This window comes from Streptomyces fagopyri (genome assembly GCF_009498275.1).
Classification (GTDB): Bacteria; Actinomycetota; Actinomycetes; order Streptomycetales; family Streptomycetaceae; genus Streptomyces; species Streptomyces fagopyri.
Genome location: NZ_CP045643.1, coordinates 3,042,933 through 3,158,275, shown reverse-complemented (window position 1 = coordinate 3,158,275; position 115,343 = coordinate 3,042,933). Strand labels below are relative to the sequence as shown.

The following is a 115,343-nucleotide window of genomic DNA, read 5'->3' as shown; positions in this document are numbered from 1 at the left end:
CCTCGTCCACGTGGTACGCGACCACGTTGTAGAGCTTGCCGGAAAAGTTGATCTTCATGCCGTGGGTCAGGTGCCCGCCGTGCGCGAGGTTCAGGCCCATGATCGTGTCGCCCGGCTTGAGCAGCGCGAACATCGCGGCCGCGTTGGCCTGGGCGCCCGAGTGCGGCTGCACGTTCGCGTGCTCGGCGCCGAACAGCGCCTTGACGCGGTCGATGGCGATCTGCTCGACGACGTCGACGTGCTCGCAGCCGCCGTAGTAGCGGCGGCCCGGGTAGCCCTCGGCGTACTTGTTGGTCAGGACCGAGCCCTGGGCCTCCATGACCGCGACCGGAGCGAAGTTCTCCGAGGCGATCATCTCCAGGGTGGACTGCTGGCGGTGCAGCTCGGCGTCGACGGCGGCCGCGACGTCCGGGTCCAGCTCGTGAAGGGGCGTGTTCAGAAGCGACATGCGGTGACTCCTCAGCCGGCGGTGAAGGCGGTGTACTCGTCGGCGGACATCAGGTCGTCCGGCTCGCCCGTGACGCGTACCTTGAACAGCCAGCCGCCCTCGAAGGGGGCGGAGTTCACCAGCGACGGGTCGTCCACCACGTCCTGGTTGGCCTCCACGATCTCGCCGGTGACCGGCGCGTACAGGTCACTGACCGACTTGGTCGACTCCAGCTCGCCGCAGGACTCGCCCGCGGTCACCGTGTCACCGACCTCCGGAAGCTGGGCGTAGACGACATCGCCGAGCGCGTTGGCCGCGAACTCGGTGATGCCGACCGTCGAGACGCCGTCCTCGGCGACCGACAGCCACTCGTGCTCCTTGCTGTAGCGCAGCTGCTGGGGGTTGCTCATGGCCTGAATTCTCCTGTACGCGGGGGAGTGCTGATGCACGGGTACGGACGGGGTGTCGGGTGTCCTGGGACAAGGGAAGGACGAGGGAAGGGCAGGGACGGACAACGGAAAGGGGACAGGGCGCGACGGGGTACGTCACGTCGACGCGCCCGAGCCCCGGTGGACCTACTTCTGGCGCTTGTAGAACGGCAGCGCCACGACCTCGTACGGTTCGTGACTGCCCCGGATGTCCACGCCGACCCCGGGGGTGCCCGGTGCGGCGTGCGCGGCGTCGACGTAGGCCATCGCGATCGGCCGGCCCAGCGTCGGGGAGGGAGCGCCGGAGGTGACCTCGCCGACGACCGTGCCGCCCGTGACCACGGCGAACCCGGCGCGCGGCACCCGGCGGCCCTCGGCGACGAGCCCGACGAGCACCCGCGGGGGGTTCGCGGCGGCGCGTTCGGCGGCGGCCTCCAGGGCCTCGCGGCCCACGAAGTCGCCCTCCTTCTCGAACTTCACGACGCGCCCGAGCCCCGCGTCGAAGGGGGTGAGCGAGGTGGTCAGCTCGTGCCCGTACAGCGGCATGCCCGCCTCCAGGCGCAGTGTGTCGCGGCAGGACAGACCGCACGGGACCAGCCCGGCCGGCGCGCCCGCCTCGGTCAGCGCCTGCCACAGCTTCTCGGCGTCGGACGGGGCCACGAAGAGCTCGAAACCGTCCTCGCCCGTGTAGCCGGTGCGCGCGATCAGCGCCGGGACGCCCGCGACCGTGCCGGGCAGACCGGCGTAGTACTTCAGGCCGTCGAGGTCGGCGTCGGTGAGCGACTTGAGGATGCCGGGGGACTCGGGGCCCTGCACGGCGAGCAGCGCGTACGCGTCCCGGTCGTCGCGGACCTCGGCGTCGAAACCGCCGGCGCGCTCGGTCAGCGCGCCGAGGACGACCTCGGCGTTGGAGGCGTTGGCGACGACCATGTACTCGGTCTCGGCCAGCCGGTACACGATCAGGTCGTCGAGGATGCCGCCGTCCGCACGGCAGATCATGGTGTAGCGGGCACGGCCCACGCCGACGGAGGCGATGTTGCCGACCAGCGCGTGGTTCAGGAGCGCGGCCGCCTGCGGGCCGGTGACCGTGATCTCGCCCATGTGCGAGAGGTCGAAGAGACCGGCCCGGGTGCGGACGGCGACGTGCTCGTCGCGCTCGGAGCCGTACCGCAGGGGCATGTCCCAGCCCGCGAAGTCGGTCATCGTCGCGCCCAGCGAGCGATGCAGGGCATCGAGCGCGGTACGACGGGGTGCGTTACTGCTCATCGGTGGGGCTCCCAAGGCATGACGGCGAGGTCGTTCCTCCCCATCTGTCATCGGAACCTGAGAGGTTCATCACGACCCCGCGAACGGAGGTCATGACTTGCACCTTGGGTGGAGCCACCGGTGAGCGGCCCGCTTTTCAGATGTGCCTCGCCCGCGCGGTAACGGGGCCTGAGAGATTCAAGGGAGGGACTTGCTCCTTCGGCGTCCCAGCAGAACGTACGTCACACGGATGCGTGCACGTCACTGGGAACTCTCCCGCGCGGATTCAAGCGGCCGGTATGCAGTTGGCGGGCACATCATTGCACGCGCCGTCCGATGACGGCAGTCCGCATCTGTAACCGGGCTGTGGCAGTCCGAACACGGAAACAGGAAGCGCCGCGCATTACCTTCTCTTTACACTCGACGGGGATGGGACTCCAGACCCAAGGGGAGGACGATCACGGTGAACAGGACCAGGGCGTACGCGACGACCTCGGCCCTCGCGCTGCCGCAGCAGCCGAGTACCCCGGTCCGGGAGGGGTGCGGCACGCTTCCGGCGGCCGTCGTGCGCGACCTCAGGGAGCGCGCGGGACACAGCCCGCACGGTCTGTACTTCGGCACGGCGGACCTCGTGGTGGTCACCGGACTGCCGGGCAGCGGCAAGTCGACCCTGATGCGCCGCGCGGTCGCCGGCCGGCGCGTGGACTCCCAGGACACCCGCGACCGCTGGGACGGCCGGCTGGCGCGCCGGCTCCCGTACGCGGTCTACCGCCCCCTCGTCCGCCTCGCGCACTACGCGGGCCTGCGCCGCACGCTGCGCTCCGGCGCCGGCGTCGTCGTCCACGACTGCGGTACCCAGGCGTGGGTGCGCCGCTGGCTCGCCCGGGAGGCCCGCCGCCGCGGCGGCACACTCCACCTCCTGCTCCTCGACGTCACCGCGGGCACGGCGCTGGAGGGTCAGCGTGAGCGCGGCAGGGGCGTCTCGCGGTACGCGTTCGCGCGGCACCGGGGCGCGCTGAGCCGGCTGCTGCGCTCCGTCGAGCGGGGCGAACTGCCGGAGGGCTGCGGCTCGGCGGTGCTCCTCGACCGCACCGCCGCGGACGTGCTGCGCCGGATCGACTTCGACGGCTGATCCGACGGCTGGGAGGGTGCGGGGCCGGTCACCGGGGCACGCGCCGCACGGGAACCCGTCGTGCCGGAGCCCGTCGCACGGGAGCGCGGAGCCGGTCGGACGAAGGCCGTACGCGAGCTCGTACCGGAGAACGGGACATCGTCGTACGAGAGGGTCGTAGGCGCCCACTAACCTTTCCAGCCGGAGCACCACAGCGGAGCACCCGAGCAGCAGACCAGAACAGCACACCAGGACACCGGAACACCGGATCAGCGGTTCACAGCAGGCGGTAGACAGATGGACTTCCCCGACTTCCCGGCACCAGCGCACCCGCACCCCCACCCGCACGGCGGCTGGCCGGGCAACGAACTGGAGGAGGTGCTCTCCGCGTCGCTCGGAGTGCCCTCGGCGGGCGGCCGCATCGTCGAGGTCCTCGGCCGCAGCTTCGTCTGGGTGCCGCTGCCCAACGGCGGCGGACCGCACGCGGGCCCCCTCGACCTGCCCACCCTGGAGATCGACGGCCAGGCGTACGTACCGGTCTTCAGCTCCGAGGAGCAGTTCCGCCAGGTCGTCGGGAGCCATCTGTCGTTCACCATCGCGCCCGCCGTCGAGTTCGCGCGCGGGCTGCCCCCGCAGGTCGGCGTCGCGATCAACCCGGGCGGTGTGGTGGGCGTACCGCTGCCGCCCCTCGCGGTCGCCGAGCTGTGCCGTGCCGGACGCACCCCGCTGGACGGTCCCGCGAGCGGCGGCCGGGTGAAACTCTTCGAACCCGACTGGCAGGACGAGCCGGTGGACTTCCTGGCCGCGGCCTCGGGCGAGTTCGCGGCGACCGGTGTGGTGCTGACCGCGCGCCGCTGCCTGGCCAGCATCGAGGGCGACGACCCCGTGATGTTCATCGGGGTCGAACTGGCGGGCTGGGAGGGCGACGCCACGGCGCCTCCGCTGGACGCGCTGGGCCGGGCCCTCGGCCGGGTGCCGGTGGACCGGCCGGTGAACATGGTGTTCCTGGACGTCGCGCAGGACCCGGTGGGGGAGTGGATGCGCGTGAACGTGCGCCCGTTCTACCGGCAGGGCTACTGACGCGGTGGCCCCTCCCGCGCCATGCGTCAAGTCGCTGTCAGGATCGCCGCTTAAGCTGGTTTCATGGCTCGGTCGGGGTGTGGTCGAGGTGTCGACGCACCCGGGCCACCGGTGTCGCTGGCGTAATGGGTGAGTTCATCGTGATTTCTTCGCGAAGGGGCGATTGAGGGTGAGTGCGTCGGGCACGGCCGCGGCCGGACAGGTCGAGCACATGCTGCGCCAGGTGACGCCCGGGCGTTACGACGCCTACGAGGCGCTCCTTCGCGCGCTCGCGACCCCGTCGTCCGGCCAGGTGTGGATGCTGCTCTGGCACGGCCAGGGCGGCTCCCCGGACGCCCAGTACGGAAACATGGAGGTGGGCGGTTTCGGCTACGCGCCGTGCGTCACCTCCGCCCAGGAGCTCTCGGCCAGTGGCTGGAACAGGTCGTACGAGGTCGTCGACGGCCTCGACGTGGCCCGCACCCTCTACCCCGACCACTTCGGACTCTGGCTCAACCCGCACGCCCCGGGCGGCGGGCTCGGCATCCCCTGGCTGGACCTGCGCCGGATCGCCGCCGGCCTGGAGCGTCAGCCCGCCGGCCCGCTCAGGCTGTCCGAACCCGGCATCGAGATCCCGCAGTTCTACGCCCTGCTCACGCAGAACGCGCACCGCACCCCCGCCGTCCGTTCGCTGCGGCGCACCTGGGTGCAGCCCACGCTCGGGGCGCCTTATCTGGCCATCGGGCTCGACGTGTACGACACCTCGCCGCCCGCCGTCGACTCGGTGCGGGCGATGATGCAGCAGTCGATCGGCGCGGTCCCGGACGGCCTGCCCGTGTCCACCGTCGCGATGTCCGACGAGTACGACCCGGTGGCGATGTGGCTGCGCGCCAACGCGCGCCCGTTCTACGACCGCGAGGCCCACGCGGCCCCGGCGCAGGCGCCGGTGGCGGGCGGGTACGGGTACCCGCCGGCGCGCGGTGTCTACTGAGGCCGTCGCTGAACGAACGGTGAAGGGCCGTCACGGGTCCTTCACCCGGGGCCGCGCATTTCTTCGCGCGTAGATGGCAAGGGATCGTCCGGTTAGTGCCCTTATCCGCCGTGACCGCACCAACTGCCCCGTGTCCGACACCCGTTACCCACCGTCCGGATAACGGAACACCTCGAATGGCATCACGTTTAGGCATCCATTCACCGTCAGGTCTGGCTACAGATCGCCGGTGCGTTGAAGACTCCCGCTCCAAGGGGGTTTAACTCCCGTGTACGACGGACTGATCATGCCGCCACAGCGGCACGTGTGGGCCGGCTACCGCCGGTTGAGAGGGGTCCCTGCCACGATGACGGCACCATTGCACGAGCCGACCGCGGAAGCGGCTCCGAGCGCGACCGAGGAAGCGGCGGCTGCCAGCGCTGCCGAGGCCAAGGCGGCGGTACAGGGGCGGTCCCTCGGGCGGATCGCCTGGGAGCGCCTCAAGCGGGACAAACTCGCCCTCACGGGTGGCATCGTCGTGCTCGTACTCATCGCGATCGCGCTGCTGGCACCCGTGATTACCAACCTGGTCGGCCAGGATCCCGAGACGCACCACGAGAACCTCATCGACCCGCTCTTCTCGACCCCCACGGGGTCCTGGGGCGGTATCAGCGGGGGCCACCTGCTCGGTGTCGAGCCGGTCAGCGGCCGCGACATCTTCGCCCGGATCATCTACGGCGCGCGGATCTCGCTCCTGGTCGGCTTCCTGTCGGCTCTCGTAGCCGTCGTGCTGGGCACCGTTCTGGGTGTGCTCGCCGGCTACTTCGGAGGCTGGGCCGACGCCCTCATCAGCCGGGTCATGGACGGCCTGCTGGCCTTCCCGCAGCTGCTGTTCATCATCGCCCTGGTCTCGGTCATGCCCAACGAGATGCTGGGTCTGTCGGGCACGGGCGTGCGCCTGCTCGTCATGATCCTGGTGATCGGCTTCTTCGGCTGGCCCTATGTCGGACGTGTGGTGCGCGGCCAGACGCTCTCGCTGCGCGAGCGCGAGTACGTGGAGGCCGCCCGCAGTCTGGGGGCGGGCCGGTTCTACATCCTGTTCAAGGAACTGCTGCCGAACCTCGTCGCGCCCATCATCGTGTACACGACGATGATGATCCCGACCAACATCCTCACGGAAGCAGCGCTGAGCTTCCTGGGTGTGGGCGTCAAGCCGCCCACCGCGTCCTGGGGACAGATGCTCTCCTCCGCGATCGATTACTACGACTCGGACCCCATGTACATGGTGATTCCCGGTGTAGCGATCTTCATCACCGTGCTTTCCTTCAACCTCTTCGGCGACGGCGTACGCGATGCGCTCGACCCGAAGGGTTCTCGCTGAACTGCCGTACCCCCTTGGGCCCTTGGCTTCACCATGGGCCGATACATACACGGAGGATCCGAGATCGTGACTACCCAACGCACCACAGGGCGGCGCAAGCAGGCTGCTGCCGCTGTCGCGGTGGTTGCCGCGCTGCTGACCACGGCTGCGTGCGGCGGCAGCGGCGATGACAAGAGCGGCGACAAGCAGGGCGCTGCCGGCTTCAACGCCGGCAACAACAAGGTCGCCAACGCCTCGGCCAAGAAGGGCGGCACGCTGAAGTTCGCCGGTGCCCAGGACGCCGACTCGTGGGACACCACGCGTGGCTACTACGGCTTCGCCTGGAACTTCATGCGGTACTACAGCCGTCAGCTCGTCACCAACCAGACCCAGCCGGGCGCCGAGGGCGCCAAGGTCACGCCGGACCTCGCGACGAGCACCGCGAAGGTCACCGACGACGGCAAGACCTACACGTACACGCTGCGTGACGGCGTCAGCTGGGAGGACGGCAAGCCGATCACCTCCAAGGACGTCAAGTACGGCATCGAGCGCGTCTGGGCGCAGGACGTGCTGTCCGGCGGTCCGGTGTACCTGAAGGACGTCCTGGACCCGAAGGGCGCCTACGCGGGTCCGTACAAGGACAAGTCCGCCGACCACCTGGGTCTGAAGGCGATCTCGACGCCCGACGACAAGACGATCGTCTTCCACCTGCCCGCGGCGAACTCGGACTTCGAGGAGATGCTCGCGCTGACCTCGGCCTCCCCGATCCGCGCGGACATGGACACCAAGTCCAAGTACGGTCTGCACCCCTTCTCGTCCGGCCCGTACAAGTTCAAGTCGTACACGCCGAACAAGGCGATCGTGCTGGAGCGCAACACCAACTGGAAGCAGTCCTCGGACCCGATCCGCAAGGCGCTCCCGGACCAGATCACGGTCAACTTCTTCACCAACGCCAATGACATGGACCAGCGCCTGATCAACGGCGACTACGACCTGGACATCGGCCAGACCGGTATGTCCCCGCAGGGCCGCACCATCGCCCTGAAGCAGCACAAGGGCAACCTGGACAACCCGGTCTCCGGCTACGTCCGCTACGCGGTCATGCCGAAGACGGTGGCGCCGTTCGACAACGAGCACTGCCGCAAGGCCGTGATCTACGGTGCCGACCACAAGTCGCTGCAGACCGCGCGTGGTGGCCCGATCGCCGGTGGCGACATCGGCACCAACATGCTCCCGCCGTCCGTCCCGGGCGCCGAGGGCCAGAAGTACGACCCGTACGGCACCGCCGCGAACGACGGCGCCGCCAACATCGCCAAGGCCAAGGAAGAGCTCAAGGCCTGCGGCAAGCCGACCGGCTTCAAGACCACCATCGCGGTCCGCAACAACAAGCCGGTCGAGGTGGCCACCGCCGAGTCGCTCCAGGCGTCGCTGAAGAAGGTCGGCATCACCGTCGACATCGAGCAGTACGACGGTGCGCAGACCGCCGGCATCATCGGCAGCCCTTCGAACGTGAAGAAGAAGGGCTTCGGCATCATCATCATGGGCTGGGGTCCGGACTTCCCGACCGTCCAGGGCTTCGGTCTCCCGCTGTGGGACGGCAAGTACATCCTCGACAGCGGTAACAACAACTTCGGCATGATCGACGACAAGACGATCAACGGTCTCTTCGACAGCTACGTCAAGGAACTGGACGCCGCCAAGAAGGTGTCGATCTCGACCGAGATCAACCACAAGGTCATGGAGGGCGGCTACTACCTGCCCTTCGTCTTCGAGAAGTTCATCAACTGGCGCTCGACGCGGCTGACCAACGTCTACACGACCGACGGCTACAGCGGTCAGTACGACTTCGTCAACCTCGGCGTGAAGTAATCCGGACCGGCGCACCCGCCATAAGGCACGAAAGGCAGGTGAAGGCCGGAGCGGCGTGAACCGTGGGCCACCGGAAGACCTCCGGTGGCCCACGGCCCCGCCGTCGGGCCGAGAGCAGTGCTCGCTTACCTCATCAGGCGGCTCTTCGCCGCCGCAGTGATGCTGGTGGTCATCATTCTGGTGGTCTTCGGCATCTTCTTCCTCGTCCCGAAGTGGGCGGGGGTCGACCCGGCCACGATGTTCGTGGGCAAGCAGGCAGACCCCGCGGCCATCGAGGCGGTCCGGCAGAAGCTCCAGCTGGGCGACCCGATCTTCGTCCAGGTCTGGGAGTTCTTCAAGGGCATCTTCGTCGGACGCACCTACTCGGGCGGCGGAGACGTCACGCACTGCGCGGCGCCTTGCTTCGGCTACTCCTTCCGCAATGAGCAGGCCATCTGGCCGGTCATCACCGACCGCTTCCCGGTGACCCTGGGACTCGCTCTCGGTGCCGCCGTCCTGTGGCTGATCTTCGGTGTCTCGGCGGGTGTGCTCTCCGCGCTCAAGCGCGGCTCCCTCTGGGACCGCGGCGCGATGGTCGTCGCCCTCGGCGGCGTCTCGCTCCCCATCTACTTCACCGGTCTGCTGTCGCTGGCGATCTTCAGTTACGGGCTGAACTGGATCGACGCCCAGTACGTGCCCCTGTCGGACAGCGTCGGCGGCTACCTCGGCGGCATGATCCTGCCCTGGATCACCCTCGCCTTCCTGTACGCCGCGATGTACGCCCGGATCACCCGCGCCACCATGCTGGAAGTCATGGGCGAGGACTACATCCGGACCGCACGTGCCAAGGGCCTGCGCGAGCCGGTCGTCATCGGCAAGCACGCCATGCGCTCCACGATGACGCCGATCCTCACCATGCTCGGCATGGACCTCGGCGCCCTCATCGGCGGCGCGATCCTCACCGAGACCACGTTCAGCCTTCCCGGCCTCGGCCAGGCCGTCCTCAAGGCGATCAGCGACAAGGACCTGCCCGTCATCCTGGGCGTCACCCTGATCACCTCGCTCGCGGTGATCGTCGCCAACCTCGTAGTGGACGTCCTGTACGCCGTGATCGACCCCCGAGTGAGGCTCTCATGACCGAACTCAGCAAGAGCGGAGCGGTCGCCGAGCCCGTCATGGACTCGCCCGCACCCTCCGCCTTCCTCGAAGTACGCGACCTGAAGGTGCACTTCCCGACCGACGACGGTCTGGTCAAGTCCGTCGACGGGCTCAGCTTCCAGCTGGAGAAGGGCAAGACCCTCGGCATCGTGGGCGAGTCCGGCTCCGGCAAGTCGGTGACCTCGCTCGGCATCATGGGCCTGCACACGGCCGGCCAGTACGGCAAGCGCAAGGCGCAGATCTCCGGTGAGATCTGGCTGAACGGCACCGAACTGCTGTCCGCCGACCCGGACTACGTACGCAAGCTGCGCGGCCGCGAGATGGCGATGATCTTCCAGGATCCGCTGTCCGCGCTGCACCCGTACTACACGATCGGTCAGCAGATCGTGGAGGCGTACCGCATCCACCACAAGGTGGACAAGAAGACGGCGAAGCGCCGCGCGGTCGAGATGCTCGACCGGGTGGGCATCCCGCAGCCGGACAAGCGCGTGGACAGCTACCCGCACGAGTTCTCCGGCGGTATGCGTCAGCGCGCGATGATCGCGATGTCGCTGGTCAACAACCCCGAGCTGCTGATCGCGGACGAGCCGACGACCGCCCTGGACGTGACCGTCCAGGCGCAGATCCTCGACCTGATCCGGGACCTGCAGAAGGAGTTCGGCTCCGCGGTCATCGTCATCACCCACGACCTGGGCGTCGTCGCCGAACTCTCCGACGACATCCTGGTGATGTACGGCGGCCGTTGCATCGAGCGCGGTCCCGCCGAGAAGGTGTTCTACGAGCCCCGCCACCCCTACACCTGGGGACTGCTCGGCTCGATGCCGCGCCTGGACCGTGAGCAGACCGAACGCCTCATCCCCGTCAAGGGCTCCCCGCCCTCGCTGATCAACATCCCGTCCGGCTGCGCCTTCAACCCGCGCTGCCCGTACGCGGACGTTCCCAAGGACAACGTGACCCGCACGGTCCGTCCCGAGCTGACCGAGGTCGGCGGACGGCACTGGGCCGCCTGCCACATGCCCCAGGAGCAGCGGGAACGCATCTGGATCGAAGAGATTGCGCCGAAGCTGTGAGCGAGAAAGCCAAGGACGCGGAAGTGACCATTCCCGCACAGGCGCAGGACGAAGGCGGCGCCACCCTCACCAAGGACGCCGCTCCCGGTGAGGTCCTGCTGAAGGTGACCGGGCTGCAGAAGCACTTCCCCATCCGGAAGGGCCTGTTGCAGCGTCAGGTCGGTGCCGTGCGCGCCGTCGACGGCATCGACTTCGAGGTGCGTTCCGGGGAGACCCTGGGCGTCGTGGGCGAGTCCGGCTGCGGCAAGTCCACGATGGGCCGGCTCATCACGCGGCTGCTCGAACCGACCGCGGGCAAGGTCGAGTTCGAGGGCAAGGACATCACGCACCTCGGTGTGAGCGGCATGCGCCCGATGCGCCGTGACGTCCAGATGATCTTCCAGGACCCGTACTCGTCGCTCAACCCCCGCCACACGGTCGGCACGATCATCAGTGCCCCGTTCAAGCTGCAGGGCGTGACCCCCGAGGGCGGTGTGAAGAAGGAGGTCCAGCGGCTGCTGTCGGTCGTCGGCCTCAACCCCGAGCACTACAACCGCTACCCGCACGAGTTCTCCGGCGGCCAGCGCCAGCGCATCGGCATCGCCCGCGCGCTCGCGCTGAACCCGAAGCTGGTCGTCGCGGACGAGCCGGTGTCGGCGCTGGACGTGTCCATCCAGGCGCAGGTCGTCAACCTTCTCGACGACCTGCAGCAGGAGCTCGGCCTCACGTACGTGATCATCGCGCACGACCTGTCGGTCGTCCGGCACGTCTCGGACCGGATCGCGGTGATGTACCTCGGCAAGATCGTGGAGCTCGCCGACCGCGACTCGCTGTACTCGGCGCCGATGCACCCGTACACCAAGGCCCTGATGTCCGCGGTGCCCATCCCGGACCCGAAGCGCCGGAACGCGAAGAGCGAGCGGATCCTGCTCACGGGCGACGTGCCCTCGCCGATCGCGCCGCCCAGCGGCTGCCGCTTCCACACGCGGTGCTGGAAGGCGACGGAGATCTGCAAGACGGTCGAGCCGCCGCTCCTGGAGCTGAAGCCCGGCCAGCGGGTCGCCTGTCACCACCCGGAGAACTTCGAGGACCAGGCGCCGCAGGACACGGTGCTGCTCTCCGTCGCGAAGCAGGCGGCCGAGTTCGTGGCCGACGAGGTGCTGGCGGAGTCGGCGGAGACGTCGGCGGCGGTCGCCGCTGAACTGCGGACCGAGGAGACCCCGGCGGAGGAGACCACGGTCGCCGCTGCCGGGGAGTCCACCGCGGTGGAGTCCGAGGATGCCTCCGAAACGGTCGCGGCCGATGAGCCGGACGCGTCGAGGGAATCGGGAACCGACACCCAGAAGTAGTCAGGCGCAGTATCGAAGCCGGCGGATGTTCGCCGACGACCGTGCCCCGGTGACCAGAGAATTGGTTACCGGGGCACAGGTTTTGGCGAATTCAGGAATCAGGCGCCGAAGTTGAAAGCGAAAGTGAATTCCGAAGCGAAGTCGGCGGCCCGGGACAATTCGCCGGCCGTTCGCCGATCAGGAACTGGTCTCCCAGTAGTGCCAGCCGACGGAAGTCGCCGGAAGCTTGGCCGTACCTGACGCGAGCACCGTCACCGAGCAGTTCGGGTTCGTGCGGTTCGACTCCCACCCGACCTTGAAGCCGTTCGAGCCGTACTGCAGGTTGCCGTACTTGTGGGCGTGGATGTCGTGCGAGTACGAGTGGCCGGTCGTGACGGCCACGGACTTGGTGATGCTGCCGCTCACCGACGCCTTCGCCGAGGCGAACAGGTAGCTGGCGCTCACCTCGAGGGAGGTGGAGAGGCTGTACGTGATGGTGGACGCCCGGGTGACGGAGGCGCTGATCGTGCCGCCCGGACCATCCTTGAAGTACGCGCCGCTCGCGGGAATCCGGTAGGTCGTGTGCGAGGTGATCCGGACCCCGTAGTCGACCGGGCACGACCTTTTCGGTGTGACCGCCGCCGAGGCCGGCGCCGCGCCCGCGACAACCGGCATGATTCCGGCGACGACGAGCGTGGCCAGCTTTGCTCTCTTACTCATTGGTTCCCCCATGTGAGTGGTCCGGTCCCCGGATTTCGCGGAGCCCGTCGAGCTGGAGTGAGCTTATGAATGCGACCGGGAGTGGTCAATCGAATTCGGCGGAGTTGAGGAACAATTGAGCCTACCGGATCGTGCGGTAAAGACTCGGAATTGGTCGAGTCCCCGCAGGTTCAAGTGGCGAGTTCTCCTCCGTTTTCGGGGGTGTGGCGATTCCGGGAGTTCGGTGGGGGCGCGGCGCGGATCGCTGGGACCGCCGGGACCGGTTTCCGGCGGCGGGTTCCCTGCCGGGCGGAGGGGTCCGGACGGCCCCTCGCCGAACCGGAAGCCGGCCGTCAGGAGTCAACCGGCGAGTAGGCCATGACGATTAGGCAAAGTCATGAACATGCCCGAACGGGAGAGTGCAGAGTCTCGCGTGTCCATCTGATCAGGAGCGATCAGAACACGTACGAAAGGGACGCTCATGGCACTCTCCCGTTCGGCACGTTTAGGGGCCCTCGCGACCGCGGCGGCCTCCTTCCTCGTCATCGCCGCCTCCTCCGCCCCGAAACCGGGCGCGGACGGCATCGGAGACCCCTACTTCCCCCAACTCGGCAACGGTGGCTTCGACGCCCGCCACTACGACCTCGACGTGGCGTACAACCCGGACACCGACCGCCTCGACGGGCGGACGACGCTCACCGCCCGCGCCACCCAGAACCTCTCCTCCTTCGATCTGGACCTGCAGAAGCTGGAGGTCACGAAGGTCGAGGTGAACGGCAGACGGGCGGACTTCACGCGTGCGGGCGACGAGATACGCATCACCCCGCGCGGCACGCTGTCGAAGGGCAGGACCTTCACGGTGACCGTCACCTACGGCGGTGTCCCCGAGGCCCTCAACGGTCCCATCGTCTTCGGCTCCGACTACGGATGGATGAAGACCGCGGACGGGGTCTTCGTCGCCTGCGAGCCGAACGCGGCCTCCTCCTGGTTCCCGTCCAGCGACCACCCCTCCGACAAGGCGACGTACGACATCCGTATCAAGGCTCCGAAGGGCCTCACCGGAGTCTCCAACGGCCGCCTGATCTCGACGCGGGACACGGGCGCCGGCACCGTCACGCACTGGCGCGAGAGCCGGCCCATGGCGACCTACCTCGCGACCGCGACCATCGGGAAGTTCGACGTGAAGTCGGGGCGGACCCCGGCCGGTACGCCGATCTACGTCGCCATCGACCCGGTGCTCGCCAACAGCAACAGCGTCGACGTGTACGCCGTGACGGCCGCGGCCACCGACTACTGGTCGCAGATCTTCGGCCCGTATCCCTTCGAGGAGACCGGCGCGATCGTCGACGACATGCCGGAGGCCGGGTTCTCGCTGGAGGTGCAGTCCAAGCCCGCGTACTCCGCCGTGCGCTCCGAGTCGACCATCGTGCACGAGCTGGCCCACCAGTGGTTCGGCGACTCGGTCTCCGTGGAGCGGTGGAAGGACATCTGGCTCAACGAGGGCTTCGCGACCTACGCCCAGTGGCTGTGGTCCGAACACCAGGGCGTCCGCTCGGCGCACGACTCGTTCCTCGCCGGGTACAACACACGACCGGCGGACTCGTCCTTCTGGCAGACGGTCGTCGCCGATCCGCAGCGGGACACCATGTTCGCCTCGGCGGTCTACCAGCGCGGCGCGATGACGCTCCAGATGCTGCGCGAGCGCATCGGCGACAGCGCGTTCTTCAAGCTGCTGCCCGCCTGGACCAAGCTGCACCGGTACGGCAACGCGAACACGGCCGACTTCATCCGGCTCGCGGAGAAGATCTCCGGGCAGCAGCTCGACGATCTCTTCCAGACCTGGCTCTTCACCCCTGGGAAACCTTCTCTCTAGGTCTCCGTTTGCCGTCTAGGCCTTCTTTTGTAAGGTGCAGTCCCTGCGGCAGGTAAGATTGTAGGGGTGCTTCAGCAACTTTTCAGTCCCTCCGTCCAGCACACGCTCGACCTGATCGGCATCTTCGTCTTCGCGATCTCGGGTGCCCTGCTGGCCGTACGCAAGAACTTCGACGTCTTCGGCATCGCCGTCCTCGCCGAGGTCACCGCGCTGGGCGGAGGGCTGTTGCGTGACGTGGTCATCGGGGCCGTGCCGCCGGCCGCGTTCACCGACCTCGGCTACTTCCTGACGCCGCTGCTGGCCGCGCTCCTGGTCTTCTTCCTGCACCCCGAGGTGGAGCGCATCCAGGGCGCGGTGAACGTCTTCGACGCGGCCGGACTCGGTCTGTTCTGCGTCGCGGGCACCACGAAGGCGTACGAGTACGGTCTCGGCCTGACCGCGTCGGCCGCCCTCGGGCTCGCCACCGCGGTCGGCGGCGGCGTGCTGCGTGACGTGCTCGCCAACGAGGTGCCCTCGCTGCTGCGCTGGGACCGCGACCTCTACGCGGTTCCCGCCATCGTCGGCGCCACCATGGTCGCCCTGTGCATCCGCTACGACGCGCTGACCCCTTTCACCAGCGGGCTCGCGGTGGTCACGGCTTTCGTGCTGCGGCTTCTCGCGATGCGCTTCCACTGGCGAGCGCCGCGCGCCTGGAACCGGCGCTCGGCAGCGACCGAGGCGGAGACCCCTTAGCCCGCGCGCCGGGGCCGATCTGCTGGGTCAGCCAGCGGAACACCTCGGTCACCTGCGGGCGCCACAGGGCCATGTTGTGACCGCCGGCGCTCCGCGGCAGCAGCACCACCTGCACGGTCGTCGGCGGTTTCGCGATCTGTTCGAGCGCGACGCCCGCCTCGTAGCCGTCGTGCACCTCGCCCGAGTAGTACAGCGCGACGCGGGGCGGGACACGGTCCGCGCGCAGCAGCAGGAAGGGGTTGTTGCGGCGGCGCAGCTCGACGTTGCGCGCGGGCAGCGAGTCGCGTTCACCGATGGGGTCGTTGTACCCGGACATGCTGACCGCGGCCCGGTAGCGGTCGGGGTGGGCGACGGCGAGCTTGGTCGCGCAGTGCGCCCCCGCCGAGTAGCCGGCCACGCCCCAGCCGTCCGGCGCGGCCTTGGCGCGGAAGTTGTCCGTCACCATCTTCGGCACGTCGATGCTGAGCCAGGTGTCGGCGTTCACCTTGCCGGGGACGTTCGCGCAGCCGGTGTCCACCTTGGCCAGCAGCGTCGTGCGCGGCGCCACCAGGATGAACGGCGCGATCTGCCCGTCGCGCATCAGCGGCAGCAGTTGTTCGTGGACCTTCAGGGAGCCGAACCAGGCCTTCGCGGAGCCCGGATAGCCGGGCAGGAGCTCGACCACGGGGAACTTCCGGTTGCGGTAGGCGGGCTCGTTGTACTGCGGCGGCAGCCAGACGTAGACCTCGGCGTTCACGCCCGAGACCTGGCCGTGCAGCTGGGTGACGCGCACCCCGCCCGCCCGGCGCATGCCGGGGCCGTCCGCCGCGGCGAACGTCTGGTGGATCCTGGGCAGCTCGCGCACCGCGACGCCACCGGTGCCGTCGACACCCAGGTCGGCGGCCGCCTGCACGTGATTGCCCGTGCCGAGGAGGTCGGACCAGTTGTCGTAGAGGCTGTTGGCGTTGTTCACGAGCACGAAGACGAGGGTGATCGCCGTGCCCTGGGCGAACAGCAGCATCAGCATCCGTGCCGTGCTGCGCAGGAACGCGGGGCCGGGGAGGCGCGACCACAGGACGAGGGGGAGGACGAGGGCGACCACGACCAGGGCGATCGCGGTGAGGAGGAACGACGTTCCGGTGAGGCTCACGGTCTGTGCGGCTCTTCCTGTGACGGGCTGGATCGGGCTCGGCGTCTGCATCGGGTTCTATGTCCCTGAAGAGGGGGTTCCGAAGCCGTTGGTCACGGACGAGTGGCGGACACTTACCAAGAAATTGCCGAAATCACACCCCGGGCACCGGCGTGTGACGTGGTCGAAACAGCAAAAGCTACCGCTTAGTAATGGCCTGTTGTACCGTTCAGGCATGTCAGAAGCAGCTTCGGCACAGGCCGTGCGAGCCACGATCGGCGACAGTGAGTTCGACCGCGACACCGCGGTCACCCTGCGTGCACCCGGCGTCTACGACGTCGACCTGTCCCCGGGATGGACGATCATCAGCGCCGTCAACGGCGGATACCTGCTGGCCGTCCTGGGCCGCGCCCTCGCGGACGCCCTGCCGCACGACGACCCGTTCACCGTCTCGGCGCACTACCTCACCGCCTCCCAGCCGGGACCCGCGGTCATCCGCACGGACGTCGCCCGCACCGGCCGCACCCTGTCGACCGGCCAGGCCTCGCTCTTCCAGTACGACGACGAGGGCCGCGAGGTCGAACGGATCCGCGTGCTCGCCTCGTACGGCGACCTGGCCGCGCTGCCCGACGACGTCCGCACCACGGCGACGCCGCCGGCGATCCCGCCGATGGAGCACTGCTTCGGGCCCGAGGACGGTCCGGCCCCCGTCGACGGCAGCTCCGCCATCACCGAGCGGCTGATGCTCAAGCTCGACCCCTCGACGCTGGGCTGGGCCCTCGGGGCGCCGTCCGGCAAGGGTGAGATGCGCGCCTGGTTCGGGCTCGCCGACGGCCGCGACCCCGACCCGCTCTCGCTGCTCCTCGCGGTCGACGCGCTGCCGCCGACCGCCTTCGAGATCGGGCTGTCCGGCTGGGTGCCGACGGTCGAACTCACGGTGCACGTGCGCTGCCGTCCCGCGCCCGGCCCGCTGCGCGTCTCCATCACCACCCGCAACCTGGCCGGCGGCTTCCTGGAGGAGGACGCCGAGGTGTGGGACAGCGCGGACCGGCTGGTCGCGCAGTCCCGGCAGCTCGCCCGCGTCAGACTCGGCTGACCGTCCACGGCGGGGCCCCTCCCGGGTGGGCCGGCGTCCCCGGCGAGCCGCCGCCCCGGGTGGCGGAGGCGTCTCGGTCGGGCGGGTGCTCCGGCCGGTCAGGCGTCCCGGGCGGGTCGCCGCTCCGGACGGGTGGCCGTCCCGGGTGGGTCGGTGCTCCGGGCGGATTCCCGCCCCGGGCGGGGTGCCGTTCAGGGCGGCCGGCCGCTCCGGAGGGGCCGGTGCGGCGGGCGGGCCCTCGGGGGCGCGTGCGTGCCGGTTCCGGCGGGCTCCGGTGGGAGCCGTCGCCCGGTACCGGCCGTGCCGCGGTCGTCCGTCCACGGTCCGCCCAGGGGCGGGTACTCGGCGTCGCGGGGTGACGCGTCGGGTGAACGGAGGCGTCACCCGGGCCCGTCAACGGGGGCGCCGTCCGCGCCCGTTGCCGGAGCGGGCGGGTCAAACCAGCCAGTTGCGGCGGCCGATGGCGATCAGCCGCATCTGACGGGCCGCCACCCGGGTCACCCGCTCCCGTTCCTCCTCGGACGCCTCCAGTGCCTCCAGGCAGAGCGAGGCCGTCATCAGCATCTGGTCCACGTACAGGCCGGCGAGCATCAACAGGTCGTCGTCGCTCCACCCCTCCGACTCGGGGTGTTTGGCCAGCTCGACCCGTACCTCCTGGGCGAACCGGGCCAGTTGGCCACTGATCGCCTGCCGCACCGGCTGGACACCGCCGTGCCGCTCGCGGGCGATGAAGCGGACGTGGGCGGGGTGGGTCTCGACATGGTGGGCGATCAGACCGACCGCGCGCCCGATGCGTCCGTCGCTGTCGCCGGCCGCGGACACCGTGTCCCCGATCATCGGATGCAGGCTGCCCAGGGCCTCCTCGACCAGCGCCACACCGAGATCCGCCGTCGAGCGGAAGTGCCGGTAGAAGGCGGTCGGGGCCACCCCGACGGCCCGGGTGACCTCACGCAGGCCCAGGCTGCTCAGGCTCTGCTCCTCCAGCAGCTCCAACGCCGCGTCCAGGAGCGCCTGTCGCGTCTTCTGCTTCTGCGCCTGCCGGATGCCGAGCGTGTGACCCATGCCATGCAGTTAACAACTGTTCTCTGTAATTGGAAAGCCGGGCGGCGCGCTAGACTCCAGAGTCAGTGAACAACTGTTACCACAACCGTTCACTGAATCGTCAGGTCCCCGAAACATCCGAGCCTCACCGTCGAGGCGGCGACCGCGCGGGGGCCGGACCCAGAGACTCACGAGAGGCACTCACATGCTGTTCCTCGTCGCCACCCTCCTGCTGATGGGCGTCGTCATGGGCACGGTGGCCCATGCCCCGCTGCCCGTCTCCCTGGTCGCCGCCGCCGTCATCGGCGTCTGGCTGACCGTCTTCGCGGTCCGCGAGCGCGCCGCCCGCCGGCGTCACACCTCCGCCCACTGAGCCGCAGGGAGCTGACTCACCCCATGGAACTCACCGCCACGCCCACCCGCCGCACCGGCACCCGGGACGCCGACGGCATGGCCGTAGCCTCCTTCATCCTCGGACTGCTCGGCCTGCTGGTGCTGAACGTCTTCCTGGGCCCGATCGCCATCGTCCTCGCCTCCGTCGCCCTCTGGCGCGGCACGGCCCGCCGCGGCCGCGCCTTCCTCGGCCTCGGCCTGGGCATCGCCGACCTCGTGGTGCTGGTGGCGTTCATGCACTTCGACAGCACGGTGTCCTGGAGCTTCTGAACCAGGGTCGAACCACGGTGTCCTGGAGCGGCCGGGAATCTCCGGGCGGACGCCGGGCGAGAGCCGCGGGGACGGCCACCCGGACGGGGCCGGGAACGAGGGAGCGGGGGGCCCGTAGAATCAGGGCCACCATGGCTTACCTCGACCACGCCGCGACCACCCCGATGCTCCCGGAGGCGGTAGAGGCACTGACCGCCCACCTGAGCGTCACGGGCAACGCCTCCTCCCTCCACGCCGCCGGCCGCAGGGCCCGCCGTACCGTCGAGGAGGCCCGCGAGAGCCTCGCGGACGCCCTCGGCGCCCGCCCCAGCGAGGTGGTCCTCACCTCCGGCGGCACCGAGGCCGACAACCTCGCCGTCAAGGGGCTGTACTGGGCCCGCCGCGACGCCGACCCGGCCCGCACCCGGGTGCTCGCGAGCCCCGTGGAGCACCACGCCGTCCTCGACGCCGTCGACTGGCTCGGCGAACACGAGGGCGCCACGGTCGAGTACCTGCCCGTCGACCCGTACGGCCGTGTCCACCCGGACGCCCTGCGCGAGGCCATCGCCCGCAACCCCGACGACGTCGCCCTCGCCACCGTGATGTGGGCCAACAACGAGATCGGCACCGTGCTGCCGATCCGCGAACTGGCCGACGTCGCCGCCGAGTTCGGCGTCCCGCTGCACTCCGACGCCGTCCAGGCCTTCGGGCAGCTGCCCGTCGACTTCGCGTCCTCGGGCCTCGCCGCGATGACCGTCTCGGCCCACAAGATCGGCGGCCCGTACGGCATCGGCGCGCTGCTGCTCGGCCGCGAGTACACCCCCGTACCGGTCCTCCACGGAGGCGGTCAGGAACGTCATGTGCGCTCCGGCACCCTGGACGTGCCCGCCGTCGCGTCCTTCGCGGTCGCCGGCCGGCTCGCCACCGAGCAGCGCGCGTGGTTCGCCCGGGAGATCGGCGCGCTCCGTGACGACCTGGTCGAAGCGGTACGCGCCGCCGTGCCCGACGCCCTCCTCGGCGGCGACCCCGACCCCGCGGGCCGGCTGCCGGCCAACGCGCACTTCACGTTCCCCGGCTGCGAGGGCGACTCCCTGCTGCTGCTCCTGGACGCGCAGGGCATCGAGTGCTCCACGGGCTCCGCGTGCACGGCGGGCGTCGCCCAGCCCAGCCACGTCCTGCTGGCCACCGGCACCGATCCGGACCTGGCCCGCGGCACCCTGCGCTTCTCCCTCGGCCACACCTCCACGGAGGCGGACGTCGAGGCGGTCGCGAAGGCCATCGGTCCCGCCGTGGATCGGGCGCGGACGGCGGGCCTGACCTGACCGCCGCGCCGGCCCGGCGCGGCGACCTCCGGGCCCGGCCCGGCCGCGCCCCGGGCCTGCCCGGCGTCGTACCGGACCGGCCCTACCCGGGCCGGTACCCGCGCCCGTGTCCGTCCGCTGCGCTCCGCGCTGAGCCGGGTCCGCCTGGCGTGAACCTCGGCCCGCCGCGCCGTCGTCCGTGCCGTGCCGTGCCGTGCCGAGGATTACGTCCCGGCCGCGCCCGCCGGCGTGGCCCCGGCGCCGGTCGGATCAGCCGCCGTGCCCGCCCGGCGCACCAGCAGGAGATACCGGTCCCAGTCCCAGTAGCGACCGGGATCGGTGTGGTCGGTGCCCGGCACCTCCACGTGCCCGATGATGTGCTCGCGGTCGACCGGGATGCCGTAGCGGGCGCAGATCCCGGCCGTCAGCCGTGCCGACGCCCTGTACATGGCGTCGGTGAACGACGAGGCGTGCTCGACGAAGCCCTCGTGCTCGATGCCGACGCTCCGCTCGTTGTACCCGCGGTTGCCCGCGTGGAACGCCACGTCCAGCTCGCGGATCATCTGGGTGATGCCGCCGTCCTTGCGGACGATGTAGTGCGCGGCCGCGCCGTGTCCCGGGTCCTGGAAGACCTTGACCGCGCTGCGGTAGCTGCCCTGGGTGACATGGATGACCACCCGGTCTATGGCGTAGTCGTCGGGCCGGTCCGCCCGCCGCCAGTTCGCACTCGACGCCGCCACCCATCGGGCGCCCCGGAAGTCGACCACACCCTCCTCGCGGGGCTTCTCCACGCCCGGCAGCCGCCACCACACGTGCCCCAGCTCGGCCCGCGCGAGCACCCCCGTGCCCACGGCGGCCGCCAGGCCGCCGATGAGCAGGGTCCGCCGCCCGACCCGCCGGTCGCCGTCCGTGCCCACGCGCCGCTTCCCCTCCGGTGTCCCCGGAGCCGGCACGTCCCGGCCCGGTGCGGCCGGATGCGGCGACCCCGGGTCCGGAGCCGCCGGGTCCGGCGTCTCGCGTGTCTCCGGCGCCTCCTGCGCGGCTCCGCTCATCGTGTCCGTCTCCTGTCGCTCCCTGTCGCGGTCCTCAACGCATACTCGCGAGAATCCGTTCCCTGTCGCCCCGTACCCTGGAGGGGCTATGACTGAGACCTCGCCGCGCCCCCGCCCCCTCCGTGTCCTCGCCGCCATGTCCGGCGGCGTGGACTCCGCCGTCGCCGCCGCCCGCGCGGCGGAAGCGGGCCACGACGTGACGGGCGTGCACCTCGCGCTCTCCGCCAACCCCCAGTCGTTCCGCACCGGCGCGCGCGGCTGTTGCACCATCGAGGACTCCCGGGACGCCCGCCGCGCCGCGGACGTCATCGGCATCCCGTTCTACGTGTGGGACCTCGCCGAGCGCTTCCGCGAGGACGTGGTCGAGGACTTCGTCGCCGAGTACGAGGCGGGGCGCACCCCGAACCCGTGTCTGCGCTGCAACGAGAAGATCAAGTTCGCGGCCCTGCTCGACAAGGCGCTCGCGCTCGGCTTCGACGCGGTCTGCACGGGCCACTACGCGAAGGTGCTCGTGAACGAGGACGGCACCCGCGAGCTGCACCGCGCCTCCGACATGGCCAAGGACCAGTCGTACGTGCTCGGCGTCCTCGACGACCGCCAGCTCGCGCACGCGCTGTTCCCGCTCGGCGACACCCTCACCACGAAGGACGAGATCCGCGCCGAGGCGGAGCGCCGTGGCCTCGCGGTCGCCAAGAAGCCCGACTCGCACGACATCTGCTTCATCGCCGACGGTGACACCCAGGGCTTCCTCGCGAACCGGCTGGGCAGGGCGGAGGGAGACATCGTCGACGAGTCCGGCGCGGTCGTCGGCACCCACGAGGGCGCGTTCGGTTTCACCATCGGCCAGCGCAAGGGCCTGCGCATCGGTACCCCGGCCGCCGACGGCAAGCCGCGCTACGTCCTGGACATCTCGCCGGTGGACAACACGGTGACGGTGGGTCCCGCGGCGTCCCTGGACGTCAGTGCCCTGACCGCCGTCAAGCCCCGCTGGTGCGGCGCCGCCCCGGCCGGCACCGGCACGTACACCGCCCAGCTCCGCGCCCACGGCGGCGAGACGACGGTGACCGCCGAACTCGTCGACGGCGGGCTGGAGGTCGCGTTCACCGAGCCGGTCCGCGGGGTAGCGCCCGGCCAGGCGATCGTCCTGTACGACGGCACGCGCGTGGTCGGCTCGGCGACGATCGCGACGACCACGCGCGCGACGGCGTCCGTCTGAGGGCTGTCCCGTGACCCCCGGCGCATCGGTCCGCGGCGTCGGACGCGGTGCGTCGCGAGGCGGAGGGTCGTCCTCGTACCGGGGGTGTCCGGGCGACCCCGACGACGCGGCGAGGTGCCGTGGCCGTCGTCGGGGTCCCGCCGGGGATCACGGAACAGCCCTCAGCCCGTCCCGCCGTTCCCGAAGAACTCCTCCAGGAGCGGCGCGAGGGCCGCGGCGTCCACGTTGTGGGTCTGCCTCTCCAGCACCCGGTACGTCCCCTCGGGCGCCGCGTCCGCGACGGCGCGCGCGGCCTCGCGCATCCACTCGGGGCTCGCGCCGCCCGCGACGGAGAGCACCGGCATGGGCAGCGAGGCCGGCAGCTCCCGGGGCAGCAGACCGTCGCCCATGACGGCGTCGTCGTACGCGAGGGTGGGAGCGATCGCCTCCATGCCGGCCCACCCGGGGGACCGCCGGGCGCCGGCGATCATCTCCGGGGGCATGCCGGTGAGCGCCATGAACAGTTCCAGGGCGTCCCCGTGCCGGCCCCGCGCGAGCAGTTCGGTCAGCCGCCCGGTGTACTCCCGGCGCTCCTCGCCGCGCCCTTCGTGGAGGGCGAACGGCGTCTCGTAGACGGCCACCGCGTCGACGGGCAGCCCGCTCGCGGCCGCCCGGAGGGCCAGCGCGCCGCCGGACGACATGCCGTAGAGCGACGCGGTGCCCCCGCACGCCCGGATCAGCGCCGCGATGTCCTCGACCTCGCGGGCGACCGTGCAGGACGACACGGTGTCGCCGCTGGCGCCGCGTCCCCGCCGGTCGTAGGTGACGGCGCCGAAGCGGTCCGAGAGCGCCCTCGCGAGAGGCGCCAGCGTCGCACCCGTGCACAGGGCTCCGCCCACCAGGACGACCGCCGGGCCGTCACCGTGCCGTTCGTACGCGAGGGGCGTCCCGTCGCGCGAGAGAACCTTGTTGTCCATACCCGTGGAGACCGCCCGGCGGCCCGGAACTCATCGGTTCCGGGAACGCACGGGTTGCGGGACCTCGCCGGTTCCGGGGACTACAGGACCTCCACCTCGTAGAAGCACAGGTGGTCCTTGATCTGCGCGACGTCCGGCTTCGGCTCCGGGTAGAACCAGACGAGGTCGGGGGCGTCGGGCAGCGACCAGTAGGACGCGTCGCCCTTGAAGGGGCAGTGCGTGTGGGTGTCGGAGGCCGTCAGCAGGTCCAGCCGGACGTCCTGCGGAGGGATGTAGTAGCGCACCGGACAGCCCGTCTCGCGCAGCAGCAGCGGCCGGTCGCTCTCCGCGAGGACCTGGTCGCCGTGCACGACGCGTACGCGCTGGGTGCCCTGCTCGATGGTGATCGTGTGTCCTTGGGTCATGACGGGAAAGCACCCGTGGGGCGCTGGTTCTTCCCGCGTACCGTGATCGCATGAACATCTGTGTCTTCCTCTCCGCCGCCGACCTCGACGACCGCTACACGGGTCCCGCCCGCCAGTTCGCTGAACTCCTCGGAAAAGGCGGCCACACCCTGGTGTGGGGCGGTTCCGACGTCGGCCTCATGAAGGTGGTCGCCGACGGTGTCCAGGAGGCGGGCGGACGGCTGGTGGGCGTCTCCGTGGACTTCCTGGCGGCCAGGGCGCGGACGGGTGCCGACGAGATGGTGATCGCCCGGGACCTCGCCGAGCGCAAGGCGCTGCTCCTGGAGAAGGCCGACGCGGTCGTGGTGATGGTCGGCGGCACGGGGACGCTCGACGAGGCGACCGAGATCCTGGAGCTGAAGAAGCACGGGAGGACGGACAAGCCGGTGGTCCTGCTGAACACGGCGGGCTTCTACGACGGCCTGAAGGAACAGTTCCGGCGCATGGAGGCCGAGGGTTTCCTGCCGAGGCCGCTCATCGACCTGGTGTTCTTCGCCGAGGAGCCGGCGGGCGCGCTGGCCTACCTGGAGGAGAACGCGGGCACCCGGTGATGCGAGCATGGCGTCCATGGCTACACATCTGATCACCGGGGCCGGTTCCGGCATCGGCGCGGCCGTCGCCCGCCGTCTGCACGCGCGCGGGGACGAACTCGTGCTGCACGCGCGCGACGCGGGCCGCGCGAAGGAACTCGGCGCGGCGTACCCGGGGGCGAAGACCCTGGTCGGCGACCTCGCGGACCCGGACAAGCTCTCCTGGGCGTTCTCGCACCAGTCCCTTCCCGACCGCGTCGACTCGCTGCTGCACATCGCCGGGGTGGTGGACCTCGGCCGGGTCGGCGAGCTGACCCCCAAGTCCTGGCGCCACCAGCTCAACGTCAACCTGATCGCCCCCGCCGAGCTCACCCGGCACTTCCTGCCCCAACTCCGCCTCGCCCAGGGGCACGTGCTGTTCGTGAACTCCGGCGCCGGCCTCAGCGCCGGCGCCGACTGGTCCGCGTACGCCGCCTCCAAGCACGGTCTGAAGGCCCTCGCGGACTCGCTGCGCCACGAGGAGCACGGCAACGGCGTCCGGGTCACCTCGGTCTACCCCGGCCGTACCGCGAGCCCCATGCAGGCCAAGGTCCACCAGCAGGAGGGCAAACCGTACGACGCCTCGAAGTGGATCGACCCGGAATCCGTCGCGACGACGATCCTGACGGCCCTCGACCTGCCGCGCGACGCGGAGGTCAACGACCTGACGGTGCGACCGGGGCGTTGACGCCCGCCCGCGGCGACGCGGGGGAGCACCGGAACGACGTGTGGGACACCGGGGCGGCACGGGCGCGGACCGACTCGCCCGCGTCGCGCCCCGCGGGGTTACGTACGCTTCGCGGGTGAGCGAAAACAGCGAGTTCGGGTTCGGCGCCGCCACCGGTGTCGGGTCCATGCCGGGTGGTGACGTGCGGGAGACCGCCAAGACCGTCACCGGGTCCTTCGACGACTTTCCCCATCTTCCGGAACTGCCCGCGCGCGGGCCGGGCGCCGACATGATCGGACGGACGGCCGGGATGCTGGTCGACCTCTACGCGCGCGTGGAGCCCAGCGGCTGGCGGATCGGGGACCGTCCGGGGCGCGACACCCGGCGCGCCAGGTCGTGGCTGGGCGAGGACCTCGACGCGCTGGAGGAGTACACCCAGGGCTACGAGGGGCCGCTGAAGGTGCAGGCCGTGGGGCCCTGGACCCTGGCAACCGCGCTGGAGCTGAGGAACGGCGAGGCGGCCCTGTCCGACCCCGGGGCCAGCCGTGATCTCGCCGGCTCGCTCGCCGAGGGCCTGCGCGTCCATCTCGACGAGGTACGGCGCCGGGTGCCGGGAGCGCGGGTCGTGCTGCAGCTCGACGAACCCTCGCTCATCGCCGTCCTGCGGGGCCAGGTGAAGTCCGCGAGCGGGTACCGCACCCACCGCGCCGTCGACCGGCAACTGGTCGAGTCGACGCTGCGGGACGTCGTGGGGGTTCACGCCGACGGTCCGGTCGTGGTGCACTCGTGCGCCCCCGACGTGCCGTTCGAACTGCTGCGCAGGGCGGGTGCCGCGGGCATCTCCTTCGACCTCACCCTGCTCACGGAACGTGACGACGACGCGATCGGCGAGGCGGTGGAGGGCGGCACCCGGCTTCTCGCCGGTGTCGTGCCCGGCACGGACGGCCCATTGTCGGACCCTGCCGGTAGCGTCATGGGTGTCAGGACGTTGTGGCGCAGGCTGGGGCTGCGTCCGGAGCTTCTCGCCCGGGCCGTCACGGTCACCCCGTCGTGCGGACTCGCGGGCGCTTCCCCGGAGTACGCGCGCCGGGCGCTCGCCCACTGCGTCCGGGCGGCGAGATCCCTCGCGGACAACCCAGAGTAACGGGAGGACGACACGGTGGCCGGCGACATGGACGCACAGCCCAATCCCCTGCCCGCCGAGGCGCGCGAGCGGCACGCGCTGCTGGCCGAGCAGATCGAGGAGCACCGCTTCCGGTACTACGTGAAGGACCAACCGGTCGTCAGCGACACGGAGTTCGACAAGCTGCTGCGTTCCCTGGAGGCGCTGGAGGAGCGGTATCCCGAGCTGCGCACCCCCGACTCGCCGACCCAGAAGGTCGCGGGCGCGTACGAGACCGGGTTCACGTCCGTGCGGCACCGCGAGCGCATGCTGTCGCTGGACAACGCCTTCAGCGACCTGGAGCTCGCCGCCTGGGCGGAGCGGGTCGCGAAGGACGTCGGGGCCTCCGCGTACCACTTCCTGTGCGAGCTGAAGGTCGACGGCCTCGCGGTCAACCTCACCTACGAGCAAGGCCGTCTGACCCGCGCGGCCACCCGGGGCGACGGCCGCACGGGGGAGGACATCACGCCCAACGTGCGGACGATCACGGAGATCCCGGACCGCCTCCGGGGCGACGGATTCCCCGACCTGGTGGAGATCCGCGGCGAGGTCTACTTCCCGATGGAGAAGTTCGCGGAGCTCAACGCCCGGCTGCTGGAGGCCGGTGACAAGCCTTTCGCCAACCCCCGCAACGCGGCGGCGGGTTCGCTGCGCCAGAAGGACCCCCGCGTCACCGCGAGCCGCCCGCTGCACATGGTGGTCCACGGAATCGGCGCCCTGGAGGGCTTCGAGGGACTGACCCGCCTCTCCGGGGCGTACGAACTGCTGCACTCCTGGGGCCTGCCGACCACGCGGTACGCCAAGGTGGTCGACGACCTCGACGGCGTACGGGAGTTCATCGCGAACTACGGGGAGAACCGGCACTCCGTGGAGCACGAGATCGACGGGGTCGTCGTCAAGCTCGACGAGATCCGCCTCCAGGGCCGCCTCGGTTCCACGGCCCGCGCCCCACGCTGGGCCATCGCCTGGAAGTACGCGCCGGAAGAGGTCAACACCAAGCTGGTCGACATCAAGGTCGGCGTCGGCCGTACGGGGCGCGTCACCCCGTACGCGCAGGTCGAGCCGGTCACCGTGGCGGGCTCGGAGGTCGAGTTCGCGACCCTGCACAACCAGGAGGTCGTCAAGGCCAAGGGCGTCCTCATCGGGGACACGGTCGTGCTGCGCAAGGCCGGTGACGTCATCCCGGAGATCCTCGGGCCGGTCGTGGACCTCCGCGACGGCACCGAGCGGGAGTTCGTGATGCCCGCCGAGTGCCCCGAGTGCGGGACGCCGCTGCGCGCCATGAAGGAGGGCGACATCGATCTGCGCTGCCCCAACGGCCGCGGCTGCCCCGCCCAGTTGCGAGAGCGCGTCGCGTACCTCGCGGGCCGGGAGTGCCTGGACATCGAGCACTTCGGCAACGTGGCCGCGGCGGCGCTGACCCGCCCGCTGGAGCCCGCCGCCCCACCGCTCGTCGACGAGGGCGACCTCTTCGACCTCACGGCCGAGCAACTGCTCCCCATCAAGGCGTACGTCCTCGACCAGGACAGCGGCCTGCCCAAGCGGGACCCCAGGACCGGTGAGGAGAAGGTCGTCACGGTCTTCGCCAACCAGAAGGGCGAGCCGAAGAAGAACACGCTCGCCCTGCTGGACAACATCGCCGAGGCGAAGAACCGTCCGCTCGCCCGCTTCATCAACGGGCTCTCCATCAGGCACGTCGGCCCGGTGGCCGCCGAGGCGCTGGCCCGCGAGTTCCGTTCCGTGGACCGCATCGAACAGGCCACCGAGGAGGAACTCGCCGCGGTCGACGGGGTCGGCGGGATCATCGCGACCTCGGTCAAGGAGTGGTTCGCCGAGGACTGGCACCGCGAGATCATCCGCAAGTGGCGGACGGCGGGCGTCCGTATGGAGGACGAGGGTTCCGGCGAGGACGAGGGCCCCCGCCCGCTGGAGGGACTCACCGTCGTCGTCACCGGCACGCTCGAACACCACACGCGCGACGGCGCGAAGGACGCCCTGCAGAGCCAGGGAGCGAAAGTGACCGGCTCTGTCTCGAAGAAGACATCCTTTGTCGTAGTGGGCGAGAATCCTGGATCGAAGTACGACAAGGCCATGCAGCTCAAGGTCCCCGTTCTGAACGAGGACGGCTTCGCCGTTCTGCTCGGACAAGGACCTGAGGCGGCGGCGGAAGTCGCCCTTCCGACCGAGGAGTAGCGGTTGAAGGCCACCCGTTCGGCGCATATCAGATGCATACGGGTGGCCGGGTCGCATTCGGGCAACCGTCGTCGACCGCTGCCCGTGGAAGCCTTCTGCGGCCTACTGTTGAGGTGTGCGCCCGCCGTGCCCGGCTGCGGTTGGGGCATCCCCTGCTCCTGAGGAGTCGGGGGACGAGTTCTTGAGACGCGCTGCCGTCGGCGGATGCCGCCGGCAACGGGTCGCGTGGCGTGGGCACCGCCGGCTGTGAGAGGGACGGGAATGGAACCGACCGAGAGCGCCGCCCCGGACGTACGGCTGCGCCTGCGCCGGACGACCGGCGCGTGGATGGCGGGCCTCCGGACGGGACGGTCGTCGACGCGCCCCGGCGCGGGCGAGCGGGACCACGCACCCTTCACGGCCACCGGCGCCACCGCGAGCCGGTACACCGCCGGGCGCGGACCGGGCCTGCCCGGCCACGACCCCGAACGGCCCACCGCCTGGCCCGCGCTGCCCGCGGCGGTCGTCGCACTGGCCGCGCTCGTCCTCGGCGCCGGTTTCTACCGGGCGTTCAGCGACCACCACGCGCTCTTCCCGTCCGGAGCGGTCGGCTGGTCGCTGGCCGTGCTGACCGGCGTCATCGTCGGCCATCTGGTCGCCCTCGGCCGCGCCCGCTGGTGGGGCGGCACCGGCTCCGGCGCGGCCCTGACCCTCGCGGTGCTGCTGTTGTACGGCTGGGTGGCCGCCGGCATGGTCAGCCTGACCGTCGTCGTCCTGGTCGGCGCCGCGCGCCGGGGCCGCTGGCGCCAGGGAGTGCTGCACGGCGCGGCCGACATCCTCGGCATCGGCGCCGGGGCGCTGGTGCTGGCCGTGTTCGGGCGGGTGCCGTCGGTCGAGGCCCCCTGGAACCCGCAGAGCTGGGACTTCTACGCCGCGCCCCAGGTGGTGCTGGTCGCCACCGCGTACCTCGCCGTCACCCGCGTCCTGCTCTGGCACCTGCACGCGCCCGGCACCGGCGGCCTGCCGACCGCCGCCCGGACGGCCCTCGTCAGGCAGGGGCTCCTCGCGGTCGCCCTGCTCGGCATCGCGCCGCTGATCTGCGTGGTCGCCGTCGCCCAGCCGATGCTGCTGCCGCTGTTCTCGATCCCCCTGATCGCGCTCGACTCCACGCTGTGGATCGCCCGCATACGCGCCGAGGAGCAACTGCGCGATCCGCTGACCGGGCTGCCCAACCGGCAGTGGCTGCTCGAACGCACCTGGGCGGCCCTGGACGACGCCGAACGCATAGGCGCGCGTTCGGCGTTGATGCTGATCGACCTCGACCGCTTCCGTTCGGTGAACGACACACTGGGGCATCTCGCCGGGGACCGACTGCTGCTCCAGATAGCCGAACGGCTGCGGCTGGCGCTGCCGCGCGGGGCGGAGGCCGCGCGACTCGGCGGTGACGAGTTCGCCGTGTTACTGCCCGTCGCCGACTCCACGACGTCGGCCACCCGGGTGGCCCGCAACCTCGTCACCGCGCTCGGATCGCCGCTCGACCTCGACGGGCTCACCCTCGTCCTGGAGGCCAGCGCCGGACTCGCCGTCTTCCCCGACCACGCGCTCGACGCGGAGGGACTGCTGCGGCGGGCGGACGTGGCGATGTACCAGGCGAAGCGGGACCGTACGGGGGTGGAGGTCTACGAGTCCAAGCGGGACTCGAACACACCGGACAGGCTCGGTCTGCTGGGGGACCTGCGGCGGGCCCTCGACGCCGGTGACGTCGAACTGCACTACCAGCCGAAGGTCCGCTTCGACGGACAGGTGGCCGGCCTGGAGGCACTCGTCCGCTGGGTGCACCCCGAGCGCGGCAGGGTCGCGCCGGACGAGTTCATCGCCATCGCCGAGTCGTCCGGGCTGATGCCGCACCTCACCGAGTACGTCCTGGAGACGGCCCTCGCGCAGGTCGCGCGGTGGCGGGCGCAGGGCCTGCGGGTGCCGGTCGCGGTGAACGTCTCACCACGCGACGTGCACACCCCGGGCTTCGCCGGCGCGGTCGCCGCCCGGCTCGCCCGGCACGGGGTGCCCGCCGGGGCCCTTCAGTTGGAGATCACCGAACACGTACTGCTGGAGGACCCGCAGCGCGCCGCCGACACCCTGGCCGGGCTGACAGGGCACGGGGTCAAGATGTCGCTGGACGACTTCGGCACCGGGTACTCCTCGCTGGTCCATCTGCGCCGCCTGCCCGTCAGCGAACTGAAGATCGACCGGTCCTTCGTCGCGCGGCTCGCCATCGACAACGAGGACGCGGAGATCGTGCGCTGCACGGTGGACCTCGCGCACTCGCTCGGGCTGCTGGTCGTCGCGGAGGGCGTCGAGGACGACGAGACGTGGGAGCGGCTGCGCGACCTGGGCTGCGACGCGGTGCAGGGCTGGCTGGTCGCCGCCGCGATGCCACCGGACGAGGCCACGGCGTGGCTGCTGGCCCGGGGTTCGCGAGGCTGGCAGCGCCCGCGCGCCGCGCTACCGGCGGCGGACTAGCTCCGCCGGTTCCCCAGGTCCCCGGCCCACGCCCTCGCGCGACGCCGATGACGCCCCCGCGAGGCCCGCGGGGAACGGCGCGCCGAGCCCCCACGGGCCCGCAGCTTGATCCCGGCGGCGGTGGCACCCCGGTGAGGGGCGCGGGGAACGGCGCGCCCAGCCCCCACCGGTCCGCGGCTTCTTCGCGGCGGGCACCGCGTCCAGGCCGTGCCGGCCCGCAGCTTGATCCCCGCGGGCACCCCGTCCCCGTCAGGGGCGCGAGGAACCGCGCGCCCCTCCACAACAGACCGCGACGGACCCAGTTCCGGCGAGGGAGACACCCCCGACCCCGGCCCACACGCACGCGCCCCGGCCCACCCCCGCCCCGCCCGGAGGGCCCCCCGGGCAAACCCGGGCGCGGGCATCGCCCCCGGCCCCATAGGATTGGGCCAAACCACACACTCCCACCCAGAGGATCGCTGCATGCCTGGCATCACGCGCGAGGAGGTCGCCCACCTCGCACGGCTGGCGCGTCTGGAGCTGAAGGCGGAAGAGCTCGACCACTTCGCCGGCCAGCTCGACGACATCATCGGCGCGGTCGCCCGCGTCAGCGAGGTCGCCGACCAAGACGTACCGCCGACCTCTCACCCGCTGCCGCTGACGAACGTCATGCGCGCGGACGAGGTCCGCCCGTCGCTCACCCCCGAGCAGGCGCTCTCCGGCGCCCCGGCCCAGGAGCAGCAGCGTTTCAAGGTGCCGCAGATCCTGGGGGAGGACTAATCACCATGACGGACACCAACGTCAACATCATCAGGCTGACGGCGGCCGAGATCGCCGCGCGGATCGCCGCGGGCGAGCTCACGGCCGTCGAGGTCACCGAGGCCCACCTCGCCCGGATCGAGGCCGTCGACGAGAAGGTGCACGCCTTCCTGCACGTCGACCGCGAGGGCGCCCTCGCCCAGGCCCGCGCCGTCGACGCGAAGCGTGAGCGCGGCGAGAAGCTCGGTCCGCTCGCCGGCGTACCGCTCGCGCTCAAGGACATCTTCACCACCGAGGGCATCCCGACCACCGTCGGTTCCAAGATCCTCGAAGGCTGGATCCCGCCCTACGACGCGACGGTCACCAAGCGGCTGAAGGCCGCCGACGTCGTCATCCTCGGCAAGACCAACATGGACGAGTTCGCCATGGGGTCCTCCACCGAGAACAGCGCGTACGGCCCCACGGGCAACCCCTGGGACCTCAGTCGCGTCCCCGGCGGCTCGGGCGGCGGTTCCTCCGCCGCGCTCGCCTCCTTCGAGGCGCCGCTCGCGATCGGCACCGACACGGGCGGCTCCATCCGCCAGCCCGCCGCCGTCACCGGCACGGTCGGCGTCAAGCCCACGTACGGCGGCGTCTCCCGCTACGGCATGGTGGCGTTCTCCTCCTCCCTCGACCAGGGCGGCCCCTGCGCCCGTACGGTCCTGGACGCGGCGCTGCTGCACGAGGTCATCGCCGGGCACGACCCGCTCGACTCGACCTCCATCGACGCGCCGGTCCCCCCGGTCGTCGAGGCCGCCCGCAACGGCTCGGTCGCGGGCATGCGCGTCGGCGTCGTCAAGCAGTTCCGCGGCGAGGGCTACCAGGCCGGTGTCGTGCAGCGCTTCGACGAGGCCGTCGCCCTGCTCAAGGACCTCGGTGCCGAGATCGTCGAGCTGGACTGCCCGTCCTTCGACCTGGCGCTCTCCGCGTACTACCTGATCGCGCCGTCCGAGTGCTCGTCCAACCTCGCCCGCTTCGACGCCATGCGCTACGGCCTGCGCGTCGGCGACGACGGCACGCGCTCCGCGGAGGAGGTCACCTCCCTCACCCGCGAGGCGGGCTTCGGCGACGAGGTCAAGCGCCGCATCATGCTCGGCACGTACGCCCTCAGCTCCGGCTACTACGACGCGTACTACGGCTCGGCGCAGAAGGTCCGCACGCTCATCACCCGCGACTTCGAGAAGTCGTTCGAGCAGGTGGATGTGATCGTCTCGCCGACCACGCCCACCACCGCCTTCCCGATCGGCGAGCGCGCCGACGACCCGATGGCGATGTACCTCGCGGACCTGTGCACCATCCCGACCAACCTGGCGGGCAACGCGGCCATGTCGCTGCCCTGCGGTCTCGCGCCGGAGGACAACCTCCCGGTCGGCCTGCAGATCATCGCCCCCGCGATGAAGGACGACCGGCTCTACAAGGTCGGCGCCGCCGTCGAGGCCGCCTTCGTGGAAAAGTGGGGACACCCGCTGATCGAGGAGGCTCCGTCGTTGTGAGTAAGGCTCTGACCAAGGCCAAGGGCTTCAAGAAGTCCAAGTCCGGCACGTACCTGTCCATCGCGACCACCGCGTTCGGTGCCCTCGGCGTCGCCAAGCAGGCCAAGAAGGCCCGCACGGAGCACGACACGCTGCGCCTGATCGACGCGGCCGTGTCCGCCGCCGCCATCGTCACCGGCCTCGCCATCCTCTACCGGGAGCTCAAGCGCCTGGGCGACGACGACGTCCTGCTGGGCTGAGAGGGAAGTTTTCACCGTGACCACCACGACCGACGAGCTGGTGTCGTACGAGGACGCCCTGGCGACGTACGACCCCGTCATGGGCCTCGAAGTCCATGTCGAGCTCGGTACCAAGACCAAGATGTTCTGCGGGTGCTCCACCGAGCTGGGCGCCGAGCCCAACTCGCAGACCTGCCCCACCTGCCTCGGCATGCCCGGCTCGCTGCCCGTCGTCAACGCGACCGGCGTCGAGTCCGCCATCAAGATCGGTCTCGCGCTGCACTGCGAGATCGCCGAGTGGTGCCGCTTCGCCCGGAAGAACTACTTCTATCCGGACATGCCGAAGAACTTCCAGACCTCCCAGTACGACGAGCCGATCGCCTTCAACGGCTACCTCGACGTGCAGCTGGAGGACGGCGAGGTCTTCCGCGTGGAGATCGAGCGCGCCCACATGGAGGAGGACACCGGTAAGTCGCTGCACGTCGGCGGTGCCACCGGCCGCATCCACGGCGCCTCGCACTCCCTGCTCGACTACAACCGCGCGGGCATCCCCCTCATCGAGATCGTCACCAAGCCGATCGAGGGCGCGGGCGAGCGCGCTCCCGAGGTCGCCAAGGCGTACGTCGCCGAACTGCGCGAGCTCATCAAGGCGCTCGGTGTCTCCGAGGCCCGCATGGAGCAGGGCCAGATGCGCTGCGACGTGAACCTGTCGCTGCGTCCGCACGGCCGGGAGAAGTTCGGGACGCGCTCCGAGACGAAGAACGTCAACTCCCTGCGTTCCGTGGAGCGTGCCGCCCGCTTCGAGATCCAGCGCCACGCCGCGGTGCTGAACTCCGGTGGCACGATCATCCAGGAGACCCGCCACTTCCACGAGGACACCGGGTCCACGACCTCGGGCCGCGTGAAGGAGGAGGCCGAGGACTACCGGTACTTCCCGGAGCCCGACCTCGTCCCCGTCGCCCCGTCCCGTGACTGGGTCGAGGAACTGCGCGGCGGTCTGCCCGAGCAGCCGCTGGCCCGCCGCAACCGGCTGCGCGAGGAGTGGGGCGTCAGTGCCCACGACATGCAGTCGATCCTCAACGCCGGCGCCATCGACGCGATCGTCGCCACGATCGAGGCCGGCGCGGACGCCACGTCCGCCCGCAAGTGGTGGATGGGCGAACTGGCCCGCAGCGCCAACGAGTCGGGCAAGTCCCTGGAGGACCTGCCCATCACCCCGGCGCAGGTGGCCCGGGTGACGCAGCTCGTGGCCTCCGGAGACCTGAACGACAAGCTCGCCCGGCAGGTCATCGAGGGCGTGCTCGCCGGCGAGGGCGCCCCCGACGAGGTCGTCGAGAAGCGCGGCCTGAAGGTCGTCTCGGACGAGGGCGCGCTCACCGCCGCCGTCGACGAGGCCATCGCCGGGAACCCGGGCATCGCCGACAAGATCCGCGGTGGCAAGGTCCAGGCCGTCGGCGCCCTGGTCGGCGCGGTCATGAAGGCGACCCGGGGACAGGCCGACGCGGCCCGCGTCAAGGAGCTCATCCTGGAGAAGCTGGGCGTCAGCGAGGGCTGAGCGTCACCGCACCACCCACCTGGGGGGACCCACCGAGACCGGTGTGTCCCCCCAGGCCTGTCGTGGGCACCCCGGTGCGCGGCAGAGTTCCACCGGCCCGGCCGGCGCTCCCGATCAGGATCGAGGCGCCGCGGCGCCGCACCACCCATGAGAGGCCGGCCGTCGCGACGGACGTGGAGCCGGCCGACATGACGGAGAAGGAGCAGCAGCAGGATGTACGCGATATCCCTGGGAGACGACGGCGCGGAACTGCGCCCCCTGGAGCCCTGGCACGCCGAGGAGTTCCTCGCCCATCTGGAACGGGGGAGGGAGTTCATCGGGCAGTACATCCCGTTCGGTTCGGGCGCCACGGACGTGGCGTCCGCGCGGGAGGTGCTCCAGCGGTACGCCGACCACCGTGCCGCCGACACCGGATCCCTGCACGGCCTGTGGCTGGAGGGAAGACTCGTGGGCGGCGTGCTCTTCCTGAACTTCGACGCGGCACAGGGCAACTGCGAGGTCGGCTGCTGGCTGGAACCCGCCGGTACCGGACGGGGCCTGGTCACGCGCGCGATGCGGCTGCTCATCGACTGGGCCGTCGAGAAACGCGGGATCCACCGGGTGGAATGGATCGCCGCCTCGGCCAACGAACCGAGCGTGAACGGCGCCCGGCGGCTGGGCATGACCCGGGACGCGGTGCTGCGGGAGAGCTTCCCCTACCGGGGCGTACGCCACGACATGGAGGTCTGGTCGGTGCTCGCGCCCGACTGGCGGGCGGCACGCGCGCGGACGAACGACTGAGCGTCGCCCGGCGGTCACGCACGCGTACGCCGATCGTTACCCGCGAGCACAGGGATCATTAAGACACTTCTCAGACTCCGTCCGTACGGTGCGGGACATGGGAACCAAGACAGTTGACGAAGCCGTGGACGCGAACGGCACCGAGGCGAAGAGCGACAAGGAGACCGCGGAGGTCACCGGTACCGAGGAGACCCCGGACAGCGCGGCCGTGACCGGGACGCAGGCCGAGACCGAGGCCAGGGCCGAGACAGAGACCGAGGCCGCGGCCGAGGAGCAGGACGACGACGCCGAGGCCGACGCCCCGGCGGACGAGGACGTCCCCGCGGCCGGGGAGAAGAGCGCCCCCGGCGTCGGTCAGGGCGCCGCCGCCGTCGTCTCCGCCGCGCTCGGCATCGTGTCGCTCACCGGCAGCTGGGTCGCCACCGTGGCCGCCGCCCGCGAGACCCTCGTCGGACAGCTGCAGACCTCGTCGTCCGCGAGCGTCGCCACGCAGGTCAAGGAGGTCTACGGTGACGCCTGGGCGACCACCGCGCTCGTCGGCGGCCTCTTCGCGCTCGCCGCGCTGATCGTCGGCGTCGTGGTCCTGGCCCGGCCCGCCTTCGGGACGCCCGGCAAGCCGCAGGCCCCCTGGATCAAGTCCGTCGCCTGGGCGGGCGTCTCGCTGGGCGTCGTCGGCCTCGTGCTCGCGGTCGCCAAGTACTCCGACATCCTGCTCGGACTGCCCTCCACCAAGTGAACCTCCGTACCTCTGAGGGGCCTTAGGGCCGGCGCAGCCCGACTGCCGCCGCCCTAAGGCCCTTCGCGTGCGCAAGATGCGGCACTCTCCCGATGTGACGCACCCCCCTGGGAGACGAAGGTTGAGGCATCGCACAGAGCGAGACCGAAACCGGCTCTTCACAAGGGGTACGAGATGTTCGAGTACGAGCTCCACCAGATCCGATCCGCCGAACTGATCCGTGAGGCGCAGAGCCACCGGCTGGTACGGGAGGCCCTCCGCGGCCGTCGTAGCGACCGCCGCACCACCGCGCGCGAATCCGGCCCGAACGACACGGAGGGGCAGGCGCATAGCCCCCGTCCCCGCCGGCACCGGTTCGCCCGCGCCGCGTGAACGCCGGGCCGAGGGGGGCCGCCCGCACCAGGGGCGGCCCCCCTCAGACACCGGGGGAGGCCGGCCGTACGGGGGTCGGCCGGCCTCCCGGGAGAGTACTCACCGCACTCCCGGCACCCGGCCCGCACCGATGACCGCGAGCCCGATAACCAGTGACGCCGCGTCGGACCGTTGTGCGATGCTCGGGCCCGTGGAGACCAGATCCGTCAGCCCCGTGTTCGTCGGCCGCGCGGACGAACTGGGCGTCCTGCGCGAGGCGCTCGCCCGCGCCGCCGGCGGCAGCGACGCCCAGGCGTCGGACACCGGGGGCGAACCGCAGGCGCTGCTCCTCGGCGGCGAGGCCGGGGTCGGGAAGACCCGGCTGATCGAGGAGTTCGCCACCGTGGCCGACCGCGAGGGCGCCGTCTTCGCGTGCGGCGGCTGTGTCGAGATCGGCGCCGACGGACTGCCCTTCGCCCCGTTCTCCACCGCCCTGCGCGCCCTGCGCCGACTGCTCCCGGACGAGCTCGCCGCGGCCGCCGCCGGACAGGAGGACGAGCTGGCGCGGCTGCTGCCCGAACTGGGCGCGACCGACCGCGGCCGGCGACCCGACGAGGAGGGCATGGCCCGCCTCTTCGAACTCACCGCCCGCCTCCTGGAGCGCGTCGCCGCGGACCGCACGGTCGTCGTGGCCCTGGAGGACCTGCACTGGGCCGACGCCTCCACCCGCCACCTGCTGGCCTACCTCTTCCGCACGCTGCGCAGCGGACGCCTCGTCGTCGTCGCCACATACCGCGCCGACGACATCCACCGCCGCCACCCGCTGCGCCCCCTCCTCGCCGAACTCGACCGGCTGCGCACCGTCCGCCGCATCGAACTCGGCCGCTTCACCCGCGCCGAGGTCGGGCGCCAGATAGCCGGGATCCTCGCCCACGAACCCGACCCGGCCCAGGTCGACGACATCTTCGAACGCTCCGACGGCAACGCCTTCTTCGTCGAGGAACTCGCCGTCGCCGCCCACCAGGGCTGCCGCACCGGCCTCACGGACTCGCTGCGCGACCTGCTCCTCGTACGCGTCGAGGGACTGCCCGAGAGCGCCCAGCGCATCGCCCGGATCGTCGCGGAGGGCGGCTCCGCCGTCGAGTACCGGCTGCTCGCCGCCGTGGCCCGGCTCGCCGAGGACGACCTCATCGAGGCGCTGCGCGCCGCCGTCGGCGCCAACATCCTGCTCGCCTCACCCGGCGGCGACGGCTACCGCTTCCGTCACTCCCTGGTCCGCGAGGCCGTCAGCGACGACCTGCTGCCCGGCGAACGCTCCCGCTTCAGCCGACGCTACGCCGAAGCCCTGGAGGCCGACCCCGCACTCGTACCGGCCGACGAGCGCGCCACCCGCCTGGCCAGCTACTGGTACCACGCGCACGACGCGGCCAAGGCCCTGCCCGCCGTCCTGGACGCCTCCGTCGAGGCCCGCTGCCGGCATGCCCACTCCGAACAGCTCCGGCTCCTGGAGCGGGCCATGGAACTGTGGGAGGTCGCCCCCGAAGCCGTACGGGCCGCACTGCGCCCCATCGACTACGTGGAGGTGTTCCCGCCCTGCGGGCACGACCCGGCAGCCCAGGGGCACCCGGCGTCCCCGGATCTCCCGGCGCCCCTGCGCTATCTCGACCTGATGGCCGAGGCCGCCGTCGCCGGCCGGCTGTCGGGGGAGCGCGAACGGGCCCTGAAGATCACCAAGCGGGCGCTGCACGTCCTGGAGGACGGCAGCGATCCACTGCGCGCCGCCTGGTTCTGGGTCCAGCGCTCCCGTCTGGTCACGGCGCAGGCCCGCGGCGACGGGTGGCACGAACTCGCCACCGCCCGGGACCTGGTGCGCGGCCTGCCCCCGTCGCAGGTGCACGCCGAGGTGCTGTCCCTGGTCGCCGCCTGGTGCATGCTGCACGAACCGGGCCCCGGCGCCCTCTTCGCCGCCGAGCGCGCCGTGGAGTACGCGCGCATGGTCGGCGCCCGGGACATCGAACTGAACGCCCGGCTCACCCTCGGCGGCCTCATGGTCGACGCCGGGGACATCGAGGCGGGCATCACCGAGATGTACGAGGTCAAGGAGCAGGTGCCGCCGCACGGCGCGTCCCTCGTCGCGGGACGCCTCCACATCAACCTGCCGTCCCACCTGGAGTCGGTCGGCCGCTCCCGCGACGCCGTCCCGATCCTGCGGCAGGGCACCGAACTCGCCCGGAAGAACGGCCTGCTGGACACCGAGGCCTGGGTGTGGGGCAACCTCGCCGAGTCGCTCTGCTCACTCGGCCGGTGGGACGAAGCCGTCGAGGCGGCACGCAACGCGCTGGGCGTGGGAGTCAGCGGCAAACCGTCCGGCTTCGGCGCCACGCGTCTGGCGGACCTCGCCCTCGACCGCGGCGACCTGCCCGAGGCGGCACGCCAACTCGACGCCGCCCGAGCCCACTTCGGCACCCACGACCCCATGCCGCAGCACGCCCTGCCCCTCGTGCGCAGCACGATCCGCATCGCCGCCGGCGAGGGCCGCCTCCTCGACGCCCGCACCGCCCTGGAACAGGCACTGGACGCGGGCTTCCCGCCCGGTACCCAGCGCTACGGCTGGCCCCTGCTGCTCGCCGCCGCCGTCGCGGAGGCCGACGCCCGCGGACTGCCCGCCGCCGAGGCGGGGCGCGACAAGACCGTGCGCGGCCTGCGGGAAGCCGCCCGGACGCTCGCCACCGGAGCGCCGGTCTGGCACGCGCACGACCGGTGGGTGCGCGCGGAACTCCGACGGGCCGAGGGCGTCTCCGATCCGCACGAGTGGGCCGAGGTGGTCTCGGCCTTCGAATGCCTGGAACGCCCCTTCGACCTCGCCCGCGTCCGTCACCGCCTCGCCGACTCCCTGCTGGCCGCGGGGGCCGACGAGGAGAACCGGGCGCGCGCCACCGAACTCCTGCGGCTGGCCCGCGCGGCGGCCGAACACCTCGGCGCCCGCCCGCTCGCCGACGCCGTCGCGCTGCTCGCCCAGCGGGCCCGCCTCGCCCTGGGCAAAGCCCCCGGCCCCTGTGCCCCGGGCCCCGTCGACCCGGCCCAGGCACTCGGCCTCACCAGCCGTGAACGCGACGTGCTGCGCCTGGTCGCGGCCGGCCGCAGCAACCGCCAGATCGCCGAGGAGCTCTTCATCTCGCCGAAGACCGCCAGCGTCCATGTGTCGAACATCCTGGCCAAGCTCGACGTCTCGGGACGGGGAGAGGCGGCGGCACTGGCCCATCGGCTCCGGCTGTTCCCCCAGGAGACCCCCACTGCCAGGACGGCGGGCTGAGGCATACGCTGGCGGGGACCCGGGCCGAGGGAGGCGCCGTGTTCAACATGTTCGAGGAGATCTTCGCACCAGGCCGCAAGCACACCGACGACGAACGCAAACGGCTCGAACTGACCCGTGTGGACCTGAACGACGGTGATCCGGGCCGAGGTCCCATAGACCTGTCCTCGGGCAAGGTGGTCGTACGGCCGCCCGAGCGGGAACGCGATGGGCCGGACCCGGCCCGGGAACCCGAGTCCGAGCCGGACGGACCCTGAGGCCGCGGACCTACTTCACCTCCAGCTCCAGGATCCGGTCGTCACCCTTCCCGGGGCTGCCCCGCCCGTCCGTCTCGCTGGTGACCAGCCACAGCTTGTTCCCGCCCGCCGGGACCACCGTGCGCAGCCGCCCGTATCGGCCCTTCAGGAAGGACTGCGGAGCGGCGGCGGCCCGCGTGCCCTCCAGCGGGACCCGCCACAGACGCTCGCCCTTGAGCCCCGCCATCCAGAGGGAACCCTCGGCGTAGGCGATGCCGCTGGGCGAGGCGTCGTCCGTGTGCCACTGGGCGACCGGGTTGTGGTACTTCGGGTCGTCGCTCCTGCCCTCGACCACCGGCCAGCCGTAGTTGTCGCCCGGCTTGATCTGGTTCAGCTCGTCCCAGGTGTCCTGCCCGAACTCGGAGGCCCACAGGCGCTGTCTGTCGTCCCAGGCGAGACCCTGCACGTTGCGGTGCCCGTACGAGTACACGACCGAGCCGACGAAGGGGTTGCCCGGGGCCGGGTCCCCGTCCGGGGTCATCCGCAGGATCTTGCCGCCCAGCGCCTTCTTGTCCTGGGCCAGCCCCCGGGTGCCCGTCTCGCCCGCTCCCGCGTACAGCATCCCGTCGGGACCGAAGGCGATCCGGCCGCCGTTGTGGATCATCCCCTTGGGAATGCCCTTGAAGATCGTGTCCGGCGCGCCCAGCTGTTCGCCGGGCGGCTTCTTCGCGTCGTAGAGCATACGGACGATCCGGTTGTCCGACGCCGTCGTGAAGTACGCGTAGACCATGTGGTCCGAGGCGTAGGCGGGGGAGAGCGCGATACCGAGCAGGCCACCCTCCCCGGCGGGGGCCACTCCCGGCACCTGGCCCAGCTCGGTCGTCCGGCCGGTCTTCTCGTCCACCCGGGTGATCGTCCCCTCGTCCCGCGAGGACACCAGCAGTCCGCCCTCCGGCAGCGGCGCCAGGCCCCAGGGCGACTTGAGGCCCTCGGTGACGGTGCGCACCACCTTCACCGAGCCCCTGGCGGGCGCGGCCGTCTCGGTAGAGCGCCCCGCGGACGCCGATCCCGTCACCGGACCGCTCGACGACGGGGCCAGGCCGTCCCCCGGCGGTCCGCCCCCCGAGCCGCCGGAGGAACAGCCGGCCGTCACCACCAGCGCTGCCGCGGCCAACGCGGCCTTCACCACTCGACGTTGCACGATCAGAGGTCCCTTCGACGTGGCGGTCCTACTGTTCATACACCGCTCGCGTCCCGCGGGTTCCCGATCAGGAACACCCGACGCGCGGGCGCCGGGCGCCGGACACGTCAGTCCCACGACCCCTGCGCCCCGGGCAGCCCCGCCACCTCCGCCAGATCCTCCGCCGTCAGCAGCAGCCCGGCCGCCCCCGCGTTCTGCGCCGCCCAGCGCGCCCGCTTGGCCCCCGGCACCGGAACCACGTGCCTGCCCTGGGACAACACCCAGGCCAGCGCCACCTGCGCGGGAGTGACCCCGTCGCCGTGCCGTCGGGCGACCCGCCGCAACCCGGCGACGATCGGCTGGTTGGCCGCCATCATCTCGGCCGTGAAGCGGGGATGGCGGGCGCGTACGTCGTCGGGCTCGAAGCCCCCGCCCGGCGTCAGCGTGCCGGTCAGGAAACCGTTTCCGAGCGGCATCGCCGCCAGGAAACCCACGCCGCGCGCGGCGCACCACGGCAGCAGCGCGTCCAGTGCCTCCGGCGACCACACCGACAGCTCCGCCTCCACCGCGCTCACCGGGAAGACCTGCTGCACCCGCTCCAACTGCCGGATCGTTCCGTCGTGCAGTCGCCCGTCGCGCGCGCGGCCGTCGTACGGGCGCGCTCCCGGACGGCGGCCGGAACGGGCACCGACCGCGCACAGCCCGAGCGAACGCACCTTTCCGGCCGTCACCAGATCGGCCATCGCGCCCCAGGTCTCCTCGACCGGCACCTCGGGGTCCGCGCGGTGCAGCTGGTACAGGTCGATCACGTCGGTCTGCAGCCGGCGCAGCGACGCGTCGCAGGCCCGCCGCACATAACCGGGACGCCCATTGGCCACGAGGTGCTGCTCGCCCACCAGCAAGCCCACCTTCGTCGACACGAAGGCCTCCGGACGGCGTTCCCGCAGCGCCCGGCCCACCAGCAGCTCGTTGGTGAAGGGCCCGTACATGTCGGCGGTGTCGAGCAGTGTCGACCCGAGGTCGAGAGCCGTGTGCACCGTGCGCAGCGACTCCTCGCCGCGCTGCCGCGAACCGGTGTACGCCCAGCTCATCGGCATGCACCCGAGCCCGATCGCCCCCACACCGAGCGTCGCCGCGCCGATCGTCCTGCGCTCCACCTGGCCGTGCCCCTCCCTCTCCCGCGATCCCAACCTAACCTCTGTACGTCCCGGTGCCTGACATAGCCTCCTGAGCATGACTTCCGATGTGTGGCTTCCCTTTCACGCCGACGGGATCGAGGGCCTGCCCGAGGGCCTCGACTACCGCTTCTGGGACGGTGCCCAGGACTTTCCCGCGGACCCGGCCGACTGCGTGTTCTACGTCGTGCCCTACATGAAGCCGCCCGCCGTCGCCCGGCGCCCGATGGCCGAAATGACCTCCCTGCGAGCCGTGCAGACGCTCTCCGCCGGGGTCGACCACGTCCTGCCGGGCCTCAAGTCCCTGCGTCCGGGCGTGCAGTTGTGCAACGCCCGGGGGGTGCACGAGGCCAGCACCGGCGAACTCGCCCTCGCTCTGATCCTCGCCTCGCTGCGGGGCATCCCCGACTTCGTACGGGCACAGGACAAGGGGGAGTGGCGCTCCGGGTTCCGTCCGGCGCTCGCCGACAAGTCCGTGCTGATCGTGGGGTACGGGTCGATCGGGTCCGCCATCGAAGACCGGCTCGTGCCCTTCGAGGTGGCGCGGGTGGCGCGCGTCGCGCGCTCTGAGCGCACCACGGCGCGCGGTCCGGTGCACCCGCTCACGGAACTGCCCGCGCTGCTGCCCGAGGCCGACATCGTGGTGCTCTCGACCCCCCTCACGGACAGTACGCGCGGCCTGGTGGACGCCGAGTTCCTGGGCCGCATGAAGGACGGCGCGCTCCTGGTCAACGTCGCCCGCGGTCCGGTCGTCGACACCAAGGCCCTGCTCGCGGAGCTGGAGAGCGGGCGCATCACCGCGGCCCTCGACGTCACCGATCCCGAACCGCTGCCCCTGGGGCACCCCTTGTGGCAGGCGCCCGGCGTCCTCATCAGCCCCCACGTCGGCGGCCCCACGTCGGCCTTCCTGCCGCGCGCGGAACGGTTGCTGGTCGCGCAGTTGAATCGATTCGTGAACCGGGAGCCGCTCGGCAACGTGGTCCTCACCACGGGCACGTAGTCGGCCGCCGTCCGCGGCTCCGCCCGGACAGAGGACACCCTCCGCAATCCCCCGGATGCGGTTCGTGTCCGCATCGCCGCTGGTCGTTACGGAGCGTAGAGGAACTATGTCCCTGAGTGACGATCCTGGTGTATCGTCCCGACTGGGGCTGCGCCGCGCACCGTTCGGCGCCGGGGATGGACATTCGGACTGCGAGGGGGGCGACGGGCGATGCACGGCCTATGGACGAACGATCCGACGCGGCGGGGCCGCCGACGACCCTGGCGCGCGGCCACGCGCGGACGAGCCCACGGCGGCCATGCCGGTCACGGCGCTCACGGTGGCCGCTGCGGACATCACCACCGAAGGCCCGGCGCCCGCAGGAGGCATGCGCACCCGGCGTGCCCGGAGCAGCGGGACCCCGCTGTGCGGACCGGGTGGCACCGGTGAGTTCCCCCGGAGCGCTGCTGACCCGCCGTCCGGTACTCGGCGGTGGGACGGGTCTGGTCTCGCAGCTCGCGCTCGCCCTGGTGTGCGCGGGATACGCCGTCGGTTCCGCCCTCGGCTGGGGCTCGGCGGACCTGGCACTGGTCATGGGGGACTTCGGGCTGAGCGCGGCCGCGGGCACCGCGGCCGTCTCCTGCTTCCTCTACGCCCACCACCGGCGCAGCCGCTTTCGACCCGCGTGGCTGCTCTTCGGAGTGTCCTCCGCCATGGCCTCGCTGGGCAACGGCGTCTGGGGGTGGTACGAGATCGTCCTCGAGCGTCAGGTCCCGAGCCCGAGTGTCGCCGACATCTTCTTCCTGTGCTTCGCGCCACCGGCCATCGTGGGACTGCTGGTGCTCGCCAAGAGGCCGATGACCAAAGCCGGTTGGATCTGCCTGGCGCTCGACTCCTGGCTGATCGGCGGTTCCCTGCTCACGCTCTCCTGGAGCCTCGCGCTCGCCCAGGCGGCGAAGTTCGACGGGCCGAGCGTCGCGCACACCGCGCTCTCCCTGGCGTACCCCCTGCTGGACATCGCCCTGGTCAGCATGGTGCTGGCGCTGCACTTCAGGCGCTCCTCGCTGAACCGTTCGGCGGTGAACACCGCGATCGGCGCACTCGCCCTCACCGTGATGTGCGACGCCCTGTTCACCTCACCCCTCCTGCACAACAACTACCACTCCGGACAGCTTCTCGACGCGGGCTGGTTCGCCGGCTCGCTGCTCCTCGCCTACGCCCCCTGGGCCGGCACCGGGCACGGACAGCCGGACGCCGGCGAACACGGCGGGAACCGGCCGCACGGGCGCGGAGGGAGCGGGCACGGAGGGGACGGCCACCCCGAGGACGGGCACGCGCGCGTGGTGCACGAACACATCCCGGACCGGCGCCCGGACGGCGGACACCCGGTGGGACACCCCGCCCCGCAGGGCGCGGGCCACCACCGGTACGCGGCACCCCGCCCGATCGCGGGGTCGCTGGGCGCGCTGACGCCCTACCTGGCGGCCGCCGTCTGCACGCTGGGGATTCTCTACAACATCCTCAACGGCCGCAGCGTCGACCGCGTGGTGCTCCTCACCGCGGGCCTGGTCGTGCTGGCCCTCGTGGTGCGCCAGGGCATCATGCTGCTCGACAACATCACCCTCACGCAGGAGCTGGCCCAGAAGGAGAACCACTTCCGCTCCCTGGTCCAGGGCTCCAGCGACGTCATCATGATCGCGGCGCCCAACGGCATCCTGAAGTACGTCAGCCCGGCGGCCGCCGGGGTCTACGGCCGCAGCGCGGACGAACTCGTCGGCTCCGAGCTCGCCTCGCTCATCCACCCCGAGGACCTCGGCTGCGTGGTGCACGAGGTGCGCCGCTTCCTGGCCGCCAGCCACCTGGAGGAGCCCACCACGCGCATCGAGTGCCGCTTCAAGTCCGGCGAGGGCGGCTGGCTCAACGTCGAGTCCACCGTCAACCGGCACCACGGCGGCCTCATCTTCAACAGCCGTGACGTGACGGAGCGGGTACGCCTCCAGGCGCAGCTGCAGCACAACGCCGAGCACGACCCGCTCACCGACCTGCCCAACCGAGCCCTGTTCACCCGGCGCGTCCAGCAGGCCCTGTCCGGCCGCCGCTCCACCGACCGCGGCACGGCCGTCCTCTTCATCGACCTCGACGGCTTCAAGGCGGTCAACGACACGATCGGGCACCAGGCCGGCGACGAGCTCCTCGTCCAGGCCGCCCGCAGGCTCCAGGACTCGGTGCGGCACGGCGACACCGCCGCCCGGCTCGGCGGCGACGAGTTCGCGGCCCTGATCGTCGGCGACGGCAACCGCGACCGTGCCGCGCGCGAGCAACAGATCATGGAACTCGCCGACCGGCTGCGGATCAAGCTCTCGCAGCCCTACGCCATCGACGGCAACGATGTCCGGGTGGCCGCGTCCATCGGCGTCGGCTTCGCCGAACCGGGCCTCGGCGCGGGCGAGTTGCTGCGCAACGCCGACCTGGCCATGTACCGCGCGAAGGCGGCGGGCAAGGGCCGCGTCGAGCTGTACGCACCCCAGATGCAGCAGGATGTCGTCCGCAAGGCGGAGCTGGCGACGAGGCTGCGCTCCGCTCTTCAGGACGGTGAGTTCGCCCTGCTGCACCAGCCCGTGGTCTGCCTGGAGAACGGCCGGATCGCGACGGTCACCGCGCAGGCCCGCTGGCGTTCCTCCCAGGGGGTGCTCTTCACGCCCGCCGAGTTCCTGCGCGTCGCCGAGGACAGCGACCGGACCGCCGAGCTGGGCCGCTGGATGCTGGAGGAGGCGGTCGAGCAGGCCGCCGAGCGGGCCGCCGCGGGGGTCACGGTGCCCGTCGCCGTCCGGATGAGCGCCCGGCGCCTGCTGGACCGCTCGACGCCCCTCGGCTCGGTGGAGGCCCTGCTGACCCGGCACGGCCTCTCCTCGGGCGCACTGATCGTCGAGCTGTCGGACGCCGATCCACGGGTCGCCCTGGACGAGCTGGAGCGCCGCCTGAACGCGCTGCGGAGGGTCGGGGTCCGGATCGCCCTGGACGGCTTCGGGGGCGGCTGCGCCGCCATCACGGCACTCAGAAGGCTCCCCGTCGACGTCCTCAGGCTCGACCGGGGCCTGGTCGAGGGCGTCGTCGAGTCCGCCCGGCTGCACAAGATCACCAGCGGGCTGCTGCGGATCGCCACCGACCTCGGGCTGCAGTCCGTGGCCGACGGCGTGGACCTTCCCGAGCAGGTCGTGGCCCTGCGCGCGATGGGCTGCACGCACGGCCAGGGGATGGCGTTCTCCGGGCCTCTCGACGAGTACCGGCTGCGCAGGGCGCTGTCTTCCGGTGCCTACCCCGTCCCCCACGGGCCGGCCGAGCCCGCGTTCGCGGGCGGCGGCGCGGGGGTGTATACGAGTGCCGTGCCCGCTGTTCTCGGGGGCGGAACCGCCCTCCGCTCACATAATGAGACTCCCGTCCCACCTACTTGACAGTCGATGCGTGCCGGAGAGAGGGTCAATGCCATGCGCACCCGAATTCTCGTACTTGGAAAGCGCGTCGGCTGAAGCTGGTGATCACCGGACCGACCCGGAACACCCAGCGACCGCACCCGGCGCGCTCCCCTCGCTTGCCTCACGGCACGAGGGGTTTTTTGTTGCACAGGAACTAGTCGTACATCGCACAAACCTCGCAAAAACCCTCAGCATCGAGAAGAGAATGACGATGACCGAGCAGGCCACCGGGGCCCATCATCCGCAGCCGCGGCCCCGTTCCGGAGGACAGCAGTCCGCGCCCGAACAGGTGACGGGTGCCAAGTCCCTCATCCGCTCTCTCGAGGAGGTAGGGGCCGACACGGTGTTCGGCATCCCCGGCGGCGCGATCCTTCCGGCGTACGACCCGCTGATGGACTCCCGGCGTGTGCGGCACGTGCTCGTCCGCCACGAGCAGGGCGCGGGTCACGCGGCCACCGGTTACGCGCAGGCCACCGGCCGGGTCGGCGTCTGCATGGCGACCAGCGGCCCGGGTGCCACCAACCTGGTGACGCCGATCGCCGACGCGCACATGGACTCGGTGCCGCTCGTGGCGATCACCGGGCAGGTCGCGTCCAAGGCGATCGGCACGGACGCCTTCCAGGAGGCGGACATCGTCGGCATCACCATGCCGGTCACCAAGCACAACTTCCTGGTGACCAGGGCCGAGGACATCCCGAAGACGATCGCGGAGGCCTTCCACATCGCCTCCACCGGCCGCCCCGGCCCGGTCCTCGTCGACATCGCCAAGGACGCCCTCCAGGCGCAGACCACCTTCCAGTGGCCGCCCGTCATGGACCTGCCCGGCTACCGGCCGGTGACCAAGCCGCACGCCAAGCAGATCCGCGAGGCCGCCAAGCTGATCACCCAGGCGAAGCGGCCCATCCTGTACGTCGGTGGCGGCGTCATCAAGGCGCAGGCCACCGCCGAGCTGAAGGTCCTCGCCGAACTCACCGGAGCGCCCGTCACCACCACCCTGATGGCGCTCGGCGCATTCCCCGACAGTCACGAACTGCACGTGGGGATGCCGGGCATGCACGGTGCGGTCACCGCCGTCACCGCGCTGCAGAAGGCCGACCTGATCGTCGCCCTCGGAGCCCGCTTCGACGACCGCGTCACCGGCAAGCTGGACAGCTTCGCCCCCTACGCCAAGATCGTCCACGCCGACATCGACCCGGCCGAGATCGGCAAGAACCGCGCGGCCGACGTGCCGATCGTCGGGGACGCCCGCGAGGTCATCGCCGATCTGGTCCAGGCCGTGCAGAGGGAGCACAGCGAGGGACACCGCGGCGACTACAGCGCCTGGTGGACGGACCTCAACCGCTGGCGCGAGACGTACCCGCTGGGGTACGAGCAGCCCGAGAACGGCTCGCTCTCCCCGCAGCAGGTCATCGAGCGCATCGGACAGCTCGCGCCGGAGGGCACGATCTTCGCCGCGGGCGTCGGCCAGCACCAGATGTGGGCCGCTCACTACATCCAGTACGAGAACCCCGCGACCTGGCTGAACTCCGGCGGCGCCGGGACGATGGGCTACGCGGTGCCGGCCGCGATGGGCGCCAAGGCGGGGCAGCCGGACCGCACGGTCTGGGCGGTCGACGGAGACGGCTGCTTCCAGATGACCAACCAGGAACTCACCACCTGCGCCCTGAACAACATCCCGATCAAGGTCGCCATCATCAACAACGGCGCCCTCGGGATGGTCCGCCAGTGGCAGACCCTCTTCTACAACCAGCGCTACTCCAACACCGTGCTGCACAGCGGCCCGGACGCGGACGGCAAGCAGCCGAGCGCGGGCACCCGCGTCCCGGACTTCGTGAAGCTGTCGGAGGCGATGGGCTGCTACGCCATCCGCTGCGAGTCCCCGGACGACCTCGACAAGGTCATCGAAGAGGCGAACTCGATCAACGACCGCCCCGTCGTGGTCGACTTCATCGTCCACGAGGACGCCATGGTGTGGCCGATGGTCGCCGCCGGCACCTCGAACGACGAGATCATGGCAGCCCGGGACGTCCGCCCCGACTTCGGCGACAACGAAGACGACTGAGAGAGAGCCGAGTCCGAACCATGAGCACCAAGCACACCCTCTCCGTCCTCGTCGAGAACAAGCCCGGTGTCCTCGCCCGGATCACCGCGCTGTTCTCGCGCCGCGGCTTCAACATCGACTCGCTCGCCGTCGGCATCACCGAGCACCCCGACATCTCCCGCATCACCATCGTGGTGAACGTGATCGAGGCACTGCCGCTCGAACAGGTCACCAAGCAGCTCAACAAGCTCGTCAACGTCCTGAAGATCGTCGAACTGGAGCCGGGCGCGGCGGTGCAGCGCGAACTCGTTCTGGTGAAGGTGCGCGCCGACAACGAGACGCGCTCCCAGATCGTCGAGATCGTCCAGCTGTTCCGCGCCAAGACCGTCGACGTCTCCCCGGAGGCCGTCACCATCGAGGCCACGGGCGGCAGCGACAAGCTGGAGGCCATGCTCAAGATGCTGGAGCCGTTCGGCATCAAGGAGCTCGTCCAGTCCGGCACGATCGCGATCGGGCGCGGCGCGCGTTCGATCACGGACCGGTCGCTGCGCGCGCTCGACCGATCAGCCTGAGTCCCGGAACGGGCGGTCGGTGACCGCCAACCGCCCGTATGCCGAGACCCGGAAACTTTCCCTCCCCCGCCCGCCGTACGGTGGGACGCGACACCGCACACCAAGGAGAACCCCAGTGGCCGAGCTGTTCTACGACGACGACGCCGACCTGTCCATCATCCAGGGCCGCAAGGTCGCGGTCATCGGCTACGGCAGCCAGGGCCACGCCCACGCGCTGTCGCTGCGCGACTCGGGTGTCGACGTCCGCGTCGGTCTGCACGAGGGCTCCAAGTCCAAGGCGAAGGCCGAGGAGCAGGGCCTTCGCGTGGTGACGCCGTCGGAGGCCGCCGCCGAGGCCGACGTCATCATGATCCTGGTGCCGGACCCGATCCAGGCCCAGGTCTACGAGGAGTCCATCAAGGACAACCTCAAGGACGGCGACGCGCTGTTCTTCGGTCACGGCCTGAACATCCGCTTCGACTTCATCAAGCCGCCGGCCGGCGTCGACGTGTGCATGGTCGCCCCGAAGGGCCCCGGCCACCTGGTCCGCCGCCAGTACGAAGAGGGCCGCGGAGTGCCCTGTATCGCGGCCGTCGAGCAGGACGCGACGGGCAACGGCTTCGAGCTGGCGCTGTCGTACGCGAAGGGCATCGGCGGTACCCGCGCCGGCGTCATCAAGACGACCTTCACCGAGGAGACCGAGACCGACCTGTTCGGTGAGCAGGCCGTCCTCTGCGGTGGCACCGCGGCGCTGGTCAAGGCGGGCTTCGAGACCCTGACCGAGGCCGGCTACCAGCCGGAGATCGCGTACTTCGAGTGCCTCCACGAGCTGAAGCTCATCGTCGACCTCATGTACGAGGGCGGCCTGGAGAAGATGCGCTGGTCGATCTCCGAGACCGCCGAGTGGGGCGACTACGTCACCGGCCCGCGCATCATCACCGACGCCACCAAGGCCGAGATGAAGCAGATCCTCGCCGAGATCCAGGACGGCACGTTCGCCAGGAACTGGATGGAGGAGTACCACTCCGGTCTGAAGAAGTACAACGAGTACAAGACCCAGGACGAGAACCACCTCCTGGAGACCACCGGCAAGGAGCTCCGCAAGCTCATGTCGTGGGTCAACGACGACGAGGCGTAAGCCGAACGGCCCAGGGGCCGGAGCGGTTCGCTCCGGCCCTTCGGTCTGACCCTGGGTAATGCCCGTGAGCGCGACGTTGTACACACCGTCCAGCCACGGACGGGTGATCCTTCCACAGAGGCGCAAGAAGACCCCTGTTGCGGCACTACACTGCTGCACAACATACGCGTCAGGCCCACAGCGTCGTGCGTCTTCCACGCGGCTCGAGCGACCCCGAAGATCTGCAGGCACGCCCCCCGCGCCGCCCGGCACGCACTCTCGCCGCACCGGTCACAGGCCCGAGTAGCTTCCGCTACGAGAGCCCCGTCCGGCGGACCGAGAGCACGCACCGGACGACGTGAGAACGCACCCGCACCTCCCCGAGGCCGCTGCATCCCTCCACTCGCCCGCGGCCGTCGGGACGGCCGTCCGCATTGGACTTGTGAGGACTCACGTGAGCTCGAAACCTGTCGTACTCATCGCTGAAGAGCTGTCGCCCGCGACCGTTGACGCCCTGGGCCCGGACTTCGAGATCCGGCACTGCAACGGCGCGGACCGTGCCGAGCTGCTGCCGGCGATCGCCGACGTCGACGCGATCCTGATCCGTTCGGCCACCAAGGTCGACGCCGAGGCGGTCGCCGCCGCGAAGAAGCTGAAGGTCGTCGCACGAGCCGGCGTCGGCCTGGACAACGTCGACGTCTCCGCCGCCACCAAGGCCGGCGTGATGGTCGTCAACGCCCCCACCTCGAACATCGTGACCGCCGCCGAGCTCGCCTGCGGTCTGCTGCTGGCCACCGCGCGGCACATCCCGCAGGCCAACTCGGCGCTGAAGAACGGCGAGTGGAAGCGCTCGAAGTACACCGGCGTCGAGCTGGCCGAGAAGACCCTCGGTGTCGTCGGCCTCGGCCGCATCGGCGCGCTGGTCGCCCAGCGCATGTCGGCGTTCGGCATGAAGGTCGTCGCCTACGACCCCTACGTCCAGCCCGCCCGGGCCGCGCAGATGGGCGTCAAGGTCCTGTCGCTCGACGAGCTGCTGGAGGTCGCGGACTTCATCACCGTGCACCTGCCGAAGACCCCCGAGACGGTCGGTCTCATCGGCGACGAGGCGCTGCACAAGGTCAAGCCGTCGGTGCGGATCGTCAACGCCGCGCGCGGCGGGATCGTCGACGAGGAGGCGCTGTACTCGGCGCTCAAGGAGGGCCGCGTCGCGGGCGCGGGCCTGGACGTGTACGCGAAGGAGCCCTGCACGGACTCCCCCCTCTTCGAGCTCGACGAGGTCGTCTGCACCCCGCACCTCGGCGCCTCCACGGACGAGGCGCAGGAGAAGGCCGGTGTCTCCGTCGCCCGTTCGGTGCGTCTGGCGCTCGCCGGTGAGCTGGTCCCGGACGCGGTGAACGTCCAGGGCGGAGTCATCGCCGAGGACGTCAAGCCGGGTCTGCCGCTCGCCGAGAAGCTCGGCCGCATCTTCACCGCGCTGGCGGGCGAGGTCGCGGTCCGCCTCGACGTCGAGGTGTACGGCGAGATCACCCAGCACGACGTGAAGGTGCTCGAACTCTCCGCGCTCAAGGGCGTGTTCGAGGACGTCGTCGCGGAGACGGTGTCGTACGTCAACGCGCCTCTCTTCGCCCAGGAGCGCGGTGTCGAGGTGCGCCTGACGACCAGCTCGGAGTCCCCGGACCACCGCAACGTCGTCACCGTGCGCGGCACGCTCGGCGACGGCCAGGAGGTCGCGGTCTCCGGCACGCTGGCCGGCCCGAAGCACCTGCAGAAGATCGTCGCCGTCGGCGAGTACGACGTGGACCTCGCCCTCGCCGACCACATGGTCGTGCTGCGCTACGAGGACCGCCCCGGCGTCGTCGGCACGGTCGGCCGTGTCTTCGGCGAGGCGGGCATCAACATCGCGGGCATGCAGGTGTCCCGCGCGGCCGCGGGCGGCGAGGCCCTCGCGGTCCTCACCGTCGACGACACGGTCCCGCAGGGCGTCCTCAACGAGGTGTCCGAGGAGATCGGCGCCACGTCGGCCCGGTCGGTGAACCTCGTCTGACACGCGCCGTCGAGGGCCGGGCCACCTTCGGGGGCCCGGCCCTCGGTCGTGTCCGAGCGGGGTCGGTCCGCCGCGGCCGTCCCACGTCCGCAGCCCACCCCCGGCGACGGGCCGCGCCACGCGGATGACGTACGCGGTGTGCCGGTGTGCCGGTGTGCCGGTGTGCTCGTGTGCCGGTCCGTCCGTGTGCCCGTGTACTGATGTGGCCATGTACGGATGCGGCCGTCCGCCGGTCCTGGCTGTCTGCCGGTCCCGACCCTGTGCCGGTCTGTCCGTCGGGTCCGGCGCCCGTGGGCCGTGTCAGGCGGACGCGGTGGGTTCCGGTTCGATCAGGCCCTCGCGATAGGCGATGGCCACCGCCTCGGTGCGGCCGGCGGCGCCCAACTTGGCGAGGATGTTGGAGACATGGACGCTCGCCGTCTTGCCGCTGATGAACAGTTCCTCGCCGATCTGGCGGTTGGTGCGGCCCCGCGCGAGCAGCCGCAGTACGTCGCTCTCGCGGGCGGTCAGGGCCGCGACGCGGTCGGCGGCGGACGGTGGTCCGGCGAGACGGCCGCGCCGGATCAGGGCGTCCACCTCCTCGCGCAGCGGTACGGCACCGAGCCGGTCGGCGGTGTCACGGGCGGCGCGGGCCTGATCGGCGGCCTCCTCGCGCCGGTCCGCGACGAGCAACGCCTCGGCCAACCTCCTTCTGGAGCGCGCCAGTTCGTACGGATCGCCGTAGTCGAACGCGCTGACGACCCTTTCCCACGCGGCGACGGCCCGCTCCGGCGCGGTCCCGTCCGTCCGCGGGCCCGCACGCAGCCACTCCGCCTCGGCGCGGGCCAGCCAGGCGAGGCCTTCCGGGCCCTGCCGGGTCCCGTCCTCGCCCTGGGCCGCGGTGGTCCGGGCGACCTCCACCAGTTCGGAGGCGGTGGTCGCCCAGCGGAGAGCCCCGGCCTCGTCACCGCTCCGACGCAGCCGTACGGCCGTGTCGGCGACCGCGGAGAGCGCGAGCGCGGCGAGCCGCACACCGATGTCGGGCCGCCCGCCGCCGGAGCCGTCGCTGAGCGCGGTGAGGCTCTCGCGCATGACCGCGACGGCGCCCTCCGCGTCGCCGCGCAACGCCGCGGCGTCGGTCAGCACGATGCCCGCGACGAGTGAGGCCATCCAGTCGAACGGCCCGTCGAGCAGGGCGCGGGCACGCTCGGCGGCCCCCTGTTCGCCGCGCGCCAGGGCGACGTACAGCGCGGGACCGACGGCGAACCCGCCCGCCGGCGGCAGCCGTTCGGTGTCGGCGGCGGCAGCGTCGGCGCACTCGTCCCAGCGGCCCAGGGTGTAGAGGATCAGGGACTGGAGGTAGCGCAGCTCCAGCGCGTACGGAGAGGACAGGAGCCCGGAGCGGCCCGCTCGCTCCAGTCCCTCGGAGAGCCAGGTCAGGCACTCGTCCAGCGCCCCGGACTCGTAGCACCCGATGGCCAGGTTGAAGAGCGCGCGCATCTCGACGGAGACGTTGCCCGCGTCCCGGGCCAGGTCGCGGGCCCGCCGCAGGCGTTCCCGGCCCGGCGGCGTCCGCCGGTTGCCGTCCTCCAGACCGACCAGGGAGATGATCAGATCGGCCTGGGCGTCGGGCAGCCGGAGCTCCTCGGCGGTGCGCAGGGCCTGCCGGGCGACTCGCTGGGCGTCCTCGTCGTGGCCCATGTACCGCGCGGCCATGACGTGGGTGGCCGCGGCCCACACCCAGGTGTGCGAGGGGGGTTCGGCCGGGATCATCGCCAGCGCCTCGCTGCTGTACGTGTAGGCGGCCTTCGTGCTGTCGACGCGCATCAGATTGCCCGCGAGGGTGTAGCGGACGCGGGCGGCGAGTTCGGAGTCGGCGTCGGAACCCGCCCGGGCGAGCGCGGCGCGGGTGAGGGAGACCGCCCGGTGGGCGTCACCGGCGTGGGCGGCGGCCGCGGAGGCGCGCAGCGTGAGCGTCACGGGGCCGCCGGTCCGCGGGAGGGCGGCGGGGTCCACCGCCGACCACAGTTCGAGCACGGCCTCCAGGTGGCGCAGCTCCTCTGCGGGCGCGCCGAGGAGCTGGGCGTGGTCGGCGGCTTCCAGGGAGGCGGTGAGCGCGTCCGCCAGGTCGTGGCTCTCCCGCGAGTGGTGGGCGCGTTCGGCCGCGCGGGCCTGTCCGGCGAGGAGTCCGGCGAACGTGCCGTGCAGCCGTACCCGCTCGCCCGGCAGCAGATCGGCGTAGACGGCCTCGCGGGTCAGGGCGTGCCGGAAGGAGTAGGTGCCGTCGTCGCCGGGGACCAGCAGCTGTCGTCCGACGGCCTCGCGCAGCGCCGACTCCAGGGTGTCCTGCGGCAGTTGTACGGCGTCGTGCAACAGGCCGTGCTCGACACGCCGCCCGGCGACCGCGGCCGTGCGGAGCACCTGCTGGGCGGTGTCGGACAGTTGCTCGATCCGGATGAGGAGTACGTCGGCGAGGCCGCTCGGCATGGCGGGGGCGGCCGGGTCGACATCGCCGGGCAGCGCGGCGAGCAGCTCCTCCGCGTAGAAGGCGTTGCCCTCGGCGCGTTCCACGATCCGGCGGACGGTGGTGTCGGAGAGGACCTCCGCGCGCAGCGCGCGCACCAGACGTGCCACCTCGGCGTCGGCCATCGGGCGCAGTTCGAGACGGTCCACGGAGGGCAGCCGGACCAGTTCGGCGAGCAGGGGGCGCAGGGGGTGGCGGCGGTGCAGGTCGTCCGCGCGGTAGGAGGCGAAGACGGCCAGGCGGTGGGCCGGGGCGCCGGGCGCCGCGTTCTGCAGCAGTCCGCGGCTGAGGAGGAAGCGGAGGAGGTCGCGGGAGGACTGGTCGGCCCAGTGGAGGTCTTCGAGGACCAGGAGGAGGGGGGTGACGTCGGCGACGGCGGCCAGCAGGGCGGCCACCCCCTCGAAGAGCCGCAGGCGGCCGCCGGGGTCGGTGGTGCCGTCGTTGGTGCCGGTGCCGGTGCCGGTGCCGGTGCCGGTGCGGGTGCCGGTGCCGAGCAGTCGGTCGACCGCCGGGTGCGCGGCGAACGCGGACGTGAACCGCTCGTCCGCGGCGAGCATGCCGAGGATCTCCGTGAACGGGAGGTAGGGCAGGCCCACGTCGCCGAGGTCCACGCAGTGGCCTGTCAGCACCGTCGTGCCGGTGCGGGTGGCGTGGGCGGCGGCCTCCGTCAGGACGCGGGTCTTGCCGACGCCGGCGTCGCCGGAGACGAGGACCGCGCGGGGGGTGCCGTTCCTGGCGCGGTCCAGCACGTCGGTGAGGCGGGTGAGTTCGCCGGAGCGGCCTATGAGCGGCGTACCGAATGTCTGTGCCACGACGACCATCCTGGCACGCCGGCCCGACCGGCTCTTCGCCCCCGCCGCTCCTACCCGTCCCGCTCCCGGGGCTCCACCCCGGACCCCGCCAGGGGCGCCGCGCCCCCTGGACCCCCGCGTCGCCCGAAGGGCTCGTCCTCAAACGCCGGACGGGCTGAGAGTGCGGGCCCGCGCTGAAAGGCTGACGGCCGCACGGGGGGGGGTAGGCCTGCACCGGATAGTTACGGACTGGGTGAGGGTGTAGGTCCGCGCCGGATGGTTGCGGCCGGGCTGGAGGTGCGCGCCGACGCCGGATGGTTCAGGTCCGGTATCGGCTTCGGGCGTCAGCTTTGCGGCGCTGGCCCGCACCATCAGCCCGTCCGGCGTTCGAGGACGAGGTCGTTCAGGCCGATGCGGGGGTCTGGGGGCGGCAGCCCCCAGGGATGGGTCGGGTAGGGGCGGCGGGGGCGAAGGACCCCCGGGTTCCACGACCGCGCCCCCCGGCCGGAGGCCAGGGGCCAGGGGCCGCGCCCCTGGGGGCCGGATGTCAGGCGGGCGCCCGCTCAGGGCGCGGGCCCTGGCCCGCGCCCTCCCGCACCCGCACCCGCCGAAGCGTCACCGACGCCAGCACCGCCGCTCCCAGCAACAGCACCGCACCCGCGACCGCCGCCGCGTGCATCCCGTCGGTGAAGGCCTCGCGGGCCGTCCGGACCAGTGCCGCGCCCGTGTCGCCGGGCAGTCGGTGGGCGACCGACAGGGCGCCGCCGAGGGTCTCGCGGGCCGCGTCCGGGGCGTCGGACGCAATCCCGTGGCGATAGACCGCCGTGCCGATCGAGCCGAGGACGGCCATGCCCAGCGCACCCCCGAACTCGGCGCCGGTCTCCAGCAGGGAGGAGGCGGCGCCCGCGTCACCGACGGGGACCGTGCTCAGTGCCAGGTCCATCATCTGGGACATGACGACGACGATGCCGGCGGCGAGGACGCCGGCTCCGGCCAGGGCCCACCACAGAGCGTCCGTGCCGGTGAGCGTCAGCAGCCCGTAGCCGCAGGCGCCGAGGACGAATCCGCCGGAGACGACCTGGGCGCGGTGCACGCCCTTCTGCACCAACTGCGCGGCCACCGGCGCGGCGACGCCGACCAGGACCGTCGGGAGCAGCGCCCACAGGGCGGCCTCCATGGAGCTCTTGCCCAGCACCGACTGGAGGTACTGGGTGGTGAAGTACGCCGATCCCATCATCCCGAACGAGGAGACGAGGTTGAGGACGACGGCAGGCGCGAAGCCGTGGCCGCGGAACAACTCGGGGGAGATCAGCGGGGATTCGGCGGTGCGCTGACGCCGGACGAAGAGGGCGGCGAAGAGGAGACCGGCGGCGATCGAGAGGACGTACTCGAACTTCCAGCCCTCGGAGGGGATTTCCTTGATGCCGTAGATGACGGGGAGCACGGCCGCCATCGACAGCGGGACGCTCGGCAGGTCGAAGCGGCCCGGCCGCGGGTTCTTGGACTCGGGGAGCAGGACCGGGCCGAGGGCCAGCAGGAGTGCCATCGCGGGCAGGTTGACCAGGAAGACCGAGCCCCACCAGAAGTACTGCACCAGGACCCCGCTCATCACCGAGCCGAGCGCGACGCCCCCGGTCATGACACCGGACCACAGACCGATGGCCTTCGCGCGCTGACCGGGGTCCGTGAACATCGTGCGGATGATCGCCATCGTCGACGGCATCAGGGTCGCGCCGCCGACGCCTAGGAGCGCGCGGGCCGCGATCAGCGTCTCCGGGCTGTCGGCGTAGGCCGCGAGGGCGGACGCCGCACCGAACGCGGCGGCGCCGAACAGAAGGAGCCGGCGGCGGCCGATGCGGTCGCCGAGCGATCCCATCGTCATCAGCAGACCGGCGAGCACGAACGCGTAGATGTCGAAGATCCACAGCTGCTGGGTGCCGCTCGGCTCCAGGTCCGCGCTGATCGCGGGGATCGCGAAGTAGAGGACCGAGACGTCCATGGAGACGAGGAGCAGCGGAAGCATCAGGACACCGAGGGCGGTCCATTCGCGGCGGCCGGCGCGTGCGCCGGGTGCGGGGGTGGTGCGCGTCGGGTTCGTCATGCCGGGAACTGTACGGATGTCATATACGGTTGTCTAGTACGAGCGTTTAGGACATTCGTATGTGACGGACGTATGGGACGTTTGTATGGATCGGAGGTAGGGTGAGCCGCATGGGACACCGTGAGGATCTGCTCGAAGGCGCCAAGCGCTGCCTGCTGGAGAAGGGGTTCGTGCGTACGACCGCGCGCGACATCGTGAAGGAGTCGGGGACGAACCTGGCGTCCATCGGTTACCACTACGGGTCGAAGGACGCGCTGCTCACCCAGGCGTTCGTGGAACTCGTGCAGGAGTGGGGCGAGAAGTCCGGCCATCATCCGGAGCAGGAGGACACGCCCGGGGGTTCGGTCGAGCGCTTCCACAGCGTGTGGGCGCGGATGCTGGATTCCTTCGAGGAGTACCGGCCCGTGTGGGCGGCCAGCATGGAGGTCGTGACCCAGGGGGAGCGGGTGCCGGAGCTGCGCGAGCTGATGGCGCACGCGCAGACCGAGGGGCGGGCCGGGCTGACCGCGATGCTGCTGGGCCTGGACGAGGAGAGCCTCGACGAGCGGACCGTGAAGTCCGTCGGCGGCTTCTACCAGGCGCTCCTCAACGGGCTGATGGTGCAGTGGCTCTTCGATCCGGTGAGCGCGTCGACCGCGGACGACCTGACGGAGGGACTGCGCCGTGTGATCGAGGCGGCGGGCGCCGCGCGACGGGACGACGCGGTCTCTCCGTGACCGTCCCCGGCGGGTCGACGGTCTGTCCGTGACCGTCCCCGGTGGGGCGACGGCCCCCCGGGGTCACTTCGGCCGGGCGGGGGAGCGAGTGCCCCTGTTCCTCACAGCCGTGCCGCCTTGAGCGCCATGTGCAGCAGCAGGCGGTCCTCGCCGTCGTCCAGGTCGAGACCCGTCAGCTGCTCGACGCGGGAGAGGCGGTAGTAGAGCGTCTGCCGGTGGATGCCCAGTTCGGCCGCGGTGCGCCCGGCCTGGCCCGCGCGGTCGAGGAACACCTCGGCGGTGCGGGCGAGTTCGTGGTGGGCGGGGGAGAGGAGGGTGCGGACGGCGGGGTCCTGGGCGGTCTCCGGAAGGAGCGTGGTGAGGAGGCGGTACGGGCCGATCGACGACCACTCGGCGACCGGGCCGAGGCGGGGCTCGGCGAGGACCGCGCGGGCGGCGGCGGACGCCTCCTGCCAGCCGGCCCCCAGCTCCGCGAGCCCCACCCGCGCCCCGGCGACCCCGGCCGCCGCCCGTGCTCCCGGGGCTCCGGCGCCTCCGGTACGTTCCCCCTCCGCCTCGCGGACGAACCGGGCGGCCGCCGTCAGGGCCGGGGTCAGCACCTCGGGCGAGCGCAGCCGGACCAGCAGGGCCAGGCTCCGGGCGGACTCCGTCCCCGCACCGCCGGGGGCGGAGGCGCCGACGCCCCACGGCACCGTGCACAGGGCGGTGGCACCCGGCACCGTACGGGCCGACGGGGCGTCGTCCGGGTCGGCCGAGGGCCACGGCGCGACGCACACCAGCGTGTGCAGGCCTTCACCGCGCGGGCCGAGGGCCGTGCGCAGTTCGGCCACGGCCATGTCCCGCTGCCAGCCCCGTTCGGCGGTGAGCACGGCCCGCAGTTCGCGCGTCAGGTCCGCGCCCGCCTGGGCCTCGTCCGCGAGCAGCGCGCCGATCCGGGAGGCGACCTCCATGGCGGCGTCCAGCCGCTCCCGCGCCGGCCCGGGGTCGTCGTCCAGGAGCCACACGTAGCCCAGCACGACACCCCGATGGCGTACGGGCAGGCAGACGCGTCCCCGGTAGACGCCCGCCTCCGGCGTCGGCGGAATCCGGACCGGGCCGGTGGCCCGGGCGATGCCGAAGCCCTCGAACCAGGCGCGGACCGCCGGGGTCGAGCGGCGGGTGAGGATCGAGCGGGTACGGACGGGGTCGAGGGCGGCCGCGTCGAAATCGTCGTCGCCGTCACTCCCGTACGCGGCGAAGGCGATCAGCTCGAAGTCCCGGTTCTCCAGGGTCGCGGGGGCGTCGAGCAGCGCCGAGATCTCGTCGACCAGCTCCTGGTACTCGCCGCCGCCGGCCGTTCTGCCCGCCTTGAAATCGCCCGTCACACGGGCATTCTCCCCCATCTCCCGAGAACCTTCATACAGATGTCTGAGATCCAGGGCACGGATGCGTGACAGCTGTCGATGGCCGAGGATCGGGGGGATCCTTAGGTTTCACGGTGGTTCCCCGTGCCGTCCCCGCCTGTCGTTCGCGGGGGTCAGCGGCCGTCCGTACTTTCCGTGGAGGTGCCCGTGCTGGGTCCCGTGATTCTCGCCGCGTCGCGCAGCGACCGCATGCGCCGTTTCGTGTCGGCGGCCCCCGGCACCAAGCAGGTGGTCTCCCGTTTCATCGCCGGTGAGAGCGTCGACCAGGTCGTCCCGGTCGTGCGGGACGCCGTCGCCAAGGGGCTCGCGGTCACCCTGGACGTCGTCGGCGAGGACATCACCACGCGGGAACAGGCCTTCGCCGCCCGCGACGCCTACCTGGAGCTCATCGACCACCTCAGGGAACTGGACCTCGGCACGAAGGCCGAGATGTCCGTCAAGCTCTCGATGTTCGGCCAGGCACTGGGGGGCGGCCACGAACTGGCCCTCGCCAACGTCCGTCCGGTCGTCGAGGCCGCGGCCGCCATCGGCACCACGGTCACGCTGGACGCGGAGGACCACACCACCCTCGACTCGATGTTCGCCATCCACGAGGAGCTGCGGAAGGACTTCCCCGCGACCGGTTGCGTCATCCAGGCGTACCTGTTCCGCACCGAGGCCGACGCCCGCCGCCTCGCCGCGAACGGCAGCCGCGTACGCCTCGTGAAGGGCGCCTACAAGGAGCCCGCCGAGGTCGCGTACCAGGACAAGGCCGAGACCGACAAGGCGTACGTCCGTATCCTGCGCATCCTGATGGAGGGCGAGGGCTACCCGATGATCGGGTCCCACGACCCGCGCCTGATCTCCATCGCGCAGGAACTGGCCCGCAGGGCCGGCCGCAAGCTCGACGAGTACGAGTTCCAGATGCTCTACGGCATCCGCGGCGAGGAGCACCTGCGGCTCGCCGCCGAGGGCCACCGCATGCGTGTGTACACCGCGTACGGCACCGACTGGTACGGCTACTTCATGCGCCGCCTCGCGGAGAAGCCCGCCAACCTGCTCTTCTTCGCCCGCTCGATCCTCACCAAGGGCTGAGTCCGAACCACCGCTCACTAAGGAGTTACGGAACCCATGGACGCTGTGACCCAGGTCCCCACCCCCGTCAACGAGCCGGTGCACGGCTACGCCCCCGGCTCGCCGGAGCGCGTTCGTCTGGAGGCCAAGCTCAAGGAGCTGGCCGAGAACCCGATCGAGCTGTCGATGACCATCGGCGGCCAGAAGCGGCTCGGCGGCGGTGAGCGCTTCGAGGTCGTGCAGCCGCACAACCACAAGGCCGTCATCGGCACCGGCGCGCACGCCACCCGGGCCGACGCCCAGGACGCCATCGACGCGGCCCTCGCGGCCGCGCCCGCCTGGCGCGCCATGTCCTTCGACGACCGCGCCGCGATCATCCTGCGCGCCGCCGAGCTGCTGGCCGGCCCCTGGCGCGAGACCCTCGCGGCCTCCACGATGCTCGGCCAGTCGAAGACGGCCCAGCAGGCCGAGATCGACTGCCCCTGCGAACTGGTCGACTTCTGGCGCTTCAACGTCGCCTACGCCCGGCAGATCCTCGCCGAGCAGCCCCCGGCCAACTCGCCGGGCGTCTGGAACCGTCTCGACCACCGCCCGCTCGAAGGCTTCGTCTACGCGATCACGCCCTTCAACTTCACGGCGATCGCCGGCAACCTGCCGACGGCTCCCGCGCTGATGGGCAACGTCGTCGTCTGGAAGCCGTCCCCGACCCAGACCCACGCCGCCGTGCTGCTGATGCGGCTGCTGGAGGAGGCCGGTCTGCCGAAGGGTGTCATCAACCTCGTCACCGGTGACGGCATCGAGGTCTCCGAGGTGGCGCTGGAGCACCGCGATCTCGCGGGCATCCACTTCACCGGCTCGACCAAGACCTTCCAGTACCTGTGGAAGACGGTCGGCGGCAACATCGAGAAGTACCGCTCGTACCCGCGCCTGGTGGGCGAGACCGGCGGCAAGGACTTCGTGGTCGCCCACCCGTCGGCCGACCGCGCGATCCTCAAGACGGCCCTGACCCGCGGTGCCTTCGAGTACCAGGGCCAGAAGTGCTCAGCGACCTCGCGCGCCTACATCCCGGCGTCGATCTGGAACTCCGGGTTCAAGGAGGAGTTCGCGGCCGAGGTCGACGGCCTGACCATGGGCGACGTCACCGACCTGACGAACTTCGTCGGCGCGGTCATCGACGAGCGGTCGTTCGCCAAGAACAAGGCGGCGATCGACCGGGCGAAGTCCGACCCGGCCTGCACGGTCGTCGCGGGCGGCTCGTACGACGACTCCGTCGGCTACTTCGTCCGTCCCACGGTCGTCGAGTGCTCGGACCCGGAGAACGAGGTCTTCAAGACGGAGTACTTCGGTCCGTTCCTCGCCGTGCACGTCTACGAGGACGACGCGTACGACGCGATGCTGACCCAGATGGAGTCGGCCTCCGACTACGCGCTGACCGGCTCGGTCGTCTCGGGCGACCGCGCGGCCGCCGCGTACACGATGGAGAAGCTCCGCTACGCCGCGGGCAACTTCTACATCAACGACAAGTCGACCGGCGCCGTCGTCGGCCAGCAGCCCTTCGGCGGCGGCCGTGCCTCCGGCACGAACGACAAGGCGGGCGCCCCGCAGAACCTGATGCGCTGGACGCTGACCCGCGCCATCAAGGAGACGCTGGTGCCGCCGACCGACTACACGTACCCCCACATGGGCTGACGCCCACGGGATGTCGGACGCGGGCCGGACGGCCGCCGATCGGGGCGGCCGTCCGGCCCGCGCGTGTGCGAGGTCGCCGCCGTGCCGGGCGCCCGCGGGCGCCCGGACCGGGCCGCGGGCGGTCCGGCGCGCGAGCCGATCGACGGCCGCGGGGGACGCCGGGATACTGGGCGGATGGCCACCCGACTGCGGACCGCCCACACCGCGGACCTCGCGCCCGCCGAACTCCACGCGGTCCGCGCCTTCCTGGACGACGCCTTCGGCGGGGACTTCGGTGACGAGGACTGGGACCACGGCCTCGGTGGCATCCACGCCCTCGTGCACGACGACAAGGGCCTCGCGGGCCACGGCTCCGTGATCCAGCGCCGGGTGCTGCACCGGGGCCACTCGCTGCGAGTCGGCTACGTGGAGGCCGTGGGCGTACGGGCCGACGTGCGCAGGCGCGGTCATGGCGGCCGGGTCATGGCGGCCCTTGAGCGGGTGATCGAGGGTTCGTACGCGTTGGGAGCTCTCTCCGCCAGCGAGGAGGGCGGTCCCCTGTACGCGGCTCGTGGCTGGCAGCTCTGGCCGGGCCGGATCTGCGCGCTGGGACCCGGGGGTGTGGTGCGCCTGCCGGACGAGGAGGGCAGCACGTTCGTACGGCCCGTCGCCGCCGCGGGCACCCGGGGCCGCCCCCCGCGCGGCGCCCTCGACCCGGCCCACGAGCTGGTCTTCGACTGGCGCGAGGGAGACGTGCTGTGACCCCGGCCCCCGCGCGTGCCTGACTCCCTCTTCCCGGCCTCCTCCCTCGTCCCGACCTCCCACCGGTCGGCCGTAGGCCTCGGGGTGACTTCCGCCTCGATCGCGCCGCGCGGGGACGCGGCGCCGCCGGGCGTACCGCGCACGCGGTCGTGGTCGTGGAGGCAGACGTGCTCGCGGCCGTCGCGGCCCGGCACGCTCCGCCCGCAGCCGGTCCCAGGGGCCGGCGGCGCGGCGGCACCTCGCGGCGGGAGATGCCGCGCGGACCGTCGGCGCTGGTCAGGACAGGGTCACCCGATCCGCCGTCTCAGATAGTAGGAAGTCCGAGTAATTGTGGAGACAGATGCTCCGTCCTCGCTTACGTTTGTAGGAGCCGAACGTCTCGCTAGACCAAGCGAATGGCGGTCGTGAGCCGGCGCCCCTGGCAGGCAATCCCTGCGGCACCGCTCCCCGCCCCTTCCGGCGTCTCGTAATCCCTCACCGCATTTCCGGCCGCCCGCCCAGGGTCCCCGGAGGCAAGGAGTCGATTCATCATGGCCGAGACGACCGTCCGCCGAGTCCGTCACGTTTCCCGTTCGAGTGAGTCCGACCGCAAGAACGCGGCGGCCGCCCTCCAGCGAGCCCTGGACCGCAGGGACAACGGCGGTGAGACGGGCCACTGAGGCCCGTCCCCCGCCCCCCGTCCACCCGCGCCCCGGGCCCGCCGCCCGGCGTCGCGCGGCCCTGTGGGCCGTCCGCCCCCTGAACCGGGAGCCGCACCCGAACGAGGTGCGGCGCGGGGTCACGCTCCGCGCCGCACCTCGAAGTAGTCGATCCGCCTGCCGTTCTGGGCGAGCGCCGACACCTTGAGCTTCGGCGTCGCGCCGGTCTCCGCCTCCACCGAGAGGAAGGAGTACCCGGTGTAGCGCACGCGCGACCACTCCACGGTGTCGTGCTGCTGGTGCCGCGACTTCGTCCAGTGGAAGGTCCTGACGGGCTCGTGGTGTGCGGCCTTCCCCTCGTAGCTGTCCCGCACCCCCTCGGGGAACCGGTACAGGCTCTTGCCCGCCCCGCCCGCCGTGACGTACACGATCCCGTCCCGGGTCGGATCGGTCGACGCGCCGACCGGCACCGGCCTGCCCACCCTGCCGCCCCTGATCGCGTCGGTGCGCTCGTACACGTGGTTGTGCCCGTTGATCACCAGGTCCACCTGGTGCTTGGCGAACAGCGGGAGCCAGGCGTCGCGCACGCCGCCGTCGGAGGCGTGGGTCGAGGTCGAGTAGGCGCAGTGATGGAAGAAGACCACCACGAAGTCGACCGTCCCGCGCAGTTCACCGAGCCGCCTGTCGAGCCAGGCCGTCTGCCGGCCGTCCGTGTAGCCCTTGTTGGCGGGGATCTCGTACGACACGTCGTTCGCGTCGAGTGCCACGATCCCCACGTTGCCGTACGTGAAGGAGTACACGCCCGGCGCGTGGCGGGCGTCGAAGCCGTTGTCCGGGAGGGACCAGCGTGCCGACTGGCCGCCGTACCCGTTCGGCGAGTACCAGGCCTCCATGTCGTGGTTGCCGGTCGTCACCATCCACGGCACCGACCTCGCCACCGGTTCGGTCTGCCTGAGGAACAGGTCCCAGGCGGTCGGGTCGTAGACGTCGGACTTCGCGCCGAGACCCACCGAGTCCGCATAGCAGATGTCGCCCGCGTGCAGATGGAAGGCCGGATGCCGGCCCAGCAGCACCTTGTCGTTGGCGAGCGCGTCGGGGCTGACGCCCTGGTCCCCGAAGGCGGTGAAGACGAACTTCTCCGGGCCAGCGGGCGCGGTTCGGAAGGAGCCGACCGTGGAGTGCCGCTCCCGCGACGCCGGGTCGAACCCCTCGTGGCCGACCCCGTAGTAGTACGTCGTGCCGGGCCGCAGGTTGTCCAGCGCCGCGTGCAGGTAGTACTGGTCCAGCGCGAACCGCTGGCCGGCCAGGCCCGGCGTGTGCAGGTCGCGGACCTCCGCCTCGATCCTCCGGCTCAGCCCCCAGGGCGTCAGCCCCACCCGCACGTACGGCTTGCGGACCGCCAGCGGCACCTGCCAGGAGATCCGCATCTGGGTCTTGGGGTCCGCCCCGAAGGCGAGATGCCGGCCGAAGGGCGTGACGGCGGAACCGTGCACCTGCCCGGTCGCGGAGGCCGCCGCCGGGACCGACGCGCGCGCCGGTCTCTCCGTGCCGGACGCGCAGCCGGCCAGCAGCCCACCGCCGGCGAAGGCGCCCGCCGCGGTCAGCGCGCGGCGCCGGGTGAGCTTCGTCCGCAGGTACTCGTGCTGCTCGGCCATGCTCATACGGCGCGCGAGCTGCTCGGGGATGCCGACGTCGGGAGTGTCCATGTTCGAGAACTTCCCAGCGAGGCCCAACGGGCGCCGTACATACGGGTGAACACAGGGCGACGGGTTGGCGTGCGGCGGCACCGGCTCGTCCGTATGGCGGACACGTCGTGTCATCCCATGGGACAGGGGAGTACGGTGCCTCCATGTCTCGCAGCATCAATCTCGCAGTGATCCCCGGTGACGGCATCGGCCAGGAGGTCGTGGCCCAGGGGCTGAAGGTGCTCTCCGCCGTCCTTCCGCAGGATGTGAAGCTGGAGACCAAGGACTTCGACTTCGGCGCCCGGCGCTACCACGCGACCGGTGAGACCCTCACCGACGCCGACCTCGACGCCCTGAAGCGGCACGACGCGATCCTCCTCGGCGCGATCGGCGACCCCTCGGTCCCGTCCGGCGTCCTGGAGCGGGGCTTCCTGCTCAAGCTGCGCTTCGCCTTCGACCACCACGTCAACCTGCGTCCCTCGAAGCTGCTCCCCGGGGTCGCCACCCCGCTGGCCGGTCAGCCCGAGATCGACTTCGTGGTGGTCCGCGAGGGCACCGAGGGCCCGTACACCGGCAACGGCGGCACCATCCGCAAGGGCACCGAGCACGAGGTCGCCACCGAGGTCTCCGTCAACACGGCCTTCGGTGTCGAGCGGGTCGTCCGTGACGCCTTCGCCCGCGCCCAGGCCCGCCCGCGCAAGAAGCTGGCGCTCATCCACAAGAACAACGTGCTGACCTTCGCCGGTCACCTGTGGACGAACGTCTTCAACAGGGTGGCCGGGGAGTTCCCCGAGGTCACCACCGAGTACATGCACGTGGACGCGGCGACGATCTACCTCGTCACGCAGCCCGAGCGCTTCGACGTGATCGTCACCGACAACCTCTTCGGCGACATCATCACCGACCTCGCCGCGGCCGTCTCCGGCGGTATCGGCGTCGCCGCCTCGGGCAACATCAACCCGAGCGGCGAGTTCCCGTCGATGTTCGAGCCCGTGCACGGCTCCGCGCCGGACATCGCGGGCCAGGGCAAGGCCGACCCCAGCGCCACCGTCCTGTCCGTCGCGCTCCTGCTGCGCCACCTCGGCTACGAGCCCGAGGCCGCCCGTATCGAGGACGCCGTCTCCGCCGACCTCGCCGAGCGTGTCGGGCAGCCCGCCCGCAGCACCGAGGAGATCGGCGACGCGCTCGCCGTACGAGTAGCCGGCTGACCCCGCGCGCTCACCCCAACGAAGCAGCCGCCGGGTCGCAACCGCGCCCGGCGGCTTTTCTTCTGCCCTCGCCGGGTGCCACCATCAACCCCTGGGCAACCCCATGGGCCGCATTCACCCCGTTTTCGTCCACGGCCCCGAGCGCGCGATACTCGCGCGATAATCGAACGCGGAGCCGCTGAATGAGGGAATGCTCGGACGTCCTAGCACTGGCCACTGGCAGTACAGGCGTGAGCGCGGCCCGTCACACACAACCGGTGAAGGACAACCACTCATGACGACGCCCACGATCGAGCTCAAGCCCTCCTCGCAGCCCCGCTCGGATGCGGAGCGCGAGGCGCTTCTGACCAGCCCCGGGTTCGGCCGCCACTTCACCGACCACATGGTGACGATCAAGTGGACCGAGGGCCGCGGCTGGCACGACGGTCAGCTCGTTCCGTACGGCCCGCTCTCTCTCGACCCGGCGAACATGACCCTGCACTACGCGCAGGAGATCTTCGAGGGACTCAAGGCCTACCGTCAGCCCGACGGCTCCGTGGCCACCTTCCGCCCGGACAAGAACGCCCGCCGCTTCCAGGCCTCCGCCCGTCGCCTTGGCATGCCGGAGCTTCCGGTGGAGACGTTCATCGAGGCCTGTGACGTGCTGGTCCAGCAGGACAGGGCCTGGGTCCCGGCGCACGGCGGCGAGGAGTCCCTCTACCTCCGCCCGTTCATGATCGCGACCGAGGTCGGGCTCGGGGTGAAGCCCGCCAACGAGTACCTGTTCCTCGTCATCGCCTCCCCGGCCGGCGCCTACTTCCCGGGCGGCGTGAAGCCCGTGTCCATCTGGCTCTCCGAGGACCGTGTGCGCGCCGTCCCCGGCGGCATGGGCGACGCCAAGACCGGCGGCAACTACGCCGCCTCGCTGCTCGCGCAGGCCGAGGCCGCCGCCAAGGGCTGCGACCAGGTCTGCTACCTCGACGCGGTCGAGCACCAGTGGATCGAGGAACTCGGCGGTATGAACCTGTACTTCGTGTACGGCGGCGCGTCCGGTGAGAAGCCGGTGATCGTCACCCCCTCGCTCACCGGTTCCATCCTGGAGGGCGTCACCCGCGACTCCCTGCTCACCGTGGCCCGCGACCTCGGCTACGAGTCCCGTGAGGGCCGCGTCTCCATCGACCAGTGGCAGCGCGACGCCGAGAACGGCACGCTGACCGAGGTCTTCGCCTGCGGCACCGCGGCGGTCATCACCCCGGTCGGCACGGTCAAGCGCACGGGCGCCGAGTGGAAGCAGTCCGGCGGAGAGCCCGGCGAGGTCACCATGAAGCTGCGCGAGGCGCTCCTCGACATCCAGCGCGGTGTCAGCGAGGACCGGCACGGCTGGATGCACCCGCTGGGTTAGGCCCGCGCGCCCCTGGTGCCCGCCGGTCTCCGGCGATCCACGCCTCCGCCGGTCCCCGTCGCCCCGAAAGGAGCGCGGGGACCGGCGGTTCGTGCACGCGGACGGGACGGACGGGACGGAGGGGACCGCCGAGGGGGACGGCGAGGGGGACGGCGGGAGGGCCGCGGCGCCCCGCCACGTCCGGGCCCGCGACCGGGACCCGGTGGGCGTGCCCCGTCCTCACCACCTACGACCCGGACGCCACCCGGCCCGGGGTCCGGCGCCGGGTACCGCGAGCGCCCGGGGTACCGGCGGCGCCGGCGGTACTACAGCCCGCTCTCGGCCCGCACCGGTTCCGGTCCGGCCTCGACGCGGGGGGACGCCTGTCCGGAGGGGAGGGCCAGGTAGGCGACGCCGCCCACCAGGCCCGACAGGACGAAGCTGCAGTCCACTCCGCCGGTGAGGGACAGCAGCGGCCCCTCGTACGAGGGCAGCGACACGGCGAGCAGGCCGACACACGCGCCGAGCACCCAGGAGACCGTCGCCCGCACGTTCCAGCCGGCCCGGTACCAGTAGATGCCGCCCCGGGAGCGGCGGTTGAAGACCTGGAGGGCGTCCGGGTCGTAGACCCCGCGGCTGCGGGCGAAGCCGATGAGGGTGATGACCGCCCACGGGGTGCCGATGGCCGTCAGCAGAAGGACGAAGGACGTCAGCGCGGACTGCGCGTTCCAGGCGTAGTGGCCGACGAAGACACAGACGGTCGCGACGACGGCGACCGTGAGCGTGGCGCGGGCGCGCGAGGCCCGCGGCAGGATCGCGTCCAGGTCCAGGCCCATGGAGTAGAGCATCAGTCCCGCGTTGCCGACCGAGCCCGCGGAGGCGGCGAGCAGCAGCGGGATGAGGTACCAGGCGGGGGAGGCGGAGACCAGCGGTCCCGCGTAGTCGAGGGCGGCGCGGGCCGCGTACGCCGTGAAGGTCCCGAAGAGCTGGGGGACGAGCAGGCCGGCGATCAGACCCAGCCAGGTGGCGTGCAGGACCGCGCGCGAGGAGTGCCGGGACGGGGAGATGTAGCGGGTGTAGTCACCGAGCAGGGTGATGAACGCGATGGGTCCGGACAGGCCCGCCGCGACCGCCGCCAGCAGCCAGGTGGGCCAGAACGAGCCGAGCAGGTAGCCGCCCGTCTCCGGGAGCGCGGCGGTGGTGAAGTGCGGCGCGTACGCGAGGACGCCGAGGGCGAGCAGCGCGGTCATGCCCACGGCGAGGACACGGGACATGGTGAGCAGCACCCGGTAGCCGTAGACCGCGCCCGCGACGGTGGCGGCGGCGAGGACCGCGTACACCACGGCGTAGGAGAGACCGTCCACCGGCAGTCCGAACAGCCGGTGCAGGACGCCGACCATCACATCGCCGCCGATCCACACGGTCAGCGCGGTGTAGCCGAGGGCGAGCAGCAGCCCGACGACCGAGCCGACCAGCCGTCCGCGCACCCCGAACTGGGCGCCGGAGGAGGTGGAGAGGTTGGTCGCGGTGCGCAGCGAGACCAGCGCCAGGGGAGCGGTGAGCGCCGTGCCGATCACCGTGCCGGCCACGATCGAGCTCACCGAGGACCACCAGTCGAGCCCGAAGGACGGCGGCAGCCAGCCGAAGATGATCACACCGAGGCAGAGGTTGGAGCCGAGGAGGATCGACACGAGGTCGCGCGGCCCGCTGGTCCGCTCCTCGTCGGGGATGGTGTCGACTCCGCGCTGTTCTATCGGCATGGCTGGTCTCCTTCGATCCGCCGCCCGGTTGTTTAGAGCGACGTTCAATGTGTCGCTTCCGAAGTGCGCCCGTCAATGCCTCTCTGCCTGTCAATGTTCCCCTCTTGCCCATCCCTTGTTTAGAGTGGTGTTCTAATCGGTGGAAGGCAAGGAGGTGCCGCGTCGTGAGACTGACCCCCACGGAACGTGACCGGCTGCTGCTCTTCGGCGCGGCCGAGCTGGCCCGGGCCCGCCGGGCCCGCGGTCTGCGGCTCAACGTCCCCGAGGCGACCGCGCTCATCGCGGACACGGTGTGCGAGGCGGCCCGGGACGGGCGCCGGCTCGCGGAGGCCGTCGAGGCCGCCCGGTCCGTCCTCGGCCCGGACGACGTGCTGCCCGGCGTCGCCGACATCGTCACCGAGGTGCACGTCGAGGCCGTCTTCGACGACGGGTCCCGGCTCGCCGTGGTGAGCGACCCCCTCGGCCCCGGACTGGGGGAGGAGGGACCGGGCGCCCTGCTGCCGGGGCCCGCGCACACCGAGCCCGAGGCCGTCGTGCGCCTGACGGTGACCAACACCGCCACCGTGCCGGTCTCCGTCACCTCGCACTTCCACTTCTTCGAGGCCAATCCGCGGCTCGACTTCCCGCGGGCGGCGGCCTACGGGATGCGGCTCGCCGTTCCCGCCGGCTCGTCGGTCCGCTTCGGCCCCGGGGAGAGCGCCGAGGTCGGCCTCCGTCCGATCGGCGGAGCACGGGTCGCGATCGGGTTCGCCGGACTCGTCGACGGCCCGCTGGACGCGCCCGGCGCCCGGGAGGAGGCCCTGCGCAGGGCGGCCGCCTGCGGATATCTCGGTGCTGGTGCTGGTGCTGGTGCTGGTGCTGGTGCTGGTGCTACCGGTGCCGGCGCGGGTGCCGGTGTCGAGGAAGCCGAAGGGAACGAACGATGAACCCGTACGAGTACGCCGCCACCCACGGCCCCCGCGCGGGCGACCGCCTGCGCCTCGGCGACTCGGGCCTGACCGTTCGTGTCGAGTCGGACGCCCAGCGGCACGGCGACGAGTTCCTCGCCGGCTTCGGCAAGACCGCCCGCGACGGACTGCACCTCAAGGCCGCCGCCGTCCGCGACACCTGCGACGTCGTGATCAGCAACGTGGTGGTGATCGACGCGGCGCAGGGAGTCCGGAAGGTCTCCATCGGCATCCGCGAGGGGCGGATCTGCTCCATCGGCCGGGCCGGGAACCCCGACACGCTCGACGGGGTCGACGTCGTGGTGGGCACGGGCACGTCCATCGTGTCCGGGGAAGGGCTGATCGCCACCGCCGGCGCCGTCGACACCCATGTCCACCTGCTGTCGCCGCGCATCATGGAGGCCTCGCTCGCCTCCGGCGTCACCACCGTCATCGGCCAGGAGTTCGGTCCGGTGTGGGGAGTCGGCGTCAACTCGCCCTGGGCGCTGCGCCACGCCTTCGCCGCGTTCGACGCCTGGCCGGTCAACATCGGCTTCCTGGGCCGGGGTTCGTCCTCCGACGCCGCGCCCCTGGTCGAGGCCCTCGCCGAGGGCGGCGCGAGCGGCTTCAAGGTCCACGAGGACATGGGCGCCCACACCCGCGCCCTCGACACCGCGCTGCGCGTCGCCGAGGAGCACGACGTCCAGGTCGCCCTGCACAGCGACGGGCTGAACGAGTGCCTCTCGGTCGAGGACACCCTGCGGGTGCTGGACGGCCGGACCATCCACGCCTTCCACATCGAGGGCTGCGGCGGCGGGCACGTCCCGAACGTCCTCAAGATGGCCGGTGTCCCGAACGTCATCGGCTCCTCGACCAACCCCACCCTGCCGTTCGGCCGGGACGCGGTCGCCGAGCACTACGGCATGATCGTCTCCGTCCACGACCTCAAGACCGACCTGCCCGGCGACGCCGCCATGGCGCGTGACCGGATCCGCGCCGGGACCATGGGCGCCGAGGACGTGCTGCACGACCTGGGGGCGATCGGCATCACGTCGTCGGACGCCCAGGGCATGGGCCGCGCGGGAGAGACCGTACGACGCACCTTCGCCATGGCCGGGAAGATGAAGAGCGAGCTCGGCGCCCCGGAGGACCACGACAACGAACGCGTCCTGCGGTACATGGCCAAGCTCACCATCAACCCGGCCATCGCCCACGGGCTCGCGCACGAGGTCGGCTCCATCGAGGTCGGCAAGCTCGCCGACATCGTGCTGTGGCGCCCCGAGTTCTTCGGCGCGAAGCCGCAGCTGGTCCTGAAATCCGGCTTCCCGGCGTACGGCGTCGTCGGCGACCCGAACGCCGCCACCGACACCTGCGAACCCCTCGTCCTGGGACCGCAGTTCGGCGCGCACGGTGCGACGCCCGCCGAGATCTCGGTGGCCTTCGTCGCGCAGGCGGCCCTCGACCAGGGCAACGACGGGATGCCGACACGCCGGCGCCGGGTCGCCGTGCGCGGCACCCGCGGGATCGGCCCCGCCGACCTGCGCCTCAACTCCCGTACCGGAGCCGTCGACGTCGACCAGCGCACCGGCCTGGTCACCCTCGACGGCGAGCCACTGCGCTCCGAGGCCGCCGACTCCGTATCCCTCAACCGCCTCTACTTCCTGTGAAGGTGCACGTCATGACCCCTGCCTCCGACGGTTTCCGGATGCCCGCCGAGTGGGACGCGCACGAGCGCACCTGGATGGCGTGGCCGGGCCCGAACCCCACCTTCGACAACCCGGACGACCTCGCGCGGGCGCGGGCCGCGTGGGCGTCGGTGGCGCGCGCCGTCCGCCGCTTCGAACCGGTCACGGTCGTGTGCGGGCCGGGGCAGTCCCGGGAGGCCGCCGAGCTCCTCGGCCCCGGCGTCGACACCGTCGAACGGGAACTCGACGACGCCTGGATGCGTGACATCGGCCCCACCTTCCTCACCGACGGGAAGGGCGGACTGGCCGCCGTGGACTGGACGTTCAACGGCTGGGGCGCCCAGGACTGGGCGCGCTGGGAGCACGACGCCAAGATCGGCGCGAGTGTCTCGGACCTCGCGGGCGCGCGCACGTACGCCTCCCGGCTGGTCAACGAGGGCGGCGCCATCCACGTGGACGGCGAGGGGACCGTCCTGCTCACCGAGACCGTCCAGCTCGGTGCGGAGCGCAACCCGGAGTGGACGCGCGAGCGGGTCGAGGCGGAGATCCACGCCCACCTCGGCACCCGCAAGGCGATCTGGCTGCCGCGCGGGCTCACCGGCGACTACCCCCCGTACGGCTTCGGCACGCTCGGGCACGTCGACATCGTGGCCGCCTTCGCCCGCCCCGGGGTCGTCGTCGCGCACCACCAGCCGGACCCCGCGCACCCCGACCACGAGGTGACGAAAGAGGTCATCGGGCTGCTGAGGGCGCAGACGGACGCGCGCGGGCGGCGCCTGGAGGTCGTCGAGGTCCCGGCGCCGACCGTCCTGGAGGCCGACGGGCACTGGGCCGACTACTCCTACATCAACCACTACCTCTGCAACGGCGGTGTCGTCCTGTGCGGCTTCGACGACCCGCGCGACGAGACCGCGGCCGGGATCTTCCGCGGACTGTTCCCCGAGCGGACGGTGACCCTGGTGGACGCCCGTACGATCTTCGCCGGCGGGGGTGGCATCCACTGCGTGACGCAGCAGCAGCCGAAGGTCTGACAACCGCGCGGGGGCCGGGAACCCGCGCGAGCGGGGGTCGGGTAGAACGTACGGGTGAATGTACTGCTCTGTGCCGCGCACCGGCGCCGCCCTCGCCAGGCCGGGGGGACCACCGGGGCCGACCGGGCCCCGGGAGGTACGGAGACCGTGGAGGCCGCCCCGTGACCCGTCGCCGCAACACCGCACCGCCCCGCGAGGAGGTCCTCGGGGTGGCGATGGGCATGATCGCCGAGCGCGGCCTGGAGAAGCTCACCATGGCGGCGCTCGGCCGCGAGGTGGGGATGAGCAGCGGCCACCTCCTCTACTACTTCCGCTCCAAGGACGAACTGCTGCTGCAGACGCTGGAGTGGAGCGAGGGCAGGCTCGGTGCCGAGCGCGGCCGACTGCTCGCCGCGCGGGGCACCGCCCGCGGACGCCTGGACGCGTACGTCGCCCTGTACGTGCCCGACGGCCACCGCGACCCCCACTGGACGCTCTGGCTGGAGGTCTGGAACCACTCGCAGAACGCCGGCGAGGACGCCCGTGAGCGGCAGGTCGCCATCGAGGGGGCCTGGCACCGGGACCTGGTGGCGCTGATCGCCGAGGGCGTCTCGCGCGGCGAGTTCCGGCAGGTCGACCCGGACCGCTTCGCCGCCCGGCTGCGGGCCCTGCTCGACGGCTTCTCCATCCACGTGGCGATCGGGCTGCGCGGCACCGACCGTGAGCGGACCCTCGGCCACGTCAAGGAGTTCCTGGACGAATCGCTCGGCTGAGACCGGCCGGGTCCGATTCCGGCCGGGTTCGATTCCGGTCCGGTCGGGTGCCGGTCCGGTCGGGAGCCGGACGATTCCGGTGCGGGCCCGCACGGTCATGGCCGGAAGCGGCCCCGCGAAAACGGACGAACCGCTCGCATCCTGAGACGATCTGGGCCCGGGGACGGCGCTGTGCCAGACTGCCCCCGTGCTCTCGTTCGCCACGATTATTGGCAGCAGGCGCGCCGGTCCGCAGTGACCGCCACGTACCACCACGTACGGGCGGGCACCGTCGTCCTCGACCCGCGCGCAGACCTCTCGCACCCGCGAGAGGTTTTTCGTTTTCCTGGCCCACCACAAGCCGGGAAGGGAGCGCGAGGGATCATGGGGGGACGGTGGAGCCGGTCATTCCGGTACAGACCGAGATCCAACACAGGAGCCAGACACCATGACCGAAACCAGTGGGCTCGACGATTCGTTCCACGTCTTCGACACGACCCTGCGCGACGGCGCGCAGCGTGAGGGCATCAACCTCACCGTGGCGGACAAGCTGGCCATCGCACGGCACCTGGACGACTTCGGGGTGGGCTTCATCGAGGGCGGCTGGCCCGGCGCCAACCCGCGTGACACCGAGTTCTTCGCCCGCGCCCGGCAGGAGATCGACTTCAAGCACGCCCAGCTCGTCGCCTTCGGTGCCACCCGCCGGGCGGGAGCGAAGGCGAGCGAGGACCAGCAGGTCAAGGCGCTGCTGGACTCGGGCGCCCCGGTGATCACACTGGTGGCCAAGTCCCACGACCGCCATGTCGAGCTCGCGCTGCGCACCACCTTGGACGAGAACCTGGAGATGGTCCGCGACACCGTCTCCTACCTGCGTTCACAGGGCCGGCGCGTCTTCGTCGACTGTGAGCACTTCTTCGACGGCTACCGCGCGAACCCCGCGTACGCGAAGGCGGTCGTACGGGCCGCCTCCGAGGCGGGCGCCGACGTGGTCGTGCTCTGCGACACCAACGGCGGCATGCTCCCGGCGCAGGTCCAGGCGGTCGTGGCCACCGTCCTCGCCGACACCGGGGCCCGGCTCGGCATGCACGCCCAGGACGACACGGGCTGCGCGGTCGCCAACACGCTGGCCGCCGTCGACGCGGGCGCGACCCACGTGCAGTGCACGGCGAACGGCTACGGCGAGCGGGTCGGCAACTCGAACCTGTTCCCCGTGGTGGCGGCCCTGGAGCTGAAGTACGGCAAGCAGGTGCTGCCCGAGGGCGCGCTGCGCGAGATGACGAGGATCTCCCACGCGATCGCCGAGGTCGTCAACCTGACGCCCTCGACGCACCAGCCGTACGTGGGTGTCTCCGCGTTCGCGCACAAGGCCGGACTGCACGCCTCCGCGATCAAGGTCGACCCGGACCTCTACCAGCACATCGACCCCGAGCAGGTCGGCAACACCATGCGGATGCTGGTCTCCGACATGGCGGGCCGCGCGTCGATCGAGCTCAAGGGCAAGGAACTCGGCATCGACCTCGGCGGCGACCGCGAACTGGTGGGCCGGGTCGTCGAGCGGGTCAAGGAACGGGAGCTCAGGGGCTACACCTACGAGGCGGCCGACGCGTCCTTCGAGCTCCTGCTGCGCGCGGAGGCCGAGGGCAGGGCCCGCACGTACTTCGAGGTCGAGTCCTGGAGGGCCATCGTCGAGGACCGCCCCGACGGCACCCACGCCAACGAGGCCACGGTCAAGCTCTTCGCCAAGGGCGAGCGCATCGTCGCCACGGCCGAGGGCAACGGTCCCGTCAACGCCCTCGACCGGGCCCTGCGGGTCGCGCTGGAGAAGATCTATCCCCAGCTCGCCACGCTGGAACTCGTCGACTACAAGGTCCGCATCCTGGAGGGCAAGCACGGCACGTCCTCCACGACCCGGGTACTCATCTCCACCTCCGACGGCGCGGGCGAATGGTCCACGGTCGGCGTCGGCGAGAACGTCATCGCCGCGTCCTGGCAGGCACTGGAGGACGCCTGCACGTACGGGCTGCTGCGCGCGGGAGTGGAACCGGCCGCGTAGCGCGGACAGTCGGCCGCGGGTCCCCCGGCGGGGCGCGAAGACGTCACCGGGGGACCCGCGGCGGACCTCAGCGGCCTACTGGAGGTGCCACTTCTGGTTGGCCGTTCCCGTGCACGTCCAGATCTGCGCCCGCGCCCCGTTCGCCGAGGAGTTGTCGGTCACGTCGAGGCACTTGTCCGCCGCGGTGTTGACCACGTCACCCGTCGAGGCGTTGTACGACCACCGCTGGGCGCCGCTCCCGTTGCAGTCGTACAGCTGGACCTTGGCGCCGTTCGCCGTCGAGGCCGAGGTCACGTCCAGGCACTTGCCCAGCGTCTGCACCGAGCCGTCCGCCTGCACCGCCCACTTCTGGGCCGCGCTGCCGTTGCAGTCGTAGAGCTGCACCGCCGCGCCGTTCGCGCTCGAACCGCCCGCCACGTCCAGGCACTTGCCCGCGAGCCCGACGAAGGAGCCCGACTGGCCGCCGCCCCCGCCCGACTGCGTGCCGGACCAGGTGAAGGTGGCCGAGGTCTTGCCCGGCAGCGAGTAGGTGGCGTGCTGCGAACCCCAGTTGACGGTGATCGTCTTCGCGGCGGACGCGTCGTTGTACGCGATCAGCGCCTTCGAGCCGTCGGGGTTGCGCCAGGCCACGTTCGGCACCGACGCGGACGCCGTCGACGCGATCCGCTGGGCACCGGGCCGGACGAACTTCGTCAGGTGGCCCATCGTGTAGTACTCGACCGTGTAGTCGACGCTGCCGCTCGCGCCGTCGCCGTTGTGCACGGTGATCAGCCCGCTGCACGTCCCGCAGCCGCCGTTGTGCGGCCCCCGGTTCTGGTCCACGGCCAGCGACCACTTCGTCACCGACTTCGCCCAGTTGCGGGTGTAGTCGACGATGTTGAGCATGTCCTCGCGCTGCTGGTTGGCGATCCAGGTGCCGCCGGAGTGCTCGGTCCCGAAGGCGTCGAGGCCCGGATACTGGTTGTGCACGCCGGTCTGCTTGTTCACGTCGCCGCCGTACCCGTGCCAGGCGATACCGCCGAAGTTCGGGTGGGAGCGCACCGCCGCGTCGTCGACGGTCTGGGCGGCGTACGAGTCGTAGACGTCCCAGTTCCAGTCGTGGGCGAGGACCTTCGTGGACAGGCCCGCCGCCTGGAGCTTCGGCAGCAGCTCGCTCTTGGTGAAGTAGGCGAGCCCGGAGGCGTTCCAGCTCATCGAGGGGTAACCCGAGCAGCAGGTCGGCTCGTTCTGCGCGGTGACGTACGAGACCGGCACTCCCTGGTCCCGGTAGGCCTGGAGGTACTTCACGAAGTAGGAGGCGTACGCGCCGTAGTCCTCGGACTTCAGCCAGCCGCCGTTCAGGGACCCGCTGTCCTTCATCCAGGCCGGCGCCGTCCACGGCGAGGCCATCACGGTCAGCGACGGGTTCAGCTGGAGCGCCTGCCTGGTCAGCGGCACCACGTCGGCCAGGTCGTGCCCGATCGAGAACTGCGCCAGGCCGGGGTCGCTCTGCCCGGCCGGCACGTCGTCGTAGGAGTAGCCGTACCGCGCGAGGTCCGACGCGCCCATCGGATTGCGCAGGAAGGACAGGCCGATGCCGTCCGTCGGCGAGAACAGCTTGCGCATCGTGGCGTCCCGCGTCGACTGCGAGAGCGCGCCGCTGCTGTTCATCAGCCAGGCGGCGGTGTCGGTGAAGGAGGCGCCGCCGCCGGTGAAGGTCTGGTAGCGGGTGTTCTCGTCGACGGTGATGTTCTCGCCGCTCCCGCCGCTGCCGGACTGGAAGGCGAACGGTGCCTGGGCCTGGAGCCCGCGTACGACATGGCGGCCGCCGGTGTCGTCGGTCGTGGTCAGCCAGGCGGTGACCTGTTCGCCCGCGGCGTGCGCGGGCGCGGCCGCCGTGAATCCGGCCGCGGTGAGCAGCCCGGCGAGAATCAGCCGGGCCGCCCGAGTGGATCCCCTCATGGGGCGCCGCCCTTCTGGAGGTGGGGGTGGGGAGGCGTGCGAGGCGTGAGTAAATGACGGCTTCCAAGGCGCGTCAAGGGGTTGCGCGTTCACATTTTGAAGGAACAACTGCCCTGATCCGGCCGGGGGTTGAGTGTGTACCGGTTCTGACGTGAAGCCTTGACGGCCCCTCGTGGCGTCAGTTAACTCACGCCGTGATCTAAGTCATAAGTGAACTGAGAGAGCCGAGGAAGGTACATGCGAAGAACCGCCCTGCTCGCCTCCGCCGCCCTGCTCGTCGGGCTGCTGCCCCTGGCCGCGGCCGGCACGGTCGCCGCGGCCGACGACCCCGCGCCCGTCCCGGTCGACCGCTTCGAGGGGGAAGTCCCCTTCGCGACCCAGCCCGCCGAAGGCATCTTCACCTGGGGCGGCGACGCCGACGACCCGCCGACGCTCGCCCTCACCGCACGGTCCGACGCCCCCGAGGGCGACAAGGTCCTCAGCGGTGACTACGACATCAGCGGCTACGGCGGCTTCACCCATGACTTCGCCGCCGGCTTGCCTGCCCACGACTGGTCCGCCGGCAAGGGCATCCGGTTCTGGTGGGACGGCCAGAACAACGCCAAGAAGATCAGCTTCGAGATCAAGGACGGCGGCGCCAACGGCGAGGCCTCCGAGCTGTGGACGACGTCCTTCACCGACGACTTCACCGGCTGGAAACAGATCGAGATCCCCTTCACCGACTTCGTCTACCGCACGGACTACCAGCCCGTCGGCGGCATCGACCAGGTCCTCGGCCTCACCCAGATGTGGGGGTACGCCCTGACACTCCCGGTCGGTGTGCAGGGCCGGTTCGCCATGGACGACGTCGAGCTGTACGGCAAGGCGGACCAGTCCCTGCGGGCCTCCGTCACCACCGACTCGGCCGTGTACCCGGTGAAGGAGGGCGCGGCGGCGACGGTGAGGCTCTCCGTCGCCACCACCGGCTCCGCCCCGCTCGACGAACCCGTGACCGTCGCCTACGAGGGCGCGGGCGGCACCGCCGAGTCGGGCAAGGACTACGCGCCGGTCAAGGGCGAGGTCACCTTCCCGGCCGGCACGGTCTCCGGGACCTCCCGCACGATCCGGGTGTCCACCCTGAAGGACAGGTCGGCCGAAGCCGCCGAGACGATCCCGCTCAAGCTGACGGTCACCGGCGCGAAGGCCCCCGCAGAGACCCCGCAGGTGGTCATCGACGCGCACGGGCTCCCGTACCTGGACCCGAAGCTCCCCGTGAAGAAGCGGGTCGCCGACCTGCTCTCCCGGATGTCCCTGGAGGAGAAGGCCGGGCAGATGACCCAGGCCGAGCGCGGCGCGGTCGGCGCGGGCGGCGACATCGCCTCGTACGACCTCGGATCGCTGCTCTCCGGCGGCGGCTCCACCCCGACGCCGAACACGCCCGCGGCCTGGGCGAAGATGATCGACGGCTACCAGCTCCGGACGCAGGCCACCCGGTACCAGATCCCGCTGATCTACGGCGTGGACGCGGTGCACGGCCACAACAACCTTACCGGCGCGACGATCATGCCGCACAACATCGGCATCGGCGCGACCCGCGACCCGGGCCTGGCGGAGAAGGCGGGCGCGGTGACGGCCGCCGAGGTCCGCGCCACCGGCATCCCGTGGGACTTCGCCCCCTGCCTGTGCGTGACCCGCGACGAACGGTGGGGCCGTTCGTACGAGTCCTTCGGTGAGGACCCCGCCCTCGTCAAGTCCATGGAGACGGTCATCCAGGGCCTCCAGGGCGCCCGCGACGGCAGCGACCTGAAGGACGACGACAAGGTGCTGGCGACCGCGAAGCACTTCGTGGGCGACGGCGGCACGGAGTACGGCTCCTCCACGACCGGCTCCTACACCATCGACCAGGGCGTCACGAAGGTCACCCGGCAGCAGCTGGAGGCCGTCCACCTGGCCCCGTACCAGACGGCCGTCGACCGCGGCATCGGCACGGTCATGCCGTCGTACTCCTCGCTCGACATCCTGGGCGACGGCCAGGGCCCGGTGAAGATGCACGCCCGCGCGGACATGATCAACGGCGTGCTCAAGGGCCGGATGGGCTTCGACGGCTTCGTGATCAGCGACTGGAACGCCATCGACCAGCTCCCCGGCGACTACGCCTCCCACGTCCGGACCTCGGTCAACGCGGGCGTCGACATGATGATGGTGCCGTACTCGTACAAGGACTTCCGTACGACGCTCGTCGACGAGGCGAACGCCGGCCGCGTCAGCGCGAAGCGGATCGACGACGCCGTGTCGCGCATCCTGACGCAGAAGTTCAGGCTCGGCCTCTTCGAGAAGCCGTACGCCGACACGAGCGGCGCCGCGAAGATCGGTTCCACCGCCCACCGGAGCGTCGCCCGGCAGGCGGCCGCCGAGTCGCAGGTCCTGCTGAAGAACTCGGCGGGCGTACTGCCCCTGAAGAAGTCGCAGAAGGTCTACGTCGCCGGTTCGAACGCCGACGACCTCGGCAACCAGACCGGCGGCTGGACCATCACCTGGCAGGGTTCCTCCGGAAAGATCACGGACGGCACCACGATCCTGGAGGGGATGAAACGCGCGGGCGGTGACGTCACCTACTCGAAGGACGCCTCCGCGCCCACCGGCGGTTACGACGTGGGGGTGGTCGTCGTCGGCGAGACCCCGTACGCCGAGGGCGTCGGCGATGTCGGCAACGGCAACGACCTGGAGCTGACGGCCGCCGACAAAGCCTCCGTCGACAAGGTGTGCGCCGCGATGAAGTGCGCGGTGCTGATCGTCTCCGGGCGCCCGCAGCTCATCGGCGACCGCCTCGGTGACATCGACGCGCTCGTCGCCTCCTGGCTCCCCGGCACCGAGGGCGACGGTGTCGCGGACGTCCTCTACGGCAAGCGCGCCTTCACCGGACAGCTCCCCGTCACCTGGCCGAAGTCGCAGACCCAGCTGCCGATCAACGTCGGTGACACGGCCTACGATCCCCAGTTCCCCTACGGCTGGGGGCTGACCACGCTCACCAAGGTCCCCGAGGGCGGTTCCGCGACCCTCAAGGCGCTCGCCCTGCTGGCCGCGGCCGCCGACCGGACCGGCTCGGACCGGGTGGGCCGCTCCGCCGTGGCCAAGGCCCGCCTGCTCGTCCAGCAGAAACTGTCCTCCGGCCTCACCCCGGCCACCAGTAAGCCCTTCGCGGACGCCGACCACCTCCTCCTCACCGGTCACTACGCCGAGGCGGTGAACAAGCTGACGCAGGCGTACCGGGCCGCCTGACGCCCACCTCGACGCCGGACGGGGCACCCCCAGCCCGTCCGGCGCCGAGGCCCCGGCCGCCCGTCCCGACGCTCCCTTCCACGCACGTTCGGGTAGCTTCGAAGACATGAAGGCCGCACTGATCCGGGGGCTCCCCGGACTGCTGATCGCGCTGATCCTCGCCGCCGCCGCGGCCCTCTGTCTCGGCGCGCCCCCCGCACACGCGGCCACCGACGTGGGAGCCGTCGCGGCGGCCCTCCGCGAGAACCCGGTCTACGTCGACCCCGCGGCCTCCGCACAGCTGTCCCGGGCGGACGCCGACGCCCTCGCCGAAAAGATCAGGAAAGCCGACAAGCCCGTCTTCGTGGCGGTCCTGCCCGACGGCTTCCCCACCCAGAACCTCTTCCAGAACCTCCGGACGGACACCGGTGTCACCGGCCTGTACGCCATCCGGCTGGGCAACCGCTTCGACGCCCGCGCCGACTCCGCCGTCCTGTCCCGCACCGCCGTGCAGAACCTCGTGACCAGCGTCCAGGGCGAATCCACGAAGACCCAGCTGAACGACTTCACCGACCGCGCCCTGAACAGCGCCGCGGGATCCGCCCCCGGAAGCTGGGGTCAGGCCCCCGGTACCGGTGTCTCGACGACCGCCCTGATCGCGATCGGCGCGGTGGCCCTCGCCGGCTGCGCGGGCGCGTACACACTCGTACGCCGCAACCGGCGCCGCAGGTCGCAGGAGCAGCGGGCCGCGCTGGACAGGCTCCGCGTCGTCGTGGACGAGGACATCACCGCCTTCGGCGAGGAACTCGACCGGCTCGACTTCCACCCCGCGGAGGCCGGCGCGGACGACGCGATGCGCGCCGACTACGAACGCGCCCTCGACGCCTACGAACAGGCGAAGTCGTCCATGGCGGCCGCCCGGCGCCCGGAGGACGTACGCGCCGTCACCGAGGCACTGGAGGACGGCCGCTTCTCCCTCGCGCTGCTGGCCGCCCGCCGGGAGGGCCGGCCGCTGCCGGAACGCCGCGCCCCCTGCTTCTTCGATCCCCGGCACGGCCCCTCGGTCGCGGACGCGGCCTGGACGCCGGCCGGCGGCACGGCCCGCGAGGTCCCCGTCTGCGCGGCGGACCGGGCCCGGCTGGCCGACGGCGACGACCCGGCGGTCCGCGAGGTCGACACCGACCACGGCCGCCGTCCCTACTGGGACGCCGGCCCGGCCTACGGGCCCTGGGCGGGCGGCTACTTCGGCGGCGGGCTCCTCCCCGGCCTCCTCGTCGGCACCCTGCTCGGCGGCGCGATGGCCGCCCCCTCCTACGCGGCCGACTACGGCACCGGTTACGGGGACTTCGGCGGCTACGACGGCGGCGACGTCTCCGGTGGCTCCTTCGACCCCGGGGACTTCGGCGGCGGATTCGGCGACGGCGGGGGCGGCGACGGCGGGGGCGGCGACTTCGGCGGCGGAGGGGATTTCGGCGGGGGCTTCTGAGCCCCGGCACCGGCGTCGGCGAGCGGGTCGGTCGGCGCAGCCGCCGGACGCGGCACCTCGCACTCGATCGCGCTCAGCGTCCCGAGCACCTCCGCGAGCCGGACGTCGCGCCCGGTCGCGTCCCGCTCCAGCGCGCGCGGCCCCTCCGGGGTGAGCGTCGGCGCGGACCGGCGCCGGTCCGCGCCACCGGCCCCGTCCGTCGACCGCGACGGATGGCTGACGCCGCGCGCCGGGTGGTCCGGGTGGGTCGGGCGGTCGAGGCGGATCGGGCGGTCGGGGTGGATCGGGCGGCACGCGCCCCGGCGCGTCTGCCGGGCGGCCGGCTCATGACAGGGGGCTCCGTGGTCCGGGGCGCACGGGGTCTACACACGCGCGTCGGGCAGGGCGAGCCACTCGGACCACGACAGATCGCGGCCGATGAACCGCGGCCGTTCGAAGGGCCAGTCCTCGGCGATCCACCGGGGCACCAGCGACTCCAGCTCCCGCTCCAGACCCGTACCGGCCTTCTCGTCCGTCACCCACCAGCAGATCTCGGCGTCGGCCCCGGCCTTCTCCGGCGGGTCGATGTAGACGCATCCGTACTCGGCGGTGCCGGTCCCGTCCAGCAGGACGTAGTTGAACGACTCATGAGCGGCGATCTCGGCCTCGTGCCGCTCCAGATCCTTCCGGTTCGCCTCGTACGTCATGGTCTCGGCGGGCCACCCCCAGGCCTCCCCGAAGAGGGACCACAGCCGCTCGCGCGAGCCCATGACGACCGGATGGTCCATGGCCGCGTCGGCGCCCGTGATGGGCCTGAGGTGATGCCCTCCGGACAGTTCGACACGAAGGGGATGCGCGAAGCCGGCAGGCAACCAGGTCATGCCCGGAGGCTAGCTCCCAGGCGACGGCCACCGCACCGGGATATCGCGGGCCCCGGCGGGGGGCGACCGCGAGCCGGTGCCGGCGCGTGACCGGCGCGTGAGCCGGCCCCATGGGCGCGGACACGCCGGAGCGCCCGCCCTCCCGGTACGGGGGGAGTAGAGGACGGGCGCGCTCAGGGTGCCGTGCGGCGGCGGGTCAGGCGTTCTTGATCGCCGAGATGTCGAAGTTCAGCTTGATCTTGTCGGAGACGAGGACGCCACCGGTCTCCAGGGCCGCGTTCCAGGTGAGGCCCCACTCGGAGCGCAGGATCTCCGCCTTGCCCTCGAAGCCGACGCGCTCGTTGCCGAACGGGTCCTTCGCCGAGCCGTTGAACTCCAGGTCGATGCTGAGCGGCTTGGTGGTGCCGAGGATCGACAGCTCACCGGTGATGCGGTAGTCGTCCCCGCCCAGGGCTTCCGCCTTGGTGGAACGGAAGGTCATCGCCGGGAACTCGTCGGTCTTGAAGAAGTCCGAGCTCTTGAGGTGGGTGTCGCGGTCGGCGGAGCCCGTGTCGATGCTCTCCATCTTGACGTCGATCGTGGCGGTGGACCTGGACGGGTCGGCGCCGTCCAGGTGCAGCGCTCCCTCGAAGTCCTTGAAGGAGCCCTTGACGTTCGTGACCATCGCGTGGCGCGCGACGAAGCCGATCGTCGAGTGCGCCGGGTCGATCGTGTACTCGCCGGTGAGGGCCGCGAGGGCGGGGTTCACGGCGGCGGCTGCCGCGCCGGTGGCGGGGGTGTCGGTGGTCTTGCGGCCGAAGATGCCCATGACGTGCTCCTGAGGGGACGGGGTCGCGGATCGGGGAAGCGGAACCGCGAGATCAATTTTGTTAAACATTCAACGAGGTGAACAGGAGTGACGGTAGACCTATTCCATTCAACTTTCAACATCATCCGCTGTGTGTTGTCGACGTTACTGTGCGTTTCGACGCGTCGCTTCCCGGCGCCGGCCCCCGGCCGTGTCGAGTCGTCCCGCCTTCCCGCAGGTGGGGGCCGGCCGGCCGCTGTCGGCGCGACGCCGCGCCGAGGGTCACCGGTGACGACGGACTGACCGCCCTCGCCGCCCGGACCGGACGCGTCGGCGGGCGCGAACACGCCTTACGGTGCCGGGGGAGCGTCACTGACCCGTACGCGACCGGCCGGTGGCCGGCGGGGCGGCCGCGCCCCGCGCGTCGGGGCGGATCCGGGTCGATCCGGCGGCCGGGACGCCTGGCGCGCGCCGCCGTCCGAGGGGCCGATTCACTCCGGGGATGGTATGTGCCACCCGTGAATGTGAGGTGACTCTCAGCTGACGGCTTTGTGCGACCTCTACAAGCCACATGCCCCCTGAGCAGTCAGATCGCCTGCATGTGGTCGAGGTTCTGTTCAGGGGTACCAGGAAAACAGGCCGGAGACTGTACGGAGTCGACGGCTCGCTTTTCTTGTTCGACTTCGTAAGGTCGCTACATGACCGTTTTGGACGAGGCCGCACCCTCAGGCGAACCCACGGACGCACGCGGGCGCGTGGCCGAACTGCACGCGATTCGTGCGGAGGCACTGCGCGGCCCCAGCGAGAAGGCGACCGAGGCCCAGCACGCCAAGGGCAAGCTGACCGCCCGGGAGCGGATCGAGCTGCTCCTCGACCCCGGATCCTTCCAGGAGGTCGAGCAGTTGCGCCGGCACCGGGCGACCGGGTTCGGCCTGGAGGCCAAGAAGCCGTACACGGACGGTGTGATCACCGGCTGGGGCACGGTGGAGGGCCGTACGGTCTTCGTCTACGCGCACGACTTCCGTATCTTCGGCGGCGCGCTGGGCGAGGCGCACGCCACGAAGATCCACAAGATCATGGACATGGCCATCGCCGCCGGTGCGCCGCTGGTGTCCCTCAACGACGGTGCGGGCGCCCGGATCCAGGAGGGTGTCTCGGCGCTGGCCGGCTACGGCGGCATCTTCCAGCGCAACACGAAGGCCTCCGGTGTCATCCCGCAGATCTCGGTGATGCTCGGCCCGTGCGCGGGCGGCGCTGCCTACAGCCCGGCTCTGACGGACTTCGTGTTCATGGTCCGTGAGACCTCGCAGATGTTCATCACCGGCCCGGACGTGGTCAAGGCCGTCACCGGCGAGGAGATCAGCCAGAACGGGCTCGGCGGCGCCGACGTGCACGCCGAGACCAGCGGCGTGGCCCACTTCGCGTACGACGACGAGGAGACCTGCATCGCGGAGGTCCGCTACCTCCTGTCGATGCTCCCGCAGAACAACCGCGAGAACCCGCCGCGGGTGGCCGCCGAGGACCCCGCGGACCGGCGCGGCGACGTTCTCCTCGACCTGGTGCCCGCCGACGGCAACCGGCCCTACGACATGACGAAGGTCATCGAGGAACTCGTCGACGACGGCGACTACCTGGAGGTCCACGAGCGCTGGGCCCGCAACATCATCTGCGCGCTGGCCCGCCTGGACGGCCAGGTGGTGGGCATCGTCGCCAACCAGCCGCAGACCCTCGCCGGCGTCCTGGACATCGAGGCCTCCGAAAAAGCTGCGCGCTTTGTCCAGATGTGTGACGCTTTTAACGTTCCGATCATCACCCTCCTGGACGTTCCGGGGTTCCTGCCCGGGGTGGACCAGGAACACGGCGGGATCATCCGGCACGGCGCGAAGCTCCTGTACGCGTACTGCAACGCGACGGTGCCGAGGATCTCGCTGATCCTGCGCAAGGCGTACGGCGGCGCCTACATCGTCATGGACTCCCAGTCCATCGGCGCGGACCTCACGTACGCGTGGCCCACCAACGAGATCGCCGTGATGGGCGCCGAGGGCGCCGCCAACGTCATCTTCCGCCGCCAGATCGCCGACGCCGCCGACCCCGAGGGCATGCGTGTACGCATGGTCAAGGAGTACAAGGCCGAGCTCATGCACCCCTACTACGCGGCCGAGCGCGGCCTGGTCGACGACGTCATCGACCCCGCCGAGACCCGCGAGGTCCTCATCCGCTCCCTGGCGATGCTGCAGACGAAGCACGCGGACCTGCCCTCCCGCAAGCACGGCAACCCCCCGCAGTAACCCTGCGGCTCCTCCGCGGCAGCGCCGCGGAAACCTCTCTCACGGAGACTGACACCTATGAACGACCCTGAGATCCGCGTCGAGAAGGGCCACGCCGAGCCCGAGGAAGTCGCCGCCATCACGGCCATCCTCCTGGCCCGGGCGGCCGCCCAGCCGGACACCAAGCCCACCCACCGAGGCCGCGCGAAGGCCGGCTGGCGCCGTCTGGAGCGCGAGCCCGGCTTCCGGGCCCCGCACAGCTGGCACGGCTAGCCTGCGGCGCCTGTACGTGACGAGGGGCCCGCTCCGGACGGAGCGGGCCCCTTCGCCGTGCCCGCCCGCGCCCGCGGGGCCCTGTCCGGGGCACGGGCGGGACGCCGGGGTGTGCGGGGCCTCCGCCGTGCTACCCGTGCCCGGCGGCGGTTCGGCATCCGATGGCGAGGGAAGCACTCCCGGAGCCGCCGCGAAGTCCCGCCGGGGGAAAGCGCGGCGGCCCGAACACGCACGGGGAGACGAAAACCCCGCCGGGAGGGCGGAACCCCGGGGCACGCTTGCCCGGAGGGGGCGCTGCGGGGAGGTCGCGCCGCGGGGAGGGAAGCCCCGCCGTGTCGTGAGCACAGCCGGGACCGAGACCCGGCTGGGACCGAGACCCGGCTGGGACTGAGGCGGCGCCGGCCCGGAAGCGAAGCTGCGACTCAGGAGCCGTCGGCGCTGAGGTCTCGCCGGGTCGGAAGCGCAGTCCAGCGGTTGAGGAGCCGCCGGGTCGGGAAGCGCGGCCGCGGCGCAGGCTTCGCAGGCTCACAGGCCCCGCCGGGGCTGAGGTGTCGCCGGTCCGGAAGCGCGGCCGGGGTTGAGGCGCTGCCGCGGTTGAGGGCCGGTGGCTCGGAAGCGTGAGGTGTCGCCCGGGGCGGAAGCGTTGCGGAGAGCGGCGGAGGGGCGGGTTCTCCACTTCCGTGGAGAACCCGCCCCTCTGTTCCGGTGTCGGCCGCGCGGAGCGACTACCGCAGGCGGGCCATGAGCGCGTGCTCGACCAGGGTGATCAGCGCGCTCTTCGCGTCCGCGCGGTGCCGGGCGTCCGTCGTGATGATCGGCGTGTCGGGGCCGATCTGCAGCGCCTCGCGCACCTCGTCCGGGTTGTACGGCTGGCTGCCGTCGAAGCCGTTGAGGGCGATGACGAAAGGCAGCCCGGAGTTCTCGAAGTAGTCGACCGCGGGGAAGCAGTCGGCGAGACGGCGGGTGTCGACCAGGACGATCGCGCCGATGGCGCCGCGGACGAGGTCGTCCCACATGAACCAGAAGCGGTCCTGACCGGGTGTACCGAAGAGGTACAGGATCAGGTCCTGGTCCAGGGTGATGCGGCCGAAGTCCATGGCGACGGTGGTGGTCGTCTTGTCTCCGGTGTGCGTGAGGTCGTCGATGCCCGCGGATGCGGACGTCATGACGGCCTCGGTGCGCAGCGGGTTGATCTCCGAGACGGCGCCGACGAACGTGGTCTTGCCCACGCCGAAGCCGCCCGCCACCACGATCTTCGCGGACGTGGTGGAGCGGGAAGGCCCTCCGCTAGAGCTTGCGAAGTCCACTGAGCACCCTTTCGAGCAATGTCACGGCTGGCTGGCCGCCGGCGCTCTCGTCGCCGCCCGGCTGATGAATGGCGACCAGGCCCGCCTCCGCCAAGTCGGCGACGAGAATCCTGGCCACACCGAGAGGGATGGTCAGCAGGGCCGAGATCTCGGCCACCGACTTGATCTCCCGGCAGAGATTGCAGATCCGCTGATGCTCGGGCAACTGGCCCTGCATCTGGTGCGGTTGTGCGGTGGTGTGCACCAGCGCCTCGATGGCGAGCTGGTAACGAGGCCTGGTGCGGCCGCCCGTCATGGCGTACGGACGCACCAGAGGGTTGTTCGACGAACCCGCGGGCGCCGCCTCCGGTGTGCGTCGCTGCGGCTGCACCGGCTGGATGCGCGGCGCCGGGGGCTGGTCGTACGGCGAGGGGCCGGGGCCCTGCGGCGTGTACGGCTGCTGGCGTCGGTGGCTTGGTGCGGAGGGGAAGTTGTAACGGTTCGGGTTCTGCGAACCGTCACCCTGGCCCTGCCCCTGGCCGGGGCCGTACGACCAGTTGCCCGAAGACGAACCGCCTGGGGGTGTTGCCACTTTCTCCTCCTCCGACTGTGCCTGGCACCCATCCATGTGGGACCGCGTCCCGAAACCTTACGGCCCCGGGACACCAAAACGCACGGTCTGTCTGTTAGTTGAGAAGGCTCCCTTGGAGCTCCGCTCGTAGATCCGGTGTCAGGACCGTACCCGCACGGTCCACCAGAAGGGCCATCTCGTACCCGATGAGACCGATGTCCGCTTCGGGATGTGCAAGGACCGCGAGCGACGAACCATCGGAAACGGACATGATGAAGAGGAATCCTCGCTCCATCTCCACAACCGTCTGGTTCACGCTGCCGCCCTCGAAGATGCGGGACGCGCCCGCGGTCAGCGAGGTCAGACCGGACGCGACCGCCGCGAGCTGGTCCGCGCGGTCACGGGGAAAGCCTTCGGACATCGCCAGAAGGAGTCCGTCGGCGGAGACCACCACGGTGTGGGACACCCCGGGGGTGTTGTCCACGAAGTTGGTGATCAACCAGTTCAGGTTCTGCGCCGCCTGGCTCATCGGGCTCACACTAACGCTCCTGGTTGTAGGTGCTGTCAGAACCGAAGCCCTGACCGTTCGTGTCACTACTGGCATTGCGCCCCTGCTGCACGCCGCGGCGCAGGTTGCTGAGCCTGCCCCGGATGTCCTCGGGAGCGCGGGAGACCTGGGGGCCGCCCTGCGGGGTCGATTCCGCGGTTCCCTCGACCAGGTTGGCCTTGGGGACCCGGCGCGGCAGCCCGGACGAGGTGACCCCGCCCGCCTTGGGCTTCTTGAGCCGCTCGGCACGCTGCCAGCGGTCGTCGTTGGACGAACGCCAGTCGTCGCTGCCGTCGCCGTCGCCATGGCCCGCGAGAGCCGCGGGCGGTGTCTGGGCCCCCTGGGCACCCGAGTCGACAGGACGCCGGCCGTTCGCGCCGCTCGCGGCGGATCCGCGGCGCGGCAGCCCGGCGTCGGTCAGCTGGTGAGCGGACGAGGGGGCGGGTCCTGGACGGCCGAAGCCTACGCTGTCCTGCTCACCCGCGTCAGCGACCTGCGCGGATTCCGCACCCGGAGCGTACCCGGGCCGGTAGTCGTTCTGGTACGCGTCCCGCTGCGGCCAGTCGTCCTGGTAGGACGGCTCCTCGAACGCGGCGAAGGTCTCCTTCGCGGCGCCGGGCGCCTCCACGGACTCCTCCTGGGACTGCTCCGGGTACCCGGGCTCCGGGTAGCCGCCGTTCGCCGGGAAGTACGTCTCGTCGTACGTCGGCTGCTGCGGTGCCTCGTACGCCGACTGCTGGTCGAACGTCGCCGGCTGCCCCTCGTACGCGCCCTGTCCGTTGCCGTACGCGGGCTGTCCGCCCTCGAAGGACGGCTGGGCGCCGTCGTAGCCGGGCTGGGGCGCGCTGAAGTCGTCCGGGTACTGCCCGGCCTCCAGGGCGTCCGGCTGGCCCGTCGTCTGGGCCTCCAGGGCCGCGCGGCGCTCCTCACGTACCAGGGAGCGGCCGACCGGGTCCAACTCGCGGATGTCGTCCGGGACTTCGGTGTAGCGGCTGTCGTCGAAGCCGAGTTCCGCGGCGGTGCGTGTCGACTGCGCCTGGAAGGACTCCGCCTGGAAGGGCTGCTCCTGCTCCGGGATGATCTGCGAGACGGTGAACTCGTCGCGCTGCACTTGCTGTTCGCCTCCACCACCATGGGTGATCGCGTCGGGGAGCATGACCAGTGAGGTCGTTCCCGCCTGCTCGCCCGAGGGACGCAGCTGGACGCGGATGCCGTGCCGGTCGGACAGCCGGCCGACCACGAACAGGCCCATGCGCTGGGAGATCGCGGCGTCCACGGTCGGCGGGTTGGCCAGCTTGTGGTTGATGTCCGCGAAGTCCTCGGCGGTGAGGCCGATGCCCTTGTCGTGGATCTCGACCATGACGCGGCCGTCCGGGAGACGGGTCGCGGTGACGCGGACCTTGGTCTGCGGGGAGGAGAACGTGGTGGCGTTCTCCAGCAGCTCGGCGAGCAGGTGCACGAGGTCGGTGACGGCCCGGCCGTGGATCTCGGCCTCCGGGACACCGGAGAGCTCGACGCGCTCGTACTGCTCCACCTCGGAGGAGGCGGCGCGCAGGACGTCCACGAGGGGCACCGGCTGGTCCCAGCGGCGGCCGGGCTCCTCGCCGGCGAGGACCAGGAGGTTCTCGCCGTTGCGGCGCATACGGGTCGCGAGGTGGTCCAGGCGGAAGAGGTTCTCCAGCTGGTCCGGGTCGGCCTCGTTGTTCTCCAGGTCGGTGATCAGGGTCAGCTGGCCCTCGATCAGCGACTGGTTGCGGCGCGACAGGTTCGTGAAGATCGCGTTGATGTTGCCCCGGAGGAGAGCCTGCTCGGCGGCGAGCCGGACGGCCTCCCGGTGGACCTGGTCGAAGGCGCGGGCGACCTCGCCGATCTCGTCCGTGGTGGTGATCGGGATGGGCTGCACGCGGGTGTCCACGCGGCCCGGGTCGGTGCGCGAGAGCTGGTCGACCAGCATCGGCAGACGCTGTTCGGCGACGCCGAAGGCCGCGTTGCGCAGCTGGCGCATCGCGCGGCTCATCTGGCGGGCGACCATGCCTGCCAGGATGAACGCGGCGAGCAGGGCGAGCACGACAGCGCCACCGGTGATGAAGGCGTCGGTCTTGGCGGTGTCGGCGATGTTGGCGGCCTCGGCCACCGCCTTGTCGGCGAGGTCGGACTCGATCTGCCGGTAGCCGTTGTACTTGGCGGTGTTGACCGCCCACCAGTTCTGCGGGGTGACGCCGTTTGCGGCCAGCGTGGCGCGCGCGGAGTCGAGCGGCGACGCAAGGGTGGCGACCCGCGTGACCATGTCGGACGGCGGGGGGACGTACTTCTGGCCCTGGGCCGCGGCGGCGGTCCCGGCCTGCGTGGCCTCGCTCTTCAGCTCGGCCGTGATCTGCTTCGTGACCGTGTCCAGCTTGGCGGCGTCGGCCTCGGTGCCACCGCCGAGGTACTCCTCGACGGCGATGCGCTCGAGGTACGCGTACGAGGCGAGGGCGGTGCGCTGGGTGGCGAAAGTCCCGAGGCCGGGGCCCGGCTTCACCAGGAGGTGCATACCGATCGACCGCTCGAGGGACAGAGCGGCCTTGGACAGCGAGATCGCGTAGACCGTACGGCCGTAGCTGGTGATGTTTCCGGTGCCCAGACCGAGCTCGTTGGCGAACTCCATCAGCGGGTGCTGGATCTGGAGGTAGCCCTCCTCGGTGTCCACACCGTGGGGCTTCTGGTCGGCGTCCGCACTGACGGTCTTGTAGGCGGTCTTGCGCAGAAGGGCGAGGCCGGGCTCCACCTTGCGGAAGATGGCGAGCCGCCGCTCCAGGCCCGGAGTCTTCGGCATGTTCTGGGCGACCCGGTCGAACTCGGCCGCGGCCTGGTCCGTCTCCTTGTAGGCCTTGACGACCGTGGGGTCCTGGGGGCCCTTGTTCAGCAGCAGCGGCTGGGCGGTGACGTCACGCTCGACGAAGAGCTTGTCGCCGTAGGCCAGCGCGGCCTGCACCAGGCGGGCCGTCTTCTCCGCGTCCTGGGCCTGCTGCCAGGTGTTGATCGAGCCCTTCACCTGGAAGCCGCCCATCACGAGGCCGACGACCACGGGTATGAGCAGGATCGCGTTCAGCCTGGTGGGTACGCGCCAGTTGCGGGGGGACAGACGACCGCCGCTCGGCGCGGGCGCCGGCACGGGCTCCGGAACCGGCACCTGTGCGGACGCCGCTCCGCGCGGCGGCGGGGTGAAGTTGCCCCGTGCCGACGGCTCGGGACCGTTCTTGCTTCGCCTCACTCGACCAACAACCTCTCGGCGTCGGCACCTACGTTGTGCCGCGGTGTCTCCAGCGCCCTTGACTACTGGGCAGTTCAGCGCATTCCAGCACGTCAGGCAGCGCCCTTCCAAACACTCGGAATCGATGCTTCCGAGTGATGCATCCCCCAGATAAAACGGTCATAAAGAGCGAGCCCCGTCAAAAGACGGGGCTTTCATGAGCGCAGTGGCACCGGGTGACCGCGATGCGTGTTGGTGCCCATCGAATTCCATGTCGAAACGTTATGAACACTGTGGCCGGCCGTGTCAAACGACACAGCCGGCTCCAATGCGTCTACGACAACTTCCTTATGAACCTGTCGACTTGGGTGCTACCGCAGACGTGCCATGAGCGCGTGCTCGACCAGGGTGATCAGCGCGCTCTTCGCGTCCGCGCGGTGCCGGGCGTCCGTCGTGATGATCGGGGCGTCCGGGCCGATCTGCAGCGCCTCGCGCACTTCTTCGGGGTTGTAGGGCTGGTGTCCGTCGAAGCCGTTGAGGGCGATGACGAAAGGCAGCCCGGAGTTCTCGAAGTAGTCGACCGCGGGGAAGCAGTCGGCGAGACGGCGGGTGTCCACCAGGACCACGGCGCCGATGGCGCCGCGGACGAGGTCGTCCCACATGAACCAGAAGCGGTCCTGACCGGGTGTACCGAAGAGGTACAGGATCAGGTCCTGGTCCAGGGTGATGCGGCCGAAGTCCATGGCGACGGTGGTGGTCGTCTTGTCTCCGGTGTGCGTGAGGTCGTCGATGCCCGCGGACGCGGACGTCATGACGGCCTCGGTGCGCAGCGGGTTGATCTCCGAGACGGCGCCGACGAACGTGGTCTTGCCCACGCCGAAGCCGCCCGCCACCACGATCTTCGCGGAGGTGGTCGCCCGACCTCCGTCAGAGCTTGCGAAGTCCACTGAGCACCCTTTCGAGCAAAGTCACGGCCGGCACGCCGCCGTTGTTCTCATCGCCGCCAGGCTGGTGGATGGCGACGAGTCCGGCTTCCGCGAGGTCCGCGACGAGGATCCGGGCCACACCGAGCGGCATGGACAGGAGGGCCGACACCTCGGCCACCGACTTGACCTCACGGCACAGGTGGCAGATCCGCTGGTGCTCCGGGAGCAGCCCCATCAACTGCTGGGGGTCGGCCGTGGTGCTGATCAGCGCCTCGATGGCGAGTTGGTACCGCGGCCGGGTCCGGCCGCCGGTCATCGCGTACGGACGTACCAGCGGCTGGTCGCCCTCGTCCCCGTACGGCTCAGCGTACGGATCATGAGAGGCGGTGGGCGGGGTCATGAATCCTCCGGGCGGGACAGCAGGTCGGTCAGTCGTGCCGTCTGTTGGGGCCGGTGGGGGGATTGTGGCGGCCGGACGGTGATTTCGTGCAGTCGGTAGAACCAGGGCCCGTCAGTGGAGCAGACTTCCCTGGAGTTCGGCGCGCAGGTCCGGAGTGAGTACGGCGCCCGCCCGGTCGACGAGCAGTGCCATCTCGTAGCCGACAAGGCCGATGTCGCACTCCGGGTGGGAGAGGACCGCCAGGGACGATCCGTCCGAGACGGACATGAGGAACAGGAAGCCGCGCTCCATCTCGACGACCGTCTGGGCCACCGTGCCGCCCTCGAAGATCCGGGAGGCCCCGGCCGTCAGTGAGGTCAGCCCGGAGGCGACGGCCGCGAGCTGGTCGGCGCGGTCGCGGGGGAATCCTTCGGACATCGCCAGAAGGAGCCCGTCGGCGGACACGACGACGGTGTGGGACACCCCGGGGGTGTTGTCCACGAAGTTGGTGATCAACCAGTTCAGATTCTGTGCGGCCTGGCTCATCGGGCTCAACTAACGCTCCTGCTGGTGAGTGGGGCTGGGGAAGCTGCCGGTCTGGCCGGTACCGGCCTGGCGACCCTGCTGAATGCCCCGACGGAGATTGGTCAGCCGGCCGCGTACGTCATCGGGCGCACGGGAGACCTGCGGACCTGTTTGGTGCTGTTGCTGCTGTGCCGTGCCCGCGACGAGGTTGGCTCGCGGGACCCGGCGCGGCAGGCCGGAGGTGGTGACCCCGCCTGCCGACGGTTGACGGACGCGCTCGGCCTGACGGCCGAGGTCGTCGTTCGGGGACGTCCGCCAGGAGGCGGAGGCCTGTGGGGTGGCGGCCCGCTGGGGGGCGACGGGAGCCTGGGGCTGCTGCTGGGGAGGCTGCGAGCCGTTGGTGTGGGCGCCGTTCTGAACGCCGTTCTGAACGCCGTGCTGAGCGCCGTTGTGCGCTCCGTTCTGCGCTCCGTTGTGGGAGCCGTTCGCCTGACCGTGGAACCAGTTGGTCTCCAGCGTGTCGTACAGCGGCGTACGTCCGTCACCGGGGCTGGTGGCCGGCGGCAGCGCCTCCGGCTCCTGGGCACGCGCGGGCCGCTGCTGCGGCCGCTCGTACTGACCGGTGGACGAGGGATCCTGGCCGTTTCCGTAGCCCGGGTTGGCGAACTGGCCGGTGGACGAGGGGTCCTGGCCGTTGCCGTATCCGGGCCGGGCGAACTGGCCGGTGGACGAGGGGTCCTGGGGGTTTCCGTAGCCCGGGTTGGCGAACTGGCCGGTGGACGAGGGGTCCTGGCCGTTGCCGTAGCCCGGGTTCACGAACTGACCCGTGGAGGACGGATTCGTGGTGGCGGTGCCGAACACGTCCGGGCGCACGAACTGGCCGGTGTTCTGGCCGTGGTTCTGGCCGTGGTTCTGCCCGTGGTTCTGCGGCGCGCCCATACCGGGGCGGGGGCCGTCGAAGTCGGGGCGGGCGAACTCGGAGGTGGAGGCGGGACCGTGACGGTCGTCGATGCGCGGCATCTCCGAGGTCGAGGCCGGGCCCTGCCGGTCGTCGATGCGCGGCATGCGCGAGGTGGCGTCGGGCTCCTCGTGACCGCGCGGGGAGTCCAGCGAGGCGCGCGGCACGGGCGGCTGCGCGTTCTCGTCGCTCCAGCTCGGCCGGGACTGCTGCGGGCTGCCACCGGGCAGCTCGGCACGCGGACCACCGCGTCCCGGCAGCTGCGGCCGGCGACGGCCGCCGCCCTTGTTGTTGCCCGAGGGCTGCTGCGGGGGAGCCGCCGCGGGGGCGCTGTCACCGAAGCTGAAGCCCTGGCGGGTACCGGGTCCGTCGCCGAAGCCCTGCGGATTACCGGCTCCGCCGGCCTGCGGGGCACCCGGCGCGCTCTGCCCGAAGACACTCGCACCGGCACCGGCCGGAGCCGGCCTGCCCTGCTGCGGGTTGCCCTGACCCTGCGGTCCGCGCGCTCCGCCCGGAGCACCCGGGCGACCGCCCTGGCCACTGCCGGGAAGCGCGGCCCGCGGACCCTGCCCCGCACCGACCTGTCCACGCTGCGGCGCACCGCCGAGGAGACCGCCACCGGCGGCGGGCGCGCCCGCTCCGAGGGACGGACCGCCCTGACCGCCACCCTGGCGGGCCGCGGCCACACCGGCCGAGGCCTGCGCGGCGGCCGGGCCGCCGGAGGAGGGAACGCCCTGGCCCGGCTTGCCCGGAGCCTTCTTGCCGCCCTGGGCGACATCGACGGGGAGCATGACGAGCGCGGTGGTGCCGCCGGAGTCCGACGGACGCAGCTGGATACGGATGCCGTGACGCTGCGACAGACGACCGACCACGAAGAGGCCCATGCGCCGGGAGACGGAGACGTCCACGGTGGGCGGCGAGGCGAGCCGCTCGTTGATCGCGGCGAGGTCCTCGGGGGACAGGCCGATACCGGTGTCGTGGATCTCGATCAGGACGCGGCCGTCGGGCAGCGCGTGACCGGTGACCTTGACCTTGGTCTGCGGCGAGGAGAACGAGGTGGCGTTCTCCAGCAGCTCGGCGAGCAGGTGCACGAGGTCGTTGACGACCCGGCCCGCGACCTGCGTCGTGGGGACCGAGGCCAGCTCGATGCGCTCGTACTGCTCCACCTCGGAGGCCGCGGCGCGGAGCACGTCGACCAGCGGGACCGGACGGGTCCAGCGGCGGCCGGGCTCTTCACCGGCGAGAACGAGGAGGTTCTCACCGTTACGGCGCATGCGGGTCGCGAGGTGGTCGAGCTTGAACAGGGAGGACAGCTGGTCCGGGTCGGCCTCGCGGGACTCCAGTTCGGAGATGAGCGAGAGCTGACGCTGGATGAGGCCCTGGGAACGGCGCGAGAGGTTGGTGAACATCGCGTTGACGTTGCCTCGCAGGAGGGCCTGCTCGGCGGCGAGGCGGACGGCCTCGCGGTGCACGTCGTCGAAGGCCGCGGCGACCTTGCCGATCTCGTCCCGGGAGTGCACACCGACCGACTCGACGGAGGTGTCGACGTCCTGCGGGTCCGACTCCGAGAGCTGCTTGACCAGCTCGGGCAGCCGGTCCTGGGCGACCCTGGTCGCGGTGTCCTGGAGGCGGCGCAGCGAGCGGATCATGGACCGGGCCACGACGAAGGCGCCGACGAGCGAGACACCGAGGACGAGGAGGATCAGCGCACCGGAGATGATCGCTTCCTGCTGGGAGGCGTTCTTCAGCTCACGGGACTTCTGCGTCATCTCGCCGAGCAGCGAGATCTCGATCTTCGCCATCTGGTCGATCTTGGCGGTGTCGGCGTCGATCCAGTCGACGTAGGACTTCTTGTCCTGGGTGCTCAGACCGCCCGCCGAGTCCAGCACGCGCTTGGCGTACTGGTCGGCCGCCTGGATGGTCGGGTTGGCCTGGTCGATGGGCTCGGTGAGAGTTTCGGCGCCGCTTCCGTAGATGCTCGCGAAGCTGGTGCGCTCGGAGGCCTCACTGTCCTGGGCCGAGGTCGCGTACAGCCGGTCGTTCTCGGAGATCTTGCCGAAGGTGTCGTTCTTCGTCGGCAGCGCGGCGGCGATGATCGCGCGCTGGATGGAGGCGTACTCCTTGGCCGACGAGAAGGCCGACAGGGCGCGGGTGCGCTGGATCATCTCCGGGTTGCTGGTCGCCTCCGCCATGTCCTGCGAGAGGTTGATCAGCTCGGTGATGAGGCGGTGATAACCGTCGACCGTCTGCGAGGCGTTCTTCGGGTCGCTGTAGGCCGCGTTGCGGATGGTGCCGAGCTTGTTCAGCTCGCCCGCGATGGCGACGAGGCTGTCGCGGACACCGGAGAGCTGTCCGCTCGCACTGGCGTCGTCGATCTCCTGCGTGCCGGAGAGGAACTGCGCCTTGGCGCGGTCCGTGGAGTCACGGACCGACTTGACCCGGTAGTCGCCGGCTGGGACGCCGTGCGCCAGTGGACCCGCCGACCCGTCGCGCTCCTTCTGGAGCGCGGCGGCCAGCTCGGTCGCCTGCTTCGTCATGTCCGTCAGCAGCTTCATGTTCTCGAGCTGCTGGATGTCGTCCATGGACTGGTTGATGCGCAGCGCGCCCAGTGTGGTCGCGGCGACCACGGGGAGCGCGAGCAGCGACACCAGGCGCGTGGAGATGCGCCAGTTGCGCAGTGCCACGCGGGAGCCGGGGCCCGGAGGGGCCTTCGGCTTCACGGGTGGGGTCTCGGGAGCCGCGGCGCCGGGGCGCGCGGAGCGCTCACCACCGCCGAGCTCTGATTGTCCCGGGTTCTGGGCGTGCTGGGGCGAGGAACCGCGGTCGGTCCCGCCGTGCGGCTCCGGCTCCGCCGAAGCGCTGCCATCCCTCTTGAAACGTCCCTGCACTAGCGTCGCAACCTCTGGACCAGGCGCCCCTCCGCGCAAACGGCGGGACGGTGTCGGCGTCGTTCAGGGGCGCAGACGCGCCCCCTGGTGTGGTCGTGAGTGACCGGCGCTGCTCCCCCTCCCCGCCGCCACTCGGCGCTGAGTCGCGCCTCCTGCGCGCCGGTTCGATCCCGCGGCGGTTCGAGGAATTCCAGCACAGTGCAGGATCTCCAACAAGGGCCATGTACCAGGCTGTGACCACCGTGACAGCTTGTGAGGGCAAGGTCACGACACGTAGAAAGTGATCTCGTACATTCCGGTCTTATCCCTACGATCCAGCGAGGTGCGGGGGGTGTCCCAGTCGCCATGATCAGGAGCGGAATGTTGGGTTCAATGGAGTAATGTCCTTTTCGCCGGAGGGGGTTGGCGGCCTGAATTGACCGGTTTGGCATCCCCCGAGTGAGCAAACTCACACGCCGATCATGAGGTCTTCACGGCTTCTACCGGGAATCGCATGTTTAGCCTGGCGCTTTACAGGGATGGCAAATCCGACAACCTGCGCCGACACGGGGGCTCTTGAGCCCGCCCGGCGCCCGCTCTGACGAGGTCGAACGCAACAGTGAAGACGACGATGATGTTCCGCAACATAGCCAACCCGCGACGCACCACGCTGGCGCACCTCGAGGACGCCGACGCGATGCAGGCGCTGGAGCAGCCGGAGCACTCGGTCGACCTCCCCGCGCAGACCGCCAACCCGCGGCGCACCATCCTCATGGAAGCCCCGGTCGCGGCCTCCGTCGCCGACTAGTACGCACGCCGGCCGCCGCCCGATCACCGCGCCGACCGATATGCGCGGGGCGCGGACCCCTCTCCGCGTTAGCCTGGGGCGTCAGACTCCAGCCAGCTCAGTGAGGGGCGCAAGGATCCCGTGCGCATCGCCAGGTTCTCCATCGACGGCAACGTCGCGTTCGGCGCGGTCGAGGGCGACAAGCCGGACGAGCTCGTCCTCGACATCATCAAGGGCATCCCGTTCGCGGACTTCGAGCTCTCCGGTACGAAGGTCCCCCTCGGCAAGGTCCGGCTGCTGCCGCCGGTGCTCCCGAACAAGGTCGTGGCCTTCGGCCGCAACTACGCGGAGCACGCGAAGGAGCTGGGCAACGAGGTGCCCGACGCCCCGTTCGCCTTCTTCAAGCCGTCGACCTCGGTGATCGGCCCCGGCGACGACATCCGGTACCCCTCCTTCTCGAACGAGGTGCACCACGAGGCCGAGCTCGCCGTGGTGATCGGCCGGATGTGCCGCGAGGTGCCCCGTGAGCGCGTGAAGGACGTCATCCTCGGCTACACCTGCGCCAACGACGTCACCGCGCGCGACGTCCAGAAGCGCGAGAAGCAGTGGGCGCGGGCCAAGGGCTTCGACAGCTCCTGCCCGCTCGGCCCCTGGGTGGAGACGGACCTGGACCTCTCCGCGATCTCCGAGGGCATCACCATCCAGTGCACGGTCAACGGGCAGCAGCGCCAGCTCGGCCGCACCAGCGAGATGACCCACAGCGTCGAGGACCTGATCGTCAACATCACCGAGGCCATGACGCTGCTCCCCGGCGACGTGATCCTCACCGGCACCCCCGCTGGGGTCGGCCCCCTGAACGTCGGCGACGAGGTCGCCGTCACCATCGAAGGCATCGGCACTCTCACCAACAAGGTGATCAAGCGTGGCTAACCCGAACGTCCGTGTACGTTTCTGTCCCTCCCCGACCGGCAACCCCCACGTGGGCCTGGTCCGTACGGCGCTGTTCAACTGGGCGTTCGCCCGGCACAACGAAGGCACCCTCGTCTTCCGTATCGAGGACACGGACGCGGCCCGCGACTCCGAGGAGTCGTACGGCCAGTTGCTCGACGCGATGCGCTGGCTGGGCTTCGACTGGGACGAGGGCCCCGAGATCGGCGGCCCGCACGCGCCCTACCGCCAGTCGCAGCGGATGGACCTCTACAAGGACGTCGCCCAGAAGCTGCTGGACGCCGGCCACGCGTACCACTGCTACTGCACCACCGAAGAGCTGGACGCCCGCCGCGACGCCGCCCGCGCCGCCGGCAAGCCCTCCGGCTACGACGGTCACTGCCGCGACCTCTCCGCCGAGCAGAAGGCCGCGTACGAGGCCGAGGGCCGCACGTCGATCGTCCGCTTCCGGATGCCCGACGACACGATCACCTTCACGGACCTGGTCCGCGGCGAGATCACGTACCTCCCGGAGAACGTGCCGGACTACGGGATCGTACGAGCCAACGGCGCGCCCCTGTACACGCTGGTCAACCCGGTCGACGACGCCCTGATGGAGATCACCCACGTCCTGCGCGGCGAGGACCTGCTCTCCTCCACCCCTCGGCAGATCGCCCTCTACAAGGCGCTGACCGAGCTGGGCATCGCCAAGGAGATCCCGGCCTTCGGCCACCTCCCGTACGTCATGGGCGAGGGCAACAAGAAGCTCTCCAAGCGCGACCCGGAGTCCTCGCTCAACCTCTACAGGGAGCGCGGTTTCCTTCCCGAGGGACTGCTCAACTACCTCTCCCTGCTGGGCTGGTCGCTCTCGGCGGACCGCGACATCTTCGGCATCGACGAGATGGTCGCCGCCTTCGAGGTCACGGACGTGAACCCGAACCCGGCCCGCTTCGACCTGAAGAAGGCCGAGTCGATCAACGGCGACCACATCCGGCTGCTCGACGTGAAGGACTTCACGGAGCGCTGCGCCCCCTGGCTGAAGGCACCCTTCGCCCCCTGGGCGCCGGAGGACTTCGACGAGGCGAAGTGGCAGACGATCGCCCCGTACGCGCAGTCCCGGCTCAAGGTCCTCTCCGAGATCACGGACAACGTCGACTTCCTGTTCCTGCCGGAGCCGGCCCACGACGAGGCCTCCTGGACGAAGGCGATGAAGGAGGGCTCGGACGCGCTCCTGCGGACGGCCCGCGAGAAGCTGGACACGGCCGACTGGTCCTCCCCGGAGGCACTCAAGGAGGCCGTCCTGGCCGCCGGTGAGGAGCACGGCCTCAAGCTCGGCAAGGCCCAGGCCCCGGTCCGCGTCGCCGTCACCGGCCGCACGGTCGGCCTGCCGCTCTTCGAGTCCCTGCAGATCCTGGGCAAGGAGACGGCGCTGGCGCGGGTCGACGCGGCGCTGACGAGGCTCGCGGCGAAGTAACGGTCCGTCCCGGCGGACCACACGGCACACTGACAGCGGGGCGGCGTCCGGTTCGGACGCCGCCCCGCCGCTGTACACCCAGTGGTCGCCGGGAGTTCACCCTTCCTGTCAACTCCCGCCCCCAGAAACCCCTTTGGATGTCCGAGCAGGCGCGTGACGCGCCTGCTCACCATGTTCCAGGGGAGGCGGACGTGACCCGTTCACGAAGACTTGTCGGGCTGGCCCTCAGCGGAGCCGTGGCTCTGACCTGCGCGGTGCGGACCGTGCCCGCCCAGGCCGCGCCGGCCGCCGACACCCCGGTCGCCACGGTCCAGCTGAACCGGGCCACGCCCCCCGAGGTGCTCTTCGGCTGGGCCGGAGCCTCCGGTTTCCGTTACACGCTGCCCGACACCGGATCGTCGACGGCTCACTGGGCGGACCACCCGGGCTACACGCCGCCCGCGCACGCCGGCCCGGACGACCTGGCCACCGGCACCGACGTGATCACCACCGGGGGAGTCGGCACCGTCACCCAGAAGCACCAGTCCACCGGGGTGAGTGTCACCCTCACCGTGCCCCAGGGGCAGACCTACAAGGCCGCCGTCGGCTGGAGCGCGCTCACCCAGGACGCGGACGGCGCCCTGCACGTCCTGCGCGCGGCAGGCGACGGCACCACCACCGACCTCCCGGTCACCGGCCTGCCGTCCGGGGCGGCGCCGGACGGCGTGTTCCGCACGGGCGGCTCGGTGCGCAGGCTCGCCGTCGGCTACACCCTCGACGGCGTCGACTCGCTCGGCCTGATCGACCTCGCCGACGGCACCTTCCGCTCCTACGTCACCGGCGTGACCTCCACGGGACCGGTCAGGTTCAACGACCGCTGGCTCGTCGCCGGGAACAGGGTGGCCCGGATCGACGCGGCACCTGGCACCGACCCCGTACCCGCCCCCACCTACGGCGACTACAAGATCCAGGGCGTCGTCGGCGACCAGCTGATGCTCGCCGACCCGTCCGTGGTCTTCAGCCCCGACACCTACCGGCTGGTGGGCATCTCCCTGGCCGACGGCGTGCGGACCACGGTCATCGACCGCTCCAGCGGCAGCTACACCCCCACCCTCGACGGCGGTCTGCTCGCCACGGCGGGCCCGTCCAGCGCCGACTGGCACGTCTACCGGGTCACGCCCACCGGGACCGGCGCCACCGCCGCGCCGGTGCTCGACGTCGAGGCGAACCGGGCGACGATCGAGGGCATCATGCTCGCCGGCGGAGAGCTCCTGATGTACGGCAACACCACCGACCAGGGCGGCTACGACGCCGTCCACGGCGTCCAGCTCGACGCCGCCGGCCGCCCGGCCGGGCCCCAGACCCACCGCGCCTCACTGCTGAACCCCTCGCCGTGCCTGGCCGGCGACGTGGCCTGCCCCCAGTTCGAGGCACTCGGCGACGGCGGCTTCGCCTACCTGTCCACGGGCGCGGACGGCAAGGAGTCCGTCCACGTCACCGGACGCACACCCAACACGTACGCGACCGTGGCCACCGGCTCCTCCGGCGGACGCATCGGCACGGGCACCGGCCGCTACGTCCTCTACAACGGCGGAACGCCGGGCGCGCAGAAGGTCGCCGACTTCCCGCGCGGCGCCGGCGGCGAGACCGCGCTCGACCGCACCCGCACCGCCGCCGCCGTCTGGGGCCAGCGCCTGTGGACGCCGGGCAGCTCCCTCGGCAGCGTCGTGGCGTACGACCTGAAGTCGAGGAAGAACCCTGCCACCGTGGCCACCGGCGCCCCGTGCACGCCCAGCGAGATCCAGGCCGTCGACGCCTGGCTGTACTGGAGCTGCGGCGCGTCCGGTCCCGCGGGCGTCTACGACCGCGCGACCGGCCGCGCCATCACCGTGCCGGCCGGCCAGGCCCGGCTCGCCGACGGCTACCTGGTCCGCGAGAACCGCACCACGCACGAACTGCTGCTCACGGACTTCCACGCGGGATCGGCGACCACCCGCACGCTGGCCGTGCTGCCGGCGACCGACCGGGACACGGGCGGCAACACCGGCCGCTGGACCGTCGACCGCTTCGGCGGCAACGTCGCCCACCTGACCGACCGCGGCCAGGTGGCGCTCGTCACCGCGGGCGTGCCCACCTCGCCGCTCGCGCAGATGGAGGCCCAGACCGACGCCGCGCCCGGCCCGACGACCGCCGAACCGTGGCAGCCCGTCTGGCAGCTGAGCAAGCCCTCGGCCTGGACCCTCCAGCTGATCAGCGCCACCGGCACGGTCGTCCGCACCCTCACCGGCACCTCCACCGCCGCCGCGGTGCGCGCCTCGTGGGACGGCGCGACCACGGCGGGGGGCAGGGCGCCCCGGGGCACGTACACCTGGAAGCTGACCGCCGCGCCGCGTGACGACGAAGGACCCGGCCTCCTCCTGACCGGTACGACCACCGTCGACTGACGGACGCCCCGGCCCGCCCGGGGTTACCGTCGGACCATGACTGTGCGGGCCGTGGTGTGGGACGTCGACGACACGCTCTTCGACTACACGACAGCGGACCGGGCCGGGATGCGCGCGCATCTCGTGGCCGAGGGCCTGCTCGACGGGTACGCGTCCGTCGAGCAGGCCCTCGCCCGCTGGCGGGAGATCACCGACCGGCAGTGGGCGAGGTTCGCGGCGGGGGAGTCGGACTGGGAGGGGCAGCGCCGGGACCGGGTGCGGGAGTTCCTGGGCGAGCCGCTCGGCGACGCCCGCGCGGACGCCTGGTTCCAGCGGTATCTGGCGCACTACGAGGCGGGATGGGCGCTCTTCCCCGACGTACTGCCGGCCCTCGACGCCCTCGCCGAGAGCCACCGGCACGCGGTCCTGTCCAACTCCAGCGTCCACAACCAGGAGCGCAAGCTCCGCGTCCTGGGCGTGCGCGACCGGTTCGAGGCGCTCCTGTGCGCGGCGGAGCTCGGCGTCTCCAAGCCCGCGGCCGAGGCATTCCACGCCGCCTGCCGGGCCCTCGGCCTGCCGCCCGGTCAGGTCGCCTACGTCGGCGACCACCCGGAGATCGACGGACGCGGCGCAGCCGACGCGGGTCTGCTCTCCGTCTGGATCGACCGTGACGGCACTCACACCGCGGTCGGCGGCCCACCGACGGGCCCGCACCGGATCGTCTCGCTGGCCGAACTCCCCGCAGTCCTCCGCGCCGATACCCGTTTTGGAGCGCCGTCCACCTTCAGGTAATGTTCTTCCTGCGCCGCCGAGAGCGGGCCGAAAGGCCGGAGCTCGGAGGCGCAAGCTAAAACAAGATCCCTACTGGGATTGAGTTTCAGTGGCCTATGGTGTAATTGGCAGCACGACGGTTTCTGGTTCCGTTAGTCTAGGTTCGAGTCCTGGTAGGCCAGCTCGCAGAGCTCATCTGCACCCGCGGAGACCAGCTCCGCAAAGCCCCCGTTGTGTAGCGGCCTAGCACGCTGCCCTCTCACGGCAGTAGCGCCGGTTCGAATCCGGTCGGGGGTACAGATCCTTCTCAGGGAGGCAGTCCGGGTCGCACCCGCTGCCTCTCATGCAGGATCGCTAGGGCCCCCGTTGTGTAGCGGCCTAGCACGCTGCCCTCTCACGGCAGTAGCGCCGGTTCGAATCCGGTCGGGGGTACTGGTCCAGGCCATCTGATGGTCTGAACCGCTATGGGCTATGGTGTAATTGGCAACACTACGGTTTCTGGTACCGTCATTCTAGGTTCGAGTCCTGGTAGCCCAGCTCGGATTCTGCGGAAGCGCATGATCCTTGCCCCCGTTGTGTAGCGGCCTAGCACGCTGCCCTCTCACGGCAGTAGCGCCGGTTCGAATCCGGTCGGGGGTACAGAGTCCTACGGGCCTCCACTTCGGTGGGGGCCTGTAGGCGTTTCCCGGACGCCCCGGCCCTTTCGCCGCGCGGCCCGCCTCCTCCCGTCGTACGGTCCGAGACGCCTCGCCCGTACGGCGGCTCACTCGATGCCGTACCGCCGAGCGGACTCCTGTTCCTGCGCCAGCCGGTGCAGCGCGCGAAGCACCGGCTCGAAGAGCACCGCCGAGGCGACCGCGGTCTCCACCCGCTCCGCGTCGGACGTGTGCGTCTCCAGGTGGTCCAGATCCCGCACGGCCACCTGGTGCATCAACTCCGCGTACGGTGTGAGGAGTTCCGCATCCCAGGAATAGCCGAGCCGGATCAGCGTCGCCACCGCCGCCACCAGCGAACGGTGCACGGGGGAGAGCGGGGCGAGTTCCCGCGCGGTCTCCCAGCCCAGGTCCGCCAGCAACTGGTCCACCTCGCGGCGCGCGGACCGCACGGCCGGGTCCTGATCGTCCGGCTCGGGCTCCTGCGGCAGCGCCCACAGGGCCGCCCCCAGCCGGATCGTCCGGCCCAGGGACTCGTCGTCGACGTGCCCGAGGACCTCCCTGGCCGTGGCCACCGGCACCCGGCCCACCTGGATCAGCGCCCGCACCAGCCGCAGCCGGCGCAACTGGCTCTCGTCGTAGTCCGCCGTGGTCGCGTTGACCTGGCGCCCGGGAGCCAACAGCCCTTCCCGCAGGTAGTACTTGATCGTCGCGGTGGACACCCCGCTCCGCTCGCTCAACTCCGCCAGCCGCATCTCTTGCGCCCTTCGTTGGGTGGCGCCACTATCCAAGCATGGCGCCATCGGATAGCGCCGCTCACCAACGGAGGGGACGAGATGTCCGGCACCCGTGTGACCGCAGGCCGTACCACCGCAGCCGCCGAGGGGGACGTGGTCGTCCTGTTGATCGGTATGCGCGTCAACCACTTCTGGGCGGTGCACCAGTGGGTACCGGTGTTCTTCGCCATGCTGCGCATGGTGCGGGAGCTGGAGAAGGAGCCCCGCCGGGGCCTGCTCGGCCGCGTCCTGCTGACGGCGTCGCCGCGCACGTACTACGTCGTCCAGTACTGGGAGTCCAAGGAGAAGCTCTACGTGTACGCGTCGGCGCCCGACATGTTCCACCACAAGGCGTGGGTGATCATCAACCGCAAGGAGCGGGCGGGCGGGCTCCGGCAGCACGTGGGGATCTGGCACGAGACGTACGTCGTGCCGGAGGGGTCGTACGAGTCGATCTACGCGGACATGCCGCCCTTCGGACTGGCCGCCGCGCACGGGTCCCTGCCGGTGGAGAAGCGGGGGCGGCGGGCGGCGGACCGGTTCGCGCACCGGTCGCCCCGGGCAGCGGCGGAGGAGACGGAGTCGCAGATCGGGGGAGGCGCGGGTTGACCGGCCCGCGCCGGGCGTTCGAGGCCGAACGCGCGGCTTCTCGCGCTCCTGCGGGGGTGGTGGTCCGGCGGGCTGCGCGGGTCGTCCGTGGCCGGGCGGGGGGCTCCTCGCACTCCTGTGGTCGTGCGGGCCGGGGGACGGGCCTGCCGCGGCGTTGAGGCCGGCTCGTCCCCCGGGACACACCCGGAGTGCGGATCAGCCGGTGCGGCGCAGGGCCTCGGAGAGACGGCCGGCGGCGTCGATGACCGCCTGGGCGTGCATCCGGCCCGGATGCCGGGTCAGGCGCTCGATCGGCCCGGAGACCGAGACGGCGGCCACCACGCGGTTCGACGGTCCGCGCACCGGCGCGGAGACGGAGGCCACACCCGGCTCGCGCTCGCCGATCGACTGGGCCCAGCCCCGGCGCCGTACGCCCGACAGCGCCGTCGCCGTGAAGCGGGCGCCCTGCAGGCCCCGGTGCAGCCGCTCCGGCTCCTCCCAGGCCATCAGGATCTGGGCCGAGGACCCGGCCTTCATGGTGAGCGTGGAACCGACCGGGACGGTGTCCCGAAGGCCGGACAGACGCTCGGCCGCCGCGACACAGATGCGCATGTCGCCCTGGCGGCGGTAGAGCTGGGCGCTCTCGCCCGTGATGTCCCGCAGATGCGTGAGCACCGGGCCCGCCGTGGCGAGCAGACGGTCCTCACCGGCGGCCGCGGCCAGCTCGGAGAGGCGCGGTCCGAGAATGAAGCGCCCCTGCATGTCGCGCGCCACCATGCGGTGGTGTTCCAGCGCCACGGCGAGACGATGTGCCGTGGGTCGTGCCAGTCCGGTCGCCGCGACCAGACCCGCGAGGGTGGCCGGACCGGACTCCAGAGCGCTCAGGACAAGGGCTGCCTTGTCCAGTACGCCGACGCCGCTACTGTTGTCCATGAAACGATACTCGCGTCTCACTCTGTGAAACGCAAGTTCAATTTCCGGTGGAAAGCGCCACCCTTGTAGACACAGCGGCCCGCGGACCAACGGGCCTGGCGGACGACGTCCGGACGAGGGGTACGAACGTCTGCCGCCCCGGAAATCTCTAGTTGGGCCGGCGCCACACAGGCCGGCCGGAGGGAAAGCGATGGGTAGGACACTCGCGGAGAAGGTCTGGGACGACCATGTCGTCCGGCGCGCCGAGGGCGAGCCCGACCTCCTCTACATCGATCTGCACCTGCTGCACGAGGTGACCAGCCCCCAGGCCTTCGACGGTCTCCGTCAGGCGGGGCGCCCGGTGCGGCGTCTCGACCTCACCATCGCCACCGAGGATCACAACACCCCGACCCTCGACATCGACAAGCCCATCGCGGACCCGGTCTCCCGGGCCCAGCTGGAGACGCTGCGCAAGAACTGCGCCGAGTTCGGTGTGCGCCTGCACTCGCTGGGCGACGTCGAGCAGGGTGTCGTCCACGTCGTGGGACCGCAGCTGGGCCTGACCCAGCCGGGCACCACCGTGGTCTGCGGCGACTCGCACACCTCCACGCACGGCGCCTTCGGCGCGCTGGCGTTCGGCATCGGCACCTCGCAGGTCGAGCACGTGCTGGCCACCCAGACGCTGCCGCTGGCCCGTCCCAGGACCATGGCCATCACGGTCGACGGCGAGCTGCCCGAGGGCGTCACCGCCAAGGACCTGATCCTGGCGATCATCGCCAGGATCGGCACCGGCGGCGGCCAGGGCTACATCCTGGAATACCGCGGCTCCGCCATCGAGAAGCTCTCGATGGAGGCCCGGATGACCATCTGCAACATGTCGATCGAGGCCGGCGCCCGCGCGGGCATGATCGCCCCCGACGAGACGACCTTCGCCTATCTCGCGGGACGCGCCCACGCGCCCGAGGGCGAGGACTGGGACGCGGCGGTCGCCTACTGGAAGACGCTGAGGACGGACGAGGACGCGGTCTTCGACGCCGAGGTCGTCATCGACGGTCCCTCGCTGGCCCCGTTCGTCACCTGGGGCACCAACCCCGGTCAGGGCGCCCCGCTTTCGGCGGCCGTCCCCGATCCGGCTTCGTACGAAGACGCTTCGGAGCGCTTCGCCGCCGAAAAGGCCCTGGAATACATGGGGTTGACCGCCGGACAGCCGCTGCGCGACATCGAGGTCGACACCGTCTTCGTAGGTTCGTGCACCAACGGTCGCATCGAGGATCTGCGGGCCGCCGCCGCGATCGTCGAGGGCCGCAAAGTCGCCGAGGGCGTACGGATGCTGGTGGTCCCCGGATCCGCGCGGGTCGGTCTGCAGGCCGTCTCCGAGGGCCTGGACGTCGTCTTCAAGGAAGCCGGCGCCGAATGGCGGCACGCGGGCTGCTCGATGTGTCTGGGCATGAACCCCGACCAGCTGGCCCCCGGTGAGCGCTCCGCGTCCACCTCCAACCGCAACTTCGAGGGCAGGCAGGGCAAGGGCGGCCGTACGCACCTGGTCTCCCCGCAGGTCGCCGCCGCCACCGCCGTGCTGGGCCATCTGGCCTCCCCGGCCGACCTGTCCGACGCCCGTACGCCCGCTGGAGTCCGATAAGCCATGGAAGCATTCACCACGCACACCGGCCGGGCCGTCCCGCTGCGCCGCAGCAACGTCGACACCGACCAGATCATCCCCGCCCACTGGCTCAAGAAGGTGACCAGGGACGGCTTCGAGGACGGGCTCTTCGAGGCCTGGCGCAAGGACCCGTCCTTCATCCTCAACCAGCCCGAGCGCAAGGGCGCCACGGTCCTGGTCGCGGGCCCCGACTTCGGTACGGGCTCCTCCCGCGAGCACGCCGTCTGGGCCCTGCAGAACTACGGCTTCAAGGCCGTCGTCTCGTCCCGCTTCGCGGACATCTTCCGGGGCAACTCGCTCAAGAACGGCCTGCTCACGGTGGTTCTGGAGCAGAAGACCGTGGACGCGCTGCAGGAACTCGCCGAGAAGGACCCGCAGGCCGAGATCACGGTCGACCTGGAGGCCCGCGAGGTGCGCGCCGAGGGCATCACCGCCGCCTTCGAACTCGACGAGAACGCCCGCTGGCGGCTGCTGAACGGCCTGGACGACATCTCCATCACCCTCCAGAACGAGGGCGACATCGCGGAGTACGAGGTCAAGCGGCCGTCGTACAAGCCGAAGACGCTCCAGGTCTGACGTCCGGCGCGCGGCGCGACCCGCCGCGCGACCGTCGCACAGCTGATTTCAGCCACCGCAACACCCCTCTGTACCCCCAATCGTGGACGGTTGGGGGTACAGCTGCGTCTGCCCCCGGAAGGCCTCCGCGCGCCGCCTCGAAGGGCACCAACTACCGCATTTCCAAAGGGAATTGCCTAGGTACGCACGGCTTGTGGCGATGGCGCCCCGAGGCCTCCAGGACCCCCTCGGAGCGCGGCAGTTACCCCCTGGGCAGGCGACAACTCGCCCCAGATGGCACAATCTGTGCATGGAACACGACGGCCAACTCCAGCTCTATACGGCAGTCGCGGTCCAACTCAAGGAAGCGCACACAAGAGTGCGTGCACTGCAAGTCCCGGAGGGCGTACGGATGGCGCTGACCCGGAAGCTGCTGGTCATTACGGCCGTGGCCAAGCACGATCTCGCCGATGCGGCAAGGCGGCTGGAGCGGTTCACCACCGACCTCGACGAGGGCCGATTCCTCGAAGGGGAACGCTGAGGAACTCCGCTGCAGCCCGAGTTCGTTGCGGCACAAGGGTGATTAGCCCGTTTCGTGTTTGATTTGCGGTATATATCTGCCTAACGTGCGAAAAAGCTTGAACGCATTCGTTCGGGCAATGTCTCCGAAGGGGAAGACGTGAACAAGGCGCAGCTCGTAGAAGCGATTGCCGACAAGGTCGGCGGGCGTCAGCAGGCCGCCGACGCGGTCGACGCGGTACTGGACGCCATCGTCCGTGCGGTTGTCGGCGGGGACCGGGTCTCGGTCACCGGCTTCGGTTCCTTCGAGAAGGTCGACCGTCCGGCTCGTTACGCCCGCAACCCGCAGACGGGTGAGCGCGTTCGGGTCAAGAAGACCTCGGTGCCGCGCTTCCGCGCCGGTCAGGGCTTCAAGGACCTGGTGAGCGGCTCGAAGAAGCTCCCGAAGAACGACGTCGCGGTCAAGAAGGCCCCCAAGGGCAGCCTCTCCGGCGGCGCCTCGGCCACCGTCAAGAAGGCCGCGGCCAAGAAGGCCACCACCGCCAAGAAGGCGACGGCCAGGAAGACCACCGCCGCCGTGAAGAAGACGGCCGCGAAGAAGACCACCACCGCCGCCGCGAAGAAGACGGCGACGACGGCCAAGAAGGCCACCGCCAAGAAGACCACGGCGACGGCCAAGAAGGTCGCGGCGAAGAAGACGACGGCCAAGAAGGCCACCGCCAAGAAGGCCCCGGCCAAGAAGGCGACGGCCAAGAAGGCCCCGGCCAAGAAGTCGACGGCTCGCAAGACGACCGCCAAGAAGACCACCGCCCGCTGAGAAGCAGGGGCGCAGGGCACCTCACGCGCCGGGCCGGGCTCCCACGGGGAGCCCGGCCCGCGGCGTGTCCGGGGACGGCCGGGCGGGCCCGGTCAGAACGTCTGGAGCGTCACGAGGGTGATCCGCCGCGCCGCGCCGTCACCCTCGGTCTCGATGCGCACGCGCTGCCCCGGGCGCAGCAGTCGCAGACCGCCGGCGTCGAACGCCGCGCCGTCGAAGGGCACGGGGGTGCCGTCGTCGAGCAGCACCTGCCCGCTACGGGTCTCGGGGTCGTACGTGTACGCGGTCGCCTGCATGCCGGGAGTTTATCGAGCACCGGTCCCGCCGGGGGTGCGTACCGGGGGACTGGGAGGGGGAGCGGGCGGGCCGCGGCGACGGAGGGCGTGACGGGGGCCGTACGGCGCCGAGGGGCCGCTCCGCGGACACGCCGCCGGCTCGCCGGTCCGGATTTGCCAGGGAGCCGTGGGCGGGGCTCCTGAGGGCGCCGTCCGGGCTTCGGGACGCCGCGGGGCGGCCGGGGTCGCCCGCGGGTCCGGTGCCGGACCCCGGACGACCGGTCGGACGTGCGTTGTGCGCGTGGCGGGCGGGGAGCCCCTGTCGGCGAGGGGTGGACGGTACGCGGGAGGGGACGAAGACGGGGACGGGGACGGAGACCTCGGTGGTTCGAGGCGCGGCCGGCGTACGGCCTGCGGGCCGGGCCTCGGGGGCGGTGGGCCGGGCCTCGCGCGTCCGGTGTGTGGACCCCGGGCCCTGGGCGGACCCCGGGCCCTGGGCGGACCCCGGGGTCCGCTGCCACGACCCGGGTGCGGGGCCTCGGGGGCGTGGCAGTGGCCGCCGCGCATCCGACGGCGGCCCGCGCAGGCTTGGTGCGGGTCCTGCGGGTCCTGCGGGTCCTGCGGGTCCTGCGGGTCCTGCGGGTCCTGCCGGTCCCGCGAGACCGCGCACCCGGCACCACGGCATCCACGCGTCGGCCCACCGACGCCCGGCACCGACCGCCAGGGCCCTGACGACGTGTCCCGACGGAGGCCTTCACAGGCCCGGTGCCGGTCCGCTGCCGGTCCTGTGCGCCCGGTGGCGGGTCTTCGCGGGCCGGGCGCCGGGAGCGGATGCCGGGACGCGCGTCGTGCGTCCGCCTGCTGTCGCGGTGTCGGGTCCAGGAACGGGGGCCGACGTTCACGGGCCGGTGTCGGGTCCGGGCCCCGGGCCCCGTGCGAGGCCGCCCACGGGGCGGACGCCGGACACCGGACCGTGCGTGCGCCGGGCTCGGACGGTCCGGAGGCTCGATGCGGGCCCTCGGTGTCGGCCGCCCCGACCCGGACCGAGGACGGCGCCCGCGGGTCCGGGTGACGGGGACCGGGGGCCGCGGCGGCCCGGGGTCAGGTGCCGGACTGGCCGGGGATGAGGAGTCCGGCCGCCACCGCGGCCGTGCGCGGGCCCACGCCCAGGGCGAGCGCCGCGCGCAGGTCGTCACCGGTGTCCACGTCCTGGCGTACGGAATCCACCGCGGGCACGAGGAGTTCCGCGGCGCCCGACGCGCGGTGCCGGGCACGCGAATCGGTACCGAAAGCCGGGCGCAATTCACGGCCCGGTGAGGCGGCCAGCAGCGTGGTGCCGATTGCCGCCGCGTCGGCGAGAAATGCGCGCGGGAATTCGGCCGCGGCGTCGAGTACCCGGGCCAATTCCGTGGGGCGCAGCGCGGGCAGATCGGCGTTCAGGGCCGCCACCGCGCATTCGGGGCTGTGGGAACGTACGACGGCCGCCGCGTGCGCCAGCGCCGCGTTCAGGCCGCCGTCCGGCTCGTCCGGGACGATCCGCGCGCCCAGTGCCGCCAGCTCCCGCCCGGCCAGCACGTCGTCCGTGACTACCGCCACATCGCGGACGGCCGCGCAGGCCAGCGCGGCGGCCACGGTGTCCTGTGCGAACGCGAGGGCGAGTCCCGGGCGCACTCCGTCGGCAGCGGTGTCCGACAGCCTGCTCTTGGCCCGCGCCAGGGGTTTGAGGGGTACGACCAACGTCCACTGCACGGGCGCTCCGTTCCTGCCTTGTCGCGCCCATTGTGACCCGGTGGCCCTGGCGGTCCGGACGTCGGGGCGTACGGTGTTCTCGACAGACCGGCGGCCTGGGGCGACACTTGTGCGGCCCCCCAGGCCCAAAGAGGAAGGTGCCCGCGTGCCCCGCCGCAGAATCGGCTTCTGGTACCGCTTCGCAGCGGTTCTCTGCAAACCGCCGCTCGTGGTTCTGATCAAGCGGGACTGGCGTGGAATGGAGAACATTCCGGCCGAGGGCGGATTTATTACCGCGGTGAACCACAATTCGCATGTGGACCCGTTCGCGTACGCCCACTATCAGTACAACACCGGGCGTGTTCCGCGTTTCCTGGCGAAGGCCGGGCTTTTCAGGAAGGGATTCGTGGGGGCCGCGATGCGCGGCACCGGACAGATCCCCGTCTACCGCGAGAGCACCGACGCGCTGAGCGCCTTCCGGGCCGCGATCGACGCCGTGGAGCGCGGTGAATGCGTCGCGTTCTACCCCGAGGGCACCCTCACCCGTGACCCCGACGGCTGGCCGATGACCGGCAAGACCGGGGCCGCGCGCGTCGCTCTGCAGACCAAGTGCCCGGTGATCCCGGTCGCCCAGTGGGGCGCGAACGAACTGCTCCCGCCGTACGCCAAGAAGCCCGACATCCTTCCGCGCAAGACCCACCACGTGCTCGCGGGCCCCCCGGTGGACCTCTCGGCCTTCTACGACAGGGAGATGAGCCCGGACCTCCTCAAGGAGGCCACCGAGGTCATCATGGCCGCTGTCACCGCGCTGCTGGAGGAGATCCGCGGCGAGAAGGCGCCCGAGACGCCCTACGACCCGCGTCAGGTGCGGATCGAGCAGCGCAGGCGCACCGCGGCCCAGGAGAAGACCCAGGAGACGGCCCAGGCGCAGACACGTGCCCATGCCCAGGGGACGGCGCAGGTACAGGCACAGCGTGAAGAGGGGCAGGGCACGTGAGCAAGCCCGTGAAGGCGGCCGTCTTCGGGTCCGGG

The 115,343-nt window shown here is 71.3% G+C and carries 94 protein-coding genes, 5 tRNA genes and 2 riboswitches (2 of these 101 cut by a window edge); of the genes, 68 read left to right on the top strand and 31 right to left on the bottom strand.

Annotated elements, in window-relative coordinates; genetic code table 11:
• The 3 genes from glyA to gcvT all read right to left on the bottom strand — a co-directional run.
• Window positions 1-448 carry the start of a serine hydroxymethyltransferase gene (gene glyA / locus GFH48_RS13410; protein ID WP_153288494.1) on the bottom strand. 815 nt of this gene lie to the left of the window's left edge, so 448 of the gene's 1,263 nt are visible here — the first part of the coding sequence; its start codon is at window positions 446-448; its stop codon lies off the left edge, out of view.
• An 11-nt stretch (window positions 449-459) separates the two neighbouring features.
• Window positions 460-837 (bottom strand): glycine cleavage system protein GcvH, encoded by a 378-nt coding sequence (gene gcvH / locus GFH48_RS13405; RefSeq protein ID WP_153288493.1) that lies wholly within the window; start codon window positions 835-837, stop codon window positions 460-462.
• Between the two features lie 165 nt (window positions 838-1,002).
• Window positions 1,003-2,121, bottom strand: a complete 1,119-nt coding sequence (gcvT, locus tag GFH48_RS13400; RefSeq protein ID WP_153288492.1) for a glycine cleavage system aminomethyltransferase GcvT — start codon at window positions 2,119-2,121, stop codon at window positions 1,003-1,005.
• Between the two features lie 34 nt (window positions 2,122-2,155).
• A riboswitch (glycine riboswitch) is annotated at window positions 2,156-2,267 on the bottom strand.
• A riboswitch (glycine riboswitch) is annotated at window positions 2,268-2,389 on the bottom strand.
• A 168-nt stretch (window positions 2,390-2,557) separates the two neighbouring features.
• Between gcvT and GFH48_RS13395 the strand changes: the two genes are divergently transcribed.
• The 8 genes from GFH48_RS13395 (at window position 2,558) to GFH48_RS13360 (ending at window position 12,004) form a co-directional block, all read left to right on the top strand.
• A complete protein-coding gene (locus tag GFH48_RS13395) occupies window positions 2,558-3,232 on the top strand; it encodes an AAA family ATPase (protein WP_153288491.1) in 675 nt (224 codons plus the stop codon).
• A 276-nt stretch (window positions 3,233-3,508) separates the two neighbouring features.
• A complete protein-coding gene (locus tag GFH48_RS13390; protein ID WP_153288490.1) occupies window positions 3,509-4,291 on the top strand; it encodes an enhanced serine sensitivity protein SseB in 783 nt (260 codons plus the stop codon).
• A 169-nt stretch (window positions 4,292-4,460) separates the two neighbouring features.
• Window positions 4,461-5,261 carry an enhanced serine sensitivity protein SseB C-terminal domain-containing protein gene (locus GFH48_RS13385; protein WP_153288489.1) on the top strand — a complete coding sequence of 267 codons (801 nt, stop codon included), beginning with the start codon at window positions 4,461-4,463 and terminating at the stop codon, window positions 5,259-5,261.
• A gap of 346 nt (window positions 5,262-5,607) precedes the next feature.
• The gene (locus tag GFH48_RS13380) at window positions 5,608-6,621 is read left to right on the top strand and encodes an ABC transporter permease (RefSeq protein ID WP_153288488.1); all 1,014 of its coding nucleotides are present in this window, start codon (window positions 5,608-5,610) and stop codon (window positions 6,619-6,621) included.
• Between the two features lie 66 nt (window positions 6,622-6,687).
• Window positions 6,688-8,469, top strand: a complete 1,782-nt coding sequence (locus tag GFH48_RS13375) for an ABC transporter substrate-binding protein (protein ID WP_153288487.1) — start codon at window positions 6,688-6,690, stop codon at window positions 8,467-8,469.
• Window positions 8,470-8,586: 117 nt separating this feature from the next.
• Window positions 8,587-9,585, top strand: coding sequence for an ABC transporter permease (locus GFH48_RS13370; protein WP_153288486.1), 999 nt, complete (start codon window positions 8,587-8,589; stop codon window positions 9,583-9,585).
• Window positions 9,582-10,676, top strand: coding sequence for an ABC transporter ATP-binding protein (locus tag GFH48_RS13365; RefSeq protein WP_153288485.1), 1,095 nt, complete (start codon window positions 9,582-9,584; stop codon window positions 10,674-10,676). The genes GFH48_RS13370 and GFH48_RS13365 overlap by 4 nt, the downstream gene beginning before the upstream one ends.
• Before the next feature lie 23 nt (window positions 10,677-10,699).
• Entirely contained in the window at window positions 10,700-12,004 is a 1,305-nt protein-coding gene (locus tag GFH48_RS13360) for an ABC transporter ATP-binding protein (RefSeq protein ID WP_228120556.1), read from the top strand.
• 177 nt (window positions 12,005-12,181) lie between these two features.
• Here the strand turns inward: GFH48_RS13360 and GFH48_RS13355 are convergent, their stop codons facing one another.
• Complete coding sequence (locus tag GFH48_RS13355; RefSeq protein WP_153288483.1) at window positions 12,182-12,703, bottom strand: hypothetical protein; 522 nt, start codon at window positions 12,701-12,703, stop codon at window positions 12,182-12,184.
• 460 nt (window positions 12,704-13,163) lie between these two features.
• On the opposite strand from GFH48_RS13355, the gene GFH48_RS13350 reads away from it, so the two are divergent.
• A complete protein-coding gene (locus tag GFH48_RS13350) occupies window positions 13,164-14,555 on the top strand; it encodes a M1 family metallopeptidase (protein WP_153288482.1) in 1,392 nt (463 codons plus the stop codon).
• Between the two features lie 66 nt (window positions 14,556-14,621).
• Entirely contained in the window at window positions 14,622-15,287 is a 666-nt protein-coding gene (locus GFH48_RS13345; RefSeq protein WP_153288481.1) for a trimeric intracellular cation channel family protein, read from the top strand.
• On the opposite strand, the gene GFH48_RS13340 is transcribed toward GFH48_RS13345, so the two are convergent.
• Window positions 15,187-16,416: an alpha/beta hydrolase gene (locus GFH48_RS13340; RefSeq protein ID WP_153288480.1), complete on the bottom strand. Its 1,230-nt coding sequence runs from the start codon at window positions 16,414-16,416 to the stop codon at window positions 15,187-15,189. The two genes, GFH48_RS13345 and GFH48_RS13340, sit on opposite strands and share 101 nt — an antisense overlap.
• Window positions 16,417-16,630: 214 nt before the next feature.
• Here GFH48_RS13340 and GFH48_RS13335 point away from each other — a divergent pair, with 214 nt between their 5' ends.
• The gene (locus tag GFH48_RS13335) at window positions 16,631-17,491 is read left to right on the top strand and encodes a thioesterase family protein (protein WP_153288479.1); all 861 of its coding nucleotides are present in this window, start codon (window positions 16,631-16,633) and stop codon (window positions 17,489-17,491) included.
• Between the two features lie 435 nt (window positions 17,492-17,926).
• Here the strand turns inward: GFH48_RS13335 and GFH48_RS13330 are convergent, their stop codons facing one another.
• A complete protein-coding gene (locus GFH48_RS13330) occupies window positions 17,927-18,553 on the bottom strand; it encodes a TetR family transcriptional regulator (protein ID WP_153288478.1) in 627 nt (208 codons plus the stop codon).
• 184 nt (window positions 18,554-18,737) lie between these two features.
• On the opposite strand from GFH48_RS13330, the gene GFH48_RS38545 reads away from it, so the two are divergent.
• The 3 genes from GFH48_RS38545 (at window position 18,738) to GFH48_RS13320 (ending at window position 20,496) form a co-directional block, all read left to right on the top strand.
• Complete coding sequence (locus tag GFH48_RS38545; RefSeq protein ID WP_194280576.1) at window positions 18,738-18,905, top strand: hypothetical protein; 168 nt, start codon at window positions 18,738-18,740, stop codon at window positions 18,903-18,905.
• A gap of 23 nt (window positions 18,906-18,928) precedes the next feature.
• On the top strand, window positions 18,929-19,195 hold the full coding sequence (locus tag GFH48_RS13325) for a DUF4190 domain-containing protein (RefSeq protein WP_153288477.1): 267 nt from the start codon (window positions 18,929-18,931) through the stop codon (window positions 19,193-19,195).
• 131 nt (window positions 19,196-19,326) lie between these two features.
• On the top strand, window positions 19,327-20,496 hold the full coding sequence (locus GFH48_RS13320) for a cysteine desulfurase family protein (RefSeq protein ID WP_153288476.1): 1,170 nt from the start codon (window positions 19,327-19,329) through the stop codon (window positions 20,494-20,496).
• 203 nt (window positions 20,497-20,699) lie between these two features.
• Here GFH48_RS13320 and GFH48_RS13315 read toward each other — a convergent pair whose 3' ends face one another.
• Window positions 20,700-21,527: an N-acetylmuramoyl-L-alanine amidase gene (locus tag GFH48_RS13315; protein WP_153288475.1), complete on the bottom strand. Its 828-nt coding sequence runs from the start codon at window positions 21,525-21,527 to the stop codon at window positions 20,700-20,702.
• 88 nt (window positions 21,528-21,615) lie between these two features.
• On the opposite strand from GFH48_RS13315, the gene mnmA reads away from it, so the two are divergent.
• The gene (mnmA, locus tag GFH48_RS13310; RefSeq protein ID WP_153288474.1) at window positions 21,616-22,743 is read left to right on the top strand and encodes a tRNA 2-thiouridine(34) synthase MnmA; all 1,128 of its coding nucleotides are present in this window, start codon (window positions 21,616-21,618) and stop codon (window positions 22,741-22,743) included.
• A 161-nt stretch (window positions 22,744-22,904) separates the two neighbouring features.
• On the opposite strand, the gene GFH48_RS13305 is transcribed toward mnmA, so the two are convergent.
• Together GFH48_RS13305 and GFH48_RS13300 are read right to left on the bottom strand one after the other, a co-directional pair.
• A complete protein-coding gene (locus GFH48_RS13305; RefSeq protein ID WP_153288473.1) occupies window positions 22,905-23,699 on the bottom strand; it encodes an alpha/beta hydrolase in 795 nt (264 codons plus the stop codon).
• A gap of 80 nt (window positions 23,700-23,779) precedes the next feature.
• Window positions 23,780-24,103, bottom strand: a complete 324-nt coding sequence (locus GFH48_RS13300; protein WP_153288472.1) for a DUF427 domain-containing protein — start codon at window positions 24,101-24,103, stop codon at window positions 23,780-23,782.
• A 50-nt stretch (window positions 24,104-24,153) separates the two neighbouring features.
• On the opposite strand from GFH48_RS13300, the gene GFH48_RS13295 reads away from it, so the two are divergent.
• The 14 genes from GFH48_RS13295 to GFH48_RS13230 all read left to right on the top strand — a co-directional run bounded on the left by GFH48_RS13295 (window position 24,154) and on the right by GFH48_RS13230 (window position 40,712).
• Complete coding sequence (locus tag GFH48_RS13295; protein WP_153288471.1) at window positions 24,154-24,693, top strand: LOG family protein; 540 nt, start codon at window positions 24,154-24,156, stop codon at window positions 24,691-24,693.
• A 7-nt stretch (window positions 24,694-24,700) separates the two neighbouring features.
• Window positions 24,701-25,399 carry an SDR family oxidoreductase gene (locus GFH48_RS13290; RefSeq protein WP_153288470.1) on the top strand — a complete coding sequence of 233 codons (699 nt, stop codon included), beginning with the start codon at window positions 24,701-24,703 and terminating at the stop codon, window positions 25,397-25,399.
• A 115-nt stretch (window positions 25,400-25,514) separates the two neighbouring features.
• A complete protein-coding gene (locus tag GFH48_RS13285; protein ID WP_153288469.1) occupies window positions 25,515-26,522 on the top strand; it encodes a methionine synthase in 1,008 nt (335 codons plus the stop codon).
• 27 nt (window positions 26,523-26,549) lie between these two features.
• Window positions 26,550-28,733, top strand: coding sequence for an NAD-dependent DNA ligase LigA (ligA, locus tag GFH48_RS13280; protein WP_194280575.1), 2,184 nt, complete (start codon window positions 26,550-26,552; stop codon window positions 28,731-28,733).
• 261 nt (window positions 28,734-28,994) lie between these two features.
• Window positions 28,995-31,232, top strand: coding sequence for a putative bifunctional diguanylate cyclase/phosphodiesterase (locus tag GFH48_RS13275; RefSeq protein WP_153288467.1), 2,238 nt, complete (start codon window positions 28,995-28,997; stop codon window positions 31,230-31,232).
• A 462-nt stretch (window positions 31,233-31,694) separates the two neighbouring features.
• Window positions 31,695-31,991, top strand: a complete 297-nt coding sequence (gene gatC, locus GFH48_RS13270; protein ID WP_010984178.1) for an Asp-tRNA(Asn)/Glu-tRNA(Gln) amidotransferase subunit GatC — start codon at window positions 31,695-31,697, stop codon at window positions 31,989-31,991.
• Window positions 31,992-31,996: 5 nt separating this feature from the next.
• Window positions 31,997-33,502, top strand: coding sequence for an Asp-tRNA(Asn)/Glu-tRNA(Gln) amidotransferase subunit GatA (gene gatA, locus GFH48_RS13265; protein WP_153288466.1), 1,506 nt, complete (start codon window positions 31,997-31,999; stop codon window positions 33,500-33,502).
• A complete protein-coding gene (locus GFH48_RS13260; protein WP_153288465.1) occupies window positions 33,499-33,741 on the top strand; it encodes a hypothetical protein in 243 nt (80 codons plus the stop codon). Before gatA ends, GFH48_RS13260 begins: the two co-directional genes overlap by 4 nt.
• A 16-nt stretch (window positions 33,742-33,757) precedes the next feature.
• Entirely contained in the window at window positions 33,758-35,275 is a 1,518-nt protein-coding gene (gene gatB / locus GFH48_RS13255) for an Asp-tRNA(Asn)/Glu-tRNA(Gln) amidotransferase subunit GatB (RefSeq protein WP_153288464.1), read from the top strand.
• A 213-nt stretch (window positions 35,276-35,488) separates the two neighbouring features.
• The gene (locus tag GFH48_RS13250) at window positions 35,489-36,055 is read left to right on the top strand and encodes a GNAT family N-acetyltransferase (RefSeq protein ID WP_153288463.1); all 567 of its coding nucleotides are present in this window, start codon (window positions 35,489-35,491) and stop codon (window positions 36,053-36,055) included.
• A 97-nt stretch (window positions 36,056-36,152) separates the two neighbouring features.
• Window positions 36,153-36,791: a hypothetical protein gene (locus GFH48_RS13245; RefSeq protein ID WP_153288462.1), complete on the top strand. Its 639-nt coding sequence runs from the start codon at window positions 36,153-36,155 to the stop codon at window positions 36,789-36,791.
• Between the two features lie 174 nt (window positions 36,792-36,965).
• Window positions 36,966-37,163 carry a hypothetical protein gene (locus GFH48_RS13240; RefSeq protein WP_153288461.1) on the top strand — a complete coding sequence of 66 codons (198 nt, stop codon included), beginning with the start codon at window positions 36,966-36,968 and terminating at the stop codon, window positions 37,161-37,163.
• Window positions 37,164-37,341: 178 nt separating this feature from the next.
• Window positions 37,342-40,455, top strand: a complete 3,114-nt coding sequence (locus GFH48_RS13235) for a helix-turn-helix transcriptional regulator (RefSeq protein ID WP_194280574.1) — start codon at window positions 37,342-37,344, stop codon at window positions 40,453-40,455.
• A 38-nt stretch (window positions 40,456-40,493) separates the two neighbouring features.
• The gene (locus GFH48_RS13230) at window positions 40,494-40,712 is read left to right on the top strand and encodes a DUF6191 domain-containing protein (RefSeq protein ID WP_153288459.1); all 219 of its coding nucleotides are present in this window, start codon (window positions 40,494-40,496) and stop codon (window positions 40,710-40,712) included.
• Window positions 40,713-40,722: 10 nt separating this feature from the next.
• Here the strand turns inward: GFH48_RS13230 and GFH48_RS13225 are convergent, their stop codons facing one another.
• Both GFH48_RS13225 and GFH48_RS13220 read right to left on the bottom strand, forming a co-directional pair.
• Window positions 40,723-41,931, bottom strand: a complete 1,209-nt coding sequence (locus GFH48_RS13225) for a PQQ-dependent sugar dehydrogenase (protein WP_153288458.1) — start codon at window positions 41,929-41,931, stop codon at window positions 40,723-40,725.
• A 68-nt stretch (window positions 41,932-41,999) separates the two neighbouring features.
• On the bottom strand, window positions 42,000-43,028 hold the full coding sequence (locus GFH48_RS13220; RefSeq protein WP_153288456.1) for an aldo/keto reductase: 1,029 nt from the start codon (window positions 43,026-43,028) through the stop codon (window positions 42,000-42,002).
• A 76-nt stretch (window positions 43,029-43,104) separates the two neighbouring features.
• Here GFH48_RS13220 and GFH48_RS13215 point away from each other — a divergent pair, with 76 nt between their 5' ends.
• The 6 genes from GFH48_RS13215 (at window position 43,105) to serA (ending at window position 53,251) form a co-directional block, all read left to right on the top strand.
• Window positions 43,105-44,046, top strand: coding sequence for a 2-hydroxyacid dehydrogenase (locus tag GFH48_RS13215; protein WP_194280573.1), 942 nt, complete (start codon window positions 43,105-43,107; stop codon window positions 44,044-44,046).
• Between the two features lie 221 nt (window positions 44,047-44,267).
• On the top strand, window positions 44,268-47,477 hold the full coding sequence (locus GFH48_RS13210) for a putative bifunctional diguanylate cyclase/phosphodiesterase (protein WP_153288455.1): 3,210 nt from the start codon (window positions 44,268-44,270) through the stop codon (window positions 47,475-47,477).
• A gap of 226 nt (window positions 47,478-47,703) precedes the next feature.
• Window positions 47,704-49,560 (top strand): acetolactate synthase large subunit, encoded by a 1,857-nt coding sequence (locus GFH48_RS13205; protein WP_153288454.1) that lies wholly within the window; start codon window positions 47,704-47,706, stop codon window positions 49,558-49,560.
• A 20-nt stretch (window positions 49,561-49,580) separates the two neighbouring features.
• Window positions 49,581-50,111 carry an acetolactate synthase small subunit gene (gene ilvN, locus GFH48_RS13200; RefSeq protein ID WP_148010603.1) on the top strand — a complete coding sequence of 177 codons (531 nt, stop codon included), beginning with the start codon at window positions 49,581-49,583 and terminating at the stop codon, window positions 50,109-50,111.
• A gap of 115 nt (window positions 50,112-50,226) precedes the next feature.
• On the top strand, window positions 50,227-51,228 hold the full coding sequence (gene ilvC, locus GFH48_RS13195) for a ketol-acid reductoisomerase (protein WP_153288453.1): 1,002 nt from the start codon (window positions 50,227-50,229) through the stop codon (window positions 51,226-51,228).
• Window positions 51,229-51,661: 433 nt separating this feature from the next.
• Complete coding sequence (serA, locus tag GFH48_RS13190; protein WP_153288452.1) at window positions 51,662-53,251, top strand: phosphoglycerate dehydrogenase; 1,590 nt, start codon at window positions 51,662-51,664, stop codon at window positions 53,249-53,251.
• A gap of 300 nt (window positions 53,252-53,551) precedes the next feature.
• On the opposite strand, the gene GFH48_RS13185 is transcribed toward serA, so the two are convergent.
• Both GFH48_RS13185 and GFH48_RS13180 read right to left on the bottom strand, forming a co-directional pair.
• Window positions 53,552-56,575 carry an ATP-binding protein gene (locus GFH48_RS13185; protein ID WP_153288451.1) on the bottom strand — a complete coding sequence of 1,008 codons (3,024 nt, stop codon included), beginning with the start codon at window positions 56,573-56,575 and terminating at the stop codon, window positions 53,552-53,554.
• A gap of 517 nt (window positions 56,576-57,092) precedes the next feature.
• Window positions 57,093-58,646 carry an MFS transporter gene (locus GFH48_RS13180; protein ID WP_153288450.1) on the bottom strand — a complete coding sequence of 518 codons (1,554 nt, stop codon included), beginning with the start codon at window positions 58,644-58,646 and terminating at the stop codon, window positions 57,093-57,095.
• Window positions 58,647-58,756: 110 nt separating this feature from the next.
• Here GFH48_RS13180 and GFH48_RS13175 point away from each other — a divergent pair, with 110 nt between their 5' ends.
• Window positions 58,757-59,362, top strand: coding sequence for a TetR/AcrR family transcriptional regulator (locus GFH48_RS13175; RefSeq protein ID WP_153288449.1), 606 nt, complete (start codon window positions 58,757-58,759; stop codon window positions 59,360-59,362).
• Window positions 59,363-59,463: 101 nt separating this feature from the next.
• On the opposite strand, the gene GFH48_RS13170 is transcribed toward GFH48_RS13175, so the two are convergent.
• The gene (locus GFH48_RS13170; RefSeq protein WP_153288448.1) at window positions 59,464-60,744 is read right to left on the bottom strand and encodes a PucR family transcriptional regulator; all 1,281 of its coding nucleotides are present in this window, start codon (window positions 60,742-60,744) and stop codon (window positions 59,464-59,466) included.
• 168 nt (window positions 60,745-60,912) lie between these two features.
• Between GFH48_RS13170 and GFH48_RS13165 the strand changes: the two genes are divergently transcribed.
• From GFH48_RS13165 to GFH48_RS39700, 4 genes are all read left to right on the top strand, one after another.
• Entirely contained in the window at window positions 60,913-61,839 is a 927-nt protein-coding gene (locus GFH48_RS13165) for a proline dehydrogenase family protein (RefSeq protein WP_153288447.1), read from the top strand.
• Window positions 61,840-61,875: 36 nt separating this feature from the next.
• On the top strand, window positions 61,876-63,507 hold the full coding sequence (gene pruA / locus GFH48_RS13160; RefSeq protein WP_153288446.1) for an L-glutamate gamma-semialdehyde dehydrogenase: 1,632 nt from the start codon (window positions 61,876-61,878) through the stop codon (window positions 63,505-63,507).
• A 174-nt stretch (window positions 63,508-63,681) separates the two neighbouring features.
• Window positions 63,682-64,248, top strand: a complete 567-nt coding sequence (locus GFH48_RS13155) for a GNAT family N-acetyltransferase (RefSeq protein WP_153288445.1) — start codon at window positions 63,682-63,684, stop codon at window positions 64,246-64,248.
• Window positions 64,249-64,778: 530 nt separating this feature from the next.
• The gene (locus GFH48_RS39700) at window positions 64,779-64,907 is read left to right on the top strand and encodes a hypothetical protein (protein WP_095852449.1); all 129 of its coding nucleotides are present in this window, start codon (window positions 64,779-64,781) and stop codon (window positions 64,905-64,907) included.
• A 119-nt stretch (window positions 64,908-65,026) separates the two neighbouring features.
• On the opposite strand, the gene GFH48_RS13150 is transcribed toward GFH48_RS39700, so the two are convergent.
• The gene (locus GFH48_RS13150; protein WP_153288444.1) at window positions 65,027-66,592 is read right to left on the bottom strand and encodes a purple acid phosphatase family protein; all 1,566 of its coding nucleotides are present in this window, start codon (window positions 66,590-66,592) and stop codon (window positions 65,027-65,029) included.
• A gap of 143 nt (window positions 66,593-66,735) precedes the next feature.
• Between GFH48_RS13150 and GFH48_RS13145 the strand changes: the two genes are divergently transcribed.
• Entirely contained in the window at window positions 66,736-67,779 is a 1,044-nt protein-coding gene (locus GFH48_RS13145) for a 3-isopropylmalate dehydrogenase (RefSeq protein ID WP_153288443.1), read from the top strand.
• Window positions 67,780-68,053: 274 nt separating this feature from the next.
• Window positions 68,054-69,160, top strand: coding sequence for a branched-chain amino acid aminotransferase (locus GFH48_RS13140; protein ID WP_153288442.1), 1,107 nt, complete (start codon window positions 68,054-68,056; stop codon window positions 69,158-69,160).
• Between the two features lie 305 nt (window positions 69,161-69,465).
• Here the strand turns inward: GFH48_RS13140 and GFH48_RS13135 are convergent, their stop codons facing one another.
• Entirely contained in the window at window positions 69,466-70,899 is a 1,434-nt protein-coding gene (locus GFH48_RS13135; protein WP_153288441.1) for a cytosine permease, read from the bottom strand.
• A gap of 164 nt (window positions 70,900-71,063) precedes the next feature.
• On the opposite strand from GFH48_RS13135, the gene ureA reads away from it, so the two are divergent.
• The 5 genes from ureA (at window position 71,064) to cimA (ending at window position 77,325) form a co-directional block, all read left to right on the top strand.
• A complete protein-coding gene (gene ureA / locus GFH48_RS13130; protein ID WP_228120555.1) occupies window positions 71,064-71,825 on the top strand; it encodes an urease subunit gamma in 762 nt (253 codons plus the stop codon).
• A complete protein-coding gene (locus GFH48_RS13125; RefSeq protein WP_153288440.1) occupies window positions 71,822-73,492 on the top strand; it encodes an urease subunit alpha in 1,671 nt (556 codons plus the stop codon). Before ureA ends, GFH48_RS13125 begins: the two co-directional genes overlap by 4 nt.
• 11 nt (window positions 73,493-73,503) lie before the next feature.
• On the top strand, window positions 73,504-74,541 hold the full coding sequence (locus tag GFH48_RS13120) for an agmatine deiminase family protein (protein ID WP_153288439.1): 1,038 nt from the start codon (window positions 73,504-73,506) through the stop codon (window positions 74,539-74,541).
• A 215-nt stretch (window positions 74,542-74,756) separates the two neighbouring features.
• On the top strand, window positions 74,757-75,293 hold the full coding sequence (locus tag GFH48_RS13115) for a TetR/AcrR family transcriptional regulator (protein ID WP_153292888.1): 537 nt from the start codon (window positions 74,757-74,759) through the stop codon (window positions 75,291-75,293).
• A gap of 427 nt (window positions 75,294-75,720) precedes the next feature.
• The gene (cimA, locus tag GFH48_RS13110; RefSeq protein ID WP_153288438.1) at window positions 75,721-77,325 is read left to right on the top strand and encodes a citramalate synthase; all 1,605 of its coding nucleotides are present in this window, start codon (window positions 75,721-75,723) and stop codon (window positions 77,323-77,325) included.
• A gap of 75 nt (window positions 77,326-77,400) precedes the next feature.
• Here cimA and GFH48_RS13105 read toward each other — a convergent pair whose 3' ends face one another.
• Window positions 77,401-79,266, bottom strand: coding sequence for a ricin-type beta-trefoil lectin domain protein (locus GFH48_RS13105; protein ID WP_194280571.1), 1,866 nt, complete (start codon window positions 79,264-79,266; stop codon window positions 77,401-77,403).
• A gap of 237 nt (window positions 79,267-79,503) precedes the next feature.
• On the opposite strand from GFH48_RS13105, the gene GFH48_RS13100 reads away from it, so the two are divergent.
• Entirely contained in the window at window positions 79,504-82,524 is a 3,021-nt protein-coding gene (locus GFH48_RS13100) for a glycoside hydrolase family 3 protein (RefSeq protein ID WP_153288437.1), read from the top strand.
• A 106-nt stretch (window positions 82,525-82,630) separates the two neighbouring features.
• Entirely contained in the window at window positions 82,631-83,989 is a 1,359-nt protein-coding gene (locus tag GFH48_RS13095; protein WP_153288436.1) for a hypothetical protein, read from the top strand.
• A 362-nt stretch (window positions 83,990-84,351) separates the two neighbouring features.
• On the opposite strand, the gene GFH48_RS13090 is transcribed toward GFH48_RS13095, so the two are convergent.
• Window positions 84,352-84,849 carry an N-acetyltransferase gene (locus GFH48_RS13090; protein ID WP_153288435.1) on the bottom strand — a complete coding sequence of 166 codons (498 nt, stop codon included), beginning with the start codon at window positions 84,847-84,849 and terminating at the stop codon, window positions 84,352-84,354.
• A 196-nt stretch (window positions 84,850-85,045) separates the two neighbouring features.
• Window positions 85,046-85,657 (bottom strand): YceI family protein, encoded by a 612-nt coding sequence (locus GFH48_RS13085; RefSeq protein ID WP_153288434.1) that lies wholly within the window; start codon window positions 85,655-85,657, stop codon window positions 85,046-85,048.
• A gap of 677 nt (window positions 85,658-86,334) precedes the next feature.
• Here GFH48_RS13085 and GFH48_RS13080 point away from each other — a divergent pair.
• Together GFH48_RS13080 and GFH48_RS13075 are read left to right on the top strand one after the other, a co-directional pair.
• Window positions 86,335-87,924: an acyl-CoA carboxylase subunit beta gene (locus GFH48_RS13080; RefSeq protein WP_153288433.1), complete on the top strand. Its 1,590-nt coding sequence runs from the start codon at window positions 86,335-86,337 to the stop codon at window positions 87,922-87,924.
• 57 nt (window positions 87,925-87,981) lie between these two features.
• Window positions 87,982-88,176 (top strand): acyl-CoA carboxylase subunit epsilon, encoded by a 195-nt coding sequence (locus GFH48_RS13075; protein WP_153288432.1) that lies wholly within the window; start codon window positions 87,982-87,984, stop codon window positions 88,174-88,176.
• 725 nt (window positions 88,177-88,901) lie between these two features.
• Here the strand turns inward: GFH48_RS13075 and GFH48_RS13070 are convergent.
• The 8 genes from GFH48_RS13070 to GFH48_RS13035 form a co-directional block, all read right to left on the bottom strand.
• The gene (locus tag GFH48_RS13070; protein ID WP_006375305.1) at window positions 88,902-89,483 is read right to left on the bottom strand and encodes a GTP-binding protein; all 582 of its coding nucleotides are present in this window, start codon (window positions 89,481-89,483) and stop codon (window positions 88,902-88,904) included.
• Window positions 89,464-90,054: a DUF742 domain-containing protein gene (locus GFH48_RS13065; RefSeq protein ID WP_153288431.1), complete on the bottom strand. Its 591-nt coding sequence runs from the start codon at window positions 90,052-90,054 to the stop codon at window positions 89,464-89,466. Before GFH48_RS13065 ends, GFH48_RS13070 begins: the two co-directional genes overlap by 20 nt.
• Before the next feature lie 94 nt (window positions 90,055-90,148).
• On the bottom strand, window positions 90,149-90,562 hold the full coding sequence (locus tag GFH48_RS13060; RefSeq protein WP_005479603.1) for a roadblock/LC7 domain-containing protein: 414 nt from the start codon (window positions 90,560-90,562) through the stop codon (window positions 90,149-90,151).
• A 10-nt stretch (window positions 90,563-90,572) separates the two neighbouring features.
• Complete coding sequence (locus tag GFH48_RS13055) at window positions 90,573-93,833, bottom strand: sensor histidine kinase (protein ID WP_153288430.1); 3,261 nt, start codon at window positions 93,831-93,833, stop codon at window positions 90,573-90,575.
• A 350-nt stretch (window positions 93,834-94,183) separates the two neighbouring features.
• Window positions 94,184-94,759: a GTP-binding protein gene (locus GFH48_RS13050; RefSeq protein WP_028802395.1), complete on the bottom strand. Its 576-nt coding sequence runs from the start codon at window positions 94,757-94,759 to the stop codon at window positions 94,184-94,186.
• Window positions 94,740-95,138 (bottom strand): DUF742 domain-containing protein, encoded by a 399-nt coding sequence (locus tag GFH48_RS13045; RefSeq protein WP_153288429.1) that lies wholly within the window; start codon window positions 95,136-95,138, stop codon window positions 94,740-94,742. Before GFH48_RS13045 ends, GFH48_RS13050 begins: the two co-directional genes overlap by 20 nt.
• A gap of 111 nt (window positions 95,139-95,249) precedes the next feature.
• The gene (locus GFH48_RS13040) at window positions 95,250-95,663 is read right to left on the bottom strand and encodes a roadblock/LC7 domain-containing protein (protein ID WP_010984127.1); all 414 of its coding nucleotides are present in this window, start codon (window positions 95,661-95,663) and stop codon (window positions 95,250-95,252) included.
• Between the two features lie 9 nt (window positions 95,664-95,672).
• Window positions 95,673-99,488 (bottom strand): sensor histidine kinase, encoded by a 3,816-nt coding sequence (locus GFH48_RS13035; RefSeq protein WP_153288428.1) that lies wholly within the window; start codon window positions 99,486-99,488, stop codon window positions 95,673-95,675.
• 598 nt (window positions 99,489-100,086) lie between these two features.
• Between GFH48_RS13035 and GFH48_RS13030 the strand changes: the two genes are divergently transcribed.
• From GFH48_RS13030 to GFH48_RS12985, 10 genes are all read left to right on the top strand, one after another.
• Window positions 100,087-100,275 carry a hypothetical protein gene (locus tag GFH48_RS13030; RefSeq protein WP_153288427.1) on the top strand — a complete coding sequence of 63 codons (189 nt, stop codon included), beginning with the start codon at window positions 100,087-100,089 and terminating at the stop codon, window positions 100,273-100,275.
• A gap of 120 nt (window positions 100,276-100,395) precedes the next feature.
• Entirely contained in the window at window positions 100,396-101,184 is a 789-nt protein-coding gene (locus GFH48_RS13025) for a fumarylacetoacetate hydrolase family protein (protein WP_153288426.1), read from the top strand.
• Window positions 101,177-102,655 (top strand): glutamate--tRNA ligase, encoded by a 1,479-nt coding sequence (gltX, locus tag GFH48_RS13020; protein ID WP_153288425.1) that lies wholly within the window; start codon window positions 101,177-101,179, stop codon window positions 102,653-102,655. The genes GFH48_RS13025 and gltX overlap by 8 nt, the downstream gene beginning before the upstream one ends.
• A gap of 191 nt (window positions 102,656-102,846) precedes the next feature.
• Window positions 102,847-105,078 carry a FlgD immunoglobulin-like domain containing protein gene (locus GFH48_RS13015; RefSeq protein ID WP_153288424.1) on the top strand — a complete coding sequence of 744 codons (2,232 nt, stop codon included), beginning with the start codon at window positions 102,847-102,849 and terminating at the stop codon, window positions 105,076-105,078.
• 36 nt (window positions 105,079-105,114) lie between these two features.
• The gene (locus GFH48_RS13010) at window positions 105,115-105,849 is read left to right on the top strand and encodes an HAD family hydrolase (RefSeq protein ID WP_153288423.1); all 735 of its coding nucleotides are present in this window, start codon (window positions 105,115-105,117) and stop codon (window positions 105,847-105,849) included.
• 89 nt (window positions 105,850-105,938) lie between these two features.
• Window positions 105,939-106,010: transfer RNA gene (locus GFH48_RS13005), tRNA-Gln, on the top strand.
• Between the two features lie 42 nt (window positions 106,011-106,052).
• A tRNA-Glu gene (locus GFH48_RS13000) sits at window positions 106,053-106,125 on the top strand.
• 62 nt (window positions 106,126-106,187) lie between these two features.
• Window positions 106,188-106,260, top strand: a tRNA-Glu gene (locus tag GFH48_RS12995).
• A 33-nt stretch (window positions 106,261-106,293) separates the two neighbouring features.
• A tRNA-Gln gene (locus GFH48_RS12990) sits at window positions 106,294-106,365 on the top strand.
• A 29-nt stretch (window positions 106,366-106,394) separates the two neighbouring features.
• Window positions 106,395-106,467 (top strand) — tRNA-Glu (locus tag GFH48_RS12985).
• 124 nt (window positions 106,468-106,591) lie between these two features.
• On the opposite strand, the gene GFH48_RS12980 is transcribed toward GFH48_RS12985, so the two are convergent.
• Entirely contained in the window at window positions 106,592-107,236 is a 645-nt protein-coding gene (locus tag GFH48_RS12980) for a MerR family transcriptional regulator (RefSeq protein ID WP_153288422.1), read from the bottom strand.
• Window positions 107,237-107,317: 81 nt separating this feature from the next.
• Here GFH48_RS12980 and GFH48_RS12975 point away from each other — a divergent pair, with 81 nt between their 5' ends.
• A complete protein-coding gene (locus GFH48_RS12975) occupies window positions 107,318-107,866 on the top strand; it encodes a DUF4188 domain-containing protein (RefSeq protein WP_153288421.1) in 549 nt (182 codons plus the stop codon).
• A 195-nt stretch (window positions 107,867-108,061) separates the two neighbouring features.
• On the opposite strand, the gene ndgR is transcribed toward GFH48_RS12975, so the two are convergent.
• Entirely contained in the window at window positions 108,062-108,778 is a 717-nt protein-coding gene (gene ndgR / locus GFH48_RS12970) for an IclR family transcriptional regulator NdgR (protein WP_037625007.1), read from the bottom strand.
• Window positions 108,779-108,968: 190 nt separating this feature from the next.
• On the opposite strand from ndgR, the gene leuC reads away from it, so the two are divergent.
• From leuC to GFH48_RS12950, 4 genes are all read left to right on the top strand, one after another.
• Window positions 108,969-110,396, top strand: a complete 1,428-nt coding sequence (leuC, locus tag GFH48_RS12965; RefSeq protein WP_153288420.1) for a 3-isopropylmalate dehydratase large subunit — start codon at window positions 108,969-108,971, stop codon at window positions 110,394-110,396.
• 3 nt (window positions 110,397-110,399) lie between these two features.
• On the top strand, window positions 110,400-110,993 hold the full coding sequence (gene leuD / locus GFH48_RS12960; protein WP_153288419.1) for a 3-isopropylmalate dehydratase small subunit: 594 nt from the start codon (window positions 110,400-110,402) through the stop codon (window positions 110,991-110,993).
• A 289-nt stretch (window positions 110,994-111,282) separates the two neighbouring features.
• On the top strand, window positions 111,283-111,513 hold the full coding sequence (locus GFH48_RS12955) for an SCO5555 family protein (RefSeq protein ID WP_153288418.1): 231 nt from the start codon (window positions 111,283-111,285) through the stop codon (window positions 111,511-111,513).
• A gap of 138 nt (window positions 111,514-111,651) precedes the next feature.
• On the top strand, window positions 111,652-112,308 hold the full coding sequence (locus tag GFH48_RS12950) for an HU family DNA-binding protein (RefSeq protein WP_153288417.1): 657 nt from the start codon (window positions 111,652-111,654) through the stop codon (window positions 112,306-112,308).
• A 92-nt stretch (window positions 112,309-112,400) separates the two neighbouring features.
• On the opposite strand, the gene GFH48_RS12945 is transcribed toward GFH48_RS12950, so the two are convergent.
• On the bottom strand, window positions 112,401-112,604 hold the full coding sequence (locus GFH48_RS12945) for a hypothetical protein (protein ID WP_148010644.1): 204 nt from the start codon (window positions 112,602-112,604) through the stop codon (window positions 112,401-112,403).
• A 1,080-nt stretch (window positions 112,605-113,684) separates the two neighbouring features.
• Window positions 113,685-114,332, bottom strand: a complete 648-nt coding sequence (gene cofC / locus GFH48_RS12940; protein WP_153288416.1) for a 2-phospho-L-lactate guanylyltransferase — start codon at window positions 114,330-114,332, stop codon at window positions 113,685-113,687.
• A gap of 145 nt (window positions 114,333-114,477) precedes the next feature.
• Here cofC and GFH48_RS12935 point away from each other — a divergent pair, with 145 nt between their 5' ends.
• Both GFH48_RS12935 and GFH48_RS12930 read left to right on the top strand, forming a co-directional pair.
• Window positions 114,478-115,308 carry a lysophospholipid acyltransferase family protein gene (locus tag GFH48_RS12935; protein WP_153288415.1) on the top strand — a complete coding sequence of 277 codons (831 nt, stop codon included), beginning with the start codon at window positions 114,478-114,480 and terminating at the stop codon, window positions 115,306-115,308.
• Window positions 115,305-115,343, top strand: partial view of an NAD(P)H-dependent glycerol-3-phosphate dehydrogenase gene (locus GFH48_RS12930; protein WP_153288414.1) — the 5' portion only. The gene runs 972 nt beyond the window's last position; only the first 39 of its 1,011 coding nucleotides appear in the window; its start codon is at window positions 115,305-115,307; the stop codon falls past the right edge of the window. Before GFH48_RS12935 ends, GFH48_RS12930 begins: the two co-directional genes overlap by 4 nt.

Excerpts from the sequence above, each read along its gene's own strand:
- gcvH (WP_153288493.1), bottom strand. The coding sequence starts at position 837 with ATGAGCAACCCCCAGCAGCTGCGCTACAGCAAGGAGCACGAGTGGCTG.
- gcvT (WP_153288492.1), bottom strand. The coding sequence starts at position 2,121 with ATGAGCAGTAACGCACCCCGTCGTACCGCGCTCGATGCCCTGCATCGC.
- GFH48_RS13390 (WP_153288490.1), top strand. The coding sequence starts at position 3,509 with ATGGACTTCCCCGACTTCCCGGCACCAGCGCACCCGCACCCCCACCCG.
- GFH48_RS13380 (WP_153288488.1), top strand. The coding sequence starts at position 5,608 with ATGACGGCACCATTGCACGAGCCGACCGCGGAAGCGGCTCCGAGCGCG.
- GFH48_RS13365 (WP_153288485.1), top strand. The coding sequence starts at position 9,582 with ATGACCGAACTCAGCAAGAGCGGAGCGGTCGCCGAGCCCGTCATGGAC.
- GFH48_RS13355 (WP_153288483.1), bottom strand. The coding sequence starts at position 12,703 with ATGAGTAAGAGAGCAAAGCTGGCCACGCTCGTCGTCGCCGGAATCATG.
- GFH48_RS13350 (WP_153288482.1), top strand. The coding sequence starts at position 13,164 with ATGGCACTCTCCCGTTCGGCACGTTTAGGGGCCCTCGCGACCGCGGCG.
- GFH48_RS13335 (WP_153288479.1), top strand. The coding sequence starts at position 16,631 with ATGTCAGAAGCAGCTTCGGCACAGGCCGTGCGAGCCACGATCGGCGAC.
- GFH48_RS13330 (WP_153288478.1), bottom strand. The coding sequence starts at position 18,553 with ATGGGTCACACGCTCGGCATCCGGCAGGCGCAGAAGCAGAAGACGCGA.
- GFH48_RS38545 (WP_194280576.1), top strand. The coding sequence starts at position 18,738 with ATGCTGTTCCTCGTCGCCACCCTCCTGCTGATGGGCGTCGTCATGGGC.
- GFH48_RS13325 (WP_153288477.1), top strand. The coding sequence starts at position 18,929 with ATGGAACTCACCGCCACGCCCACCCGCCGCACCGGCACCCGGGACGCC.
- GFH48_RS13320 (WP_153288476.1), top strand. The coding sequence starts at position 19,327 with ATGGCTTACCTCGACCACGCCGCGACCACCCCGATGCTCCCGGAGGCG.
- GFH48_RS13315 (WP_153288475.1), bottom strand. The coding sequence starts at position 21,527 with ATGAGCGGAGCCGCGCAGGAGGCGCCGGAGACACGCGAGACGCCGGAC.
- mnmA (WP_153288474.1), top strand. The coding sequence starts at position 21,616 with ATGACTGAGACCTCGCCGCGCCCCCGCCCCCTCCGTGTCCTCGCCGCC.
- GFH48_RS13305 (WP_153288473.1), bottom strand. The coding sequence starts at position 23,699 with ATGGACAACAAGGTTCTCTCGCGCGACGGGACGCCCCTCGCGTACGAA.
- GFH48_RS13300 (WP_153288472.1), bottom strand. The coding sequence starts at position 24,103 with ATGACCCAAGGACACACGATCACCATCGAGCAGGGCACCCAGCGCGTA.
- GFH48_RS13295 (WP_153288471.1), top strand. The coding sequence starts at position 24,154 with ATGAACATCTGTGTCTTCCTCTCCGCCGCCGACCTCGACGACCGCTAC.
- GFH48_RS13290 (WP_153288470.1), top strand. The coding sequence starts at position 24,701 with ATGGCGTCCATGGCTACACATCTGATCACCGGGGCCGGTTCCGGCATC.
- ligA (WP_194280575.1), top strand. The coding sequence starts at position 26,550 with ATGGACGCACAGCCCAATCCCCTGCCCGCCGAGGCGCGCGAGCGGCAC.
- GFH48_RS13275 (WP_153288467.1), top strand. The coding sequence starts at position 28,995 with ATGGAACCGACCGAGAGCGCCGCCCCGGACGTACGGCTGCGCCTGCGC.
- gatC (WP_010984178.1), top strand. The coding sequence starts at position 31,695 with ATGCCTGGCATCACGCGCGAGGAGGTCGCCCACCTCGCACGGCTGGCG.
- gatA (WP_153288466.1), top strand. The coding sequence starts at position 31,997 with ATGACGGACACCAACGTCAACATCATCAGGCTGACGGCGGCCGAGATC.
- GFH48_RS13250 (WP_153288463.1), top strand. The coding sequence starts at position 35,489 with ATGTACGCGATATCCCTGGGAGACGACGGCGCGGAACTGCGCCCCCTG.
- GFH48_RS13245 (WP_153288462.1), top strand. The coding sequence starts at position 36,153 with ATGGGAACCAAGACAGTTGACGAAGCCGTGGACGCGAACGGCACCGAG.
- GFH48_RS13240 (WP_153288461.1), top strand. The coding sequence starts at position 36,966 with ATGTTCGAGTACGAGCTCCACCAGATCCGATCCGCCGAACTGATCCGT.
- GFH48_RS13235 (WP_194280574.1), top strand. The coding sequence starts at position 37,342 with ATGCTCGGGCCCGTGGAGACCAGATCCGTCAGCCCCGTGTTCGTCGGC.
- GFH48_RS13225 (WP_153288458.1), bottom strand. The coding sequence starts at position 41,931 with ATGAACAGTAGGACCGCCACGTCGAAGGGACCTCTGATCGTGCAACGT.
- GFH48_RS13215 (WP_194280573.1), top strand. The coding sequence starts at position 43,105 with ATGACTTCCGATGTGTGGCTTCCCTTTCACGCCGACGGGATCGAGGGC.
- GFH48_RS13210 (WP_153288455.1), top strand. The coding sequence starts at position 44,268 with ATGGACGAACGATCCGACGCGGCGGGGCCGCCGACGACCCTGGCGCGC.
- GFH48_RS13205 (WP_153288454.1), top strand. The coding sequence starts at position 47,704 with ATGACGATGACCGAGCAGGCCACCGGGGCCCATCATCCGCAGCCGCGG.
- ilvN (WP_148010603.1), top strand. The coding sequence starts at position 49,581 with ATGAGCACCAAGCACACCCTCTCCGTCCTCGTCGAGAACAAGCCCGGT.
- GFH48_RS13185 (WP_153288451.1), bottom strand. The coding sequence starts at position 56,575 with ATGGTCGTCGTGGCACAGACATTCGGTACGCCGCTCATAGGCCGCTCC.
- GFH48_RS13180 (WP_153288450.1), bottom strand. The coding sequence starts at position 58,646 with ATGACGAACCCGACGCGCACCACCCCCGCACCCGGCGCACGCGCCGGC.
- GFH48_RS13175 (WP_153288449.1), top strand. The coding sequence starts at position 58,757 with ATGGGACACCGTGAGGATCTGCTCGAAGGCGCCAAGCGCTGCCTGCTG.
- GFH48_RS13170 (WP_153288448.1), bottom strand. The coding sequence starts at position 60,744 with ATGGGGGAGAATGCCCGTGTGACGGGCGATTTCAAGGCGGGCAGAACG.
- pruA (WP_153288446.1), top strand. The coding sequence starts at position 61,876 with ATGGACGCTGTGACCCAGGTCCCCACCCCCGTCAACGAGCCGGTGCAC.
- GFH48_RS13155 (WP_153288445.1), top strand. The coding sequence starts at position 63,682 with ATGGCCACCCGACTGCGGACCGCCCACACCGCGGACCTCGCGCCCGCC.
- GFH48_RS39700 (WP_095852449.1), top strand. The coding sequence starts at position 64,779 with ATGGCCGAGACGACCGTCCGCCGAGTCCGTCACGTTTCCCGTTCGAGT.
- GFH48_RS13150 (WP_153288444.1), bottom strand. The coding sequence starts at position 66,592 with ATGGACACTCCCGACGTCGGCATCCCCGAGCAGCTCGCGCGCCGTATG.
- GFH48_RS13145 (WP_153288443.1), top strand. The coding sequence starts at position 66,736 with ATGTCTCGCAGCATCAATCTCGCAGTGATCCCCGGTGACGGCATCGGC.
- GFH48_RS13140 (WP_153288442.1), top strand. The coding sequence starts at position 68,054 with ATGACGACGCCCACGATCGAGCTCAAGCCCTCCTCGCAGCCCCGCTCG.
- GFH48_RS13135 (WP_153288441.1), bottom strand. The coding sequence starts at position 70,899 with ATGCCGATAGAACAGCGCGGAGTCGACACCATCCCCGACGAGGAGCGG.
- GFH48_RS13125 (WP_153288440.1), top strand. The coding sequence starts at position 71,822 with ATGAACCCGTACGAGTACGCCGCCACCCACGGCCCCCGCGCGGGCGAC.
- GFH48_RS13120 (WP_153288439.1), top strand. The coding sequence starts at position 73,504 with ATGACCCCTGCCTCCGACGGTTTCCGGATGCCCGCCGAGTGGGACGCG.
- GFH48_RS13115 (WP_153292888.1), top strand. The coding sequence starts at position 74,757 with ATGGGCATGATCGCCGAGCGCGGCCTGGAGAAGCTCACCATGGCGGCG.
- cimA (WP_153288438.1), top strand. The coding sequence starts at position 75,721 with ATGACCGAAACCAGTGGGCTCGACGATTCGTTCCACGTCTTCGACACG.
- GFH48_RS13105 (WP_194280571.1), bottom strand. The coding sequence starts at position 79,266 with ATGAGGGGATCCACTCGGGCGGCCCGGCTGATTCTCGCCGGGCTGCTC.
- GFH48_RS13100 (WP_153288437.1), top strand. The coding sequence starts at position 79,504 with ATGCGAAGAACCGCCCTGCTCGCCTCCGCCGCCCTGCTCGTCGGGCTG.
- GFH48_RS13095 (WP_153288436.1), top strand. The coding sequence starts at position 82,631 with ATGAAGGCCGCACTGATCCGGGGGCTCCCCGGACTGCTGATCGCGCTG.
- GFH48_RS13090 (WP_153288435.1), bottom strand. The coding sequence starts at position 84,849 with ATGACCTGGTTGCCTGCCGGCTTCGCGCATCCCCTTCGTGTCGAACTG.
- GFH48_RS13085 (WP_153288434.1), bottom strand. The coding sequence starts at position 85,657 with ATGGGCATCTTCGGCCGCAAGACCACCGACACCCCCGCCACCGGCGCG.
- GFH48_RS13080 (WP_153288433.1), top strand. The coding sequence starts at position 86,335 with ATGACCGTTTTGGACGAGGCCGCACCCTCAGGCGAACCCACGGACGCA.
- GFH48_RS13075 (WP_153288432.1), top strand. The coding sequence starts at position 87,982 with ATGAACGACCCTGAGATCCGCGTCGAGAAGGGCCACGCCGAGCCCGAG.
- GFH48_RS13060 (WP_005479603.1), bottom strand. The coding sequence starts at position 90,562 with ATGAGCCAGGCGGCGCAGAACCTGAACTGGTTGATCACCAACTTCGTG.
- GFH48_RS13045 (WP_153288429.1), bottom strand. The coding sequence starts at position 95,138 with ATGACCCCGCCCACCGCCTCTCATGATCCGTACGCTGAGCCGTACGGG.
- GFH48_RS13040 (WP_010984127.1), bottom strand. The coding sequence starts at position 95,663 with ATGAGCCAGGCCGCACAGAATCTGAACTGGTTGATCACCAACTTCGTG.
- GFH48_RS13010 (WP_153288423.1), top strand. The coding sequence starts at position 105,115 with ATGACTGTGCGGGCCGTGGTGTGGGACGTCGACGACACGCTCTTCGAC.
- GFH48_RS12980 (WP_153288422.1), bottom strand. The coding sequence starts at position 107,236 with ATGCGGCTGGCGGAGTTGAGCGAGCGGAGCGGGGTGTCCACCGCGACG.
- GFH48_RS12975 (WP_153288421.1), top strand. The coding sequence starts at position 107,318 with ATGTCCGGCACCCGTGTGACCGCAGGCCGTACCACCGCAGCCGCCGAG.
- ndgR (WP_037625007.1), bottom strand. The coding sequence starts at position 108,778 with ATGGACAACAGTAGCGGCGTCGGCGTACTGGACAAGGCAGCCCTTGTC.
- leuC (WP_153288420.1), top strand. The coding sequence starts at position 108,969 with ATGGGTAGGACACTCGCGGAGAAGGTCTGGGACGACCATGTCGTCCGG.
- leuD (WP_153288419.1), top strand. The coding sequence starts at position 110,400 with ATGGAAGCATTCACCACGCACACCGGCCGGGCCGTCCCGCTGCGCCGC.
- GFH48_RS12955 (WP_153288418.1), top strand. The coding sequence starts at position 111,283 with ATGGAACACGACGGCCAACTCCAGCTCTATACGGCAGTCGCGGTCCAA.
- GFH48_RS12945 (WP_148010644.1), bottom strand. The coding sequence starts at position 112,604 with ATGCAGGCGACCGCGTACACGTACGACCCCGAGACCCGTAGCGGGCAG.